Raw genomic sequence first — 112952 nt, 5'->3', positions numbered from 1 at the left:
AGCAGGTACTCGCCGACCGTGATGCCGAGCGCCCGCCGGAACAGCGTCATCGCATACTGCGGGTGCAGGTGCACGTGGCGGGCCACGTCGTCGACCCGGATGTCGTCGGCGGCACGCTCGGAGATGAAGGCCGCCATCGCGCCGGCGGCTCCCTTCACCCCCGGATGCCCCGGGGCGACCTCCGTGCGACGGGCGGCGATGCGACGCAGGAGCGCTTCGACTTCGAGCTCGGCCGGGCGTCGCTCGGGGTCGGCGGGATCACGCGCCAGCGCATCGGTCCACAGCTCCGCCCGTGGGGCGAGCGCGAGCCCCGCCTGCTCCGAGACGAGCACGAGGTCACCGGCCAAGAGCGATCCGATGAACCCGCCCGGCAACGACCAGCCGAGCGCCACCCCGAGCGGCACGGTGACCCAGCTCACCTCGTCGACGGCGGTGACCAGCCGGTGTGGCCGGGCCGCCCAGAACACCCCGAGGCTTCCCGCCGGGATCGTGGCCTGCCTCCCGTCGATGAGGTAGACCAGCGGCGAGGGCGAGGCGTTGACCTCGAGGTCGTCGTGCCGGTGCGCGGCGAACATCGCCGGCACCGCTCCTCGGAACGAGGCCAACCCGAACCACTCCGGCCGGTCGTCTGGCATGCTCATGATCCCGGAATTCTCCCATGCATCTCGGGAAGTCCTGCGGTGGACTCCTCCCGTAGCGTCCTTTGCATGACCGACACCACACTGACCGCCACCCCCGTCGCGCCGACGCGCGCGTGGCACCTCACCCCGGAAGAGATCGCCTTCTTCGACGCGAACGGGTACCTGATCCTTCGCGACCGGATCCCCACTCCGCTGCTGGAGCGTCTTCGCGCGGCATCCGATGCCTGGATGACCCAGGGCCGCGCTCTGGGTCCCGATCACCCCGACGCGGGGGACTACGCGTGGGCGAACCGGGGCGGGCAGAAGCGCATGTTCCGCGTGGACTACCTCCACAACAAGGCCCAGTCCGCGTCGCTGGAACTTCTCGGCAGCCCCGCCGTGCTCGGCATCGCCGAGAGCCTCGCGGGCGAGAACTTCGTGCCGACGTACGAGTCGCTGGTGTTCAAAGACGCCGGAGACGGCGCCGCCATCGACTGGCACCAGGATGCGGTGCACCCCCGCACCCACCGCATCTTCAACATCGACGTCTACCTCGACGCCTCGCGCGCCGGGGAGGGCGCCCTCCGGGTGGCTCCCGGCTCGCACCGCGCCCCCGTCGACGTCTGCCAGCTGCAGGAGGAGTACGGCTGGGATGCACCCGGCGTCATCCAGGTCGAGCTGAACCCCGGCGACGTGCTCGTGCACGACGTGATGATCGTCCACGGGTCGGAGGCCGTGACCGGGAATCGCCTGCGCCGGACGATCTACTACGAATTCCGCGCCGCAGAGCAGATCCTCAGCGAGGGGCCCTGGGATGCCGAGTGGGTCGACCGGCGCCTGCGCCTCGTGCCGCTGGGCCTGCGCGAACACGCCCGGCAGAATCCCGACACCGAGGCCTTCGACTGGCGGATCTCCCCCGAACTCGCCCCCGCGGTCGGCGAGGACGACGCCGCCGAGCTGCGCATCGCGCACGTGGTGCACTCGCCGGGGTCGTACTGCAGCGCCGGGAGCGTGCCTTTCACCGCGTGAGGCTCAGTCGGTGACGTCTGTCGATGCGGGCACGTCGAGGGTCGCGAACCGGTCGGTCGCTGCGCGCAGCGCAGCGGCGATCCCCGGCTCCGAGGCGGCGTGCCCGGCGTCGTCGACGATCACCAGATCGGCCTCCGGCCACGCCCGGTGCAGGTCCCACGCCGTCATCACCGGCGTGCAGACGTCGTACCGGCCTTGGACGATCACACCCGGGATGTCGCGGAGCGCCGTCGCGCCGCGGATCAGCTGCTCCTGGGTGAACCATCCGCCGTGCATGAAGAAGTGGTTCTCGATGCGGGCGAAGGCGGTCGCTGCGACCTCGTCCGTCATCGTGTCGACGAGGTCGGCGTCGGGTCTGAGGGTGAGGGTCGCCGCCTCCCAGCGGGTCCACGCCTTGGCCGCCGGCACGTGGACGGCCGGGTCGGGGTCGGAGAGCCGGCGGCAGTACGCCTCGATCATGCGGGAACGCTCGAGCACCGGGATCGGGGCGAGGTAGTCCTCCCAGAGGTCGGGGAAGATCGCCGCCGCCCCACCCTCGTAGAACCACTCCAGCTCGTGCGGGCGCAGGGTGAAGACACCGCGAAGCACCACCTCGGTGACCGCGTGGGGGTGGGTCTCGGCATACGCCAGGGCCAGCGCACTCCCCCATGATCCGCCGAAGACCTGCCACCGTGTGATCCCGAGGTTGCGGCGCAGCAGCTCGATGTCGGCGACGAGATGCCAGGTGGTGTTGAAGCGAAGGTCGGCATCGGGCGCCGACGCGTGCGGGGTGCTGCGGCCGCAGCCGCGCTGGTCGAAGAGCACGATGCGGTAGCGCTCGGGGTCGAAGAACCGGCGGTGCCACGGCGATGTCCCGGCGCCCGGGCCCCCGTGGAGGAACACCACGGGCTTGCCGTCGGGGTTGCCGCTCTCCTCCCAGTACACGCGGTTGCCGTCGCCGACGAGGAGCTCGCCCGTCGCGTACGGCTCGATCGCCGGATAGAGGATGCCGTCGAGGTGCGCGGGACCGCTGCTCACAGTTCGCTCCCCGAGACCGCGAAGGTGTCGCACGCACTGACCCCGCCCTGGTAACCGGCGGCGAACCACCGCTGCCGCTGCTCGCTCGACCCGTGCGTCCAGCTCTCGGGATTGACCGGCGCCCCGGCCTCCTGCTGGATGTGGTCGTCGCCGACCGTGGCCGCGGCGTTCAGGGCGTCGGTGACCTGGGTACCGGTCGGCTCGAGGAGGAACGGCACCCCGTTCTCGTCGACGTACTCGGTCATCGCCGCGACCCACGCCCCGGCGAAGCAGTCGGCCTGCAGCTCGATCCGCACGCCGTTGCTGTCGGGGCCGGTGCCGTTGTCGGGGTTCTGCTGCGTGATGCCGGTGATGTTCTGCACATGGTGGCCGTACTCATGCGCGAGCACGTAGAGCTGCGCGAGCTCGCCGGCGCTCGCGCCGAAGCGTTCCCGCAGCAGCCCGAAGAAGGTGGGGTCGATGTACACCGTCTCCTCGGGCGGGCAGTAGAACGGCCCCGTCGCGTTCGAAGCGGTGCCGCACGCCGACGATGTGGACTGGTCGACGATGATCAGCTGCGGCTGACGGTAGCCCTCGACCTGCTCGGCCCAGTACTGGTCGAGCACGAGCGATCCCGCCGCCAGGCGGCATGCGTCGTTGCGGTTGGCGTCGGCGCCGGTCTCGCACGATGCGATCTCACTGCCCTCGCCGCCGGAGACGCCGGGCACGCCGCCACCGCCCAGGAGGCCGGAGAAGTCTCCCCCCGTGAACAGGTTCAGCAGCAGGACGGCGATCGCACCGATGCCGGCCACACCGCCTCCGGCGAGAACGAGTCCGCCGCCGCGTCGTCGCGCCGTGTTCCCGCCGATCTGGGCGTTCTCATTGAACGTCATCTGCTCACGGTACCGCTCCGAACGCCTCCCTCACGGGACGACGCCGCCCGGCCCTATGCTCGGAGCCATGCGCGCGACGACGATCACCCTCACCGGCGCCGGAGGGCAGATCGGCTACGCCCTGCTCTTCCGCATCGCCGCCGGCGACATGCTCGGTCCCGATCGTCCCGTGCGACTCCGGCTGCTGGAGATCCCCGCCGGCCTCCGCGCCGCCGAGGGCGCAGCGCTGGAACTGCAGGACTGCGCCTTCCCCCTCCTGGCCGGAGTCGAGATCTCGGATGACCCGCGCACCGCCTTCGACGGCTGCGAGATCGCCCTGCTCGTCGGCGCCCGCCCCCGCGGGCCGGGCATGGAGCGCGCCGACCTGCTCGCTGCCAACGCGGGGATCTTCGGCCCGCAGGGCGCGGCCCTCAACGATGTCGCCGACGACGCCGTCCGCGTCGTGACGGTGGGGAACCCCGCCAACACCAATGCCCTCATCGCACAGTCGTCGGCCCCCGACATCCCTCCCGAGCGCTTCACCGCCCTCACCCGCCTCGATCACAACCGCGCCGTCGGCCAGCTCGCCGGCGCTCTCGAGGTCAACCCGCGCGACATCGACGGGGTCATCGTGTGGGGCAACCATTCGGCCACGCAGTATCCCGATGTCTCGCATGCCACGGTCGCCGGCCGTCCCGTCATCGACGCCCTCGCCGAGCACCGGGGCGGGGTGGACGCCGCGATCGCCTGGCTCGACGAGGAGTTCGTCCCCCGGGTGGCGCGCCGGGGCGCCGAGATCATCGAGGTGCGCGGCTCGTCGTCGATCGCCTCGGCCGCTCACGCCACGATCGAGCACGTGCGCAGCGATGTGCTCGGCGGTTTCCGCACATCGGCAGCCGTCGTCTCCCACGGCGAGTACGGCGTGCCCGAGGGGCTCATCTGCTCCTTCCCCGTCACCTCCGACGGTTCGGGCTATCGGGTCGTCGCCGATCTGGGCGTCGACGACCGGTCGCGCACGCTCATCGACGCCTCGGTCGACGAGCTCGTCGCCGAGCGCGACGCCGTGCGGAGCCTGGGCATCCTGCCGTGATCGAGGTCATCGTCATCGCCACGGTGACGGTGCTGGTCATCGCCGGCGCGACCGCGCTCGGTCCGCGCCTGCGGCTCGCCGGGCCTCTGCTGCTCGTGCTCCTCGGGCTCGGTGTCAGCCTGCTGCCGTTCGTGCCGGCGTTCGAACTCGACCCCGAGGTCATCCTCATCGGGGTGCTGCCTCCCCTGCTGTATTCGGCGGCGGTCTCGCTTCCGGCCATCGAATTCCGCCGCGACGTGCGGCCGATCTCGGGGCTCGCCGTGCTGCTCGTGGTCGTGAGCGCCGTCGCGCTCGGGTTCTTCTTCCACGCCGTCGTTCCGGGGCTCGATCTGTATCTGGCGATCGCGCTGGGGGCCATCCTCAGCCCCACCGACGCGGTGGCGACCTCCATCGCGAAGCGGCTCGGCATCTCCCGTCGCGTCACCACCTGGCTCGACGGCGAGAGCCTCCTCAACGACGCCACCTCGCTCGTGATCCTGCGCACCATGGTCGCCGCGGCGGTGACCGGCTCCATCCCCGAGGGCGGGATCGTCGGGGCGTTCCTGTGGGGCGTGGTCGTCGCGATCGTCGTCGGCTCGATCATCGGCTACGTCAACCTGCGGGTACGCGCGCTCGTGCGCAACCCCGCCGCGAACACCGCGATCGGGTTCGTGGTGCCGTTCGTGGCGTACCTTCCCACCGAGGCGCTCGGCGGCTCGGGCCTCGTCGCCGCCGTCGTCGCGGGCATCGTCACCGGGCAGGGCGCCGCCCGCCGGTTCACCCCCGAGCAGCGCCTGTCCGACGAGCTGAACTGGCGCACGGTCGAGCTCGTCCTCGAGGGTGCGGTGTTCCTGGTGATGGGGCTCGAACTGAAGGACCTGTGGGACTCGGTGGCCGGCGACGGTGCCGGTGGTCTCGAGCGGGCGGTCTTCCTCGCGGCGACGGCGCTGCTGATCATCCTCGCTGCGCGCGCGGTGTTCGTCTCCCTCCTCGTGTGGGGCGAGTCGCGCCGCGCGCGACGCGCGGCCCTCCACCTCCCGCGGGTGCGCACCTGGCCCGACAGGGTGCCCGAACGCGCCCGTCCACGGGTGCTCCGTTTCATCGAAGACCTCGAGTACCACCGCACCACCCCGCTCGGGTGGCGGCACGGCACCGTCATGGTGTGGGCCGGCATGCGCGGCGTCGTCACCCTCGCGGCGGCGCAGACCCTTCCGGCCGAGACGCCGTCGCGCGATCTGCTCGTCTTCGTCGCCTTCCTCGTCGCCGTCGGCAGCCTCCTGCTGCAGGGCTCGACGCTCCCGTGGGTCGTGCGCATCCTCGGCCTCGACGGCGAAGGCGACGAGACCGTCGGTCGCGAGGAGCGGCTGCGGCTGGATGAGGAGCTCCGGGAAGCCGCGGCCGCGGCCCTCGCCGATGAGAACCTCTCCCGACGAGACGGCGAGAGCTTCTCGCCGGAGCTCATCGCCCGCCTCGGCGACCGCTACACGAGACCGCCCGATGACGACACCACCGCGCTCGTGCGCGACTCGCTCGAGCTGCGCCTCGTGCTCACCCGCGCGATGCGGCGGCGGCTCACCGAGCTGTCGTCGGGCGGGGCGTACAGCACCGCGGTGCTCCGACACACGCTCGCCGAGCTCGACGCCGATGAGCTGAGCCTGGAACTCCGCCTCGACGGCGAGGACTGAGAGGGGTCGAAAGGTCGCGACACCCGTCATCCCGGGAGAGAATGGATGCCATGAGTGCGGGATTCGGCGAGGCGATGGAGACCAGCCCCGTCCCGGTGCCCCACGATGCAGCCGACTGCCCGAAGTGCTTCACCGAACTGCAGCGCGATCGCGATTGGTGGGCCGCCCGCCCGTCGGGTGCGCGGCTGGTCGGACTCGTCATCGCCCGCGACGACATGCCGTCGGTGGTCGAGCAGCGTGATCTGCTCACCCGCTTCGGGGTGCCCATCGAGGGATTCCGTCATCCCTCGCCGGAGACCCTCGAGAGCTGGGAGGAGCGGTTGGTGCGCCTGTTCGGCACGCTCCGCCACGGCGACGTGCTCGTCGTGGCGAACGTCCACGCGCTGGGACGCGACATCGAGGAGGAGACGCGCACCGTCGCCGCCCTCCGCCGCCGCGGCGTGGTCGTGAAGGTGCTCAGCCACGGCGCCCGGCACCTCTACGACGCCGGCCGGTGAGCCGTGGGGAATCGTTCGGGAGCCCGCGCGGTTTCCTCTGTCGTGGCCAGCTCTGAAACATCACGAAACGCGATGACGGCGAACGATCTGTCGCGGGCTAGCCTGCCGCCCATGACTCGTTCCGCCGCCGGCACCCACCCCGCGTCGTTCCCGACCGCCTCGCTCAGCGCTGAGGAGTTCAAGACCGTCTTCCGCGGACACCCCGGCGGCGTGGCCGTCATCACCGCCGACGCCGGCGACGGACCTGTCGCGCTGACCGCGACCTCGGTGTCGTCCGTGAGCGCGGAGCCGCCGCTGCTGATCTTCTCGCTCTCGGCCATCTCGTCGGCTGCCCCCACGATCGCCGCCGCCGACACGGTGGTCGTGCACTTTCTCGACGCGCACGACCTCGAGCTCGCCAAGCTCGCTGCCACCAGTGGCATCGACCGCTTCGCCGACACGTCGCTGTGGGCGCGGCTTCCCACGGGCGAGCCGGTCTTCCCCGGTGCGCGGGCGTGGCTGCGCTGCGCGATCATCAATCGGATGGATGCCGGTGCCTCGACCGTCATCGCCGCGCAGGCGCTGCAGCACCAGATCACCCGCGATGTCGAACCGGGCGAGCCCGCCGACGCGCTGGTCTACCACAACCGCAGCTGGCACCGCCTCGGCGAGCACTCGCAGCTCGGCTGAGACGCGGGCGGCGCGGCGCGGCGCCCCCGCGCGCAACCCGCACCCCACCCCGCACCCACCCCGACCCGTCAGAAAACGCTGCCGCGCCGCATCCCCAGCCGCACTTTCTGACGGATCGCGCGAGGCGCGTGAGAGCGGCGCCCGCCCGCGCAGCCCACACCCACCCCGACCCGTCAAAAAACGCTGCCACGCCGCATCCCCAGCCGCACTTTCTGACCGGTCGCGCGAGGCGCGTGAGCGCGGCGCCCCCGCGCGCAGCCCGCACCACCCCGCACCCACCCCGCCACCCCGACCCGTCAAAAACGCTGCCACGCCGCATCCCCAGCCGCACTTCCTGACCGGTCGCGCGAGGCGCGTGAGCGCGGCGCCCTCGCGCGATCCGCACCCCACGACGCACCCACCCCGACCCGTCAAAAAACGCTGCCACGCTGAATCCCCAGCCGCACTTTCTGACGGGTCGCGGGAGGCGCGTGAGAGCGGCGCCCGCCCGCGCAGCCCGCACCACCCCGCACCCACCCCGCCACCCCGACCCGCCAGAAAACGCTGCCACGCCGCATCCCCAGCCGCACTTTCTGACGGGTCGCGGGAGGCGCGTGAGCGCGGCGCCCCCGCGCGACCCGGCGGTCAGCCGCCGACGTAGGTGCGCAGATGCCGCGCGGTGAGCGTGTCGGCCGTCGCCACGAGGTCGGCCGGTGTGCCCTCGAAGACGATGCGCCCACCGTCGTGGCCGGCGCCGGGACCCAGGTCGATGATCCAGTCGGCGTGCGCCATCACGGCCTGGTGGTGCTCGATGACGATGACGCTGTTGCCGGCGTCGACGAGCCGGTCGAGCAGGCGCAGGAGGTTGTCGACGTCGGCGAGGTGAAGCCCCGTCGTGGGTTCGTCGAGCACGTAGATCGCGCCCTTCTTGGCCATCGAGATCGCCAGCTTCAAGCGCTGCCGCTCACCGCCCGACAGCGTGTTGAGCGCCTGCCCGAGGGTGATGTACCCGAGGCCGACGTCGATGAGCCGTGCGAGCGTGGTGTGCGCCGGGCCGGTCGGGAAGAACTCCGCCGCCTCGGCCGCCGACATCGCCAGCACCTCGGCGATGTTCTTGCCGTTCAGGAGGTACTCGCGCACCTCGGCGCTGAAGCCGGTTCCCTCGCACACCTCGCAGAGCGTCTCGACGCTCTGGGTGTAGCCGAGTGTGGTGATGATGACGCCGAGACCCTTGCAGACCGGGCATGCGCCCGCCGAGTTCGCGCTGAACAGCGACGCCTTGACGCCGTTGGCCTTCGCGAACGCGGTGCGGACGGTGTCGAGGATTCCGGTATAGGTCGCCGGGCTCGAACGGCGCGAACCCTTGATCGGCGACTGGTCGACGACGACCACGTCGTCGAAGGACGGCACGTTCCCGTGGATGAGCGAGGACTTCCCCGACCCCGCCACACCCGTGACGACGGTGAGGATGCCCAGCGGGATGTCGACGTCGACCCCGGTGAGGTTGTGCTGTGTCGCTCCGCGGATCTCGAGCGCTCCGCGCGCGCCGCGGGGCGCAGCCTTGAGCGACGCGCGATGGTCGAGATGCCGGCCGGTGAGGGTCTGCGAGGCGCGCAGCCCCGCCACATCCCCGGTGTACTGGATCTCGCCACCCGCGCGGCCCGCACCGGGTCCGAGGTCGACGATGTGGTCGGCGATCTGGATGACCTCGGGCTTGTGCTCGACGACCAGCACGGTGTTGCCCTTGTCTCGCAGACGCTGGAGCAGGTCGTTCATCCGCTGGATGTCGTGCGGGTGAAGACCCGCCGTCGGCTCGTCGAAGACGTAGGTGATGTCGGTGAGAGATGACCCGAGGTGACGCACCATCTTGGTGCGCTGCGCCTCACCCCCCGACAGCGTGCCCGACGATCGATCGAGCGAGAGGTAGCCGAGGCCCACCTCGACGAAGGTCGCGGTGAGGTGCTTCAACCCCGACATGAGCGGCCCGACCTCGCGGTCGTCGACGGTGTCGAGCCACGCGGCCAGGTCGGAGATCTGCATCGCCGCGACATCCGCGATCGAGATCCCGTCGATGAGGGATGCCCGCGCCGCCTCGTTCAGGCGCGACCCGCCGCACTCGGGGCACGCCGTGAACATCACGGCTCGGTCGACGAAGGCCCGGACGTGGGGCTGCAGCGCATCCCGGTCCTTCTGGAGGAACGACTTCGTGACCTTCGGGACGAGTCCCTCGTAGGTCATGTTGATGCCGGTGACCTTGATCTTCGTCGGCTCCTTGTACAGCAACGCGTGGAGCTCGTCGTCGGAGTAGTCGCGGATCTTCTTGCCGGGGTCGACGAAGCCCGACTCGGTGAAGATGCGCACCATCCACCCGTCGACGCTGTACCCCGGGATGGTCAGCGCGCCTTCGGCGAGCGACTTGTCGCGGTCGAAGAGCTGCTCGAGGTTGATGTCACTCACCTCGCCGAGTCCCTCGCAGCGCGGGCACCAGCCCTGCGGCAGGTTGAAGCTGTAGTGGAAGCTCGCGCCCGCGCTGGGCTGCCCGAGCCTGCTGAAGAGGATGCGCAGCATCGCCTGGGCGTCGGTGGCGGTGCCGACCGTCGATCGCGAGTTCGCGCCCATGCGCTCCTGATCGACGACGATCGAGGCGCTGACATTCTCGAGCGCGTCGACCTCGGGGCGGCTGAGCTGCTCCATGAACTGCTGCACGAAGGTCGGGTAGGTCTCGTTGATGAGGCGCTGCGACTCGTTCGCGATCGTGCCGAACACCAGCGACGACTTGCCCGATCCGCTGACGCCGGTGAAGACGGTGAGGCGCCGCTTGGGGATGTCGACGGTGACGTCCTTGAGGTTGTTCTCGCGGGCGCCGACGACACGGATGAGTCCGTGCGAATCGGCGATGTGAGCGGATGCAGCGGTCATGCGTTTCCCGTCTGTCGAGGCGCCTAGACGATACAGCGTGCCAAGGACTGCGGACAGGGGGTGTCCGCAGTGGGTGTCACACGGGCGGTGATTCCGCCGCGCGCCAGCATCCCTCGAGGTGATCGTCGACCATGCCCGACGACTGCATCAGCGCGTACATCGTCGTCGAGCCGACGAAGCGGAAGCCGCGCTTCTTGAGGTCGCGGCTGAGCGCATCCGACTCGCGGGTCGTCGCCGGCAGATCGGCGAACGACCGCGGGCGCGGCCGGCCCGCGGCATCCGGAGCGTACGCCCACATCAGGGCATCGAGCGCGCCGTCGGGCATCTCGGCGACGATCCGCGCGTTGCCGATCGTGGCGAGGATCTTCGCGCGATTGCGGATGATCCCCGCATCGCCCATCAGCCGCTCGACATCGTCGTCGCCGAACCCGGCGACGACGATGGGGTCGAATCCGTCGAAGGCGTCGCGGAATGCCGGGCGCTTGCGGAGGATCGTGATCCACGAGAGTCCGGCCTGAAAGCCCTCGAGGCTCATCTTCTCGAAGAGCGGCCGGTCGCCGTGCAGCGGTCGGCCCCATTCCTCGTCGTGGTAGCGCCGATACTCGGGGTCGTCGCCGACCCACCCGCAGCGATCGCGTCCGTCGGGCCCCGTGACCACACTCATGCGGTCAGTATGCCCCGCACCGGCGACACCGGCCGCGCGCTACTTCTTCTGCAGCGTCTTGCCCTTCTGCAGCGACTTCTCCGAGATCGGCTCGTTGCCGGCGGCGGCTCGGGCGCGGTAGTACTCCCGGGCCTCCTCCTGGCGCACGCGCTCCTCACCCGAGGCGATGGGGGCGCGCACATGCTCGGGCGCGAGCCCGTAGGCGTCGACGAGATCCTGGGCGTGGGGCCGCAGCCGCGCGCAGAGCCGGTCGATGTAGCGCGACACCGCGGCGGCGCGCTGGGTCGAGAGACGCCCGTTGATGAGGTACCACGCGAGGTTCTTCTCGATGAGGTGAAGACCGAACAGATCGCGCAGCCAGGTGAGCACCTGGCGGGTGCCGGGGTCGGTCACGGCCTTGACCCCGTCGGAGAAGGCCTCCCACTGCAGCAGCTCGCCGTGCGCGCGGGCCGCTTCGATGAGCTCGGCCTGGTGACGATTGAACAGCGCCGCCGCCTCGGCCTTGTCGAGCTTGGAGGCGGGGCGGAGCGCCGCGGCGAGATCGGCGACCATCTGCTCGACGCGTCCCGACAGGATCTCGTGCTGCTGCTCGGCGCGGAGTCCGAGTTCCACCGAGCGCGCGGTGGAGCCGAAGTCGGCGACGGCCTGCCCGAGCTGGCGGAGCCCCGCACCGTGGAACACCTTGCCCGCCGTCTGGGCTGCCGCGAACCGGGCGAGCGCCGCGGCATCCTTGCCCTTGAACTGCTTGGCGTAGTCCGAGAGCAGGCGCTTGCCGACCAGCTGGAGGAGCACGTTGTTGTCACCCTCGAAGGTGACGTACACGTCGAGGTCGTGGCGCAGCCCCGTCATCCGGTTCTCGGCCAGGAATCCCTGACCGCCGCACGCCTCGCGGCTCTCCTGGATCGTGTTCAGCGCGTTCCAGGTCGACAGCGGCTTCAGCGCCGCGGCGAGGGTCTCGAGGTCCTCGCGCTCCTCAGGGGTGTCGGCGCGGCCCGAGAAGACCCCGTCGAACTTGCGCAGCAGTTCGTCGTGGGCGAAGAACTGGGCGTAGTTCTGGGCGACGAGCGGCAGCAGCCGCCGCTGGTGCTTGCCGTAGTCGAGCAGCATGACCTCGTCGCTGCCGGCTCCCGAGTCGAACTGACGGCGCTGGTTGCCGTAGGTGACGGCGATGTAGAGAGCCAGAGCGGATGCCGTCGTGACGGCCCCGTCGAGAGAGACGCGTCCCTGCACGAGGGCGCCGAGCATCGTGAAGAAGCGACGCCCGGGGCTGTCGATGGGGCTCGAGTACGAGCCGTCGGGCGCGACGTCGCCGTAGCGGTTGAGAAGGTTCTCGCGCGGGACGCGCACCTGGTCGAAGTGCAGCCGGCCGTTGTCGATGCCGTTCAGGCCGCCCTTGGGGCCGTCGTCCTCGCCGCCGATGCCGGGGAGGAAGGCGCCCTCGTCATCGCGGATCGGCACGAAGAAGCAGTGCACGCCGTAGTTGACGCCGCCGGTGATCAGCTGCGCGAAGACCGTCGCGGCCTTGCCGTGCAGGGCCGCGTTGCCGAGGTAGTCCTTCCACGCCGCACGGAACGGCGTGTGGATGACGAACTCCTCGGTGTCGGGGTCGTAGGTCGCGGTGGTGCCGATGGCGGCGACGTCGGACCCGTGCCCGGTCTCGGTCATGGCGAACGCCCCGGGGAGCTCCATCGACATGACAGGACGGAGCCACCTGTCCCAGTGCTTCTTGGTGCCCAGCTGGTAGATCGCCGAGGCGAAGAGCCCCCACTGCACACCCGACTTGATCTGAAGGCTCGGGTCGGCGAGCACGAGCTCCTCGAAACCGGCGAGGTTGGCGCCGTTGTCGTCGCCGCCGCCGTACTCGGCGGGGAACGCGCGGCGCCCGCCGCCGTTGTCGGCGAGGAGGTGCAGCTGCGTGAGGGTGCGCTCACGGTGCTCGGCGACCGTCAGGTCGTTGACCTGCCAGAACGCGGAGTCCTTGATCAGCTCGCGCGCCTCGCGGCGGGTGTCGGCCCACGTGCCGAGCAGCAGGTTCGTGACGGCATCGATGTCGATGCGGGCCTCGGATGCCTCGGCCGCCGTGTGGGCGGCGGTCGGCGCTCCGCCGGCGGGCGTGCGGGAGTCGGATGCGGGGGTTTCAGGACGAACGGCGGCGTCGGCCATTTCTCACCTCTCCAGAAGGAGTCGAAGGAAGTCACCTAAACCGTAGGTGTCCCACAACGTGCTACCAAGTGCGTTGTGCTTTAGGCACAAGGGTGCCCGGCCACGTCGCCGGGGGCGGTTGTGCCCAAGCGACATCCGGCCCCGCAGGGGACCCCGGCGGGCGCCCCGCAGGGGATCCCGGGGGCGAGGTCAGAAGAGCCCGACGATCCGCCCGTCGTCGGTGACGTCGATGGTGTTCGCGGCGGGCACGGCGGGCAGGCCCGGCATCGTCATGATGTCGCCGCAGATCATCACGACGAAGCGGGCGCCGGCGGCCAGGCGCACCTCGCGGATGTCGACGACGTGACCGGTCGGCGCCCCGCGCAGGCGCGGGTCGGTCGAGAACGAGTACTGCGTCTTGGCCACACAGACGGGATACCCGCCGTACCCCTCCTCCTGGAGGCGACGGATCTGCGCGCGCACGGCGCTGGAGGCGGTGACATCGGATGCGCCGTAGATGCGCGTGGCGATGGCCCGCATCTTGTCCCACAGGGTCGCGTCATCGGGATAGGTGAGCGCCGGCTCCGACGGTTCTTCGCAAAGGCGCACGACCTCGCGGGCGAGCTCCTCTGCGCCTCGACCGCCCTCGGCGAAGTGCCGGGCGACGACGGCGGTGACCCCGGCGGCTGCCGCCTCCTCCTGGAGCGCGGCGACCTCGGCATCGGTGTCTTCGGCCCGGTGGTTGATCGCCACGACCACGGGAAGACCGAGCACACCGTGCACGATCTCGATGTGGCGCCGCAGGTTGACCGCGCCGCGGCGGAGCGCCGCGACATCTTCCGTGGCGAGGTCTGCGACCTCGACACCGCCGTGGTACTTCATCGCCCGCACCGTGGCGACGATGACGGCAGCCGAGGGACGCAGCCCCGTGGAGCGGCAGAGGATGTCGACGAACTTCTCGGCGCCGAGGTCGGATCCGAATCCCGCCTCGGTCACGACGTAGTCGGCCAGGTGCAGCGCCGTGTCGGTCGCGAGGTACGAGTTGCAGCCGTGCGCGATGTTCGCGAACGGACCACCGTGGACGAACGCCGGGGTGTGCTCGAGCGTCTGGACGAGGTTGGGCGCCAGCGCATCGCGCAGCAGCGCCGCCATGGCACCGTGCGCGTCGAGGTCACGGGCGCGCACCGGCTGCCGCTCGCGCGTGTGGCCGATCACGATCTCGCCCAGCCGCGCCTTCAGGTCGGCGAGGTCGGTGGCGAGGCAGAAAATAGCCATCACCTCGCTCGCCACGACGATGTCGAACCCGCTCTCACGCGGATAGCCGTTGCCCGGGCCGCCGAGGCCCGCGACCACGTCGCGCAGGGCGCGGTCGTTCACATCGAGCACCCGCCGCCACGTGACCCGGCGGACGTCGATGCCGAGGGCGTTGCCGTGATGGATGTGGTTGTCGATGAGGGCCGCGAGGAGGTTCGTCGCCACACCGATCGCGGCGAAGTCGCCGGTGAAGTGCAGGTTGATGTCTTCCATCGGCACCACCTGCGCGTACCCGCCCCCCGCCGCGCCGCCCTTCATCCCGAACACCGGACCGAGCGCCGGCTCGCGCAGGCAGATGGCAGCACGCGCCCCGACCCGGTTCAGCGCGTCGCCGAGGCCGACCGTCGTCGTGGTCTTCCCCTCGCCCGCCGGCGTCGGGGAGACCGCGGTCACCAGGACGAGGTGGCCGCGCGGGCGATCCCGGATGCTGCGGGCGAACTCCAGCGACACCTTGGCCTTGTGCCGCCCGTAGGGTTCGAGGGCCTCGGCGGGGATGCCGAGCCTGTCGGCGATCACCCCGATGGGTTCGAGCTGCGCCGCCTGGGCGATGTCGATGTTGCTCATTGCGGGGCCAGACCTCCCGGGCCTCATCGCCCGATGCCGTGAGGGGCCTCATCGCCCCTCACAGGAGCCTAGAGGACGCGGGTTCAGCCGGCCCGGACCACATCGAGGACGGCCTCGCCGTACGCCTCGCGTTTCTTCGCCCCGATTCCGGGGATGCCTTCGAGGTCGGCCGCGCTCTCGGGGCGGCGTTCGGCGAGCGCGCGCAGTGTCGCGTCGCCGAACACGATGTACGCGGGCACACCCTGCTCGCGTGCGACGCCCGCGCGCCAGGCGCGCAGCGCCTCGAACAGCGGCTTGTCGCCGTCATCCAGCGTCTCGCTCGCCGCGGCTTTGCGAACGCGACCACCGCCGCCCGACCGCCCGAGCACGTCACGGCGGAGCGGCACCGCGCTGTCGCCGCGCAGCACGTCGGGCGCCGCGTCGCCGAGAGCGAGAGTGCCGTACTCGCCGCGGGCGACGAGGATGCCGCGGGCGAGGAGCTGCCGGATGACGCTGCGCCAGTCCTGCTCGCTCAGGTCGTCGCCGATGCCGAAGGTGGCCAGCTGATCGTGCCGCTGCTGACGCACTCGCTCGGTGCTGTTGCCGCGGAGGATGTCGATGAGCTGTCCGGCGCCGAACGACTGGTTGCGCTCGCGCTGCAGCCGCACGATCGTGGACAGCAGCTTCTGCGCGGCGACGGTGCCCTCCCACGTCTCGGGAGGCTCGAGGCAGGTGTCGCAGTTGCCGCAGGGGTCGGAGGGCTGGCCGAAGTAGGCGAGGAGGTTCTGCCGGCGGCATCCGACCGTCTCGCACAGCGCCAGCATCGCGTCCAGGTGCTGACCCAGGCGGGTCTTGAACACGCGGTCACCTGGGGAGGCGTCGATCAGGCGACGCTGCTGGACCACGTCGCCCAGCCCGTAGGCCATCCACGCGATGCTCGGCTCGCCATCGCGCCCGGCGCGCCCGGTCTCCTGGTAGTAGCCCTCGACCGACTTGGGCAGGTCGATGTGCGCGACGAACCGCACGTCGGGCTTGTCGATCCCCATCCCGAACGCGATGGTGGCCACCATCACCACCCCGTCGTCGCGGAGGAACCGCGCCTGGTGAGCGGCGCGCATCTCGGCCGGGAGCCCGGCGTGGTACGGCAGCGCGTCGATGCGCTGCGCCCGGAGGTACTCGGCGGTCTGCTCGACGGTCTTGCGGCTGAGGGCGTAGACGATGCCCGCCGACCCCTCGGGCTGGGCGCGGATGAACGAGACCAGCTGCTTGCGCGGCTCGACCTTCGGCTCGATGCGGTACTGGATGTTGGGACGGTCGAAGCTCGCGACGAAGTGGCGGGCGTCGGGCAGGCGGAGCCGCTCGGTGAGCTCGCGATGGGTCTCGCGGGTGGCGGTGGCGGTCAGGGCCAGCCGTGGAACGCCGGGGAATCGCTCGGCGAGATCGCCGAGGGCGAGGTAATCGGGCCGGAAGTCGTGCCCCCACTGCGACACGCAGTGGGCCTCGTCGACGGCGATCACGCTCAGCCGGCCGCGCTGGAGGAGCGCGGTGGTCGCCGGGTGGGAGAGCCGCTCGGGCGCGACGTAGAGGAGGTCGATCTCGCCGGCGAGGTAGGCGCGCTCGGTGGCGGCGCGTTCGGGCTGGGACTGCGTGGAATTGAGGTAGGCCGCACGCACGCCGTTGGCGACGAGCGCATCGACCTGGTCGTGCATGAGGGCGATGAGGGGGGAGATCACCAGGCCGGTGCCCGGCCGCACGAGAGCGGGCACCTGATAGGTGACGCTCTTTCCGGCGCCGGTCGGCATGAGCACCACCGCGTCACCGCCGGCGATGACGTGCTCGACCACCGCGGCCTGGTCGCCGCGGAACGCGTCGTAGCCGTAGACCTCTTTCAGAACCGCCCGCGGGTCGCCGCCGGTGAAGTCGCGGCGCGCGACACTCGGCGCGGCGGCCGGGGCTGCCGGCGCGTCATCCGGGGGCTGCCAGACGTCTTCCGGCGGGTACCACTCGTCGTCGGGCGGCGGCAGGTCGGGTGAGACGAGATCGAAGGGGGGCGCCTCGTCGAGGGGGTATCGGTCCGCGTGCGCCACGGCGGCCATGCTACGCGGTGACGCCGACACCGGCTTCGGTCTGTCAACACCACCGCTCGGCGACGGCCGTGACGACGGTGTGCGTGCGGTTGGTCGCGATGCCCAGCAGCTTCGTCGCGGCGAGCGGATCGACCTCGCCGCTCTGGTAGCCGTCGCCGAGCAGGGCGTGGGCCGCGCGCCCGCGGACGACCATCCTGCCCACATCCCCGGAGGTCGCCTCGACGGCCGCCGCCTGCGCCGAGGACAGCTCGTCCTTCAGCAGGGAGACATAGTGGCGCGCGAGGCCCGGATGCGCGGCGGCGAGTTCTGCGACATCGGCCGCGATCGACCGGAACTCGGTCTGCGTGAAGACGATCGTCGGCACGTCGAATCCACGATCGGCGGCGAAGGCCGCCTCCAGCGTCGATTCGATGCGTGCGCGAGAGCGCATCGGCGTGGTGAAACGGACGTTGCCGGTGTTGATGTAGGTCGCGACGCCTTCGAACCCGAGGCTCTCCACGACCCGGCGGATGTCGTCTTTCGGGAAGACGCGCTTCGGGCCGAGATTGACGGCACGGAGGAAGGCGAGAAAGGTCGGCACGCTCCCGTTGTACCGGATCGAAGGTCGGAATCGTCGGGCTCGAGGTGACGCGTGTGAGCCCGAGGGGTCAGAGGCGCACGACCTCGGTCACGCGCACCACCGCGGTGCCTTCGGCGACGGATGCCTCGAGGTCGACCTCGGCACGGATGCGCCAGTCATGGTGACCGGCCGGATCATCGATCGTCTGCTCGACCGCCCAGCGCCCCTCGGCGGCGTCGGTCTCGTCGATCGTGACCAGCGCGGACGAACGGGCGGATCCGCCGGTGAGGATCTCGTCGTGCTCGTCGAAGTAGTCATCGAGAGAGGTGGGCCAGTCGACGTCGGGGTCGAGCGCGACGAGCTCGTCATCGCGCTGTAGCGCGGCCAGCTGAACGCGGCGGAACAGCTCGTTGCGCACCAGAACGACGAACGCGCGCCGATTGGTGAGGATCGACGGGGGCGCCGGCGGCACGACGGGCGCATCGGGGTCGGCGGCCGGGTTGATCAGCGCCTCCCACTCGTCGACGAGACTCGAGTCCACCTGACGCACGAGCTCCCCGAGCCAGGCGACGAGGTCGAGGAGGTCGGGCGTCTGGGCCTCGGCGGGAACCGTCTGACGGATCGCACGGTACGCGTCGCTGAGATAGCGGAGGACGAGTCCCTCGCTGCGCCCGAGCTGGTAGAAGGAGACGAACTCGGCGAAGGACAGGGCTCGCTCGAACATGTCGCGGACGACCGATTTTGGCGACAGGGCGAAGTCGCGGACCCACGGCTGGCTCGAAGCGAACACCTCGAAGGTCTGCTCCAGCAGCTCGGCGAGCGGCTTGGGGTACGTGATCTCCTCGAGCGCGGCCATCCGGTCGTCGTACTCGACGCCGTCCCGTTTCATCGCCGCGACCGCCTCGCCGCGCGCGCGGAACTCCTGCTGGGAGAGGATCGGCCGCGGATCGTCGAGGGTGGCTTCGATCACGCTCACGACATCGAGGGCGTAGTGGCCGGTTCCCGCGGTGCGGCCCGCGTCGTCGCCGTCGGCCCCCCGCTCGACAGACCTCCCCTGCTCGACACCGGGATCGAGCACCTCGATCGCGGCAAGCGCGAAGGGGGACAGCGGCTGATTGAGCGCGAAGTTCGGCTGCAGGTCGACCGTGAGACGAACGGCGCCGCCCGGGCGCTCCACCACGACGATGCCGGCGACGACGAGCGTGCGGAAGATCGCCAGCGCGCGGCGGGCCAGCGCGAGCTGACGGGGCCGCGGCTCGTGGTTGTCGAAGACGAGGCTGCGCACGTGCGCGAAGACGTCGCCGCCGCGGGCGATGACGTTGATGAGCATCGCCGCGGTGAGCTGCAGGTGCGGGACGAGCGGCTCGGGTTCGGCGGCGACGAGTCGCTCGAACGACGCCTCGCCCCAGTTGACGAACCCTTGCGGAGCCTTCTTGCGGACGACCTTCCGCTGCTTCTTGGGGTCGGATCCGGCCTTCGCGACGGCCGCGGCGTTCTCGATCTCGTGCTCGGGCGCCATCACGACCACGGTGCCGGCGGTGTCGAATCCGGCGCGACCTGCCCGCCCCGCGATCTGGTGGAATTCGCGGGCGGTGAGGTGACGCATCCGCTGGCCGTCGTACTTGGTCAGCGCCGTCAGCACCACCGTGCGGATCGGCACGTTGATGCCGACCCCGAGCGTGTCGGTGCCGCAGATGACCCGCAGCAGCCCGCGCTGGGCGAGGGTCTCGACCAGTCGTCGGTATCGCGGCAGCATCCCGGCGTGGTGCACGCCGATGCCCGCGCGGACGAGGCGGGAGAGGGTCTTGCCGAATCCGGTGGTGAATCGGAATCCCCCGATCGCCTCGGCGATCTCGTCGCGGCGTTCCCGCGAGACGATCCGCACGCTCGACAGTGCCTGCGCGCGTTCCATGGCCGCCGCCTGCGAGAAGTGCACGATGTAGATCGGCGCCTTCTGGTCGGAGAGCAGCTCCTCGACGATCTCGTGCGCCGCAGAGCGCGAGTAGGTGTAGTCGAGCGGCACCGGGCGGTCGACTCCGGTGATCTCGGCGACCTCGCGACCGGTGCGCCGGCGGAGGTCGGCGGAGATCTCGGAGGTGTCGCCGAGCGTGGCCGACATGAGGACGAACTGGGCGCGCGGCAGCAGCAGCAGGGGCACCTGCCACGCCCACCCCCGATCGGGATCGCCGTAGTAGTGGAACTCGTCCATGACGACCTGGTCCACCGTGGCGTCCGGTCCCTGCCGCAGGGCGAGGTTCGCCAGGATCTCGGCCGTGCAGCACACGATCGGAGCGTCGGGGTTCACCGAGGAGTCCCCGGTGACCATGCCGACCTTCTCGGCCCCGAAGATGTCCACCAGCGCGAAGAACTTCTCGCTCACGAGGGCCTTGATCGGCGCGGTGTAGTAGGTTCGGCCGCCGCGGGCGAGTGCGATCGCGTGCGCGGCGACGGCCACGAGCGACTTTCCCGTCCCCGTCGGCGTGGACAGGATGACATGGGCGCCCGATACCAGCTCGATCACCGCCTCGTCCTGGGCGGGGTACAGGCTCAGCCCGCGATCGGCCGCCCACGCGGCGAACCCCTCGTACGCCGCATCCGGATCTGCACCGGTCGGGACGGCGTCGAGCAGCGAGAGGGGCATCCAGCGAGTCTGCCCGATCCACGCGCCGGGTGGCGCCGGGTGGCGCGACGGCATCCTCGCGGAATGTCTTCGGGGCGGCTTAGGTTGGGATGCACAACGGAAGGACGCCCGTGAGCGACGAGACCGACACCATCACCGTCACCCGCAACGACGAGGCCGGCCGCTACGAGATCCACATCGGCGACGCGCTCGGCGGATTCTCGCAGTTCATCACCGACTCCCGAGGTCGCGAGCTGTTCATCCACACCGAGATCGACGAGGCCTTCGCCGGCCGCGGACTCGGCGGCACCCTGGTCGGCCAGGCGATGGCGGATGTCGCGGCGCGGGGGGCCACGATGGTTCCCCGCTGCCCGTTCATCGCGCGCTGGCTGGGGAAGCACGAGGTCGCCGGCCTGCAGGTCGACTGGCCGGAGCCCCGGCCATGACACGCCTCGACTCTCCGACGAAGGGCACGGCAGGCGGCCTGGACGCCTCCGCCGAGCTGTCGGCGGCGGTGGAGTGCGACGGCCCGCGGGCCCTGCTGCTCGAGGCGCGCGAGGTGCCGCTCGGCGGGGTGCGCGGGATGGAGGTCTACCGGGCGCTTCCCCAGCGCGACCTGCCGCTCGTCGGGGCATGGTGCTTCTTGGACCGGTTCGGTCCGCAGGAGACCACGATGCGGGTCGAACCCCATCCGCACATCGGACTGCAGACGGTGACGTGGCCTCTCGTCGGCGAGGTGCGCCACCGCGACTCGGTGGGCAGCGACGTCGTGGTGCGCCGCGGCGCGTTGAACCTCATGACGAGCGGCGCCGGCATCTCGCATTCGGAGTACTCCCTCGGCGACGGTCCGACCGCGCTCGACGCCCTTCAGCTGTGGGTGGCGCTCCCCGAGACACGCCGGCACGGTACCCCCGACTTCGAGCGGCACGAGGCGCTGCCCACACTGCGGCTGGATGCCACGACGGGCGCGGACGGTGAAGCGACCGTCGTGATGGGGAGCCTGGGAGAGGCGGCATCACCGGCGAGCGCCTTCACCCCCATCGTCGGTGCCGAGATCCGCATCCCCGCCGGATCGCGGGTCCGGGTGCCGCTGCGCCCGGAATGGGAGCACGCCGTCCTGGGCCTCACGGGCGAGGTCGACGTGTTCGACGTCGTCGACGAGTCCGACGGCCGCCTCGCGGCATCCGTCGACGACCGCCATCTGCTCTATCTCGGAACCCGCCGGAGCGGGGTGGAACTGTCCAGTTCGGATGACGCCACGGTCTTCCTCCTCGGAGGCGAGCCGTTCGAAGACGAGATCGTCATGTGGTGGAACTTCGTCGGCCGCTCGCACGAGGAGATCGTCGAAGCGCGCGAGGCCTGGCAGGCACGCGGCGACCGCTTCGGTCGGGTCGTCGATCACGGCGACGAGTGGATCCCCGCTCCGCCGCTTCCGGCCGTGCGCCTGACACGCCGGCGCCGTCGGGTCTAGCCTGCGCCCCCGACGCGCCCCGAAACGCCGGCGGCGCCCGAGCCGAAGCCCGGACGCCGCCGTCGTTCTCAGCGCGGTCGCACTCCGCGTCAGCGGAGCACGAGGAATCCGGAGAGTCCTGTCGAGGTCTCGACCGTGTCGCTGCCGCCGTACTGCGCGACCACGACGTGCACGCCGCGGTTCTGCTTGGGCAGCGGGAAGGCGACCTGACCGTTCACGAGGGTGCCGGTGTACTTCTTCGCATCCACGAAGAGGGTCACCTCACCCTCGGGCACGACGCCGTTCCGGGCCGAGACCGTCACGGTGGCGACGAACTCCTGCGAGCTCGATCCGACGTAGCGGTTGAGGCTCACCCGCGTGTCGGAGGCCACCTTGACGAACACCTCGGCGCTCGTCGCGGTGCCGGGGTTGATGTTCCCCTCGGCCGTGGCGGTGACGCGCACCGACAGGGCGGCGCCCTGGTCGTCGCGGGTCACGCGGTAGCGGTCGGAGGTCGCCCCCTCGATCGGCTCGCCGTTACGCAGCCACTGGTAGGCGACCGTCACCTCGGCCGGGTCCCACGTGCCGGGGTCGGCGGTGAGGGTGCGTCCGATCTTCGGGGTTCCGCTGATCGACGGAGCCTCGACCGCGACCGGAGCCGCGGCCCCGGCGTCGACCTCGACGACCGTCCGCACCGCCGAGTCGCCGTAGCCGACGACACCGAGGTAACGGGTCTCGGCCTCCAGGCCCGACCACGAGACGGTGTAGGTCGCGGGCACGCCCTGCTGCACGGGCAGCGGGTTCGGCGTCGCGGTGAACGAGCCCGCGCCACCCGGGGTGACGACCGCCGACGTGAGATCCCACGTCAGGGGCTGCGTGATCGAGTACATGTTCGCGATGACCAGGTACGTCCCCGCCTCGGGGTCGTCCAGGCTCACCTGCTCGTCGGCAGACGCCGTCGCCGAAGACCACGACTCGTAGTAGCGGAGGTCATCCGGAGCGACCACGCGGTACACGAACAGGTCGAGGTCGCTGCCCTCGTCATCCGACGAGTCCAGCTTCCACTGTGCGAGCGTCGCACCCTCGGCCACGTCGACGATCCACGCGACGTCACCGTTCTCGTCACCGGAGTTCTCGTTTCCGGTGTGGCCCTCGACGGGGTTCGCGGGGTCGGTGAGCAGGCTCACCGGCGCGAGGCCCGAGAGGTTCAGTGCGAGGTCGCCGGTCACGCCGGGCGTGATGGTCACGTCGGTGCTGCCGGTGATCCCCTCGCCCGAGGCCGTCGCCGGAGCATCCGCCGTCACGGGCTGCACCGCGAGCGGCGAGCGCGCGGTGGTGCCGTCACCGCCGGTCCAGGTGAGGAAGCCCGTGGCCCACTGCTCGACGGGAGCCGTGGCGTTCGAGATCGTCACCGAGAACGACTGGCTCTCGCCTGCCGCCCCGAAGGTGAGCGTCGACGGCTCGACCGAGACGTTGACGCCGGGGATCGACGCATCCACCGTGTACGTGCCGGGGCGCGTCGCGGTGAGGGTGCGGGTCACGGTCTGCTCGCTGGAGAGCGTGCCGATCGCGATCGAGGCGAGGTTCAGGTCGCTGCCGTCGATGGGCTCGATGCCGTCGAAGTCGAAGTTCCCCACGCCCTCGACGAACGCCGCCCAGTCGGCCGGGCCGTTGAGGTACAGCAGGCCCGGGTCGAGGAAGCGTCGCGCGTCGACCTGGCCGGCGCCCTGCGCGAACGGGTCGGTGTTCGCCGTCCCATCGGCGTTCACGGTGTCGTAGGCGGTGGTCATCATCGCCGACTTGACCTCGTCGGGCGTGGCCAGCGGGTTCTCGCCGAGGTACAGCGCGCCGAGCCCGGCGATGTGCGGCGCCGCCATCGAGGTGCCCGAGAGCACGCCGTACGCGGGGTTGCCGTCGGCATCGTTCTGCACCGCGGCGAGGATCGCCACACCGGGGGCGGCGATGTCGGGCTTGAGCACATCACTGCCGTCGGCGAGCATCGGGCCGCGGCTCGAGAAGCCCGCCACCTGCGGCACCGGCGTCTCGTTGCCGGTGATGTTTCCGCCGATGAGGGTTGCCGTGGGGTCGACGGTGTTCTGGACGTAGTCCAGCAGCGCGGGGCGCGCAGCGGCATCCAGGTGCACGGTCGGAACCGAGTGGAAGTCGTTGTCGAGCGACCCGGGGGTGACGTTCACGAGGATCATCCCGGTTCCGCCGGCGGCGGCGACCTCCTGCGACTTCTCCACGCGCGCGTTCACGCCGCGGTCGCAGACGACGATCTTGCCCGCGGCCTGCGCGGGGTCGACGGTGTCGAGGAAGCACAGCGCGGCATCGGCGGCGTTCGCGCCCGCGGCGGGGATGTCGCCGGCGTAGACGACCGGGCCGGTGACCTCCTCACCCTCCTGCACGGTGACCGACGCGCCGGCTTCGAGGAAGCCGTTCGGCAGCTGGACGCTGCCCTCCCAGGTGGGGATCGTCGACGCGGCGACGGTGGCGTACCACGGCGAGGCGTGGTCGGCGGTCGAGGCGTCGGGGCCGCTGTTGCCGGCGCTGACCGACACGAACACACCCGCGATGGCCGCGTTGAAGAACGAGATGTCGTCCGGCTGCCAGGTGGAGGATGCTGCGCCGCCACCGATCGAGTAGTTGATGACGTCGACGCCGTCGGCCACCGCGGTGTCGATCGCGTCGAGCAGGTCGCTCAGAGCGCAGATGTCGTCCTCGGTGACGAGCGGGTCGGGGCCTGCCCAGCAGGCCTTGTACGCCGAGACCTTCGCGGCCGGGGCGACACCCGAGATCGCGCCGAGGTCGATGCCCTCGATCGACGCGGCGACCTGGTCGTTGCCCGCGGCGGTGCCGGCGGTGTGCGAGCCGTGCCCGTCGTTGTCGCGGGGCGAGAGGTAATCGGCCTCGAAGGTGAAGCCGGCGGCGGCGGCGCCGTCGCCGAAGTAGCGCGCACCGATGAGCTTGGTGGAGTACGCCGACTCGTCCCACGCCTCGCCGGTCACGCGCTCCGCGCGGAACTGCGTGCCGTCGGCCTTGTCGAACACGACTTCGTTGCCCTCGAGGTAGGGCTCGCCCGTGCCCGGCGTCGTGCCCAGCGGGTCGCCGGCGAACGAGGGGTTCTCGGGTGCGATACCGGTGTCGATGACACCGACGACGACGCCCTCACCCGCGGCATCCACACCGCCGACCTGCTCCCACACGCCGCCGGCGCCCTCGAGGCCGAGGAACTCGGTGGAGGGGACCGCGTCGGGGTGACGGATCTCATCGGGGTACACGCCGATGACGCCGTCCGTCCCGGCGACCTTCGCGGCCTGCTCGGGCGACATCTTCGCGCTGAAGCCGTTGAGGGTCAGCTGGTAGGTGGCCGCAGGGTCGACGCCGGTCTCGGCCGCGACATCCTGCTGCCGTTCGGCGAGGAAAGTGGAGTACTCCTCGACGGCCTGCGACTGGGTGTCGAGCTTCTCGCCCTCATCGGGCTTGGTGGGCGCGAGCCCTGCCTCGCCGCCCTCGTACGTCGCGACGGGCTCTTCCTCGAGCAGCACGATGTACGAACCGGTGGGGGAATCGATGGGAGTGGGGGGTGTCACCTCCTCTACGGGTGTCGCGGCATAGGCGCCGGTTGCTGCGGACCCGGTGAACAGGGCGGCGAGTGTGACGACCGCGGCTGCTCTCACGGAGGATCGACCCATAGAAGGCTCCCAACGAGGATGGTGTAGAGCGAGGCGTGCGCGGCATCATCGGCGCGCACGTCGGGCTAACGTAACTCACAGGCGAAACTCAGAGAACGCATTCCAGATGAGAACTCGATGAGATCCGCCCTACGCTGGAGACGTGGCCCGAACCGCGCCCCTGACGACCCGCGTTCTCCTGACGTGCGCGGCCATCGGCGTGGCGACGGGCGTGCTGCAGGCAGGAGCGGGAGCCGTCAGCGGCGTGATCGTCGCGACCTGGCCGATCCTGTACGGCCTCGTCCTCGGCATCCATGTCCTTCCCGGAGTGATCGCGCAGGAGCTGCTGCGCCAGCCCTGGGTCGCGCTGCTGACGCATCTCATCGCGGCGCTCGTGGCGAGCGCGGTCGTGCCGGTGTGGATCGGTCGCTACATCGGGACGGCGATCCTCATCGGCCTGCTGCAGGAGGGGGTGGCCGCCCTCACCCGATACCGTCGGTGGGAACCGTGGCGGTTCTTCGTCTCGGCCGTCGTCGTGGGCGTGGTGATCGGCGCGGCGATCTGGTTCGCCGCCGATGTGGCGCAGTTCCGCGAGTGGCAGCAGGTCGTCTACGTCGCCCTCTTCGTCATCGGCCCGATCGCCTGGACCGCGGTCGGGCTCGGCATCGGTCGCGCACTCCGCCGGGCCGGCGTGCGTCCGCGGATTCCTCAGCCCCCGAGTTCGGCGGGGTGAGTCAACCGCCACCACTCGGTGGGCGGTTCGATCTGGCCCTCGACCACGACGTCGACGGTCGCCGTCCGCGGCCCGGCGGTCCAGGTGATCGTGCCGATCACCTCGCCGTCGGCGTACGTGTCCGGCGTGCGGATGTCGGAGGTCACCGTGATCGGGGTGTCCGACCAGGTGCGGATGTCTGCTGCCGATGCGGTCACCACGCGGGCCGCCCCACCCCACGGGGTCGTGACGTCTCCGAGTTCCTGGCCGGCGGCCACCAGGGGCACGTCGTGGAAGCCTTCCTGGATGCTGCCGAGGAGCCGCAGCACGTCTGCGTCGACCGCCGCGCGGGATTCGCCCCCGAGAACCACGCCGACCACCGCGAGGGGCGTGCCGACGCCGACGTCGAGCCGGGAGGTGTAGAGGAAGGCGAACGTCCCGGCGCCGAGGTTGCCGGTCTTCAGGCCGGTGATGCCGGCCGTGCCGAGCAGGCCGTTGGTGTTGTTGACGATGCCGGCGCTGCCGATCGTCGCCGACCGGGTGTCGACGATCGCCGCGATGTCGGGGTGCGCCGCGGCGATGCGTCCGAGCGCGATGAGGTCGGCGGGAGTGCTGGTGTTCCGGGGGCTGATGCCGGTCGGGTCGACCACGGTGGTCTGGGCGAGGCCGTGGGCGTCGAGCCAGGCGCGGGCCGCCGCGACGAAGCCGGACCGTGACCCGAAGGCCCATGTCGAGACCACGTCGGCGTAGTTGCTGGCCGACGGGATGAGCATCGTGGCGAGCGCGCCGCGGAGGGTCATCGAACTGCCTGCCGGCATCGGCGCGATGGTGACGTTCTGCACGTAGTAGGCGTCGTAGAGATCCTCGTCGGCGCCGTCGAACCACAGGGTCGGCCCCTGGTCCTCGGGGCTCGCGAGCGGGTGGGCGTCGAGCACGACGAGCGCGGTGATGAGCTTGGTGATGCTCGCCATCGCCGCCGGCTCCTGCGGACCGGAGGTCGCCCAGATGCCCGCCGCCTCCGCGCCGAGGTACTCGTCTCCGCCGGCGACGCTGATCGCCGACGACCCCTGGGCGGGGAGCGAGAGCGTCGCGGCGGCGGTGACCGGGACGGCCGGTTCGGTGTAGGTCGCCGAGGCGGCAGGGAGCGGCGCGGTCAGCGCCCAGGTCACGTACGCCGATGGGGCGCCGATCACCAGGGCCAGGATCACCAGGGCGACCGTCCAGCCGATCCACCGCCGTCGTCGGCGGCGACCGGGATCGATGTCGGCCAGTCCCTCGGGCGCTCGTGCGGCGTCGCGCATGAGGGCGTCGAAGTCGGCGAATTGGCCCCGCTCGTCCAGCTCCGTCGTCACTGCTCCCCCTCCAGCCCCTCATGCTTACCTCGTCGCGCGGGAAAGCGCGAGTCCCAGGTGAGAGTCGAGGGGTGCGGCGTCCCGAACTCCTGCAGATTCCACGCGCAGCGCTCCTATCCGGGGTCTCTGGCCGCGCGACGCGCGAAACTGCAGGAGTTCGGGACAGGGCGACGCGGAGCCGGCGCGCCGGGGGGTGGCCGCGGCGTCGAGACCACCCGACCGCGCGAGGTTAGGGCAGGCTAAGTTGGGGGTACTGAGCCATCGAGGACCCATGCCCGCCCATCCCCGCGACCACGCCGCCCCGCGCACGGCTCGAGATGACGCCCCGCGCCTCCTCCGCGCTCGGCATGTCGCGATCACGCACGAGGGGGCCCATGCCGCGACCCCCGCCGCCGCGACCCTCGACGTCGCGCCGGGTGAGGTGGTGCTGCTACTGGGACCCAGCGGGTCTGGCAAGTCGACGCTCACCCTGGCGCTGAACGGTCTCATCCCGCAGGCGATCCCCGCTGCGGTCGTCGGCGACCTCGAGGTCGCCGGCTTCGACGTGGGCGCCACCCCCGTGGCGACCCTGAGCACACGGGTGGGGATGGTCTTCCAGGACCCCGACGCCCAGCTCGTCACCGGCACGCTTCTCGACGAGGTCGCCTTCGGCCCTGAGAACCTGCGGCTCCCGGTCGACGAGGTGCTCGGACGCGCCGAGGCGGCGCTTCGCCGGGTCGGGCTGTGGGAACGTCGTCGCGAGAACCCCGACCGGCTCTCGGGTGGCGGCCGGCAGCGCCTGGCGATCGCCTGCGCCCTCGCGCTCGGGTCGCCGCTCCTCGTCCTCGACGAGCCGACCGCGAACCTCGACCCGCGCGGCATCGACGAGGTCTACGCCGCGCTCGCCGACATCGTCGCCGCGGGCGACCGCGCGATCCTTCTCGTGGAGCACGATCTCGACGCCGCCGTCGGCCTCGTCGACCGGGTGGTCGTCCTCGACGCCGACGGGCGGCTGTTTGCGGAGGGTTCGACCGACGACGTGCTGCGCACCCGCGCAGACGAGCTCCACGCGATGGGCGTGTGGCTCCCGGTGTCGACCCTCGCGGCGCTCCGGCTCCGCGCCGCGGGATACGCCCTCGACCCGCTCCCCCTGACCCCCGCCGAGCTGACCGCCGCGCTCGACGCCGCACCCTCCCCCGCCCCCGCATCCACGTCCTCGCCCGACCCCACCTCCTCCCCCTCCCCCGCATCCACGTCCTCGCCAGACCCCATCTCCTCCCCCTCCCCCACATCCACGTCCTCGCCAGACCCCATCTCCTCCCCCCTTCAGGCGCGGACGATCGGTCGAGACGCGGACGATTCGGGGCGAAACGTCCGCGTCTCGGCCGAATCTCCTCGCCCCGACCGCGAGCTCCGCACGCTCACCGCGCGCCGCGCGCGCCCCGCGACCGCACCCGCAGCCACCCCGGCCGTCGAGGTACGAAACCTCACCATCCGACGCGGCGGCACCGAGGTCCTCCACGGCATCGACCTCGACATCGCCGCGGGAGAATTCGTCGCCATCGTCGGCGCCAACGGCGCCGGCAAGACGACCCTGCTGCAGGCGATCGCGGGCGTCATCCGTCCCCCGAAGGGCAGCGTCACCGTGGGTAGGACGGATGTCGCCCGCGCCGACATCCGCACCCTCGCGCGCCGAGTGGGCTTCGTCTTCCAGAACCCCGAGCACCAGTTCATCACCCACACCGTGTTCGACGAGGTCGCGCACGGGCTGCGCCTGCAGCGGCTCCCCGACGACGAGATCCGCGCGCGGACGGCCGAGATCCTCGCGCGCTTCGGGCTGTCTGACAAAGCCGCCACCCACCCGTTCCTCCTCTCGGGCGGCCAGAAGCGTCGCCTGTCGGTCGGCACGGCGCTCGTGACGGGTGCGCCGGTGCTCGCCCTCGACGAGCCGACGTTCGGACAGGACCGCGCCCGGGCCGACGAGCTTCTGGCGCTCCTGGGCGACCTGAACACCTCGGGCACCACGGTCCTCGTCGTCTCGCACGACATGCAGCTCGTCGCCGAGCACGCCCACCGGGTCGTGGTGGTCGACGACGGACGCATCCGCGCCGCAGGCGCGCCCGCCGACATCCTCTCCGACCTCGACCTGCTCGAATCCACGGGCCTCACCGTGCCACCGCTCGCGCGCGCGATGACGGCGCTGCAGCGGCATCCGTCCCTCCGCCGGGTCACCCGCCTGGCCGACCTTCCCGGCGGTGCGCGGTGACGGTCACCGGGCCTGTCACCGCGGCGCAGGCGACCCGCGGCCGGTTCGACCCGTACGCCGATCGCGTCGAGGCGTCGCCGCTGCGGTTCCTGTACGGCATCAATCCGCTCGCTTCGCTCCTCGCGCCGGCGCCGGCGATGATCGGGCTGGTGTTCGTGAGGGATGCCGCGACCCCGGCCGCCTTCCTGGCGCTGGCGTACGCGGTGCTGCTCGTGGGGGTGCGCTTCACGCCGCGCCTCGTCGGATTCCTCGTCGCGATCCCGGCCTTCGCCGCGGTGCTGGCGCTCAGCTTCGCCCTCTGGACCGACCCCGAGCGCGTCGACCAGAGCGTCGCGGTCTGGCGGATCGGCGACTGGACCCTCTACGGCGGCGCCCTCGAGGTGGGGGCGGCCACCGGCATGCGGATCGCCGCGATCGTCTCGCTCGCCCTCATCGCCGGGCTGTCGGTCACCGGCCCCGACCTCGTGCGCGCGATGGTGCAGCAACTGCGGGTGCCGTACCGGATCGGATACACCGCGCTCGCGGCGTTCCGGTTCGTGCCGCGGTTCGGCTACGAACTCGAGGTGATCCGCCAGGCGCATCGCGTTCGCGGCGCGCACGGCGGGCGGGGGCCGTTCGCCGCGGCCCGCCGGTGGATCGGGTACGTCGTACCGCTCCTCGCCGGCGCGATCCGGCACGCCGAGCGGGTGGCGCTGGCGATGGACTCCCGCGCCTTCGGCGCCTACCCCGACCGCACCGAGCGGCACCTCGTGCCGTGGCGCGCGCGCGACACGGTCTTCACGCTGGCGTTCTGGGTCGCGAGCGCCGCACTCTTCACCCTGCTGCCCCGCTGACACCGAGGCCGTGCGACCGGTGACGAGTCTGCGCCGCCACCCCACCCCCACGTGCACCTCGCGCCCGCGCCGCAGCGAGTCCTCTCGACGTGCGTCGCAGAATCACGTGCAGGTCGCAGGTTTCCGGTTGAATTCTGCGACGTCGACGCGATTCTGCGAGGCGGCGCGGGCGACGCGCGGCGGAGGAGGGGGTGGCGAGGGAGGGATGCCGCGCCTCAGCGCTTGCCGGCGAGCTGACGCCCCACGATCTCGCGCATGATCTCATTCGTGCCGCCGTAGATGCGGTGCACGCGCGCGTCGAGGAACGCGCGGGCGATCGGGTACTCGGTGATGTAGCCGTACCCGCCGTGCAGCTGCACGCAGGCGTCGAGCACGTCCCACTCCCGCTCGGTCGCCCAGAACTTCACCTTCGCGGCCTCTTCCGCGCTGAGCTTGCCGTCGCGGTACGCCAGCAGGGCCCGGTCGATGTAGGCCCACAGGGCGTCGACGGTGGTGGCGACATCCGCCATCTGGAAGCGGGAGTTCTGGAAGTCGATGATCCGCTGCCCGAACGCCTCGCGGCTGCGGGTGTAGTCGAGGGTCCAGTCCAGCGCCGCCTGCGCGGCCGCCGCCCCCGCGACGGCGATCGACAGGCGCTCGAGCGGCAGGTTCATCATGAGCTGGATGAAGCCCTGCCCCTCCTTGCCGCTGATGAGGTTCTCTTCGGGCACGAACACGTCGGTGAACGACAGCTCGGCGGTGTCGTGGCCGTGGAAGCCCATCTTCTGCAGCTTCTTGCCGTGGTCGAAGCCCTCCGACGAGGTCTCGATCAGCAGCAGGCTGAACGCCTCGGGGCGGTTGCCCTCCCCCGTCTTGACGAAGGTGACCACGACGTCGGCGCTCGCGCCGCTGGAGATGAACGTCTTCGCCCCGTTGACGACGTACCCGCCGTCGACCTTCTTCGCGGTGGTGGAGATGCCGCGCAGGTCGCTGCCGGCGCCCGGCTCGCTCATCGCGAGGGCGCCGATGATCTCGCCCGTGGCCATGCCCGGCAGCCACTTCTGCTTCTGCGCATCGGTGCCCATGTGCACCAGGTACGGCACGGCGAGGTCGTCCTGGATGCCCAGTGCCCCCGCGAGCGACCCGGCACCCGCAGCGATGACCTCTTCGTTGACGATCGCGCGGAAACGGTAGTCCTGCAGCATCCCGGCGCCGCCGTACTCCTCGGGGACCGAGAGTCCCATCACGCCGGCGTCGCCCGCGGCGCGCAGCGTCTCGCGGTCGATCTGCCCGTCGGCATCCCACTTCTCCCGCTTGTCGTTCGTGACGTAGCGCTTGCAGAACTCCTTGACGACGTCGCGGAACGCCTCGTGGTCCTCGTCGTAGATGTCGCGCTCCATGAGCGGGCCTCCCTCTCTCGTCTTCGAGTGCGGGTCACGCCGACCCTCAGTGTCACGAGCAAGGGTACTCAGTTTCATGACAGAGCGGATGCCGCGGCCCGGCCGACAACGGACGAGTGCCCCGCGTCCAGGCCGCGGGGCACTCGGGCGGTGGATGTCAGCGGGTCAGAGCTTGCCACCCGGGCTGGCATCGACGACGTCGACGCTGCTCTTCTTCGCCGCACGGACGGCGACGAGACCGAACCCGACCTTGTTGAGCACATCGGCGATGACGTAGATCACCGCGGCGATGCTGATCGCGACGGCGGCGTCGCCTCCGCCGAGCTCGATGAACTCCTGGATGGCGGTGCCGAGCGGGTAGATCGACCATCCGATCACCACGAACAGCCGCATCACCTGCACGGCGCCGCGCACGTGGGCGGGAGCGCCCGCCGGCACCTTGACGGTGAAGATCAGGTACACGATGTACAGCCACGCCAGCACCGAGATGATGAAGAAGATCCAGTTCGGCGCCGATCCGGGAACGCCGATCTCACCGAGGTAGCCGAACACGATCATGATGATGTCGGCGACGATGAGCTGCGCCACGAAACCGCGACGCACCGCGCCGGCGATCGCGAGGATGAGGCCGAACTCCACCAGCAGCAGTGGCGTGGTGATGAGCCAGTCGATGTAGCGGAGCGGCAGGGTCGCATCGACCTCCGCCGCCGTGATGTCGCCGCCGGGGAACTGCACGACGTCCTTCATCACGTAGTAGAGGATCGCGGCGACGAGCGTGATGACCGCGGCGTAGCTCGCCACGGATCGGTATTCGGGTTTGAGGTCGTTCCGCTCCATGAAGAACCAGAACGTGCCGGCCGCCATGGCGACGAAACCGAGCATGAAGAACGATTGCACGATGGAGAAATCCATGACCACTCCTTGAGACAACGGCGGCGGGGAAGCCGAAGGGCTCAACGTCGGTGTCGGCCGGTGCTGAGAGGCGTCGGTGTGGCGCCTGTGATCAGGCTAGAACCACGATTTGACATCGGGGCCGAACCGTAGTAAAGGTCTCTCGATCGCGAGGGATCGTGTGCTAACCGTAGGTGGGAGCGGCCGGCAGGCCGAAGAACTCCTCTAAAGTGGTGAAGTTGCCTTCGTGCATCGCTCGCGCGATGTCGGTGCCGACATAGCGAAGGTGCCAGGGCTCGGGCGCGTAGCCCGTGACATCCGTCCGCCCCTCCTGGTACCGTACGATCCAGCCGAACTCCCACGCGTGCTCGGCGACCCAGGCCCCCTGCGGTGTGGCGGCGAGGTCGTCGAGGGTGCCGCAGGCCCCATTCGCGCACGGCACGACGTCGGCGGCGAGGCCCGACTGGTGCTCACTGTGACCGGGTCGCGCGCTGACGAGGTCGGCACCCTCCACACCGCGATCGGCGACCTGGACGCCGTACGAGGTCTGCTGAGTGGTGTGCGACCGGAAGGCGCTCTGCAGCCCGATCTCGCCCACGCCCGCGGCGGCCGCCGCGGACACCATCGCGGTGAGCGCCGCGGCCGCCTCGGGGGCCAGGGCTCCCTCGCCGAGGTTGCGGACGCCCTCGGGGAAGACGACCGAGCCGGGCGCCCAATCGATCGGGGCGAAGGGGCGGGTCTTGTTGACCACCACCCAGCTGAGGTTCGGGTCGTCGAGGCGCAGGCACGGCGCGGTGCCTGAGGCGACCGCTTCACGGAAAGGCCCGATGCCGCCGACCGCGGAGATCACCGCAGCCTCGTCCAGCGCGGCGAGCGCGGAGGTCACCGCGGGGTCGGCGCACACATCCTGTCCGGCAACCTGCTGCTGCTCGACGACAGGAAGGTCGGTGGCCGGCACGGGCGCCAGGGGTGGCGGGGTGGGTGCCGCCGTCGCCGGGGCGATGAACGCACTGAGCGGAGCGGGAGGTGCGGATGCCTCTGGTGCGGCGGCCGCGGGGGGCGGGGCGTCGGGGGTGAGGCCGGTGACCGCAGCGGTGACGCTGGCGCTCGAGCCGAACACGAACGCCGCCACGAGGGCGCCCGTCACGGGCACCGACGGCCAGCGACGGTGGCGCTTTCGCGCGTGGCGCGCCAGGGGGACACCCGGGCCGCCGAGCGAAGACCCCCGGCGCGCCGGCGCCGCCTCGACGCCCGGCGTGCGCACAGCATCGAGCGCCCGGGCGCGCTCTCTGGCTTCGCGACGGGTGAGGGGAGGAGTGTGAGGAGGGGGCGCCTGCACCCCCTCATTCTTCCCGCATGTGCGTCCTGTGGCCACCCCGGCCGGACCATCTTCGATCATCTTCCGCCATGACCTTGACAGAGTTTCGAAGACGTGTTCCCCTGGAATCATGCGATGGCAGGGGCAGCAGTTGGGCGTAGCGGATGCCGCGGCGCTGCCCGGTCTCGAATACCTCAACGGGCTGGTGCGGTCGGTGACGACGCCCGAATTCGCGGGGATCACCTTTCACGAGGTGATGGCGAAGTCGGCGCTGAACCGCGTTCCGGGGTCGTCGGCGATGCCCTTCGACTGGACGATCAATCCCTACCGCGGCTGTTCTCATGCGTGCTCCTACTGCTTCGCGCGGGGAACCCACGAGTACCTCGAGCTCGACGCGGGGAAGGATTTCGACTCGCAGATCGTCGTCAAGATCAACGCGGTGGAGGTGCTGCGACGGGAGCTGGCGAAGTCGACCTGGCTGCGCGACCCGGTGCAACTCGGCACGAACACCGACCCGTACCAGCGGGCCGAGGGCCGCTATCGACTGATGCCGGGCATCATCGACTCCCTCAGCGCGTCGGGGACGCCGTTCTCGATTCTGACCAAGGGCACGCTGCTCCGACGTGATCTGCCGTTGCTGGCCGATGCCGCGGCATCCGTCCCGGTCACCATCGCGATGTCGATCGCCGTCTTCGACGACGCCCTCCAGTCTGCTCTCGAGCCGGGGACGCCGAGCGCTGCGGCGCGGCTCGACACCGTACGGGCGGCGGTGGACGCCGGATTCGCGGTGACGGTGTTCCTCATGCCGATCCTGCCCCACCTGACCGACTCGGTGGCGGCGATCGACGACGCTCTCGGTCGGATCCGCGATGCCGGCGCATCGCGGGTCGTCTACGGTGCCCTGCACCTGCGCCCGGGGGCCAAGGAGTGGTTCCTGCAGTGGCTGGCGCGCGAGCGCCCCGAGCTGGTGTCGTCGTACCGGGGGCTGTACCCGGGGGTCTCGGCGACCGCCCCGAAGGCGTACCGCACGTGGCTCGCGCGCCGGGTGCGCCCGCTGTTGCGCGCGTACCGCCTCGAGGGCGGGGCGGAGGATGACGCGCACCCGCGCGCCACACGGTACGCGGGGCTGGCGGGCGGCCCCGGCGCGGGCGGCACGCCGCTCTCGCACGAGGCCGCCGACCGCGCGCGGCTGGCCGCCACGGTGATGACGACGTCGCGCGGCCGACGTGCCGCCTCTGCGCCGCCGCCCCTCTTCTGAACCTGCCCGCCCTCGCCTCGTCGGCCCCCTCGCTCTGCGCACCGGCCCGAACGCCGGAAGGTCGGGCGTCAGGAGGTGAGGTCGGCGACCGTCGGACGACCGGCGAGGGCCTCGACGACCTCGTCACCGGGACGGGCGTCTTCGAAGGGTGCCTCGATCTCGGCGCGGCTGAGCAGTTCCGACATGCGGCGACGACGCTGACGCGTGACCAGGGTCACGACGGTGCCGGCACGGCCCGCGCGACCCGTACGGCCCGAGCGGTGCAGGTAGGTCTTGTACTCATCGGGCGCGTCGGCCTGGACCACGAGATCGATGTCGTCGACGTGGATGCCGCGCGCGGCGACATCGGTGGCGACGAGCACCCGCACCCGGCCTGAGGTCAGGCGCTCGAGGTTGCGCGTGCGCTTGCCCTGGTTCAGGTCGCCGTGCAGCGCCAGTGCCGGAATCCCCGCGTCGTCGAGTTGCTCGGCGAGCATCTCGGCGTAGGCGCGGGTGCGGGCGAAGACGAGGGTCTTCCCGTCGCGGTCGGCGAGGGCGGTGACGATCTCGGCCTTGTCGCGGTGATCGATCACGAGCACGCGGTGCTCGATGGTGCTGGAGTCCTGGTCTTCGCCGGCGACCTCGTAGACGGCCGGTTCGACGAGGAACTCCTCGACGAGAGCGGCGACCTCACGGTCGAGGGTGGCGGAGAAGAGGAGCTTCTGCGATCCCTCGGCGGTCAGGCGGAGGATCCGCTGCACCGGCTCGAGGAAGCCCAGCTCGCACATGTGGTCGGCCTCGTCGAGGACGGCGATCTTCACCTGCGAGAGGTCGAGCTTGCCCTGCTCCACAAGGTCTTCGATACGTCCGGGGGTGCCGACGATGATGTCGACCCCCTTGCGGAGGGCGCCCACCTGGCGTGCCTGGGGCACGCCGCCGTAGATCTGGGTGGTGAAGAGACCGACGCTGCGCGCCAGCGCCTGCACCGTGCGGTCGATCTGGAGGGCGAGCTCGCGGGTCGGCGCGAGGATCAGCGCCTGGGGGGCGCGGCCCTGCTGGCGACGCTGTCCGGCCTGCGCGCGCAGGATCGCCTCGACCAGGGGGGCGCCGAAGGCGATGGTCTTGCCCGAACCGGTGCGACCGCGCGCGAGCACGTCGCGGCCCTCGATGATCGAGGGGATGGTCGCCGCCTGGATCGGGAACGGCGTCGAGGCGCCGAGCTCCGTCAGGCGGTTGACGATGTTCTCGCCGAGACCGAGGTCGCCGAAGCCGACGTTCTCGACCTCGTGAGCCTCGACGGCTTCGGCCTGCAGGCGCTCGTGGACGACATCGAGCTCCGCCTCGGCGTGCGCCGAGCGCACGGGGCGGTCATCGGTGCGACGCGCGGGGCGGTCCTCGTCGGAGCGGCGCTGGGGGCGGTCCTCGAAGCGGCGAGCGGGACGGTCCTCGAAGCGGCGAGCGGGACGGTCCTCGTCGTAGCGGCGCTGGGGGCGGTCGTCGGTGCGGCGCTGGGGGCGGTCGTCATACCGACGCGCCGGACGGTCGTCGCCGGAGCGCGCAGGACGGTCGTCGAAGCGACGCTGCGGACGGTCGTCGATCCGACGGGAGGGACGGTCGTCATCTCGGCGGGGCGCCCGATCCTCGAAGCGACGCTGCGGGCGGCCATCCTCGAAGCGACGCTGCGGACGGTCGCCACCCTCGAAGCGACGGGCCGGACGGTCGCCACCCTCGAAGCGACGGGCCGGACGGTCGTCCTCGAAGCGACGGGCCGGACGGTCGTCGGTGCGACGCGCCGGACGGTCGTCGGTGCGACGCGCGGGACGATCCTCGAAGCGACGTGCGGGACGATCCTCGAAGCGGCGTTGCGGACGGTCGTCCTCGAAGCGGCGGGCCGGACGGTCGCCACCGTCGTAGCGGCGGGCGGGACGGTCGTCACCCTGGCGGGCGTATGAGGAGCCGCGGTCGCCGCGTGCCTGCGAACGGATCGCGCGGGCCTCGTCGCGGCCGGCCTTCTCCTGCGCGCTCCAGCGGCGCTTCGGCTCGCTCGCTTCGCGGGCCACCCACTCGCGTGAGGCGCCCGGGCGGCTGTCGGTCGCACCGTCGTTCGCGCGGTAGCCGCGGTGTCCGGGGCTGCGGCTTCCGGCCTTCGCGCTGGAGCCGCCGGAGCCTGCGCCGTCGGCGGGGCGTCGCTTGCGGTCCTGGTAGCTCGAGCCCGCGGCGTAGCGCGGGTCGTAGTTGCGTGCCGGACGTCCGCCGGCAGGCTTCTTGTTCTTGGGGCTCATGATGAGGTCCTTCGTGTTCGCACGAGAACAGCGCTCGAGAACACGCTCGAGCAACCCGGGCAATCGCCGGCCGGGGGCCATTCCTGTGGTGTGAAGCGCCGGCTCGCGATGGCAGAGGGCGCGGGAATCGGCCGTGAGAACTCACAGAAGCCGTCACAACTTGGCGGTGTCCTCAGCCCGACGTGCCCCAGCCTACCGTCCCAGCCTGTGAGAGCCCCGACTGACGGCGTGTCCGCTTGTCATGTGCACGCGCTACCATTCACACCAACGGGCTGGAACCGCTTGGCCCGGGGGATCCTCCTTTCCTTACCCGCGTCGACCTCCCGGAGGAGCGGTTGGGCACAACCGGCCATCGGTACGCCGTCGTCGCCCGACCGATCGTGAGCAGCATGACCACCGCGACCCTTCCGGCCACGGCTCCCTTCCCCCCTGCGCTCGCGGCCACGCTCCCGGCATCCCCCGTCGCCCTGCCGCGCGTCCACCGCCTCGGCACCATCGCGATCTCGTCCCTGCCGGTCGGCGTGCTCCTGGCGATCCTCACGACCACCGACCCCGACTGGTGGCACCTTCACTTCTCGCAGCTCGGCACGTTCAGCACGGTCTCGAGCAAGCTGTTCAACTCCACGGTGCTCTTCTCGGGGTTCTTCCTCGCCGCGTACGGCGTGCTCCTGGCCGTCGCCCTCCCGCAGGGGGTGGGTCGCCGCACCCGTCGGATCTTCCGCGGATCCGTCGTGTCGGCGGGGCTGCACCTCACCGTCGTCGGGATGATCCCGATCCCCGTCAGCGTCGTCCTCCACGACCTCGCCGCGTCAGGCCTCGGGCTGTCGTTCCTCACGATGGTCGCGTCGAGCCTCGGCATCCGCGGACGCCACCACGCCTTCCGCCGGTTCACGCTGTTCTGCGTCGCGACCCTCGCGATCGGCATGGTGATCCTCACCGCCGGCTTCATCACGCTCGCGCTGTTCGAGATCGTGGCGTTCTCGCTGATGCTCGTGTGGCTCGGCGTGCTTCCGCGGGCGCTCGCCTATCGCGCGCCCGTCAGCGCGCACGGCGCCGTCACGACGAAGATCAGCCCGACGACGGATGCCGCGGCCACACCCCGCCGCGAGATCACCCCGTTCGGTGCGACCGCTGTCCCGACGCAGGCCGCGGCCCGCCGTCTCGGCGGACCGGCGCCGGTCACCGCGCGTCGCGCCCCTCGTCGCCGGATTCCTCGTCGCGCGACACACCGTCGGGCGATGCACCTTCCGGCGATGCACCTTCTGACGTCGACTCCGCCTCGTCGGCCTCAGCAGCCGGCTCGCCGTGGTCCGGTTCCGGTCCGTCAGCACCTGAATCGCCGTCGGCCGACCCACCCATAGGCGTCGACTCCTCGAGCGACTCCTCCGGGGGCATCGGCGTCTCGATGTCGGGGTCCTGCTCGATCATCGGCAGATCGTCGGGCACCGTGGTCTCTTCCAGGACGACGTCGCCCTCGGCGGCATCCTCATCGTCCGCCGCCGGCGTCTCGACATCCGGAGCCTCCTCGATCAGGGGCACGGCCACGGCGATCGCGCCGGTCGCGACGCCCGCCTGCTGACGCAGCTGGCGGCGGGTGAGACCCGCCGAACCGACGCCGAGTGCACTCTCGGCCGGAGCGAGTGCACCCTCGGCGGGGGCGAGTGCACCCTCGCCGTCGCGGAGTCGGCGGCGGGCCTCGCGTCGTTCCTTCGCTCCCTCGATGAGGTTGTAGAGCGTCGGAAGGACGAGGAGCGTCAGCACCGTCGACGAGATCAGCCCGCCGATCACCACCACCGCGAGGGGCTGCGAGATGAACCCGCCGCTGCCGGTGATGCCGAGAGCCATCGGGGTGAGGGCGAAGATGGTCGCGAGCGCGGTCATGAGGATCGGCCGGAGCCTGCGCGACCCGCCCGCGATCGTGGCGTCGTGCGACGACAGCCCCTTCTCGCGGTACTGGTTCACCAGGTCGATGAGCACGATGGCGTTGGTCACCACGATGCCGATGAGCATCAGCACGCCGATGAGTGACGGCACGCCCAGCGGGATGCCGGTGACGACGAGCAGCAGGATGGCACCGGTCGCGGCGAACGGCACCGAGATCAGCAGTTCCAGCGGCTGCCGCAGCGACTTGAAGGTCGCGACCATGACGATGTACACGATGAGGATCGCGGCGAGGAGCGCCAGGCCCAGCTGGGTGAAGGCGTCCTGCTGCTCGGAGACGACGCCGCCGAGTTCGGCGTCGGCGCCGGTGGGCAGATCGACGTCGGCGAGCGCCTCGGTGACCGTCGCCGAGGCGACGTTGAGGTCGTCGGTCGAGGGGGTCACGGTCACCGTCGCGGTGCGCTGTCCCCCCTCGGTCGTGATCGACGCGGGGCCCGCCGACTCCTCGACGGTGGCGATCTGCTCGAGCGGGATCGGCCCGGTGGCGGTGGGCACCTGCAGCTGCCGGAGCTCGTCGATGGTCAGCGGGGTGTCGGCGGCGGTCAGGTAGACCGTGAGCGACGTCCCGTCGATCTCGACCGTGCCCACAGACTGCGGCTGCATGGCGGCCGACACGATGCCCCCGACCGCGACCTCCGAGAGGCCGAGCCCCGCAGCGGCGTCGCGGTCGACCGTGACGGCGATGAACGGCAGTGACGAGGAGAGGTTGTTCGAGACCTGACCGATCCCCTCCCGGCCGTCGAGCCCCGCGACCACGGCGTCGGTCGCCTCCTGCAGGGTCGGCGAATCGGGTGCGGTGACGTCGATCTCGATGTCGGTCGAGCCGAAGCCGCCCTGCGCGGCCGAGACGGTGATCTCGCCGGCATCGTCCAGCTCGGACACGCGCTCCTGCACCTCTTCGCGCAGGGCGACCTGGTCGACGTCGTCAGCGGTGGTGATGGAGTAGGTGATGCCGGTGCCGCCGCCGGCGAAGGCGTCTTGCAGGGGTGATCCGCTCGAGCCGATCGAGACCTGCACGGTCTGGATGCCCTCGATGTCGGTGAGGATCGCCTCGACCTCCTCGGCCGCGGCGCTCTCGGCCTCGAGGCTCGGGGCGGGCCCGATGCTCTGGGTCATCGTGAAGGTGTTCTGCCCCGAATCGCCGAGGAAGTTCGTCTTCATGAACGGGATCGCCGCGACGGTGCCGCCGAGCACCAGCACGGCGACGAGAAGGGTCGCCCACGAGTGGCGGAGCGTCCAGCGCAGGATCGGCAGGTACGCCTTCTGCAGCCGGCTCGGGGGTGCCGCCGGGTCTTCGGGGTCGATGGCGCGGCCGTTGTCGTCGAGGATCGGCTTGCCCGGCCGGAGGAACCAGTACGCCAGCACCGGCACGATGGTGAGGGCCACGAACAGCGACGCCAGCAGCGCGATGGTGGTCGTCAGGGCGAACGGGCGGAAGAGTTCGCCGGTGACATCGCCGACGAAGGCAATGGGGAGGAACACCGCCACGGTCGTGATCGTCGACGCCGTGATCGCTGTCGAGACCTCGCGGACACCGAGGAGGATCGCGGTCTTCTTGTCGGCATCACCGACGTAGTGCCGCTTGATGTTCTCGATGACGACGATCGAGTCGTCGACGACACGACCGATCGCGATCGTGAGCGCGCCGAGGGTCAAGATGTTCAGCGAGTAGCCGAACCCCTGCAGACCGATGAAGGTGAGCAGGACGCTCGTGGGGATCGAGATCGCCGTGACGAGCGTCGCGCGGACCGACAACAGGAAGACCAGGATGACGAGGACGGCGAAGACGAGGCCGAGGGTGCCCTCCACGGCGAGGGTCTCGATCGATTTCTGGATATAGGGCGCCTGATCGAAGACGACGGTGAACTCCGCGCCGCCGATGGCGTCTTCGAGTCCGGGGAGGGCGGCGAGCACACCCTGCGACACCTCGACCGTGTTGGCTGCGGGGAGCTTCGTGACCGCGATCGTCAGCGCCGGCTCACCGTCCACCCGAGAGATGCTCGTCACCGGGTCCTCGGCCTGCTCCACCGTCGCGACGTCGCCGATCGTGACCGTCTCCGCACCGAACTGCGCGGCGTCGGTCGGCACGAGCGGGAGCGCGGCGATGTCGTCGACCGAGCCGAGCTTCACACCGGTCTGCACCGTGAGGGTCTCGTCGTTCTCGGTGATCTCACCGCCCGGGAAGAGCACGCCGTTCTGGTCGAGCGCGTCGCGGATCGCCTGCTGGCTGAACCCCGCCGCGGCGAGCGCGGCCTGGTCGGGCGTGATCGTGATGCGCTGCCCGGTGCCGCCCACGATCTGGGCGGTGTTGACGCCCTCGACGTCTTCGAGGTCGGGAACCACACTCGCCTCGAGCTGCGACTGGATGGTCTCCTCGTCGTCGTACCCGGTGACCGCGAGCTGGATGACGGGGAAGTCGTCGATGCTGGCACTGAGCACATTCGGGTCGAGGCCGTCGGGGAGCTGGCTCTCGATGCGGTTGATCGCCTGGTTGATCTTCTGTTCGGCGGTGGCGAGGTCGGTGCCGTAGGTGAAGGACGCCTGCACCACCGAGGCGTTGGTGGTGCTCGTCGCGGTGGTGGACTCCAAGCCCGGTACCGCCTGGATCGCCGTCTCGATCGGGGTCGACACATCGGTGTTGACCACCTCCGGCGATGCGCCGGGATACGTCGAGACGATGATCAGCGTCGGGAACTCGATCGAGGGGATGAGCTCCTGCTTGAGGCTGTTCAACGCGATGCCGCCGAACAGCGCCGCCACGATCGTGATGAGGGCGATGAGCGCGCGGTTCTTCAGGCTCAGGACGGCGAGGTTCGACATGAGCTGCTTTCTGCAGGGACACCGGATGCCGCGACCCGGCGCTCCATGCTGTGCTGCTGCTGTGGCGGAGCCGCCGGCGCGTCGATACGGGAGTGTATCGGCCGCCTCAGTATCTCATCCGCGTGAGGACGTCAGGCTGTGAGAACCGTGCCGAGGAGAAGGCCCAGACCCGCCGCGGCGACACCGGCGAGCAGTGTGCCGACCACGTTGCCGAGGGCGAGGCGCCATCGGCCCCGCTCCGCGAAGAGCACCGTCTCGACAGACACGGTGCTGAAGGTCGTGTACGCCCCGAGGAAGCCGACCCCGATCACCGTGACGAGGGTGTCGCCGAGCGCCAGCGCGGATCCGGTGAGGAGGCCGAGGAGGAATGACCCGGTCAGGTTGACCAGGAGGATGCCGAGCGGGAACGCCCGCATCCATGCGCGCTGCACGAGGGTGTCGATGACGTAGCGGGCGCCCGCGCCGAGGGCACCGGCGACGAGGAGCAGCAGGAAGGCGAGCGGATCGACGGCGTTCACGGCGTGCCCCGGGACTCGTTCACTCGGCCTCCCGCGGGGCATCGGAGCCCGGCCGCGCGCCGGTGATCCGACGGCCGATGGCGAGACCGCCGAGCGCGGCGAGGAGGCCGAGCAGCAGCGAGGCCACCGCGAGAAGGACCGCGGTCGCCGCAGCATCCACTGCCGGAGGCACGGTCAGCTGCGCCGTCTGGACGGCGAACGTGCTGTACGTCGTGAATCCACCCAGCACGCCGGTGCCGGCGAAGGCCCGCAGCCGCGGCCGGCGATCGCCGAGGATCGCGACGACGATGCCGAGCATCAACGATCCGACGACGTTCTCGATGAGGGTGACGGCGACGACCTCGGTGCGACCTCCGCCGGCGACAGGCAGGAGGAGCAGCGCCCGCAGACCCGCACCGATCGCCCCGCCGGCCATGACGGCGAGGAGCACATCGGGGCGGATGCGCGGTCGGACGGACACCCGGCCACAGTACTCGCCGCCCACCGGTGCCGCGGGGGCGGCCGGGTCAGCGGCCGGTGAGCAGCTGACGGATCGCCGACTCGGGCGAAATGGTCAGGTCGAGCAGTCGCCCGCGGTCATAGCGGGCGAACACCTTCGGGTCGATGTAGCTGCTGCGCGCGACCGCGGGGGTGTTGCCGAGGGCCTCGGCGGTGGCGCGCACAGCGAGCTTCTCGGCGCGCTTGCGGTCGCGCGCCGTGTCGACGGTGCCGATGCGGGCGAGCGCCTCGGCCGCCATGATCGTGCCGCGCAGGGTGCGGAAGTCTTTGGCAGTGAAGCGGCCCCCCGTCAGAGCGCGGACGTGGTTGTTCACATCGGCGGGGGTCAACGGCACGCGCCGCCGGCCACGCTGATACGACAGCAGCGCAGATCGCGGGCGGCCGGCGCTGAGCTCTTCGATGACCGCGGCGAGCTCGTCGTCCTCGATGCGGATGAGTGCGCGCTGCCCGCTCTTGGCGGGAAACGACAGGGTGATGACGGAGTCCTCCACCGACGCGTCGCGGCGCTGGAGCGTCGTGAGGCCCCGACTGCCGTGACGCTCGAGATAGCGGGCCGAGCCGATCCGCGGCGCGCCCTCGTCGAGCAGCCGGAATGACACCGCCAGCACCTTCTCGCGGCTGAGATCGTCGCGCCGCAGGGCCGTGGTCGCCTTCGCCCTCGCGCGAGGGAGTGCCTCGGCGAGGGTGAGGGCGCGTGCGAACTTGCCCCGGTCGCGGCGCTCCCGCCACTTCGGGTGGTAGAGGTACTGGCGCCTCCCGGCCTCGTCGACCCCGACCGCCTGGATGTGGCCCATCGGCTCGCTGGAGATCCAGACATCCTGCCAGGCGGGCGGGATCACCAGCTGATGGATGCGCTCGCGATCCTCTTCCGGAGCGGATGACCCGTGGACGTCGACATAGCGGAAGCTCGATCCCGAGCGCACCCGGCGATAGCCGGGATCGTCACCGGGACGCACCCGCACCAGTCGCGCCATGCGTCGCCCCTCCGCGGTCGTGCTCAATGATCGCGGAGCATCGAGATGAGCTCCGCCTTCCTCTTGTTCGAGTATCCCGACAGCCCGAGCTCCTTCGCACGATCGCGGAGCTCGGCGACCGTCCAGTCTTCGTAGTTGCCGGACTCACCGCCGCGGCGGCCGACGGTCTTGCGGCCGTCGCGGGCGGCGGCGTTGGAGATGCGTGCAGCCTTCTCCTTCGACGCTCCGTCCTTGCGGAGCTCTTCGTAGAGCTCGGGGTCCTTCAGGCTCGACGAGCCTCGTCCCTGGGGCATGATGCCTCCTTCCGCGCGGTCGGCACAGCGACCACACCGCCGACGTTAGGGCGATGGCTGCACCTGCACAGCGGCTTGACAACCTCCCACCCCGAGGAATAGCGGCACCCTGCAGCTACACCGCACGAGGGGCGACGTCAACCCCCTGCTGACGGAGGCCGGGGGATGCGAACCTGTGAAAGTGCCGAGTGGCACGCGGCGCACCCGACATTGGTCGCCGAATACGGACAAGGAGAGCCCCATGAACCTCGCCCTGATCATCATCATCGTGGTTGCGATCGTGCTTGCCATTGTCGGCGGCCTGAACTCCGCCCTGCAGTGGCTGCTGTGGGTGGCGCTCATCGTCGGCGTCATCGCCCTGATCGCCTTCCTGTTCCGCGTCATCACCGGCAGCCGCCGGACCTGACGTCCCGCACCCGCGCGCGACGGACAGAGCGCGGGAACGACGAAAGGATGCCGCAGGCCTCGAGCCTGCGGCATCCTTCTCTTTTCCGTTCGGGTGCACTCATCGCGGGGCGTCCACGTGGTGCAGCAGCGCAGTGCGCACGAATTGCGCGCCTGCCGTCCCGCCGTAGTTCGCCGCGAAGCGCGGGTCGTCGACGTACATGTCGGCCAGGCCCCGCACGTACTGCGCGAGCTCGCTGGCGGACCCTTGGCCGGGGGTCCCCGGCACGCTGCGCAACCACGCGACGTGGCGGGCGGCGAGCGCCTGCGCCTCGTCGCCCTCCGGGTCGATGCCGCCCTCGGCGGCGGCGATCCAGTCGCGGCCGAGGTCGGCGGCAAGGGTCTTCCAATCGGCGCGCTCCGCGTCGCTCATCCCACGCCACCAGCGGTCGCTCTGCGCGTAGGCGTCGGCGCCCCAGCGCTGTTCGACCTCCTCCCGGTACCGGGTGTGGTCGAACCCGTCGAACATGTTCTCTGCCATCAGTTCTTCACCTCCTCTCAATGCGTGGATGGTCGCCTTCACCGACGCGATCTGACGCGCCAGACGGCTCTGCTCATCGCGGAGCCAGGCCAGATGCTTCTCGAGGGCGTCCACCTCGGTCGTGTCTCGATCGAGCAGATCGCGGATCTGCTCGAGCCCGAGCCCGAGTTCTCGGAGCAGAAGGATCCGCTGGAGACGAACCAGCGCCGAGCTGTCGTAGTACCGATAGCCGTTGCTCCCGATACGCGTCGGGGCGAGCAATTCGATGTCGTCGTAGTGCCGCAGCGTTCGGCTCGTCGTCCCCGCGGCTCGCGAGATCTGCTGAATCGACCACTCCATGGCTCGTGCCTCCCTTCGAAAACGACCGTAGAGGTTGACGTTGCGTCAAGGTCAAGCCGGGATATCTCCCATCGGGCACATTGGTCCTGGCCGGACGCGATATATCGTGTTACCGTCGTCGTCAACGAGATATATCGCGTCTCGCAGTTTGGAGGAGTCATGAGTCTGGAGAAGTGGATCATCCACCCGGGCGAAACCCGCGTCATCGACCTCGAGCACGTCGCCGCGCTCAAAGTCGGGCTCGTCGGCGGCCAGATCGACGTCGTCGCCCACGACGAGCCCGGCGCCCGCATCGAGGTGCACTCGGTCACGGTCAAAGACCTCCGCATCGAGGTCACCGGCGACGGCGCGGAGGGAAGCACCGTCGAGATCGACCACCCGCAGCTGCGGTGGGACAACTTCCTCGAGGTGTTCCGCAACTTCGGGGCCGGCGGTCCGCGCGCTGAGATCAGCGTCGCCGTCCCGCGCTCGGTCGCGCTCAACCTCGGCGTCGTCAGCGCGAGCGCACTGGTCACAGGCCTTCGCACCGATGCTCGGCTGAACACCGTGTCCGGCGACATCATCGTCGACGGCCACGCCGGAGACCTCACCGCGAACGCTGTTTCGGGCGACGTGCAGGTACGCGAACTCGTCGGCGGCCTCACAGCCAACAGCGTCTCGGGCGATGTCACCGCGACCGGAGAGCTGCGCAAGGCCACGATCGACACCGTGTCGGGAGCGATGCTGGTCGACTCGTCGGGCGACATCCAGAGCGTCAATCTGAACACGGTCAGCGGCGACGCCACGATCCGGATCGACGACACGCTTCCCGCCAACTACGTCGTGCGCAGCGTCAGCGGTCGCATCCAGATCGACGGCGTGGTCCGCTCCGGTCGCGGGCCCACCAACTACAGCGGATCTTCCGGGGAGCTCAGCGGACGATTCGTCGATGTCCGCGCCAACTCCGTCTCCGGCGACCTGACGGTGCTGCGCCGCGCACCGCGCGTCACCCCCGCCGAGGCTCCCACCGCTCAGGTGGAGAGCGCCGACGATCACCGCACGGAGGACTGGTCATGACGCCGGTGTTCTCGCACGGCGACCTGCGCCTGTACCTGCTGAACCTTCTCGACGAAGGGCCCCGCCACGGCTACGACGTGATGCAGGCCCTTGCCGATCGCACGGGCGGCACCTATACGCCGAGTGCGGGGACCATCTATCCGCGATTGGCCAAGCTCGAGGAGGAGGGGCTGGTGACCAAGACCGTCGACGGCCGCAAGACCGTGTACGAGATCACCGAGGCCGGACGCGCCGAAGTGCGCGCCCGGGCGAGCGACCTCGAGGGGATCGAGGCGGGCCTCAGCGACTCGGTCCGCCTGATCGCCGAGGGTGTGCGCGGGAGCGTCCGCGAGGCGATGAAGAGCCTCCGGGCCGATCTCGCCGCCGCCCGCGTCGACGAACGCTCCGGCAGCGAGCAGGCACGGACGATGGCGGATGACGCGCGCGGGCGCAATCGCGAACAGCTTCACCGCGCCGATGCGGCGCTCACCGAGTTCCGCGCGCGTGTTCGGGGTGACCTGAGGACGCACGTCGCCCGGGGCGGCGAACTCCCGACATCCGTCGTCGATCAGCTCAGCGACGACCTCGATCGCATCTCCCGCGAGGTCACCCGCGCCCTGCGCGGCTGACCCGCCCGGCCGTCACGCCGGCCAGATCTCCTCGTCCTCGGGCACCGGCTCACCCAGAGGCACGACGAGGATCGGCCGGCGCTGACGGTGGGCCAGGCGCGCGGCGACGGATCCCGTGAAGAACTCGCGGATCGACTCGCCGATCCCGCGCTTGCGGGTGCCGACGACGAGGAGCTTGGCGTCGACCTTGTCGGCGAAGTGCTTCATCGCCAGCGCCGGATCGCCGACCAGCTGGTGCACGCGCCAGTCGACACCGTGCCCGTCGAGGGCCGCCGCGGCCGCCTGCTCGATGAGCTTCATGTCTGCCTCGCCGGAGGCGATGTTGATGTCGATCGGCGCCGAGTGGACGTAGCCGTCGGGATCTTCATAGGTGACGAAGCGGGTGACGTCGACGTGGACCACGACGAGAGGCACGCGGAGGAGCTGCGCGTAACGGCCGGCCTCGTTGAGCACGCGGGGCGACTGGCCCGGGATGACCCCGGCGATGACCGCACCACGCAGGGCCTCGATATCGATTCCCGCGGTCTGAGATTCCGCCTCGCTCATATATCCTCGTTTCACCAGTCGTGGGGCCGCCGGTCGGGCGGGGCGCCGTGATATTCTGAATGCTACTCTTGCCGGTTCGTTGCCGGATTCGTGATTGCCCGGGTAACCGTCGCGGACAGCCCGCGCACAACAGCCCGCGGCTCAGACATGAGGGGGTCTCGCATGGGGCGTGGCCGACAGAAGGCGAAGAACACCAAGATCGCCCGTGAGCTCAAGTACGACATGCAGAGCATCAACTACTCTGCACTCGAACGTGAGCTCGGCTCCCCGACTCGTGAAGACGAGTACGTCGACAAGTGGGCAGGCGAGTACGAGGACGAGAAGGCCTGACAGCCTCATCGCACTCTGATCGCTGCGTCTTGCCGCGCCCGGTGGGCGGGGCGGATCGCTATGCCCGCCGGGCGGCTCGCTGTGCGCGATACTGACGCCACCAGGCCCAGAAGCGGTCGAGCTGGCGCTTGAGCCACGCGGCGATGCGTCGCGCCCAGTGGAACTCGGTGCCGAGCACGGCGAGTCCGAGGAACACGACCAGCCAGCCGGGCCCGGGGAGCGGGACGAGGATCAGTCCCCCCAGCGCCAGGACTCCCCCGAAGATCGCCACCCCGACACGGTAGAACCGTTCGAGAAGCGGATGACCCGCCACCCACGCCCGCGTGCGCCGGAGCGCCTCGCGGATCGGGCGATCCGGCCGTTCGGCCTCGGCGATCTCGCTGCGGATCTCGCGTTCGAGCCCCTCGGGCTCATCCGGGTGCGGGTCTGGGTTCGCGGGTGCGGACACCCTTCGACGGTAGCAACGCCGCTCGCGAAAGGGCTGGGAGGCGGGTGGGCAGATGCCCCACGCGGCGGGCGGCGCCCGTTCAGCTCTCCTGCGAGCCCTCGACCCAGGCGAGGTACTCCTCGGTCACCGTTCCGGTGACGTACCGACCGTCGAAGCAGCTCATGTCGAGGTCGTCGACGTCCGAGCCCTCGAGGATCGCCGCCTTCAGGTCGTCGACCTCCTGGTAGACCATGTAGTCGGCGCCGAGTTCGGCGGCGATCTCGGGAATCGTCCGCCCGTGGGCCACAAGCTCGAGACGCGAGGGCATGTTGATGCCGTAGACGTGGGGGTACCGCACCGGCGGCGCGGCCGAGGCGAAGGTGACACTCTTCGCCCCGGCGTCGCGGGCCATCTGGATGATCTCCTTCGACGTCGTCCCCCGCACGATCGAATCGTCGATGAGGAGGACGTTCTTGCCCTTGAACTCGCTCGACATCGCGTTGAGCTTCTGCCGCACGCTCTTCCTGCGCACCGCCTGCCCGGGCATGATGAACGTCCGGCCGATGTAGCGGTTCTTGTAGAAGCCCTCGCGGTACTCGATGCCGAGCTTGCGGGCGACCTGCATCGCCGCCGGTCGCGATGAGTCGGGGATCGGCATGACCACGTCGATCGCGCCGGGAGGGGTGTACTTCGCGATCGTGTCGGCCAGGCGCTCGCCCATGCGCAGCCGCGCCTCGTACACCGAGATGCCGTTCATGATCGAGTCGGGGCGGGCGAGGTAGACGTACTCGAACGAGCACGGCACGAGCTTCGGATCCGCCGCGCACTGGCGGGTGTGCAGCTGCCCCTCGAGGTCGATGAACACCGCCTCGCCGGGATCGACGTCGCGCACCACTTCGAACTCGCCGTTCTCGAGCACGAGGCTCTCGCTGGTGACGACCCACTCGTAGTGGCCGTCGTCGTGGCGGCGGGTGCCGAGGATGAGCGGCCGGATGCCGAACGGGTCGCGGAACGCGAGCAGACCGTGCCCGGCGATGAGGGCGATCGCCGCGTACGAGCCCTCCACGCGCTCGTGCACGCGGGTGACCGCGTCGAAGACCTGGTCGGGGTCGAGTTCGGGGCCCGAGATCGTGGACTGCAGCTCGCCCCCGAGCACGTTCACCAGAAGCTCGGTGTCGCTGGAGGTGTTCAGGTGCCGACGGTCTTTGTGGAAGAGCTCGTCGGTCAGCTCGCGGGTGTTGGTGAGGTTGCCGTTGTGGATCAGCACGATGCCGTAGGGGGCGTTGACGTAGAACGGCTGCGCCTCCTCCTCGCTCGAGGCCGTGCCCTTGGTGGCGTAGCGGACGTGACCGAGACCGATCGTGCCGAGCAGCGCCCGCATGTCGCGGGTGCGGAAGGCCTCCCGCACCATCCCGCGCGCCTTGTGCATGTGCACCGCGCCACTCGGCTCCGCCGTGGCGATGCCCGTGGAGTCCTGCCCCCGATGCTGGAGGAGAAGGAGCGAGTCGTAGATCTCCTGGTTGACGCTCCCGCGCCCGACCATCCCGACGATTCCGCACATGTGGTGTTACTTCGCTCCGATCCGGGGGATGCCGCCGTAGGCGCCGACCAGACGCACCGCGCCCCCGTCGACCCCCTTCGCGCCCTGTTCGAACTCGCCGTCCGGCAGGGGGCCGTCGCCGATGACGCCGACCTGCCATGTGGCGATGCCCGTGCGCTCGAGCGCCGCCGTCGCGGCATGCGCTGTCTCGGGGGCGATGACGGCGAAGAATCCGATGCCGAGGTTCCACGTGCCCTCGGTCGCGGTGAGCGAGAGGTCGCCGAGGTCGGCGAGCACCTGGAACACCGCGGGAGGCTCCCACGTCGAGCGGTCGACCTCGACCCAGCTGCCGCGGGGCAGCACGCGCGCGAGGTTGGCGGCGATGCCGCCGCCGGTGACGTGGCTGAGCGCGTGCACCCCGTCGCCGACCTCGTCGATGAGGTCGAGCAGCGGACGGGTGTAGAGGCGGGTCGGTTCGAGCAGGGCCTCACCCCAGGTCATCCCGAAATCGGCGGCCCGGTCGCCGTAGCCGATGCCGGCACCGGCGACGATGTGGCGGATGAGGGAGTACCCGTTCGAATGCGGGCCACTGGAGGCGAGGGCGAGGACGACATCGCCCGGGCGCACGCGCTCGGGCCCGAGAACAGCGGATGCCTCGACGACACCGGTCGCGGCACCGGCGACGTCGTAGTCGTTGGGCCCGAGGAGCCCCGGGTGCTCGGCGGTCTCGCCGCCCACGAGCGCCGCACCCGTCTCGCTGCACCCGCGGGCGATGCCCGCGACGATGTCGGCGATGCGGGCCGGGACGACCTTGCCGCAGGCGATGTAGTCGGTCATGAACAGCGGTCGGGCGCCGACCACGGCGATGTCGTCGATGACCATGCCCACGAGGTCGAGACCGATGGTGTCGTGCTTGTCGATCGCCTGCGCGATCGCGACCTTCGTCCCCACGCCGTCGGTGCTCGTCGCGAGGAGCGGCCGCTCGTATCCGCGCAGCGCCGAAGCGTCGAAGAGACCGGCGAAGCCGCCGACCCCGCCCAGCACCTCGGGACCGTGGGTGCGCGCGACGGCACCCTTCATCAGCTCCACGGCCAGGTCGCCCGCCGCGGTGTCGACGCCCGCAGCCGCGTAGGGATTCTCGGGAGAGGAGGGGGAAGTGTCGCCAGAGATGCGGTCCACCCGCTCAGCCTACCCGCGCCCAAACAGCGGCCTTTACACTGGCGGCATGGGCGGTGCCGGCGGTCCGGAGTGGCTGATCCGCGAGGACGCGGGTCGGCCGGTGCTGATCGCCCTCTACCTTCGACAGGCCCTCGGGATCCGGTCGCCCGACGAGCTGCCGCCGCTTCGTGGCATCCCTCCCCGCGTCAATGATCGGAACGAGAAGGCGCAGGCGCTTCTGGAGCGGCAGTGGCGGGAGTTCTGGGCGCTGACCGTCGAGCCGCAGGCGCACCCGTCGCCCGTGCCGCTCGACCTCGTCGACGGGTTCGGCGTCTACGTCGCCCTGCCCACCGAGGGGATGGACGAGCTGCGCGACGCGATCCTGCCGCACGCGGCGGAGGCCGTCGCCTTCGCTGAGGACGTGCACGCGCGATACAGCCGCGAGGCCGGGTCGCACAGCGCGTATCGCGCGTACGCCAGCGCGATCGCCGAGCACGAGCGGCAGGTGGGTCGACGCGCGCACTCGTTCGAACTGAACGTGCAGGTGCTTCCGCTCGCCCAGCGGGGGGTGTGGTGGATCGGTTCGCTGACGATCGCCGTCACCGACGGGCTGCGCGGTGACATCGCGGCGTTCGACACCGCGATCCACCCGATCATCGCCGAGCTGGCGTGAGGCTCAGTCCTCGCGGGTGAGGGTGTGGTCCACGCGCACCTGACGCGTGCGGCGCGCCGAGGTGCGGTCGAGGATGAGCGCGACGGCGCCCATCACCGCCAGCCCGACGGGGATGAAGATGAGCAGCAGGAACCCGAACACCTGGCCGCTGGAGTACTCCAGCCCGGTGTTGTCGCTCACCTGGGCGGAGCCGTTGAATCCGAAGGTGAGGATGAGGGCGGTGAGGATGCCGAGTGCGGCGCCGACCAGCAGGAAGGCGGAGTACTTCGGCGATCGGCGCACCGACACGGTCTCGACCTCATCCCGGGCGGGGGGACGGAGGTCGGGACGACGCGGCTGATCTGCCATGTCCCCATTCTCCCACCCCGAGGTTCGGGCGGCGTCGCGTCGTGCGGGCGCCGTCGGCGTGGGCGGCGCGTCGTCAGCGGGGTCGCTTCTTCGGGTCGGGATCGGCAGGCCGCCACGGGGGCGGATCGTCGGAGACCGGGCGGCGGAGGTCGTCGACGAGTGTCGTGTCGCGCTGCGCCTGCAGCATCCGTCTCCGCCTGCTGATGACGGCGTCGACGACGAGCACCACGAGTGCGGAGACGAGCAGGCCGAGCCCGGCGAAGACGACGCTCAGCACCCCGGCGACGCGGAATGCGCCCCCGAGGCTGTCGGAGGCGGGGCCGCCGGGGTTGCCGACGAAGACGTAGAGGAGGGCCAGCGCGACGCCCGACAGCACGCCGATGACGAGGAATCGGCCGTAGCGCGGGGAGCGATGGACGACGGCGGGGATGCGCTCCTCATCGACGACGTGTTCGTCGTCGGGGTTTCCCTGCCAGCCGTCGCGGCCGGCGCGGCCGCGCGCCATGCCCTCATTGTGGCACCGGCACGGGGGTGGCGGGGCCGCCGGTGCGAGGGCCGGGGTCAGGGCCGCAGCGGCAGGAGCGCGCTGATGTCGGCGCGGACCCCGGATGCCTGGATGCGGCCGGCGGCGGCGGCATCGGCCCAATGCTCGGCGCCGGTGGCGAGGGCGAGCCAGGTCGCGGCATCCATCTCCACCACGTTGGGCGGGGTTCCGCGGGTGTGCCGCGGGCCCTCGATGACCTGCACCGCCCCGAAGGGCGGCACCCGCACCTCGACCGAATGGCCTGGCGCCTTCTCGGCGAGCAGCTGCAGGAGGTAGCGCACCGCCGTGGCCTGGGCAGGGCGCGGCGCCTCCGGCCGCCGTGCGGCATCGAGCGCGGCGCGCCCCTCGTCGGTGGTGATCTTCCGCGGCATCCTCTCACCGTACGCCGGGCGCCCGTGTTCGAGCGCCCGTGGCGTCTCGGCACGCATCGATAGGCTGGCCGGGTGAGAATCCTGGTCCTCGGCGCGGGAGCCCGCGAGCACGCCATCGTCCTTGCCCTCCGCAGCGAGGAGGCGCAGCACGAGATCTTCGCCGCCCCGGGCAACGCCGGCATCGCCCGCGATGCGACGATCGTCGACCTCGACCCCGACAGCCCCACGGCCGTGACGTCGTTCGCGCTGGCGGAGGACATCGATCTCGTCGTGATCGGCCCCGAAGCACCCCTGGTCGCGGGTGTGGCCGACGCGGTGCGCGAGCGGGGGATCCCCGCCTTCGGTCCGAGTCGCGCCGCCGCGCGGCTCGAGGGGTCGAAGGCGTTCGCGAAGCGCATCATGGAGGCCGCCGGCGTGCCGACCGGACGCGCCCTGCGGGCCCGCACCCTCGACGAGGTGGCCGCCGCGCTCGACGACATCGGCGCACCGCACGTGGTCAAAGCCGACGGCCTCGCCGCCGGGAAGGGCGTCATCGTCACCGACGACCGCGCCGCCGCCCTCGCCCATGCCGAGACGTATCTGCCGACCGGTCCGGTGCTGATCGAGGAGTTCCTCGCCGGCCCCGAGGTGTCGCTGTTCTTCCTCAGCGACGGCGACCGGGTGCTGCCCCTCAGCCCCGCCCAGGACTTCAAGCGCCTCGCCGACGGCGACGCCGGCCCCAACACCGGCGGCATGGGAGCGTATTCGCCCCTGCCGTGGCTGGCCGAGCGTTTCGGCAGCGAGGAGGCCTTCGTCGACCTCGTCACGGCGGAGGTCGCCGCACCCGTCATCGGTCAGCTGGACGCCGAGGGAACCCCGTTCATCGGACTGCTCTACGCCGGCCTCATCGTCACCGACGACGGCGTGAAGGTCATCGAGTTCAACGCGCGCTTCGGCGACCCCGAGACGCAGGTCGTGCTCCCCCGCCTCGCCGAGCCGCTGTCGGAACTGCTGCTGGCCGCCGCGTCGGGCCGGCTCGAAGGCCTCGCGCGCCCACGATTCCGCGATGCCAAGGCCGTGACCGTGGTGCTCGCGAGCGAGGGATATCCCGCGAGTCCGGTCACCGGCCGGGTCATCGAGGGGACGGATGCCGCGGCGAGCGTCGCGGGGGTGCACCTCGCCCACGCCGCGACCCGGATCGAGGGTGACGGCCTCGTCGCCACGGGCGGCCGGGTGCTGAATGTGGTCGCCGTCGCACCGACCTTCGCCGAGGCGCGCGACCGCGCCTACGACGCGATGGGCCGCATCACCCTCGAGGGCGGGCAGTTCCGCACCGACATCGCCGCACAGGCCTGACCCGCGGCGGTCGTCGAGCGAGCGTCACCCCGGTCGCCGGGGGCGCCGCAACGGCCGTGGAGCACGCGAAGCGAGTCGAAACGCTCCTCGCTCAACGACCAGGACAGGCGCCTGAGGCGAACGTCGCGATAATGGGCGGGTGACCCTCCCCTCTGCGCTTCCCGGCTGGCGGCACGTCTACTCGGGTAAGGTGCGTGACCTGTACCTCCCGACCGACGGACCGGACGACCGGATGCTGGTGGTCGCAAGCGACCGGGTGAGTGCGTTCGACCACGTGCTCTCCCCCGGCATCCCCGGCAAGGGCGAGCTGCTCACGCGGCTGAGCCTGTGGTGGTTCGAGCGCCTCGGGGTACCGAACCACCTCCTCGAGGGAGAGATCCCCGCGGATGTGCGCGGGCGGACCATGCTCACCCGGCGCCTGGAGATGCTGCCGGTGGAGTGCGTCGTCCGCGGCTACCTCACGGGGTCGGGCTGGGCCGAGTATCAGCAGCACGGCACGGTCTGCGACATCCCTCTTCCCCCGGGCCTCGGAAACGGCGACCGCCTGCCCGAGCCCCTCTTCACCCCCGCGTACAAGGCGCCGCTCGGCGAGCACGACGAGAACATCTCGTTCGACCGCACCGTCGACCTCGTCGGCCGTGACCGCGCCGAACAGCTGCGCGACGCCTCGCTCGACATCTACCGCCGCGCTGCGGGTATCGCCGAAGAGCGGGGCCTCATCCTCGCCGACACCAAGTTCGAGTTCGGCGTCGACGACGACGGCGTGCTGCGTCTGGCCGACGAGGTGCTGACCAGCGACTCGTCTCGGTACTGGGACGGCGGCGCCTGGGCGAGCGGCACCACGCCCGAGGAGCGGATGGCGAGCTTCGACAAGCAGATCGTGCGCGACTGGCTCGCTGCGAACTGGGACCGCACCGGTGCCCCGCCCGAGCTCCCCACCGAGATCGTCGAACGCACTGCCGCGCGCTACCGCGAGCTGATCGACCGCCTCACCGCCTGAGCCCGCCGCGGCTCGAACGCATCACGCGTTGCGCATCGCCTTCAGCCGCGACAGCAGCGCCGGGCCGGTGCGGTCGAGGGTCCGGCCGCCGACGACCATCCCCACCGCGAAGACGACGGCGCCCATCACGAGCCCGACGAGCCCCGCGATGAGGCCCAGCACCGTGTTACCCGTGAAGAAGGCGATGAGCGCCATCACCACCGACGGCGCCGACAGCACGATCGCGATCAGCCAGATGCCCAGGAAGATGAGTCCCTGCACGAAGGTCACCCCCGGTACCCGTTTGAACGGGTTGTCTCCGGGTGCGGCGACGGGCACCACGAACTGCGCCGAGGTCACCGCGCACACACCGTAGGAGATGCCGAGGACCCCGAGGCTCGCGCCCAGCACGGCGGGCGCCTGCGACCAGTCGCCCGAGACGGCGAAGGGCAGCACGGCCCCTGCCACCGTGAGCGGCAGCGCCAGCGTCGCCGCGGCGAGGGTGCGGCCGAACCGATCGGCGCGCCCCGAGACGCCGGTCGCCAGCTGGGTGCCGAAGGCGGTGCCGTCGTAGGAGATGTCGGCGTAGATGACGATGCCGATCACCAGTGCGATGAGGAGTCCGCTCCAGCTCACGGCGCCCAGCGCATCGCCACCGCGGGCGTAGAACCACAGGATGATCGGCACGAGCGGCACGACGATGAGCTGACGCAGGTATCGGGGGTCGCGCAGCCAGTAGGTGAGCGACCGTGCGTAGATCGCGCCGAAGCCCCCCGTCGGCACACGCCCGAACCACCCGAGCGCGCCGGGCTTCGCGGCCGCGCCGCCCGCGTTCCGCGGCCGCACCAGGGCGTCGCCGAGCGCCCGGCGCCACAGCACCCACAGGATCACCAGGGTGCCCGTCGCGATGAGGAACTTCACGAAGGCCGGCAGATACTCCCCGGCTGCAGCCGCGGCCGGAATCGCCCACGCGGCGCCGAGCGGGGTCCACGCGACGACCTCGACCGCGATCGCCACCGTGTCGATGTTGAGGGCGAACCCGGTGGTGACCGCGATGATGATCGGGCCCGCGAGCACGAGGGGAATGAAGATCAGCACTCCCGCGATCTCACGGAAGCGGCGGCCTCCGCTCAGCCCGACGGCGAGCGACGCCATGGTGCGCGACGCGATGACCGCGGTGAGGATCGCCAGCGGAGTGGCGACGACCCAGGCGACCAGCGAGGCCGGGGTCCGCACCCAGGTGGCGACGGTGGCGAGGGCAGCCACGGAGGTGACGATGCCCGGGATGCCGCAGACCCCCGCGAGGGTCAGCGCGACCATCATCCGGTCCACCGTCATGGGGAAGGTGACCAGCCGGTCGGGCTCGAGGGTCGTATCGACCCCGGCGACGAGGAGGGGGCCGAGCACCCACCCGAGGGTGACAAGGGAGCCCACCCCGACGACGATCGCCGATGCCAGATCCAGCGGTGCCGAGCCGAGCAGCACCAGGCCGATGACGACACCCCCCAGCATCCCCAGCCCGTAGACGCAGCCGAAGAGGAAGCCGACGAGCTGCCAGGGGCTCCGCGCCAGCTGGTTGCCCAGCACGCGGAACCGCAGCCTCAGGAGTGTCGCAACCATTCCGGCCCCTCCCCGTGGCGGCGACCGCCGACCAGCTCGACGAAGCGGTCCTGCAGCGACTGGCCTGCGCGCACATCGTCGACCGTCCCCGCGACGAGCAGGCGGCCGCCCGCGACGACGGCGACGTGATCGCACATGCGCTGGACGAGGTCCATCGAGTGGCTCGAGACGATGACGGTGCCGCCGGTGGCGACATAGCCGATGAGGATGTCCTGGATGTTCGCCGCCGACACCGGGTCGACCGACTCGAAGGGCTCGTCGAGGACGAGGACGCGCGGGGCGTGCACGAGCGCACAGGCCAGCGCGATCTTCTTCGTCATGCCCGCGGAGTAGTCCACGACGAGCACGCCGCCGGCCTCGGTCATGTCCAGGAGCGACAGCAGGTCAGCCGTGCGACGCGCGATCTCGTCGTGCGGCAGACCGAAGAGCATGCCGGTGTAGGTCACCAGCTGCTCTCCGGTGAGGCGGTCGAAGAGCTTGACCCCGTCTGCGAGATTTCCGAGCATGCGCTTGGCCTCGACCGGACTCCGCCACACGTCGACCCCGTGGATGAAGGCCTGTCCCGCGTCGGGCTGCAGGAGCCCGGTCGCCATCGAGAGCGTGGTCGTCTTGCCGGCACCGTTGGGTCCGACCAAGCCGTAGAATGACCCGGTCGGAACGGTGAGGGTGAGTGCCTCGACGGCGACCTTCTCGCCGAAACGCTTGTGCAGACCAGTGAGTTGCATCGCCGCCGAGGGCGGTGCGGTGGTGCGGGAATCGTTCACATCGCTCCGTCCGTCAACGCGCCGGTATATCAGCGCCCGTACAGCATTCCGGAAACCGCTCGCCGCGGCAACTCGAGAGAGGCGCCCCGGCCCCCGATAGGGTGAGTCCCGCCATCCGCGGAAGGAAGACCCACCCATGCCCCTCTGGAAGCTGCACGGAGACGGCCGCACCGTCGCGCCCGGAAGCGTCGTCGGCCCGCAGGAACGCCTCAACTGGGGAGCGACGGTCGCCCTCGGCATCCAGCACGTCATCGCGATGTTCGGTGCGACGTTCCTCGTGCCGGTGCTCACCGGCTTCCCGGTCTCGACCACGCTGCTCTTCTCCGGCGTCGGCACCCTGCTCTTCCTCCTCATCACGCGCAACCGTCTGCCCAGCTACCTGGGATCGTCGTTCGCCTTCATCGCCCCCGTCACCGCCGCCACCGCCTCGCAGGGCATGGGCTCGGCGCTGGCCGGCATCGTGGCCGTCGGAGTGCTGCTCGCCGCGGTCGGCGTCGTGGTGCAGCTCGCCGGTCTCGGATGGATCGAGAAGCTGATGCCGCCGGTCGTGGCCGGAGCCATCGTCGCCCTCATCGGCTTCAACCTCGCCCCGGTGGCGTGGGACAGCTACCAGCAGCAGCCGGTGATCGCGACGGTGACCCTGACCGCCGTCATCCTCTTCAGTGTGCTGTTCCGCGGCTTCCTCGGGCGCATCTCGATCTTCCTCGGCGTCGTCGTGGGGTACGTCGTCGCCCTCCTCGTGGGCGCCGTCGACTTCACCGCCGTCGGTGAGGCCGCATGGGTGGGCCTCCCCGAGTTCCAGATCGCCGACTTCGGCTCCCCCGGCACCTGGAGCGTCATCGCGATGTTCCTGCCCGTCGTGCTGGTGCTCATCGCCGAGAACGTCGGGCACGTCCGCGGCGTGGCGACGATGACGGATGCCTCGGTGAACCGCTCGACCGGGCGCGCCCTCATCGCCGATGGCGCCGCCACCACGCTCGCGGGGTTCTTCGGCGGTTCGGGCACGACGACCTACGGCGAGAACATCGGCGTGATGGCGGCGACGCGGGTGTACTCCACCGCCGCGTACTGGGTGGCCGGAGCCACCGCCATCCTGCTCAGCCTGTCGCCCAAGGTCGGGGCGCTGTTCAACTCGATCCCCGCGGGGGTGCTCGGTGGCGTCACCACCGCCCTGTACGGGCTGATCGGCATCATCGGCATCAAGATCTGGGTCGACAACCGCGTGGACTTCTCCCGGCCCGTCAATCAGTACACCGCGGCCGTCGCCCTGGTCGTCGCCATCGCCGGGTTCACCCTCGAGTGGGGCGATTTCCAGCTCGGGGCGATCGTGCTGGGCACGGCCGCAGCGCTCGTGATCTATCACCTCGGCAACGCCGTCGCCCGGTGGCGGCGGACGGGCGCCGACGACGGCGGCCCGCTTCCGGCGGTGGGACAGCTCGGCGGCGACCCCGTCGAACGCTGAGCCGGGGGGCGCTCAGCTGCGGAGTGGGTCCGCACGGAAGTCAGGTCGAGTCGCGCACCACGAGTTCGGTGCCGAGGATGGTCGCGTGCGGCGGTTGCCGACCGGCCAGAAGGTCGAGGAGCACACCCGCCATCTGCTCGCCCTGCTGCAGCGAGGGCTGACGCATCGTCGTCAGCGCCGGCTGCACCGCCACGGCGATGGGCGAGTCGTCGAAGCCGACGACGGCGACGTCGTCGGGAACGCTGCGCCCGGTGCGGCGCAGCACCTCCACGGCGCCCTGCGCCATGAGGTCACTCGCGACGAACAGCCCGTCGAACTCCACGCCGCTGTAGACGATGCGCTCCATCGCGCGCATTCCGCCGTCGGTCGTGAAGTCGCCGTCCTCGACGGCCACCTCCGTGAGCCCCTCGGCCGCCAGTGCCTCGCGGAATCCTGCCAGTCGGTCGATGCCTGCCGCCATCGTCAGCGACCCCGTGATCGTCGCGATGCGACGCCTCCCCTTCGCGATCAGGTGTGCCGCAGCATCCTTCCCGCCCTGCAGGTTGTCGACGTCGACGTAGTAGTCCAGGGGTCCGAGCCGGGGCGGCCGGCCGCCGTACACGACCGGGAGAGCGCTGGCGATCCGGTCGAGGAACGTGTCGCTCGTGTGGTGCGAGACCACGACCGCCCCGTCGACCGAGCCGCTGCGCAGGTAGCTCGTCGTCTTGTCCCCGGGGTCGTCGCTGGCGATGAAGAGGTTCAAGACGTAGTCGGAGCGGCTGAGACGACGGTTGATGCCCGACACGATCGCCGCGAAGAACGGGTCGCCGAAGAAGCGGGTGGTGTCCTCGGGCACGATGAGCGCCACCGCGTGGGTCTGACGGCTGGCGAGTGAGCGGGCCGCACGATTGGGCACGTAGTTCAGCTGGGCGATGGCGCGGCGCACCGACTCCAGTGCGGACGGGCTCACGGCCGTCGACCCGTTGACCACGCGCGACACCGTGGAGCGGGAGACACCGGCGGCCGCGGCCACCTCTTCGATGGTCGCGGCAGCCCGCGTGGCGTCAGTACTCATCGCCGGTGTCACTGCTCATGGGATGCCTCCTCGCCCGCGGGGCACCCGCCTCGCGGTCGATGCTACGACGCGACCTCCGGGTGGACGTCGTCGAGCTCTCGTGCTGCGATGATACGGCGGTACTCCCGGCCGGAGTCCTTCACCGTGCGCACCTGGGTGTCGTAGTCGACCCGGACGATGCCGAACCGCTTCTCATATCCCCACGCCCACTCGTAGTTGTCCAGCAGCGACCAGTAGAAGTAGCCGCGCACATCGACACCTGCCTCGGCGGCGTCCAGCACCGCACCCAGGTGCGCCCGGAGGAACGCCGTCCGCTCGGCGTCGGGGACCCGCGTCTCGCCGTCGGCGATGATCACCTCGTCGTCGTAGGCCGCGCCGTTCTCGGTGACGTAGAGTGCGACGCCCGCCGGCTCGGCGTACTCGTCCCACGTGCGCTTCAGCAGACGTGTCAGCCCCTCGGGCTGCACCTCCCAGTTCATCGCGGTGCGGGCGAGCTCCCGGTCATGCCAGAAGATCCCGTCGGATGCCGGGAACGGCGACGTCGTCACGCGATCGGTCGGAGCGTCGCCGCGCGGCGGCGCGACGACCGGGGGCGTCCCGCCCACGAGTTCACCGTGGTAGTAGTTCACCCCGAGGGTGTCGAACGGCGTGCCGATCGCGGCGAGGTCTCCGGGCTGCACAGCCTCGGTGAAGACGGCGACGGCCGCGGCATCCTTCTTCTGGAAATCCGCGAGGATGTCGGCCGGATACGCCCCCCGGAAGAGGGGGTCGAGGAACCAGCGGTTGAACTGTCCGTCGATGCGACGTGCCGCGTCGACATCGGCCGGGGCGGTCGGATCAGCGGGATCGGCCACCGTGAGGTTCAGCGTGATGCCGAGGGTCAGCGACGCATCACGCGCGCGGAGCTCGCGCACGGTCTGACCGTGGCCGAGGAGCAGGTGGTGGGAGGCGAGCATGCCCTCGGTCATGCTGAAGTGCCCCGGGGCGTGGATCCCCGCCGTATAGCTGAGGAACGACGCGCACCACGGCTCGTTGAGCGTGGTCCAGACGTTGACCCGGTCGCCGAGTGCGTCGTGCATGTCGAGCGCGTACTCGGTGAAGCGGTCGGCGGTGTCGCGGTTCGCCCAGCCACCCCGTTCCTGCAGCGCCTGCGGAAGGTCCCAGTGGTAAAGCGTCAGCCAGGGGAGGATGCCGGCGTCGAGGAGCTCGTCGACGAGGCGGCGGTAGAAGTCGACGCCGGCGGGGTTCACCGCCCCGCCATCCGGTCGCACGCGCGACCAGGAGGTGGAGAAGCGATAGGTCTGGAGGCCCATCTCCTTCATCAGCGCGACGTCGTCGCGATAGCGGTGGTAGTGGTCGCACGCCACGTCGCCGTTGTCGCCGTTGATGACGGCGCCGGAAACACGGCTGAACGCGTCCCAGATGGAGTCGCGTCGTCCGTCTTCGTGCGCGGCGCCCTCGATCTGATACGCCGCGGTGGCGGCGCCGAAGAGGAAACCGGGCGGGAAGGCGCGGGCGCCGGTGACGTCGAGGCGAGGGTCCTCGGTGAGGTCGATGGTCATGTCAGCCTTTCACTGCTCCTGCCATGATCCCGCTGATGAGCTGCTTGCCCGCGATCACGAAGAGGATCAACAGCGGAATCGTCGCCATCACGGCGCCTGCGAGCACGATCGAGTAGTCGATGTAGTAGCCCGACTGTAGCTGGCTGAGGGCCGTCTGGAGGGTCGGGTTGGATGGGCTCAGCACGATGAGAGGCCACAGGTAGTCGGTCCAGGCCGTCATGAAGGTGAACAGCCCGAGGATCGCCATGGCCGGGCGCGCGGCGGGCACCCCGACGGTGAGGAAGGTGCGGAACTGCCCGGCCCCGTCCACCCGGGCGGCCTCGATCAGCTCGTCGGGGATGACATCGACGAGGTACTGGCGCATGAAGAACACCCCGAACGCGGTGACGAGGGTGGGCACGATGACTGCGCCGATCGTGCCGGTCCAGCCGAGTTCGCGCATGACCATGAACAGCGGGATGATGCCGAGCTGTGTGGGGATCGCCATGGTGGCGATGACGAAGAGCATGAGCCCGTTACGGCCGCGGAACTTCAGCTTGGCGAAGGCGTAGCCGGCGATCGTGGAGAACGTCACGACCGAGACGGTGATGACACCCGAGATGACGATCGAGTTGCCGAGCGCCAGCCAGAACGGGATGGCGTCGAGCACACGGGCGGCGTTGGCGAGGAAGTTGCCACCGGGAATGAGCGGAAGCGTCTCGCCCCGGGTGGCGTTCGTGCCGCTGGCGACGACGAACGACCACCAGAGCGGATAGACGCTGCCGAGGATGAAGGCGGCGAGCAGGCCGTAGGTGAGGAAGCCCGGACGGCTGCCGATGCCGGCGTTGCCGGTCTCGCGACCGCGTCGGCGTCTGCCGGGTCGCTCCGGCGGATCGTTGTCGAGAGTCTCGACCTGCACCGCGGGAAGGGGCTCGGGGATGGTGACACTCATGCGACGCCTCCGTGGGTGCGGGCCTGACGCCGTGCGATGCGGCGTGCTCTGCGGTCGGATCGGGAGTCGGATGTCGCGATGCGACGGGCGATCAGGAAGTTGAGGACGCCGAACAGCACGATCAGAAGGAACAGCAGCCACGCGACGGCGGACGCCTCACCGAGGTTCGTGCGGAAGAAGGCGAGATCCCAGAGGAAGAGGACCATGGTCTGGAACTGGCGGTCGCTCCCGCCGATCCCGCCGGCGGCCGAGACGTCGAACAGGCGCGGTTCGGCGAAGATCTGCAGCCCGCCGATGGTGGCCGTGATGATGACGAAGATCAACGTCGGGCGGATCGTCGGGATGGTGATCGAGAAGAAGCGTCGTACCGGACCCGCGCCGTCGATGGCGGCGGATTCGTACAGGTCGCGCGGAACCGCCTGCATGGCGGCGAGCAGGATGAGGGCGTTGTAACCGGTCCACCGGAAGTTGACCATGATCGCGATCGCGAGATGGCTGAGGAACCGGTCCTGCTTCCACTGCTGGTCGGGGATGCCGAAGATGTTGAGGAGGTTGTTCGCCAGCCCATCGACGTCGCTGAAGATGCTCGAGAAGATGAGCGCGACCGCGACCGGGGTGACCACGAACGGGAGGAGAACGCTCATCCGCCAGAAGGTCGGGGCGCGCAGGCCCCGGTCGAGGAGGTACGCGACGATGAGGGCGATCGTGAGCTGCGGGATGGCCGAGAGCAGGAAGATGCTGATGGTGTTGAACACCGCGTTCCAGAACATCCGGTCGTTCAGGATCTCGACGAAGTTGCCGAGCCCCACGAAGTCGCCCTGTCCCTGCAGCAGGTCCCAGTCGTACAGCGAGACGTTGAGCGTGTAGAGCAGCGGAAAGAGGCCGACGACGCCGAACAGCAGGAAGAACGGGGCGACGTAGAGGTAGGGCGAGGCCTTCTGGTCGGCCTTCGACAGACGCTGGCGGAAGGGGGAGCGGACGGATCGGCGCATCCGATCCTTCGGCTCATCTCGACCGGAATCGGCGGGTGCCGACGCCGGCGACGGCAGAGTCGCGGTCATGTGCAGTTCCTCTCGCGGAGAGATGGTCGGGGCCCCCGGGCTGTCCGCCCGGAGGCCCCGTGTCATCCGATCGGCCTCAGCCGACCAGTTCGTTCAGCAGCTGGAGCGCCCGCTGCCAGGCACCCTGCGTGTCGGTCTCGCCCAGGTCGAGCGCCTTCAGCGCGGGACCGAAGACGTTCTCCTGGATGACGGAGTCCTCCGGGCCCTTGTACTGCGCTTCGACGCCGACGGCGCGCTCGGCGAGGATCGCGCCGGTGGGTGCGTCGTTGAAGAACGGGTTGGGAGTCGCCTCCGCCGCCAGGGTCTCCTGCGCTTCGACGGTGCTAGGGAAGTTGCCCGCTGCGGCGGACTGCTTCACCTGCTGCGCGGGCTGGGTGAGCCAGTCCGCGAGCTTGGCCGCCTCTTCCTTGTGCTCCGACGTCTCGGGAACGGTCAGGAAGGCGCCACCCCAGTTCGCCGGGCCACCGGGGAAGACGTTGGCGAAGTCCCATCCGTTGTCCTCATCGCCACCGGCCCCCTCGATCGAGCCCTTCATGACGCCCAGCATCCACCCGGGGCAGATGAACGTCGCGAATGTCCCGTCGAGGAACGATTCGCCGCTGTTCCAGTCCCATGCCGCCTGTGCCGCCGAAAGCCCGTCCTCGGTCGCCGCGCCCAGAAGCTCGAACCGCTCCTCGAGCTCGGTGTTGCCCTCGACGTTCAGCTCGCCGTCGGTGGTGTAGTAGCCCTCGGGGAGCTGGTTGACCATGGCGTTCCAGACGAAGCCGGAGTGGTCGTACCAGGCGTTCCCGGTGGCCTCGCTGTACTGACGGCCGACGTCGAAGTAGTTCTCCCAGTCGCCCTCGAGAAGAGTCGCGACCTCTTCACGGTCGGTGGGCAGACCCGCCGCCTCGAAGGCGGGTGCGTTGTAGCAGATGCCCTGCGGGCCGATGTCGGTGCCGTAACCGATGACGCGGCCCTCGGGATCGGTCGCCTGGTCGTACTTCCACTCGAGCCAGTCGCTCTTGCGGTCTTCGATGCCGTAGTCGCGCAGGTCGACGAACTGGTCGGAGACGCCCATGATCTGACCGAGCCAGCCCTCTTCGACCGCGACGACGTCGGAGAGTCCTGATCCCGCCCCGATCTTGGTGAAGGCGTCGGTGCGGGCGTTGCCGCCCGTGTCGATGTTGGTGGCCTCGATGGTGATGCCGGGGTTGGCCTCTTCGTACTCGGTGTACAGGTCGTCGTAGCCGAACGTGCCGAAGGTGGTGACCGTGAGGGTGATGTCCTCGCCGGCCTCGCCGCCTGCGGCGTCGCCGCCGGAGGAGCTGCAGCCCGCGAGAACGAGGGCGGTGGATGATGCGATCGCAGCCGCGACGGCCGCTTTGCGCATGGTGGATGACGTCACGATCACTCCTTTGTGGGTGGGTAAGCACGATGCTGTGTCGGCGACACGGTGCAGGTTGACGTTCCCGTGGAACCGCTCCCACGGATTGCGGATGACGCTATGGGATCGCTCTCAGGGCTGTCAAGGGAGCGCTCCCAAGAAGATGGGTAACGATCAGATCACGACGGCGAGCGGGGGGTCGAGCCGTAAGATGTCGGTGTGCCCACCATCGTCGTCGACGTCATGCCCAAGGCCGAGCTGCTCGACCCGCAGGGGAAGGCCGTCGCCGGAGCCCTCACGCGGCTCGGCGTCGACCGCTTCTCGGGTGTCCGGATCGGCAAGCGTTTCGAATTGACCGTCGACGGGGAGGTCGATGACGAGACCCTCGCCACGGCCCGCCGCATCGCCGCCGAGGTGCTCTCCAACGACGTGATCGAAGACGTCGTCGGCGTGGAGGTCGTGGAGTGACCGCCCGCATCGGCGTCATCACCTTCCCCGGGAGTCTCGACGACGTCGACGCCCGCCGCGCTGTGCGTCTGGCCGGCGGTGAGCCGGTCGCCCTCTGGCACGGCTCGCACGACCTCGAAGGCGTGGACGCCCTCATCCTCCCCGGTGGCTTCAGCTACGGCGATTACCTGCGTGCCGGGGCGATCGCCGCCCTCGCGCCCATCATGTCGGAGGTCACCGACGCCGCGCGGGGCGGGATGCCCGTGCTGGGCATCTGCAACGGCTTCCAGATGCTCGTCGAGGCGCACCTCCTCCCCGGCGGTCTCATCCGCAACGCCCACCAGCAGTTCATCCGCCGCGACCAGCGTCTTCGCGTCGAGAGCGCGTCGACGGCGTGGACATCCGACTTCGCCGACGGCGAAGAGATCGTCATCCCGCTGAAGAACGCCGACGGCGGCTACATCGCCGACGCCGACACCCTCGCGCGCATCGAGGGCGAGGGCCTCGTCGCCTTCCGCTACCTGGGCGTGAACCCCAACGGGTCGCTCAACGACATCGCGGGTCTGCGCAACGAGCGCGGCAACGTCGTGGGGCTCATGCCGCACCCCGAGCACGCCGTCGAGGAGGGCTTCGGCCCCGACACCCGCGTCGCGATGCGTTCGGGTGTCGATGGCCGCCGGTTCTTCACCTCGGCGATCGCGTCGCTCGTCGCCGCGGCCTGAGCCGCGCCGAGCGCGTCAGACGGTGCCGGCGGGCGGCCAGACCCCGATGATCAGCGCCATCACGACGAAGGTCGCCAGCTCGTGGCCGATCGTCAGCACGGTCAGCGATGACGGTCGCCCCTCGAAGGCGTCGTGCGTGATGATCCGGGCGGCCGTGAACCCCGCCCACAGGATGATCGCTGTGCCGAGCGCCGCGAGGAGATAGCCGCCCCCGTAGAAGTGCCACGCGATCGCGGTCGCCCCGGCGAGCACCCACGCGCTGATGAAGCTCACGAGGATCGTGACGAGGATCGGGATGACGGCAGTGGCACCGGATCGGTTCATGTCGACGTCGGCAAGTCGGGCCCACCTCGTGCCGAACACCTTCGGCGCATAGAACACCGATCCGACGATGAGCGTCGAGGCCGTGGCGATGAGGACCGCCCAGTAGTTGATCTCGGGAACCATCCGTCATCGGCAGGTGCTGCCGCCTCCTGCGCCAGACCATACTCCGGCCGGCGGTAGCGTGGGAGTGGTGAGTGCGAATCTCGTCGTGTCCGTTCCGACCGCCCAGCTCGCCGATGACCTCCAGCCGGCACCCGACGGCGCGGAGGTGGTCGTGTGGCCGATGGATGGCCCGCCGCCCCGATCCCGGATCGACATCGTCGTTCTGCCCTACATGTCGCTGACCGATGCGGTGCCGCTCCTCGACCAGGTCGAGACCCGCCTCGTGCAGAGCCAGTCGATCGGGTACGACGGCATCAAGGATATTCTCCCGCCGACATATACCTTCGCCAACGCCTCCAGCGTGCACGAAACCTCGACCGCAGAGCTTGCGGTGACCCTGGCGCTGGCCGCGCAGCGACGCGTGCCGGCGTTCGTCCGCGCGCAGGTCGAGGGCCGGTGGGCGCCCGAAGTCGCGGAGAGTCTCGCCGATCGGCGGGTCCTGCTCCTCGGATACGGCGGCATCGGCAATGCGATCGAGGCCCGGCTCGCGGGCTTCGAGGTCGAGCTCGTCCGGGTGGCGTCGCGCCGCCGCGAAGAAGACGGTGTCACGATCCACGGGGTCGACGAACTGCCCGAGCTGCTGCCGCATGCCGAGATCGTGATGGCGTCCCTGCCGGGCGGCGACGCGACCCGCCACCTCGTCGACGACGGGTTCCTCCGCGCTCTTCCCGACGGCGCCCTCATCGTCAACGTCGGTCGCGGGCCGCTCATCGACACCGATGCGCTCGTCGATCACGCGGGCCGTGGCCGCATCCGCGCGGCGCTCGACGTCACCGATCCCGAGCCGCTGCCCGCGGGTCATCCGCTCTGGTCGACCGACGGCGTGCTCATCGTCCCGCACGTCGGCGGCGCGTCGAGCGCGATGCGCCCGCGGATCGCGCGACTCGTCCGCCGTCAGATGGAGCGGATGTCGCGGGGCGAGGCCCCGCTGAACGTCGTCCTCGGCGGCTGACGCCGCCTCCGCCTCACCCGCGCGGCGCGCGCGCTGCCTCCTCGATCAGCTGCAGCAGCCGCGCTGCGACGCTCACCGCGATGACGGCCGGCGCCTTGCCCGACACCTCGGGCACGCCGATGGGCGTGGTCACACGCGCGAGATCGCCGTCGGTGTGCCCCAGCTCGCGGAGCTTCGCCGCGAACCGCCCCCACTTCGAGCGCGAGCCGATCAGCCCGATCGACGCGAGGTCATCGCGTCGGAGCGCCTGGTCGGTGAGGGCCAGATCCTCGACGTGATCATGGGTCATGATGAGCACGTGCGTGCCGGCCGGCAGGTCGGCGATCGCCGCCTCGGGCACCGGGGTGTGACGCACGTGGACGGTCGCGACCGCGTCGGCGAAGATCCCCGAGCGTCCGGGTACCCCGAGCCGCTCCTCGGCCACCATGTCGGCGCGCCCGTCGATGAGCCACAGCTCGATCTCGTGTCGCGCGAGCACCCGGGCGAGCTCCAGTCCGACGTGACCGACTCCGAAGACCGCCACCGTCGGCACCACGCGCACCGGTTCGAGCAGCATCGTCACCTCTCCCCCACAGCACTGCACGCCGTACTCGGTCGCGGCCTTGTCGCTGAGGGTGAGGGTCAGCAGCCGCGGCTCGCTCTCGCCCGCCTCGATCATCTCGCGCGCCGTCGCGATCGCGGTCTCCTCGAGATTGCCGCCGCCGACGGTGCCGAAGAGCCGATCGGGTGAGAAGACCAGCTTCGCCCCGCCATTGCGCGGCGCGTGACCCCGCACCGTGGCGAGGGTGACGAGCACCGCCGGCAGGCGTGCATCGCGCAGCCGGCGCAGTTCGTCGACCCAGTCCATCGGCGTCGCTCTCCGCTAGGGCGCGACAGGGAGCGCGGAGCGCGCCGCCTCGATCGCCCAGAAGACCGCCTCGGGGGTGGCGGGCGAGGCGAGCTCGACGCTGTGCCCCGGCTCGCCGAAGGCGGCGACCGCTTCGCGCAGCGCCTCGCGCGCCGCGAACGCGAGCATGAGCGGCGGCTCGCCCACGGCCTTCGATCCGTACACCGCGCCGTCCTCCCGCGCGTCGACGAAGAGGTGAACGCGGAAATCCTCGGGCATCTCCGAGAAGCTCGGCAGCTTGTACGTGCTCGCCGAGGTCGTCAGCAGCCGCCCGCGGCCGGGACCGTCGGAGGTGTCCCACCGCAGATCCTCGAGGGTGAGCCATCCGGCGCCCTGCACGAACCCGCCTTCGATCTGCCCGCGGTCGATCTGCGGCGAAAGCGAGTCGCCCACGTCGTGGACGATGTCGACCCGTCGCAGCCGGTAGGCGCCGGTGTACCCGTCGACCTCGACCTCGGCCGCCGCAGCACCGTAGGCGAAGTACTTGAAGGGCGAACCCGTCATGCGTTCGATGTCCCACGACAGGCCCTCGGTGCGGTAGTACCCGGCGGCGAAGAGCGGCACCCGCGAGAAGTACGCGGCCAGGGCCACCTCGGCGAACGGCACCGAGCGCTGCAGATGCGGAGCGGTGACCTGCCCGCCGGCGAAGACGAGGTCATCCGGATCGGTGCCCAAGAGCCCGGCGGCGACCGCCGTCATCCGCTCTTTGATCTGCTCGCAGGCGTTCTTCACGGCCGCGCCGTTGAGGTCGGCACCCGACGACGCCGCTGTGGCGGAGGTGTTGGGCACCTTGTCGGTGCGCGTCGGGGCGAGCCGCACCTGGGTGAGGGGCACCCCGAGGGCGGTCGCGGCGACCTGCAGCATCTTGGTGTGAAGGCCCTGCCCCATCTCGGTGCCGCCGTGATTGATGAGCACCGAGCCGTCTTTGTACACGTGCACGAGGGCGCCGGCCTGGTTGTAGGCGGTGAAGTTGAACGAGATGCCGAACTTCACCGGGGTCATCGCGATCGCGCGCTTGACGTCGTCGTGCTCGGCGTTGAACGCCGCGATCGCCGCGCGTCGATCGTCGACCGCCGCTTCGGTGCGGAGGGTCTGCCAGATCGCCGGCATCCGCTCGGCGTCTTTCACCACCTGCCCGTAGGGCGTGTCCTGGCCGGGGGCGTAGAAGTTCCGGCTGCGGAGCTCGTCGGGCTCGATGCCGAGCGCGGGAGCGGTGCGCCCCAGGATGTCTTCGATGAGGAACACCCCCTGCGGACCACCGAACCCCCGGAATGCCGTCTGCGAGGTCTTGTGCGTCTGGGCGACGCGGCCGACGACGTGGACGTTCGGAATCCAGTAGGCGTTGTCGACGTGGCAGAGCGCGCGGCTCATCACCGGCTCCGACAGGTCGAGCGCCCACCCGCCGTCGGAGGTGAGCGTGGCCTCCAACGCCTGCAGGAGGCCGTCGTCGTCGAATCCGACCCGCCAGGAGATGTGGAACGGATGCCGCTTGCCGGTCATCGTCAGATCCTGCGTGCGGTTCAGACGCAGCCGCACCGGGCGCCGGGTGAGGCTCGCCCCGAGTGCGGCGATGGCCGCCAGGCCGTGGGGCTGCATCTCCTTGCCGCCGAACGCGCCACCCATCCGCAGCGACTGCACGGTCACCTGATGCGACGGCAGGTCGAGCACGTGCGCGACGATCTCCTGCGTCTCGCTCGGGTGCTGCGTCGACGACTCGACGAAGACCTGACCCTCGGAATCGATCCGCGCGAGGGACGCGTGGGTCTCGAGGTAGAAATGCTCCTGGCCCGAGAACGCGGTGACGCCCTCGAACACGTGGGGGGCGTCGGCGAGGGCCGCGCCGGCGTCGCCGCGGATGATCGCGCGCTCGGCGCCCTGGAACGAGCCGGCCGCGATGGCCTCCTCGAGGGTGACGATGCTCGGGAGCGGTGTGTAGGTCACCTCGACGGCGGCGGCGCCGAGCCGCGCCGCCTCAGGCGTCTCACCGAGCACCCAGGCGAGGGTGTGCCCGTGGTACATCGCCTCGACGGGGAAGAGCGGCTCGTCGTGCTTGACCCCGGCGTCGTTGACGCCCGGCACATCCTCGGCGGTGAGCACCCGGACGACCCCGGGCACGCCGTAGGCGGGCAGGACGTCGAGGGTCACGCGCGCATGCGTCTGGGTGGACTGCACCGGCCACGCGGTGAGCACCCCCATCGTCTCCACGGCCAGGTCGTCGGTGTACATCGCCCGGCCGGTGACGTGGAGGGCTGCGCTCTCGTGCGCGACCGAGCGGCCGACGACCGGGTCGGCGGGGCGACGGGCGAGATCGCTCATCGGACCACCGCCTCGGCCGTGGGCCTGGGATGCCGAGCGAAGAGCTTGCGCAGAGCGTTCTCGAGCATCGCGGCGCGGTACGCCGCGCTCGCGCGGTGGTCGGACAACGGGGTTCCCTCGGCGCCCAGCACCGGGGCGACCTCGCGCACGGTGGCGAGGCTCCAGTCGCGGCCGATGAGCGCCTGCTCGGTGGCGCGGGCGCGCACCGGCGTGGCGGCGACGCCGCCGAGCCCGATGCGCGCGTCGGCGACGACGCCGCCTCGCAGGTCGAGCACGAACGCGACGGCGACGCTGGAGATGTCGTCGAACCGGCGCTTGGCGATCTTGTGGAACGCGGCGAGCTCGCCGCGGGGTGCGGGGAAGCGCAGGGCGCGGATGATCTCGTCGTCGCGCCGCACCGTCTGCCGGTAGCCGGTGAAGTATTCCTCGAGCGGTACGTCTCGCTCCCCGCCGCGCGAGGCGAGGGCGACGCTCGCGCCGAGCGCGAGGAGCGCGGGCAGCGCGTCGCCGATCGGCGACCCGGTGCCGAGGTTGCCGCCGAGGGTCGCCCGGTTGCGGATGAGCGGTGAGGCGAACTGCGGCAGCAGCTCGGAGAGGAGCGGCACGCGATCGCCGAGAGCGGCGGCGATCTCGGTGAGGGTGAGCGCCGCGCCGATCTCGATCTCGTCGTCGTCGATACGGAAGGCGCGCAGCTCGGAGAGCCGGTCGATCGCGACGACGAGCGGGCCGCGCAGCCCGCGAAGGTTGACGTCGACGCCCCAGTCGGTCGCGCCCGCGACCAGGCGCGCCTCGGGTTCGCTCGCGAGGAGGGCGACCGCCTCGTCGAGGGTCGCCGGGCGGACGAACCGGGCGCCGTCGACGGTGACGTCAGTGGGGACGGGGTCCGGGGCCGGATGCCGCAGACGCGCCGCCAGCGGATCGTCGCCCTCCGGCATCCCGAGCTCGTATGCCGCATCGCGAATGGGCCGGTAGCCGGTGCAGCGGCAGAGGTTGCCGCTCAGCGCGTGCAGGTCGAATCCGTTCCCCCCCACCCCCGCGAGGGTGCGCTCCCCACCCGCGAGGGTGCGCTCGTCGCCCGCGAGGGTGCCCTCGTCGCCCTTCGGCGCGCGATCGCGCCGGTAGTACTCCCCGGCCATGCTGCAGACGAAGCCGGGTGTGCAGTAGCCGCACTGCGACCCGCCGCCGGCCGCCATCGCCTCCTGCACCGGGTGCAGCTCCTCCGGAGTGCCGAGGCCCTCGGCGGTCACGATCTCCTGACCGCGGAGCGCCTGGGCGGGCACGAGGCACGAGTTCACCGCGGTCCACGCCGCGCCAGCGGAATCCGCAGCCGGCGTCACGATGAGCATCGCGCACGCGCCGCACTCGCCCTCGGCGCACCCCTCTTTGCTGCCCGTCAGTCCGCACGAGCGAAGCCAGTCGAGGGCGTTGGTGTGCACCGGCACGCCGTCGAGCGAGCGGAGCGCACCGTTGACGGTGACCTCGTTGTCAGTGACCGCAGCCACCGGTCCTGCATCCACACGGTCTTCAGCCACGAGCGCGCTCCATCTTCGCGATTGTACGGGCCGCACGAGCCGAGCGGACTCCTCGCTCCGCGCCCACCCGCCGCATCCGTCACACGTCCGAAACACCCCGCGGACTCGGGCGAAATGTCGGCGCCTTACCGTCGCCTGATCACATCCCTGAGCTCCACCTGCACAAGAAAGAGCCAACACCCGATGGCAACACACAGCACCCTGGGCCGCCGCGGCCGTATCGCCGCCGGCGCCGCCGCGTTCCTCGCCTCCGCCCTCGTCCTCACCGGATGCGCCTCCGCCGCCACCACCACCGCGGCCGCCGGCGGCGAGCCCGGAGAAGAGGCCTCGTTCGGCGAGATCAGCGTCCAGTACTCGTGGATCAAGAACGAGGAGTTCGCCGGCGAGTTCTACGCCTACGAGAACGGCTACTACGACGAGGCGGGCTTCGACGAGGTGATCGGCATCTCAGGCCCCGACACCGGTGTCGCCAAGCTCCTCTCCGGCACCGTACAGGTCGCCCTCAGCGACGCCGCGTCGGTGGGCGCCGCGATCGCCGAGGAGGAGGCTCCGCTGAAGATCATCGGCGCGACCTTCCAGAAGAACCCGTTCACGATCCTCTCCCTCGCCGACGGCGGCAACATCACCACCCCCGAAGACCTCGTCGGCAAGACGATCGGCGTGCAGGACTCCAACGCGTCGGTGTTCGCCGCCCTCCTCAACGCCAACGACATCGACCCCGCCGACGTCAACGTCGTCCCGGTCGACTTCGACCCGACCCCGCTGATGAACGGCGACGTCGACGGCTTCATGGCCTACCTCACCAACGAGGCCCTGACCGTCGAGCTCGCCGGCTACGAGGTCACCAACCTCGCCTACGCCGAGAACGGCGTGCCCTACGTCGCCGAGACCTTCACCGTCACCGACCAGTACCTCGCCGAGAACGCCGACCTGCTGAAGGCGTTCCTCACCGCCGAGATCAAGGGCTGGACCGAGGTCTTCCAGCAGCCGGTCGATGACACGGTCACCCTCGTCGAGAAGTACTACAACGCGGCTGCCGCGGAGTCGTCGGAGGGGCTCGAGGCCGTCTTCGGGGCGCTCGACCCTGAGAAGACCGCGCTCGGCATCGAGGCGCAGAACCTCCTCATCTCCACCGAGGAGACCGAGGCGAACGGCCTGTTCACCATCTCCGACGCCCTCAAGGAGCAGACCGTGGCCTCGCTCGCCGCGGCCGGCTGGGAGGTGTCGGTCGACGACCTGTTCGACACCACGATCATCGACGAGATCTACGAGGAGAACCCCGAGCTCATCGACTACCTCCCGTAGCCCGAGCGACGCACCATCATGACCGATACAACAACATCGGATGCCGCGGCGGCGCCGTCGGCGGGGGTCACCCCGTCGGCGGCGCCGGCCGGGGGTACCGGCATCAGCATCGACGGTCTGACCAAGACCTTCAACACCGGTCGCGGCCGCACCGTGACCGCCCTGCAGGACACGCACCTGCACACCGAGAAGGGCTCGTTCCTGGCGCTTCTCGGCCCCTCCGGATGCGGCAAGTCGACGATCCTGCGCATCCTCGCCGACCTCGAGACGCCGACGACCGGCGACGTCCGCGTCGACGGCAAGACCCCCGCGCAGCTGCGCCGCGACAGCGAGCTGGGGATCGCCTTCCAGGACCACGCGCTTCTCCCCTGGCGGAGCGTCTACGCCAACATCCGACTCGTCTTCGAAGTGGCCGGCCGCCGCGCCGACAGGGCCTACATCGACGAGCTCATCAACCTCGTCGGCCTCACCGGGTTCGAGAAGGCCAAACCCGCCCAGCTCTCCGGCGGCATGCGCCAACGCGTGTCGATCGCCCGCGCCCTCGCGCTCAAACCCTCGGTGCTGCTCCTCGACGAGCCCTTCGGCGCGCTCGACGACATGACCCGCCAGAACCTCAACCTCGAGCTGCTGCGCATCTGGACCGAGAAGCCCGCGACGACCCTCCTCGTCACCCACGGAATCTCCGAGGCGATCTTCCTCTCCGACCGCGTCGCGGTGATGTCGCCGCGTCCCGGGCGGATCAAGGAGATCATCGACGTCGACCTGCCGCATCCGCGCACGCCTGATCTGCAGCGCACGCCCGAGTTCCACGCCCTCGTCGACCGCGCGTCGGAATTGCTGTTCGGGGCCGACGGGCGCGCCGCGGCGGAAGCCTGATGCGCGTCCGCCGCATCCCCGGCTGGCTCGCCGGGCTGATCGGTGCCGCCGGGCTCCTCGCCGCGTGGTGGCTGTTCTCGGCGACCGTCTTCCAGCCGCCGCCTGGCACGACCTTCACCCCCGTGCCCTCGCCGTTCGTCGTGTTCCAGACCATCTGGACCGACGGCCTCGCCCCCTACATCGGCGTCTTCGAGGTGACGATCACCGAGGCGCTCATCGGATACGCCTGGGGCAACGGGCTGGCGCTCCTCGTCGCCTCGACCGTGCTGCTCCTCCCCCAGATCGAGACCGTCGTGGTGCAGATCGCGGTCGTGAGCTACTGCCTGCCGGTGGTCGCCGTCGGCGGCATCGCGATCGTCGTGCTCGGCGGCGCGCGGCGCGCGGGCGACCCGAGCGCGACGGCGATCTTCCTCGCCGCCCTCGCGGTGTTCTTCACCACCGTCGTCGGCGCGCTCCTCGGGTTCCGCTCGTCCGACCGCTCGAGCCTCGACGTCGTACGCGTCTACGGCGGATCGCGCTGGATGCAGCTGCGCAAGGTCCGGCTGATCGCCGCCCTTCCCGCCATCCTGAACGCCCTGCAGATCGCGGTGCCCTCCGCCTTCCTCGGCGCGATCCTCGGCGAGTACATGGGCGCCACCGACCGAGGCGTCGGCATCACCCTCATCCGTCTGCAGGGCGACCTCGACTCCGCGCGCGTGTGGGCGGTGTTCCTGCTGTCGGCGATCGTCGCGCTCGTCGGCTACGCCGTCGTCGGACTGCTCGCCCGCGCGGTCACGCCGTGGGTCTCGGGCAAGGCGGTGGCGGCATGACCGGCGCCGCGCGGGCCGTCGGCCGGTCGCTTCTCAACGCCCTCCTCACCCTCGTCATCGTCGTCGCGCTGTGGTGGGCGGTGGTGAATCTCACGGGGATCTCGCCGTACGTCGCCAAGGGTCCGGTGGATGTGTGGCAGTTCCTGTTCACGGATGAGGATGCTGCGCTGCACCGTGCCGAGATGGCCCCGCTCCTCGCGCAGACCCTCTCCGACGCCGCACTGGGCTTCGTCGTCGGCATGCTCGTCGCCGTCGTCCTCGCCATCGCGTTCTCGCTGTCGCGCTCGGTCGAGATGGGGGTCATGCCCCTCGCGCTGCTGCTGCGGAGCGTGCCGCTCGTGGCGATCGCGCCCGTGATCATCCTCATCACTGGGCGCGGCACCCCTGCCTCGGTGGCGGTCATCGGCTCGATCGTGGTGCTCTTCCCCGCGCTCGCGTCGGTGCTGTTCGGGCTGAGCCGCGCGTCGAAGGAGAGCCTCGACCTCGTCCACGTCTACGGCGGCGGGCGGGCGACACAGCTGCGGAAGGTCAATGTGCCGGGAGCCCTCCCGTCGCTGTTCGCGGCGGCGCGGGTGTCGGTGCCGGGCGCGGTGACCGGAGCGCTGCTGGCCGAATGGCTCTCGACGGGTCAGGGCATCGGCGGGATGATCCAGAAGTTCAGCGCCTCGGCGCGCTTCGACGAGCTGTGGGCCTCGGTCGCGCTCATCACCGTCATCACGCTCGTGCTCTACAACGTGGTGCAGGTGATCGAGAACGTCGTGCTCGCGCGGATGGGCATGCCGACCGGGTCGCGCTGACGCGCGGGGCGCGCAGAGTCGCCGCCTCGCGAGACCGACCTCCGCTGCCGAAACCCACCGCGCCGCGGTCGGTTTCGACGGCGCGGGTGGGTTTCGGCGCGCGGAGGGCGCGCCGCTGGATCAGAGCTGGAACTCGGGCCGCACTTCGGCGTCGCCGTCGGTCGGCATCGGAGGGTCCGCTCTGCTCGACGCATGGGAGCCTGGCGATACGGCGCAGTCATAAGGGTCGCTCGCGACCCGGTCTCGGTAGGCCTCATCGAGGCGAGGGCGGCACCGCCCGTGCTTCGGCGGCGGCGAGGGCCGCGCGTGCCCCTTCGGTGGGGGCGATGGCGACGAGTCCGCGGTAGAGCCGCACGAGGGTATCGACCTCGAGTTCTCCGGTGCGGGCTCGGTTGCAGTGCACCGCCTGGATGGCCGCTTCGAGCTGGAAGCGCCCCAGCGGGCGGCCGAGGTCGGACGCCCGCTGCAGGAGCGCGTCGCCCTCGGCGATCAGTGCGCGATCCCACAGCGCGGTGTCCTGCTCGTCGAGCGGCGGCCAGGGATCGCCGATGCGGGCCGCCGCGCGAGACTGGGCGAACGTCAGCAGCGCGGCGAGACCCCACGCCTCAGGTTCGTCGCCCAGCAGCGCGGCGGTGAGCACCGCGAGCCACCGTGCCTCGTCGGCGAGCGATTCGCGCGGCTCGTCGCCCTGATTCAGCCAGTCGATCGCATATGCGCCGTAGATCGCTTCGAGCACTGCGGGCAGACGCGCGGGCATGTCGTCGCGGCGCGGGATGCGGAACGGAATGCCGGCACCGCGGATGCGACGCTTCGCCCGCACGAGTCGCTGGGCCATCGTCGCGCTCGGAACCGCGAAGGCGGCGGCGATCTGCGACGCCTCGAACCCCAGCACCGTCTGCAGCATGAGGGGCGTGCGTGCGGCGGGATCGATCGCCGGATGCGCACACGCGAAGAGCAGTTCCAGTCGGCGGTCGGGGATGCCCTCGAGCCGCTCCAGCTCGTCGAGGGCATCGGCAGACGCCGGGTTGGCGAGGGCCGCCAGGCCGTCGTCGAGATCAGCAGAGGTTCGCCGAGCCGCAGAGCCGAGCGCGTCGCGCAGTCGGTTTCGCGCCACGGTGATCACCCACCCTTCCGGATTCGCAGGGACGCCGTCGCGGGGCCAGAGCCGCAAGGCTCGCTCGAAAGCATCGCCCAGGGCGTCCTCGGCGAGCGCGACGTCGCGTGTGTTCGACGCCACCACCGCCAGGACGCGTCCGTATGACACCCGCGCCGTGCGCTCGGCGACGGCCCTGGCGTCACTCTCCGCGGTCATCGGTAGTCGAACGCCTGCCACGCACCGTCGGCGAAATAGGTGCCCGACGGGCGCACCTCGACAGAGCCGTACTGCGCGGACGGCGCGCGACCCGCCCAGGCGATGGCGTCGTCGAGGTTGTCGACCTGGATGACGAACGTGCCTCCCAACTGTTCCTTCGTGTCGGCGAAGGGGCCGTCCTGCACCTGGAGTGCACCGTTCGCCGCCGTGACTGTTGTGGTGAGGCTGGACGGCTGCAGCACCTCGGCACTGATGAGAACACCCGCCGCATCGAGAGCCTTCGCGTAGTCGTCGAAGGCTCGCATCCCTTCGGCCAGCGCCTCGGCGCCGAGCTCGTCCGCGGTCATCTCGGGGTAGTGCAAGAGCAGTGCGTATCGCATGATGTCATCCTTTCGTGCGCCGGAGTCGGCGTCACTGGGGTGACGATCGAACGCGTCGCCGATCGACACTCCTCCGTGCGGAATCACCTACCCGTCGGCCTCCACCCCCGAGACCGACCTGCACTGTCGAAACCCGCTGCGCCGCGGTCGGTTTCGACAGCGGGGGTCGGTGTGGATGTGGGGAGCCTGTCGCTTCCGTCAGGTGACCGCGCGCGCGACCTCCGAACCCGTCTCCTCCGCGCTTCCGGTCATCCCGGCGGCCGGCGCAGGCGCGGCATCCTCCTCTGTTGATGCCGGAACCAGGATGCGGCGGGGATGCGCCGCCGAGCCTGAGACGACGTACTTCCGTCCGCGCCCGGTCGCGCTCGGGAGGGCCAGCCGCGGCGCGGCAGGCGACGCGGCGTCGACATCCGGGCTGGCGTCCGGCTCGTGGTCGACGCTGGGGAAGACGGGGTCGACGGCCGTCTGCGCCGAAAGCTCCGCGCCGGTCCTGCGCGGCGGGGCACCCTCGAGAGCTTCGCGCAGGATCCGCCGGGGGTCGTATTGGCGAAGATCCATGGTCTCCCAGCGAGCACGGTCGAGGGGAACCCCCAGGTCGCTCTCCGCCTGGGTGCGCGTGCTCTCGACGAAGGCGCGCAGTCCTCTCACTATCTCTCCCGCCCGGCGGGCGAGGTGCGGCAAGCGGTGCGGTCCGATAATCAGCGCGGCGAGGACGGCGACGACGAAGAGCTTCTCGAAGGTCAGGCCGAACACGGGGTCTCCTTGGGTCGGGCGCCTCAGACACCCGCGGGCGTGGCGACGGGGTCGGGAAGGCGGGCGGCGCTCGCGCGGCGGGTGGCGCGGCGGTCGTGAAGATGAGTGACGAGGAGCGCGCCGGCGAAGAGCGCCGCCATCGGCACGGCGATGAGGAACATCGACAGCACATCGGCCGAGGGGGTGACCAGGGCGCTGAAGACGACGATCGCGACCACGATGAGCCGCCAGCTGCGCAGGAGCGTGCGGGCTGACACCAGTCCGAGCGCGTTGAGCAGCACCATGAACACCGGCAGGGTGAAGGCGATGCTGGTGGCCACCACGATCTTCATCACGAAGTCGACGTAGTACGCGGCACTGAGGATCGTGCTGTCTTCGGCCGACGCGAAGCTCGCCAGCAGCTCCACCATGTGCGGGAACAGGATGAACCCCGTCACGCTTCCGGTGGCGAACAGCGCGAGCGCGGCGAAGGAGAACCCGACCGTGAGCCGACGTTCACGGCGTGTGAGGCCGGGCGAGACGAATCCGAACAGCTCGAAGATCCAGACCGGGCTCGACAGCACGACTCCTGCGAACAGGGCGATCTTCAGCTTGAGCTCGAACGCTCCGGTCACAGAGTCGTAGTTGAGGCTCGCGTCGCGCGACTCGGCGAGGACCTCGATCGGGGCGCGGAGCACCTCGATGACCTGGTCCGAGAAGATGAATCCGGCGATCACGCCGATCGTGAGCGCCACCGCCGCCCGGACGGCACGCCGACGGGCTTCGCGCACATGCGATCCGAGGGGCATGTCGCCTCGGGCGACGGTCGCGGCGGTCATGACGGGCGCACTCCTCCGGCGCCTGCCGTCGTCGGTACGGCGGGAGCGGGAGCGCGCGCCGGGTCGATCGGAACCGATGCCGCAACCGACGCGACGCCCGGCTGGGCGGGGGTATCGTCGGCGTTTTCGCGGACTTCGTCTTTCAGGATCCGCATCGACTGACCGACGCTCCGCGCGAGCGCCGGGAGTTTCGCGGCTCCGAAGATCAGCACGATGACGGCGAGGATGACGAGGGCGTGCCAGCCCGTGAGGTTCTGCAGCATGGGAGTTCCTTTCTCATGTGTCCAGTGGTCAGTTGCCAGGTAGTCAATTGCCAGGGGGTCAGTTGCCAGGGCCCCCGCCGGACGGCGGCTGACCGCCACCGGCCCCGCCGGCGCCGGCGCTGACGCCGGGGGCGGTGTCGGTGTCCACTCCGACGGCGAGGGTGCCGACATAGCCGGACGAGGTGTCGCCGCTGAACGTCCCCATCTGCAGCTCGGTGCCGTCGCTGAAGACGTTGTCGTTCGCAAGGCCTCCGATCTGCGCCAGGTTTTGGGCCGAGCCGGAGTAGGCGTCGAGTTGGTAGACGGCGTTGAGCATCTCCTCGGGGAACGCCACCTGGGATGTGGCGATGACGTTCGCGACATCGGTCGCTGATGCGATGTCGGGGTACACCTCGAAGTGGATGTGCGTCCAGCGGCCGGCGTAGCAGCCCGGCACGATCGTCTGGAACGTGGCCTCGCCGCGGGCGTCGACGACCTGGATGCCGCGGAGGAACGTCTCGTCCTCGACCCCCTCGGAGTACATCGAGTACAGCCCCTGCGCGTCGCAGTGCCACACGTAGACCGCGGCACCCTCGAACGGCACGTCGCCGCCGGCGATGTCGGTCACCGAGAACGTGAAGGTCAGGGGCACGCCTTCGGCGGTCGTACCGCCGTCGAGACTGGACCGGATGTCGCTGCGGACGATGCCCGACTCCTCGAGCACGTTCACGCCGTTCGAGCCGTCCGCCGGATAGGGGCCGTTGGTCTCCTCGGGGATCTCGCCTGCCGCCGTCGTCGTGGTCGTCGAGTTAGTCGCCTCGGTCGCCGTGGAGTCTGTCGTGGCGGTCGACGTCGCGCTGGTGGGTGAATCGGTGGTCGCCGCGCATGCGGCAAGCGTGGCCGCGCCGACGCCGAGTCCGACCAGGGTCAACACCCGTCGACGGCTGACCATGGTCGCAACATCGAATCCGGCGCCTTGGTCGACGACCTCGTCCTCCGGACGCGGCAGAACACGCCCCTCGTAGGTCGGGCCCTGCGGGGTGTCGTCAGGTTCGGGGGTATTGCTCACGGCGTCCTCCTCTGTCGTTGTGTTGCAGCAACACTGGAGGGCCCGAATTAGCGCGACGTTGGACGTACCTTTGCTCTTCCTATGTGGCCAGGCGATCGTCTGCGTGCGCAACGAAGAAGGGGATGACGGTCGGGCAACCTTGCTGCCAACCCTCGCGGCGATCGACCCGACGGCGAGCGACGCTGTCAGCGGTCTGGGAAATCGCCTTCGTAGTCCTGCCACATGCCGGCCAGATGCTGCATCGCCCACAACTGCTGGCTCTTGGTCACGCTTGTCTTGCCGGTGAAGTCCATGACGATGTAGTTCGACCGGAACCCGTCAGAAACTGTGCTCTCGTGCTCCTCGGCTGCCGCTCGGGATTCGAACCGGACGTAGAGCGCCTCGGCCGTGTCCCAGGCCTCAACGCACGGGATTGGTCCCCCGCAGACCGAGGAGGTGACGTTCTGAGGGTCAGTGGTCGGATCGGCAGCGTCAGGCTCGCTCTCCATCAAGTAGTCGAGGGTGAGCGTCCGCTGCGAATCGAATAGGGTTCGGCCAAGCCACCAGCCGCCGACGAGGACAAGTCCGGCAGCGATCACGGCCGCTGCGATCGCCGCAAGCTTCCACGCCTTCAGGGCTCTTGGTGTTGCGGACATGGTCGCGATCATCGCACGCGTCTGCTGTGTGAAGTACTCCTCGACCTCTGGCCCGGAGCCAAACCTCGATCGCGCACCGTATGGAAGCCAAGCCCGTGACTGCGCCAGCCGCAGGGACTTGCTGCGCTCCTGTCGAGCGGTTGGTTACCGAGCGGCGTACTCGCTGTCGGTGACGTGATCACCCCAGATCGCGCTGGGTTGTCCGGGCAGGGTGTCCCAGACGGCGAGGTGGCTCATGAAGCTGTGGGGTGCGGCTCCGTGCCAGTGCTCCTCGCCGGGAGGGCATAGGACGGTGTTTCCTGCGGACACCTCGCTGACGGCGCCGCCCCGCGACTGCACCAGGGCGACTCCTTCGAGGATGTGAAGCGTCTGGCCTCCCGGATGCGAGTGCCACGCGGTGCGGGCGCTGGGCGCGAATCGGACGATGGCGGCGTTCGCCTGTTGTCCCGGAGCCGATGGCGCGGCGACAGGGTCGAGCCAGACCTCTCCGGTGAACCACTCGGGCGGGTTGTTGGCGGTCGCGTGGCGGGTCATGCGCATGATGGCTCCTTCCGTCGGTCGTGGTCGTGCAGTCAGAGGGTGAGCAGCACCTTGGTGGCGCGGCGTTCGTCCATCGCTGCGTACCCGTCCGCGGCCTGCTCGATCGGCAGCGTCAGGTCGAAGACATCGCCGGGGGTGATCTGCCCATCCCAGATCAGCTGGATGAGCTCCGGCAAGAAGCGCCGTACGGGGGCGGGGCCTCCGTGGAGGTTCACGCTGGAGAAGAACAGCTCGAGCCCGTCGAGCGACACGTCGTGCGAGACGCCGACGAAGCCGACATGTCCGCCGGGACGGGTGGCGCGGATCGCCTGTTCCATCGCCTCCTGGGTGCCGACCGCCTCGATGACGCCGTGCGCGCCGAGACCGTTCGTAAGTTCCCTGATCTTCGCGACGCCTTCGTCGCCTCGTTCCTCGACGATGTCGGTCGCGCCGAACAGGCGCGCCAGCGCCTGCCGGTCGGTGTGCCGTGACATCGCGATGACCCGCTCCGCTCCCAGCTGCCTCGCGGCCAGGACGCCGAGGAGGCCGACCGCGCCGTCGCCGACGACGGCGATCGTTTTGCCTGGGCCCGCTTGAGCGGCGACGGCGGCGAACCATCCTGTGCCGAGCACATCGGATGCCGCCAGCAGGGACGGCACCAGCTCGGCGCTCGGCTCGCCCGGCGTGGGTACGAGGGTGCCGTCGGCGAGTGGGATGAGCGCGTAATCGGCCTGCGTGCCGATCGCCCCCATCATCACTTGGTGCACGCAGCGCGACTGATAGCCGGCGCGGCAGATCTCGCACGTGTTGTCTGAGGCGACGAAGGAACCGACGACGTAATCACCGGGCTTGACGTTCTTCACCTCGTGGCCGATCTTTTCGACGATCCCGATGTATTCGTGCCCCATGGGCTGCGGGGTCTGGTGCAGCGGCTCGAGTCCCCGATACGGCCATAGGTCGGAGCCGCAGATGCAGGTCGCCGTGACGCGGATGACGGCATCCGTCGCCCGCTCGATCTCCGGCATCTCGCGCTCTTCGACCCGCACATCCTTCGGGCCGTACAAATCACTCCACGCATCGCGTTCTCCTGACTGAGGAATCTTGGCGTGCCGGCAGGTCCCGCCGCCAGGCACCATCTCAGGGAACGCGATGTCGGCCGCGACGGGGAGTGCCTGGTGAAAGGTGTACGGACAGTGCACCCCACACCTCGCGCCGGGCGACTTACGCTCGACGACATGGACAACAGGGCCGAGGTGCGGGAGTTCCTCACCACCCGCCGTGCGCGCGTCACCCCCGAAGCGGCCGGCCTGCCAGCGGGCGTCGGCATTCGGAAGGTGCCGGGACTGCGCCGCACCGAGGTGGCGATGATCGCCGGAGTGAGCGTGGAGTACTACGCGAAGCTGGAACGCGGCGACATAGCCGGTGCTTCGGCGTCCGTCCTCGATGCGATCAGCCGGGCGCTGCAGCTAGACGACACCGAGCGTGCACACCTCGTCGACCTCGCGAGGGCGGCGGACGGCATCCCGCTCTCCGGCCGTCACCGGCGCAAGGCACCGAAGCAGTCCGCGTCTCGACCGAGCCTGCGATGGGCGCTCGAGGCCATCACCGATGGCATCGCGTTCGTCCGCGACTCGCGCCAGGATCTCCTGGCCACCAACAGTCTCGGCCGCGCGTTCTACTCACCCGTCATCGGCGATGGCGGCAGGACACCGAACCTCGCCAGGTTCCAGTTCCTCGACCCGGCATCCCGCACGTTCTACCCCGATTGGGACCTCTTCGCCCAGATGTGCGTCGCCATCATGCGCGCCGAGGCCGGACGCGACCCCCACGACCGCGGGCTGCAAGACCTCGTCGGCGAGCTGTGCACCCGGAGCGACACGTTCCGCACCCTGTGGGGCGCACACGACGTACGCACCCACGGCACCGGCACCAAGCGCTTCCATCACCCCGTCGTCGGCGAACTCGTCCTGTCCTACGAAGAACTCGCCATCACCGCCGAACCGGGACTCATCCTCATGGTCTATACCGCCGAGCCCGGATCACCCTCAGCGGAACGGCTCCGACTGCTCGCGTCATGGGCTGCCCAGCACCCCGCCGACAACACAGCCACGCCCGCCTAGCGCGTACCGCGTTCCACCGCATCCTCCCGGAGCAACACATGACACTCACCGAACTGCTCGACGCGCTCAACGCCGGACACACGATCACCGGGAACTCGCCCTTGCACCACGTCATGCACGAGACCAGCCAGGACGCGCTCCGGGTCACGGGCGAGCTCAACGGCGGGTACCACCCGCCCGCACGGGTTCGAGAATTGATCGCCGAGCTGGTCGGCGGGGCTGTCGACGAGTCCGTCACCGTCTTCCCGCCGTTCCACGCCGACTTCGGCAAGAACATCACCATCGGCAAGCGGGTCTTCATCAACTCCGGGTGCAAGTTCCAGGATCAGGGCGGCATCACGATCGGCGACGACTGCCTCATCGGCCACAACACCGTCCTCGCCACCCTCAACCATGACCTGGAACCATCCCGTCGCGCAGACCTCCACCCCGCACCGATCCGCATCGGACGCAACGTCTGGATTGGCGCCAACGCGACCATCCTGCCCGGCGTCACGATCGGCGACAACGCCGTGGTCGCCGCCGCAGCCGTCGTCACCAAAGACGTCCCCGCCGACACCGTCGTCGTCGGCTCCCCCGCACGAGCCGTTCGCGCCGTCACAGGCTGAACGCCCGCGCCACAGTGCACGCGTCAACGAGCTGATGGCTGTGTCAGGGTTGTGGATATGGACACGCGCGCAGGCATGTGGGGGTCACACCTCCTCGCGACGGTTCGCGACACGGAGTTCGCGGTGTCACTCCGCTCACGCCTGATGTGGGATCGCGAACCCGTCCTTCTTCTCCCGAGCGCCGAGCACATCGCCGACCTGCCCTGGGTTGCCGAGCTCGTCGACGAGAACCGCCGCATCACTGTCGAGCATGCGTCGATGACCCGCCTTCGGCGGGTGGACGCGTACTGCTGGTACGCGGGTGAGGGGCCGTTCAGCGTCGAGTTCTTCGGCCCGGATCGAGACCGGATCCGCGAACCTCGAGCCTTCGACTCGGGCGAGGCTGATCTCGCCTACGGCGGCCCGCCGGAGTCGGACGCACGGGTCGCCGCGCTACCCGGTCTCACGAACAACCCCTGGCTTGGCCGTGTCGTGGGGCGCGTGCCTACGGCCGAGATCACCGACTACCAGCAGGCGTTCGTTGAACTGGATGTCACGCAGTGGCCGATCCCGATCGTGAAGGCGAAGGTGCCCGGGCGCGGGTAGCCTCGGCGCGCAACTCTCGAGGCAGGCCGATCGCTTCCAATCGACGCACGCGTGCGAAGGGGCTTCCAGGACAGCGCGATATCTGCTCGCCTCAGACGCGATTGCCGGACAGAGGTGAGCCCAGTGCAGCCCGACTCGATGCGGAGGTAGCGAGCAGGTCGAAAGGCTTGTGCCCGAGCTGACTTCACTCGCTCGGTGGCTGCGCTGAAAGGATCTGCTAGCGGCCGGTCGGGTGTCGTCGGCCCAAGATGAATCCCGCGATGACGCCGAACCCGATGAGACCCGCGATCGCGATCGCGGCTCCGGTCGCGGTGAGCGGCGTCAACACCACGAGCGAACTGGGGAAGAAGGCCGCGCCGGAAATCGGCTGGTAGGCGAACCACCCGAATGACGCTGTGCCAGCAGAGCTCCCCGTGATGTACAAGATGACGCCACCGAGCACGAGCACTCCTGCGATGATTGCGGCGATCACGAGGCCGACCGGCATTCGACGCATGCCGCCCACGATACAGACGGTCGCGGTTCGGGCTTCGATGCAGAACGAAGGCTCGAGAGCGGATTCGCGTCCGTGCGCTCAATGCGTGAGGCTCGGGTACCTCGCGCGGCTGGCAGCCTCAACGGCGCTGATTCATCTCAATGGCGGAGCGGATGCGTGCCCGGGACGACACCCTCAAGCCTGCAACACCCGAAGCGATTCCAACAAGCCCACCGAGCACCGCAATAGTCGGCCACAGCCGAACGATAGAGAGCGGCGTTTCGCCGGTGGAGGTCGCGACGTAGGAGCACTGTGCGCCGAAAGGCAGCACGGAGACTGTCTCGCCCGTCGCGGTGATGCCCTCTTGATACTTCGCCACGAATTCAGCTGGCGGCGTGATGTTGTGCACGCATGCTGAAGCGTCTCTGCTCGCCAACGGCATGAGCGCTCCGGCGATACCGACAACGATGAGCACACTACCAAGCAGCAGGGCATAGACCGAAACGTTGGTACGCCACGCCTGGGTGCGCTGCCCGGAGCGACCATGCATCACATCAGTATCGCGCCAGCCCCGATCGCGTCATCTATTGGCGAGGAGTGCGCGGAAGGACTGCGGTGCGCGCCTTCCTTGCAGGTGGGATGGGACGGAATCCATACTCAGCGGGTGAGCGATAAGGGAGATGTGTACGACGGGGCCCGTCGACGAGTAGCCCTTGACGCTGAAGTCAAGAGACGTGAGCGAGACGGTTGGGAGGTCTTGGACAGGTCACGCTTCGAGGTCACGATGATTCACGATGTTCGGCCACCGTGGTGGCAGATGCTCCTGACGCTGGTGCTGGGTGTGTTCGGCGCAGTGGCTGTTGTGTCCGCGGAGCGCTACCTGCGCATCGAGTCGCGGAGCGGCGGCCTACTGCATCGCCATACGACCGGTGAAGTCCCTCGCGGGTGGCCTCGCAGACGGCCATGGGAAGTCCCTGACGGAACAGTTGTCGAACCGCCGGGTCAATATCGTTGGGCCCATTCGGCCGACCCGACCCAATCCTGACCGCGACATGACGTGTATCCCGTGGGCTGGTCCCTACTGCAGATCGCCCTGAACATCCGCGGGAACTCTCGGCCCCTTTGCGCCGAGGATCGCGTCAAGCGGCCTGGAGCTCCGTCAGGCGGGGGGCGAAGGAGCGACAGTCAGCACGATGAGCGGGCTGTGCGCGATCATTTCCTCGACATCGTCTCTGCGCCAGCGTCGTGCGGCGGCCTCGATGAGCGGCCGTGCTTCGTGTGGATCGGTGATCACGCGTGCCCTGGCAGGAATGTCGACCTCGATTCCCTGCTTCAGATGCACGATGACATCGGGGTCTGCGGTGATATTGCGTATCCAGTCCCTGGTGCGGTCTCGACGGGGCATCCCGGTGATGAACAGCACGCCGTCCTCGTCGTGGAGGAAGATCTCGATGCGGCGCGGCAGACCGCTACGGCGACCGGTCGTCGTCAGGTCGATGATCTGACTTCGGTGCAGGGCCTCGATGACGTCGTTGTTCACACCTGTTGAAGCAATCTCGCTGCTGCAGACATTCCAAGCGATCGGTGAAACTCTCCGCGCGCGGAGCTTGGTGCCGCGAATCTTTGGCTAGGCCGACCCGGCCGCCGCATTCACCTCCGGCGCCGACCTCCGCGTCACCGGGGGCAGGTGAGCCCGCAGGGCTGTTCACCGGCCTTCACATCGCCCGGCCGAGATCGCTCAGCCACCTGGTCGGGATTGCACATCCGCGCGGGCGACGTCCGCGACCTCTTCCTCAGGTCGCGGCGCGACGTTCTCGTCGACCTCGATCTCCGGAACGCCCGCTTCCCCGGCGAAAGGTATGTGTGGCTCAGCGTCGTTGCGCTCGGACTGCATCGGCACGATCAACCGATCGATGAGTTCGAAGGTGTCGTAGGGCTGGTTGAAGTCGCCGAAGTGGCCTTCGTCGCGCACGATCTGGGTGCCGCCGAGGTTGTCGAACATCAGCCGGCCTTGCGTGGCATCGCACCCGTACGGGTCGGTGATCGAGTTGATGAAGTACATCTCTCCGCCGTTTGCGCGGATCCGGTCCCAGTCGTAGACATCCTGCAGCACCGGCTCGTCGGAGTTGTTGGGTCTGGTCGCGTAGCCCGCGACCAGGATCGTTTGAGCCACCGGAGCCTGCAGGTGCTCCAGCACTGCGAGTAGAAGTGCGGCGCCGCCGGAGTGGCCCACCAGCACGGTGTCCGCGTCGAACAGACGACCGTCGAGCACCTTCGGCAGGAACGTGGAGATCGGCTCGACGTTCAGACTCGGGTAGTACGGGCGTTCCACCTGATAGCCGCGCGCGGTCAGCTGCCGATCCAGCCACGGGTACCAGAGCACGTCCGGATTGCCGCCCGTGCCATGCATGATGACCGCATTCTTGCTCATCGATCGATGCTAGTGGCCGACGATCCTCCCGCTGCAGAGCTGGCCGACTCCGGATCGGTCCCTGCCCAGACCGCTGCGCGGGCATCGCCTGCGTGAGATCGATAGAGGATGCGTATGCCCTCGGTGCCCTTTTGGCAACGGCCCCGGCGGGCGCTCCCCGCCACCTTACGTTGGACCCATGCTGCACTCGACCCGGCAAGGCTCCGGCAAACCACTGCTCCTGGTTCATGGGCTCGGTTCCAGTAGCGGCAACTGGGCCCCGATCATGCCGGCACTGGCAGCAGAACGCGAGGTGATCGCCGTCGACCTCCCTGGGTGCGGAAAGTCCGCGCCGCTGAGCGGGGAAACCACGATCGCCACGCTGACCGATGCTGTCGAAGCCTTCGTCCGCGACGCGGAGTTGGGTGATATCGATGTGGTCGGCAGCTCCATGGGCGCACGAATGGCGATGGAGATGGCGCGTCGCGGGCATGCGGGCACGACCGTCGCACTGGCGCCTGGTGGGTTCTGGAACGACCGCCAGGCTGCGATCTTCGGGGCGAGTATCAAGGCCTCTGTCGCTCTGGTGCGCCGGATACAACCGGCGCTTCCCTTCCTCACGGGCAACCGCGTGGGCCGTACAGCCCTGCTGTTGCAGTTCTCCGCTCATCCCTGGAAGCTGCCGCAGGATCTGGTGCTGCACGAGCTCCGGGGATTCAAGACATCACGCAGCCTCGATCCCGCTCTCGACGCCCTCATTCACGGGCCTCGCCAGGCAGGCGCGCCGGCCGGTTCGCTCGAGGGCAGGATGATCATCGGATGGGGGCGGAAGGACAGAGTCACCGTTCCGAGCGAGGCAGCGCGCGCGACGGAGTTGTTCCCGGATGCCACGCTGCACTGGTTCGAGAACTGCGGTCACTTCCCACACTGGGACCAGCCAGCGGAAACGACCCGCCTGGTGCTCGACAGCACCGTCTGAGCTGCGGCTGAGCGACGACGCGAAGCCGGTTCGGCGTGGGCTCAGCGATCGACGTGTGCTTCGGCTACGCGGATGCGGCCGGGCGAGGATCGTCCTCCTCGCGCAGCCGCGGCTCGACGCGCAGAGCCGGACGCATACCCGACTTGTCCGCGTAGAACGCGCGGATGGCGTCCATGTCCGCGCCGACGTCACCGGTGAGTGAGAGTGTCGGCCCGAGCCCAGTGGTCATGGTGGTGCGGTCGACGTAGCCGAGCGTGACCGGAAGGCCCGCCTCGCGGGCGATTCGGTAGAAGCCCGATTTCCAGTGGGCGACGCCACCCCGGGTTCCTTCCGGCGTGACCACGAGGCCGAACACATCGCCGTTCCGAATGCGGCTGACGAGCGCGTCGACCACACCGGCGGGGTTCGACCGGTCGACCGGGATGCCGCCGATCGCACGCATGATCGGGCCCCGCCAGCCACGGAAGAGGCTCTCTTTCCCCAACCAGCGGAAGCGCATCTTCAGGCGCCATGCGATCCCCAGCATGAGCACGAAGTCCCAGTTGGAGGTATGCGGTGCCCCCAGGACCACGGTGGGCCGGGCGGGTGCCGGCTCGGTGACGAGAGTCCATCTGCTGAACGCCCAATAGATGCGGGCGATGAGACGGAGCATCCGGCAACCCTAACGCCCCGACGGTCACCTCGGCGCGTCGGGTGGCAGGTCTCCGCGAGTGATGACGTCAGCGCCGGGCTCACCCGTCAGTCGCCACCAGCTCGGTCCGGACTTGTAGGCGTCATACGGCACCCACTGATCGCCCTGGAGGATGAAGTCACGACCGTTCGTCAGCCGGAAGTAGTGATCTGTGGATGCGACGGAGTGCCGCCAATACTGAACTCCGTCGTCGCTCGCTGGCGCATCGGGTCGAGACGAGTCTGCAGCCGACGCGGCCGCACGCGCTGGGTCGGGTTCGGCACCGCCACTCGCCGGGTGCCCTCCGGCTGACTCGAAGACCCCGGGGTAGGTGGATCGGATGGCCTCGGGCGGCACGACGACGGCCGCGCGTTCCGTCATCAACCACAGGGCCCCGCATACCGCGCAGCGGTACAGCTCGCTACGATCCCCGACGTTCTCCGCGAGAAAGCGCGGCCGCTCGGCAGTCTCCCACTGCCGACGACAGACCGCGCACCCCTGCGAATCCCAGGGGGATGCTGCGTTCGACGCCTCGCTCACTCAGGGTTCCCCTCTTCGTCGACGCGACTCTACCGAGGTCGGGACGGCCGGTGCCTCCGGCAGACGCGAGGTGATGATCGCGGATGCCGCACGCCGGGCTCACACCTGACGGGCCGGGATCTGACCGCGACGCCGTGATGGAATGAAGCCGTGGAGATCGCTTCCTACGATGACAGGGCTGCAATCGCTCGTGCCGTCGCGCTCATCCAGTCGGGTGAGGTCGTCGGCGCTCACTTCGGCACGGTGTTCGGGCTCCTCGTCGATGGAGCTCACGACGGTGTCGCCGAGCGGATCATGGCGATCAAGGGCGCGGCTCGGGGATTCAAGCCGCTCGGGATCTGCGTCGGCGCTCGAGAATTCGTCGACCTCATCGACGCGACATCCCTGTCTCCCGACGTGCGGGGGCTCCTCGAGAGCCCATGGTTCGCCGCCGAGCTCGCTTGCATAATCGCCGTTCGGGCACCGGCTCACCCCGCGAACGAGATTCCCGCCCACCTCGTTTCCGACCGGGATGGCCGGCCGTGGGTGCAGGTGTTCGATCCGCGGAGGATGCCGGGAACCTTCGTTTTCATCGAGGCACTGTGGCAAGCCGGGGTCCACTGGGTCGCTGCGACATCCATGAACGAGGCAGGCGCGACGGAGATCGTCGACATCGAGGATGCCGCTGACTTCGCCCGCCGGCGCGGACTGCCGCTGCTGTTCGAATCGCCCGCTCGGCACGCCGCTTCGGGATCCCTCCCGATCCTCGAGCTCAATGCGAAAGGACTCACGCTCGACCGCGAGGGCATCATCGCGGCGGCGGATCTGCAGCAGGCCGCCGGGCTGCCCATCGACGCGAGCGCACCGACACCCCCGCATTTCCCGCCCCTGCCGGTGCCACCCGGAAAGCTCGACGGCCTCGCGCCCGCCGCGGCGACGCGCATTCTTCTGGATCTGCTCTATCCCGACGCGGCATAGCGCTCCACGCGGACCGGAGGATGAGGTCGGACGGATCGAATGCTTCGAGGGTCCGCACCGGTGATTGACGGTGACCGGCTCGCGGTCGTTCGGCGACGCGTCAAAGGGGAAGGGAACCAGCGCGGATGTCGAGAACGCGGCCTCCGTTCCGTCTCACTCATGAAGCGGCCAGAATGGGCCGCACGGACGGGAGGCTGACATGCCGAAGTACCTGATGCTCGAGCACTACCGCGGTGGTCGCCCTGCGGTGAACCAGGTTCCGATGGACCAGCTCACGCCGGACGAGTGGAACGCGCACGTCCAGTACATGAAGGACATGGAGCAGCGACTCCTCGCGTCGGGCGAACTCGTCTCCTCGGAGGCACTGTCGATGGACGGCTCGTGGGTGCGCTTCGACGGCGAGGGACGCCCGCCGGTCGTCGACGGCCCCTTCGCCGAGACGAAGGATCTCATCGCGGGCTGGATGCTGATCGAAGTGGACTCTTACGATGGCGCGCTCGAGCTCGCCTCGGAGCTGTCCGCGGCCCCGTGGGCGGGCGGCACGCCGCTTGGTGAGTGGCTCGAGCTCCGCGAGGTGATGGGCGCGCCCCCGGCAGACGCCGGATGATGATCACGGATACCACCTCTCTGCGTCGAGCGATCCCCGAGGTCACCGGCATCCTCGTCCGGCGCGGCGCTGATTTCGCATCGGCCGAGGATGCCGTCCAGAAGGCCCTGCTGCGAGCGCTCGAGCGTCCCGACCTCGACGAGGTTCGAGACATCCGGGCCTGGCTGGTCGCTGTTGCGTGGCGGGCGTTCCTCGACCAGGTGCGCAGCGATACGGCCCGCGCCGCGCGTGAGCAGCGCCACGCCGACGAGCCGGAGGCGGGGCCGGTTCCACAGCGCGAAGACACGCTCGCGATGTACTTCCTCTGCGCGCATCCGATACTGACCGCGACATCCTCGATCGCCCTCACGCTGCGCGCGGTCGCGGGGCTGACGACCCGCCAGATCGCCGACGCCTTTCTCGTCCCAGAGGCGACGATGGCGCAGCGGATCAGTCGCGCGAAACAGCGACTCGGTGGCATCCCGCTGGACCAACCCGGTGACCTCTCGCGAGTGCTGCGCGTTCTCTACCTGCTGTTCAACGAGGGCTACTCGGGCGAGAGAGATCTCTCTATCGAAGCGATCCGCCTGACGCGTCAGCTCGCCGTGCTCACCGACCACCCCGAGGTCGGCGGCCTGCTCGCACTCATGCTTCTCCACCATGCGCGGCGGCCCGCACGAGTGGTCGGCGGCCGGCTCATTCCGCTCGCGGAGCAGAACCGCGCCCTGTGGGACACTAAGTCGATCACCGAGGGCGTCGACATTCTGCAGCGGGCGCTGGCGCGAGACCTCCTGGGCCAGTACCAGGCGCAGGCTGCGATCGCCGCGCTCCACGCGGATGCGTTGAGCGCGTCGCAGACCGACTGGGTGCAGATCGTCGAGTGGTACGACGATCTCGTCCGTCTCGGTGACTCGCCGGTCATCCGGCTTGGTCGCGCGGTCGCCATCGGTGAGGCGGATGGTCCGCAGGCAGGCCTCAAGGCGCTCGCCACGGTGGATGCCCAGGTGCCGAGGTTCCACGCGGCGCTCGCCTACATGCACGAACGGGCCGGAGAGGCGGATGTCGCGGCATCCGAGTATGCAGAGGCGGCGCGCCGTGCGACCAGCGTCCTCGAGCAGCAGTATCTGCTGCGCCAGGCCGATCGGCTCCGTCTCGGAGTGGTGGGCAGACCGTCCAGACGATGAGGTTGACCGACGCCTGAGCGGCTCGCTTTGGATCAGTCGTCTGCTCGCCGAGAGGGGGCGTGGATGTCGCGGGGGCGGCGTAAGCTCCCGCCGTGGCCACCCTCGACGACGTGCGGAGGATCGCCGACAGCCTGCCCGGCAGCGAGGAGTGCACGACGAGGGGTGGCATCGCCTGGTTCGTCCGGAGGAAGCCGTACGCGTGGGAGTGCCACCCGTGGCCCAGCATCCCCGACGACATTCGAGCGATTCTCGCAACCGAGCTCGTCGTCGCCGTCAAGGTCGCCGACCGGATGGACGGATTCGCGCTGGTCCAGATGGAGCCCGACGTGTTCCTGCGGACGACCACACCCTGGAGCGAGCCGAAAGTGGCTTTCCGGCTGGCCGCGATCACGGCGGACCATCTCGCCGAGCTCGTGACCGACGCCTGGCGCGTGCAGGCTCCGAAGTATCTTCGCGACGAGTTCGATGCCGTCGGGAGCGGCGCAGGGGCGACCGAGCCCGAGGTCTGATGAGCGAGCCGCAGGCTTAGGCCCCGTGGCGCAAGGCGCAGGCTCAGAACGCAGGTTGAGCGAACTGCAGGAGGAGCAGCTGCATGCGGCCGGAGACCGCGCGCGTCGCCGCGGGCACGATCTAGGTTTGTGCCGGTGAGCCAGTGATCAACGTAGATGTTCGCGTCGAGGACCCCGAGACGCAATAGTGCGTCGCGTTGCGAGGTGAGGTCCTGGTCGGCGGTGGAGACCCTGGCATAGCCAATCTGAATTTCACTGATGCCGCCGAGGGTGTCACTTGGTCTGGCGATGCGCGCTCGGGATCGCTACCTACTTAGCGTTCGTCCGGCGGGGCCGGAGTATGGGCCTTCACGGACGATATGGCCAGAGTGCTCGACCAGCCGCGCGACGATCTCTGCACGACGCCCGATCATCCAGTCGGCGGTGACGGAGTCCCACTCTTCTTCCGACGGTACGTAGAGCACGAGAGGACTAGCTCCCCATCCGGCGTCGAAAAGGTAGCCGCGGGAACCCTCCCAGTACACGACCTCTTCCTTCCAACGTCCTTGGACCTCAAAGGTTTTGTCGTCGCCGTCTTTCACAGCGGAAGGCTACCTCGGGGGATCGGTCGCTAGTCTTCCTGACCGAGCTACCCGCAGCACGGATCTTCCCGCTCGCGGTCCCGTTATGAGCACTGCACCATAGGGATCGCTTACGAGTGCGCCGTGTGACCTGAGGTCTGCGAGCGCTACCGGGCAGCCCCGTATGCGCGCGTGATCCAGCCCCTTACCTCGTCATCGATCTCATCGACGGCACGCAACTCGAGATGGTGCATGAACACACCTTCCCGCGGTTCGACCACCTCCTTCCACCTCGGGTTCTCGTCGCGCTCGGGCAGCGCCAGCGAGAGCACCAGCGGCGCGCCGCGTTCTCCCAGGTATTGACCGGGTGCCCACGCGATCGCGAACGTTCGTCCGGCACGGAATGCCAGCCGGCTCTTGGACAACTCCTCCGTCACCGTTCCCACCCCGAGGATCACAGCCCGCAGCGCGTTGAGGAGTCCGCGAGAGTCGGCGTGGTCAACGAGGTACTCCTCCAGATTCATGGACACATGGTGTCGGGGACCTCGGAGCGCGAGCAAGGTCACGCCCCGATCCTCGGCGACCGCGGTCGGCACACCGGCTCCGCTATACCGTCGAGGGCGGGCACCGGGGACACCTCTCCACGCGCCGCATGGCTCGTCCGCGACGTGGCCCTCCCGTGCAGTGCCCGTGTGGGGATCCTTGTTCGGGCATCGCGCGGTCGAGGAGTGTGGCGCACGCCGTCGCCGCGTGCGTTTGCCATCCGCACACGGGCAGTGCGCGCTCAGCGGACCACAGCGTGCGATCTACCATCCGGAACCGCGCAGCGAACGAAAATGAGAGATTGACCCGGAGTACCGCAGGCCGGCCCGTCGGCCAGGCGGTGTCTCCGCCAAGCGCCACACTGGGCGCATGACAGAGAAATCCTGGCGCGGAAGCTGGTGGCTGCCCTCCGCTGCTGATGACCGGGTTCCTGGTCAACTGGTCGTCGCAGAAGACGGCAGATGCGAGCTGCAACTCATTGGCGGCCTTGACTTGGGGGATTCGGCCACGAACCGATTGAGCGATCGTGTTCCGGTCATTTGGGGCGAGGCGGGAAATCAGCCGATCACGCTGACCAACTGCTTCACGTCGCGGCGTGACGGATTCAGCCGCCGCGACAGCACCTACCAGGACGTCCACGTCCACGAGGCACTCGTCGGCGCGCATGTGTCAGAGCATCAAGAGGCGTTCAAGTACGCCATTGTGACACTTGAGCACCTAGCCAGCTGGCTGACGCTGCACACCTCAGTGGAGCGCGGAAGTGGCGAGCAGGGCGAGTCGGCACTGAACCGCCCGTCGCCGGACGTCAGCTGTTCGGTCGATGGTTGGACCTTCACGGCGCGCTCCCAAGTTCAACCGTTTCGACTGTCAGCGGAGCGGTCCCGCCTGGCTGTAGAAGGCGAGGTATCCGGTTACATCGTGATCCGCCCGCCAGCTCCGGTCGCCGCTGACGCTTTCCATGGCCCGGTGCTTGAGCTCATGGACCTGCTCACGCTGGCGTCCGGTGAGGCCAGCGGTCGAATCGAGCTAACACTCGTACACGAAGAACCGATCTCACACCCCGACAGTGACGGGACGATATTTGAGGTTGAACGCCGTGTGGATTCATACGGAGCGCGCATTCACACTGCGCGACCTAAAGACCATGCTGTCGACGACTGGAACTTTCTTTTCACCTGCACCGATAAATCCTTTGACAAGGTGGTGCCAGACTGGCTCGCCCTGCGGCGTCGAGCCGCCTCGGCATGCAACGTGTTCTTCGGGATGCGGTATGCCCGACCAATTTTCACTGAGGTAAGGCTGCTCATGATGGCGATCGCGGCCGAAGCGCTCCACCAATCCATTCGCGGAGACGAAACAGAACTTCCCGCGGCCGCCTTTGCAGAGCTTCGGGAACAGGTCTTGAACGCGATACCTGACGCAAGCAAGCGCGAGTGGGTTAAGGCTCGACTACGCAACGTGCCGAGTTTCCGCGAACGCATGATCTCCCTCGCGTCTATTCCCGCCCCGGGGGCCGTAGCGGAGTTGGTTCCCGACGTTCAGCGGTGGGCGCGGATCCTCCGAATTGCGCGCGACAACCTTGCGCATACTGGCAACGAGCAGACCCAGGAGAACATCTTCCACCTTGAGCGCGCGACTAGTTCACTGCTGTCGCTGGTGCTGATGGCTGAGCTCGGTCTGCCAGCAGAAGCACAAGAACGCGCGGTGAAACGAGCATTGCGCCCGTTTGGTGGCGCTCGGCAAGGCTGAAGGCTCGGCGCTCGAGTCGTCGTACCAAATCCGGAAGCTCTGCTGTCCGAGGTCAGGCGAAGGGCCCCGCGTTGATCACAGATGGTGCAAGACCACGACGGCTCGCTCGCGTTCCTGGTCGACCACACCTAGGCGGACATCCCCGGGGAGAAACGTAACGCGCGGTGCCGCTTCATTGAAGGGTCGAGTCGGTGTCGTACGACACTCGCGTCGCGATCGTGGTCGCGGCCGGTGCGGGTTGGGGGTGAACGGCAGTGAGCAGCCGCGGATATAGTGCCTCGCATGATCACAGCGACCGGCGCCGGCGTAGTGGCGACCATTATCCCGATCGGTTTGGCGATCATCGGTTTCGAGATACGCAACGTGCCAAAGCCGTACGCCACCCACTGGATGGGCGCGGCAACGATCTGGGTTACCGGAGTGATCCTGTTCGCAGCGCTCCTTGTCGGGTTCTTCGCCGAATGGCTCCTCATACTGTCCGCCACATCGGGAGAAGATCTCGGGGGGTTTTCCGCAGTGGTCGTGTGGATCGCCCTGTGGCTGATTGGCTGGGGCTCGTTCCTGTTGCTGCTCGGATCGCTGATGGACCACGCTGGATTGCTCGAGCGGATTGGCAGAGGCGCGCGAGAGAGGACGGATCGGAGCCCAAGGCGTGCTGCGCGCCGTGACGCCTATCTCCAGACGCACTACCCGGAGGACGGTCGGTAGCCACTCCGACTCTATGGGGGAGTGTCTCGCTGAGGTGTCGTCGATCCCCATGCGAGCAGCAACACGGGGTGGCCGGCCAGGCGGCGCAGGGCCTGTACCCGCGCGACGCAGACGGCCCGGGTTGTCCCCAAAGGCTCCGTCCTAGCTGAGCGATACGCTCGGCCGCATGGGGTTCCTAGAAGGGCACGGGAAAGTCTTCCCGCAAAAGAACGTGACGATCATCCACAACGAGGGTGAGGCGAACGAGCAACGCACCGAGTCGCGCGCGATCGTGCAGTCGAAGTCGGCGCAGTTCAACGTCGATACGCCGATGTATGAGGGCGACTTAGTGGAGATCCCGGACCCGCGAGGCGGCGTCCAGCGGCTCTATGCCGCCGAGGTCCGCGTCAATGACGTGGACGGCTCGGCGACCTTCCGGGGGATGGGGCACATTGATGTGAAGTGGGGGGAGGCACCGGCTCCGCGGCAGGTTTCGCCGGTCTTCAACATCAGCGGCGGCACGAACCAAATCGCTTGGGACAACCGAGACGTTTCCCAGTTGCAGACCGTAGCCGCGACAGATCTGGGCGCGGTTCTCGGCCGGGTGTTGGCGGAGGCCGAAGCGAATCTAGCCGGCGAGGACCGCGACCTTGCAGTTGAGTGCGCGCGGGAAGCCCTCAGCGCAGTGGAGGCGGGCGAGCCAGCGCCACGGCGGACCCTGGCGACGCTCAAGGGCGTGCTTAGCGACGTTGCGACGGGTGCCGCGCGTGGGCTCGGGCAATCCGCGTCCGGTCGGGCACAGGGCGTGCTAAGCGCGTTGGGGCAGGCCTAGCCACTTGACGGAAGCTCCACCGCCTCCGCAGACGCCCGGCACGCCCTCGCCGCGGCTTCTCGCCTTAACGGATGAGCCGTTTGGTTCTGCCTCGAGGGAGTCGTCACGACAAAGACGATCTACTCCCCGCCCGTCCCCGACGGACCCCGCCCAACACACCGCGCGGTTCAAGCGCTTGCATTCAAGGCTTAGGAGGCCGCCTTGTTCAGAAGCTTGAATAGAGCGGCGAAGTTGTCGATCGATTCCTTCTCGAGATCGGCGAAGAACACTGTTTGGTGTTCCGTGAGAGCGTGAGCTGGCAGGGCGTGGTCGAAGTCCGACCCGATGTGGTCCTGAAGTTTCTTTATTATCGGGACGGGCGTGTTCGGAAGATCCTCGGGCTGGATTGAGGACCGAAACGCCCAGTTATACAGCTTGAGGTAGTCAGCGCTCGAGAAAAGATCCTCGATGTCACAGGTGGCGGGGAGCGCATCAGCCACTTCTGACACGGCAACGATACGTCGATCCGGGATGCCGTTATCAGACGCAGCCTTGCGGATGCGATCAAGAATCGACGAGGCCTTGGGGCCATCGACCAACGCCGACACCTGCAGACGTCTCCCCATCAGAGCGACAAAGGCAGGCATGTTGGTGACTCCGCCGACCGGGATCAGAGCGATGTTGGGATCGAGCGGCGTCTTCCTCTTCCTCTCCATGTATGCGCTCATGCGCATGAGGTAGACGAAGTCGCTGCTGCCCTCTACTAGCAGGTGTTTGCCTGAGCCCAGGAACAGGTGCTGGCTGATGGAGTACCCGAGCGCGGACTCGACCGGGAGGATCGTGTCGCGGTCGGCCGAGAGATTCACCTGAGTCACCGCGACGCCAGCTTCTTGATCTTGCCGCGTCGCCTTGTCGTGCACAGCACGCAGCTTCTCGTAAGTGCTGGGGTCGATCATGAATTGGGAGTGCGTGGTGTAGAGCGTCTGCTTAGATGCGCCGAGCTCATTGAAGATGTAGCTGACGAAGTCCTTCTGAGCTTCACCGTGCAAGCTGGTGCCGGGCTCGTCCAGGAGCACTACCACGGGACGTGTGCGGTGCAGGTACTCACTAAATGCTGCAAAGAATGAGAAGAACCACTGGAACCCAGTTGAGCGCGTGGAGAAGTTGGTTTCCACGTTGCCGTGGCGTGCATCACGGAGCTCGATCTTCAGAATTCGGTGCTGTGACTCGGTCCCGTTTGGATTGGTGACTGTGACGTTGTCGTCATCGAATACGACATCAAGATCAGTGTTGGCCTTCCAATATTGGAACACCTCTCTACTGAGGTCCGTACTCGCGGCCTGAAGCTCGGCCTTCCGACTGTCGTAGTTCTCGTCGAGAAAGTCTGCCGGGCGCACGCCCGCATGCGCGAGCAATGACACAACGGTCTGCTCGTCTTCGCCCAGCGATTCCCCAGCGGCTACTCGCTCGGCGAGCAAAGTGAGATCTGCTTCGCCCGGCAGGACGCTGTAGTTCGAGAAGTAGAAGAAGCTAGGGATGCGCGCCGCAAGGGCTGCACGGGGCTCGTCGTCGAGCGGGCCGGAAATCAGGAATCGATGCTGCTCTGCCGCCTTCGGGAACGCCAGCAGAGCCTTCGATCGTGGAGGAGCTGACTCTTTGAGCTCCTTTCCGCGTTCCTTGGCCAAGTTGATCGCGCCGTCGAGGCTACCCGTTGCGACAAGATCCTTCGTGTCGGAACCATCGACGCTCGCATTTGCTGCTGCCGCCGCGATCACCTCCGCAGGCGGAGTCGAGAGCCAGACGTAATAGGAGTTTCCGTAATCGCGCGCCGCGCACACAGTGGTCGAAGGCAGAAGGGCGGCGGGTAGCTTGTCCCCGAGGGCGTCGGCGTCCGCGGGATCGGCCGTGAACTCAGCCGTGATAGGGCGGACCTTTTCGAGGTCACCCTCGCGACGATCACGAGAGAGTCTCCAGCGCGGGTACTCGGTGACGAGATCGAACTTCTTCTGGTCGCCGTTGGCAGGTTTAAGTCGATGCAAAGCACGCAGGACTGTGGTCTTGCCTGACTCATTCTTGCCAACTAGGACTGTGACGTCGTCTTCGATCTCGATACGTTGTGGTTCCACAAAGTTGCGGAACTTCTGGATCGTCACAGCTCTTAGCTTCATCGCTTCTCCTTGGCCGGCATCACCCACAGGTTAGTGGCGCTCACCGACATCCCCCCGGAACGACAGGAGATCCCGCGGACAGGTTCCCGGCGGGATTCGCTTGCCCTCTACGGCGAGCCCTGCGATCCAAGTGCCCGAGTGGTGCGCGCCGAGCGGCTCGAACACCCGCAGTTCCTTGGTCCGCGCATGCTCGAGACATGAAGGCGGTCTTGGCCCAAGTGGTGTGGCGCGTCTGCGCTACGGGATTGCGCCCGCAAGCCGGTCCCTTAGCGTGCTGGCGTGCGTGCGACTCCGGCGGCTGCGAGCAGTCCTGCCGACAGGAATGTCGCGATGCCGACTCCCAACTGAAGGGCCGTCCCTGCGATCATCAGGCCGATGCCGCACCACAGCGCGACGCGTGACCAGCTACGGCGCGTGAATGCGCCGACGGCTCCGACCAGGAGGCCGACCGTGGACAGAAGGATCGCGGGCAATACGGTGACAGCCCAGAGGGCCCATCCGGTCTCGCCGGCAGGCCGTGGTCCGGAGTAGGAAGTGGCGGCGTAGAAGGTCCACCATAAGATCCATCCGAGCGAGATCGCGGCCAGTGTCAGGAGCACGATCGAGCGACCGCGGGACGGCCTCGATATCGCCGCGACGAGCCCCACGATGACCAACAGGGCCGACATGCCACCGAGAACCACCGCGACCCCGGCGTAGCCGATGCCGTCGGCGCACACCCATGTGCCGTCCGGGCCCCACTCGCCGCCAATGCCCCACGAACAGTTGAAATGGAGCGTCTCACGGACCAGGCCGAGCACCGCCGCCCCGGAGGACAAGGAGAGGACGCCACCCAACAAGACGGCTACAGCAGCTTCCGGGCCGCGCTCACCTCTCACCGCCGCATTGGTGGTGCCCGTCTCGTCCCTACTGTGGACAGTCACGCTCCCGACGCTATCGTCCGGCCGCGTCGTGTGTCGCTTAGCTCGCTGTGCGACAGCCGGTCCCTGAACGGCGCATGGCGCACAGATCGCTCGCACAGCGCCTTCGAGAGGATGAACTTTGAATGAACACCGCCGCGCCGCGTAGTCCGGAGTTCTACCGTGTGGTCATGGCAGAACTGGTCGCCATCATCCTGATTGCCGCGTTCCTCCTGGTTGCCATCGGATGGCGGCTTCGAGACGGCGCGCGTTCTCGTCATGGAGCGCGAGACGACACTCAACGCGCTGGCGCGACGATCAGTCTCACGCCCGACGCTGCGGCGCGACACGCAGAAGGCACCACGGCTTGGACCCGTATCTCGGGACCGTAGCCCGAACTCCTGAGCTCGATCGAGACGAAGTGCCGCGGTTCAAAGGCGCGCGGGTGAAGTCGCCGGGTGAGGCGACTTCAAGTCCAGGGCATTGGCGTACCGGGTGAGTCACCGATTCGCGTATGACCCGCCCGCAGAGTTGCTCGGCGATGGTGCCCCATCCGCACCAGCTCATGGCGGCCGCCATGAGCCGCTGACCCTGACCGGTCAGGCGGTGGCGCGGGCGCGTACCGCGGCCCCCAGCGCACGGATGCCGAGGTCGACGTCAGCGGCCGACACAGCCTCGTCGGGGTGGTGGCTGATGCCGTCGGGGTTGCGGAGGAAGAGCATGCCGACCCCCGTCACGGTAGCGAAGGCCATCCCGTCGTGGCCCGCGCGACTGAAGAGCGTCGGTGCCTCCCCCGAGCGGAAAGGCGACACCGACCGGATCCCCTCGCCGACAACGCCCTGCAGCAGCGGGTCGCAGAACATCGCCGACGCCTCGTGCACCTCTCGCGACGACCACGTCAGGCCTCGGCGCGCCGTGACCTGCGCGACCTCGTCTTGGATGACCCGCCACACCCGGTCGCGGTCGCCGTCGAATTCGCCGCGAAGGTCCAGCGACAGGTACGCGTCGCCGGGAACCACATTGATCGCGCCCGGGTGGATCTGCAGCTCCCCGACCGTGCCGACGATGTGATGCTCGGCGCGGCACACCCGCTCGACGGCGAGCGCGATCTCGGCCGCACCCAGCAGCGCGTCGCGCCGACGGTCGTAGGGAGTGCCGCCGGCATGCCGAGCCTCGCCGGCGATGTCGAGCCGGAACCGCCGCGCCGACGCGATCGACGACACCACCGCGAGCGGCTCGTCACCCTCGTCGAGCTCGGGGCCCTGCTCGATGTGCGCCTCGAGATACCCGACGAGGTCGCCCGGAGCACGCGCGGCGTCGCCGATGCGCCCGGGGTCGAGACCGAATTCGAGGAACGCCTCGCGCAAGGTGGTGCCCGCGGCATCCCGAAGCTCCCACCAGGCGGAATCCCACACGCCCGCAGCCGCCGACGACCCGAGCAGCGCGCGGCCGAAGCGCGTGCCCTCCTCATCCCAGAAGGCGACGACCTCGAGCGCGAACGGCAGTGCCTCCGCGCGCAGCGCGCGCACCACCTCGATCGCCATGAGCACGCCGGCGATCCCGTCGTATCGGCCCGCGTCGGGCACGGTGTCGAGATGCGAGCCGAGCACGAGCGCCGGCGCCTCACCCGCCGCCGGTCCCGCGCGCCCGATGAGGTTGCCCGCGGCATCCTGCCTCGTGGTCATGCCGGCTTCGCGCATCCACTCCGCCACCAGCCGGTTCACGCGCGCGTGCTCGGGCGAGAGGTACACCCGCTCGATGCCGCCCTCGGCGCTGCTGATGCGCGCGAGCTCGTCACAGCGCGCCATCACCCGAGCGGCCGGCGCCAACGCCACGCCCGCACGGGTCACGCGTGCGCGGTCCACACCGCATCCCCCGCGCCCCGGAACACGTCGGTCGCCGCCTCGACCCCGCCCCCGGCGGGCACGGCGACCCCGTGGCGTCGCAGCACCGCCTCGAGCGCGGCGAGCGTGGTGAGCACCGCGTCCTCGCGGGCGTTGTACCCCATCGTGCCGATCCGCCAGACCCGGCCGTGGAGCGGGCCGAACGACGTGCCGATCTCGATGCCGAAGTCCTCGAGCAGGTCGCTGCGCACCGCGTCGCCGACCACCCCGTCGGGGATCTCCACGGCGACCACGTTCGTCATCTTGTGCGCGACGTCTCCGAACACGACGAGCCCGAGTCCCTGCACGCCGGCGAGCATCGCCGCCCCCGCGCGCTCGTGCCGCGCGAGCACGTTGTCGGCGCCCTCTTCGAGCAGCAGCCGCGCGCACTCGCGCGCGCCGTAGAGCATCGAAGTCGCCTCGGTGTGGTGGTTGAGGCGCCGCGGCCCCCAGTAGTCGAGGATCATCCCGAGATCGAAGTAGTTCGAGCGGATGAAGTCGGATGCCGCCTCGTCGCCCTCTTCGCGGATACCCGCCTCAATGCGCTTCCGCGACCGGATGATCTCCACCGCCCTGTCGGACAGCGTCACCGGCGCCGACCCCGAGGGCCCGCCGAGACACTTCTGCAGGCCCGCGGTCGCGGCATCCAGCCCCCACCCGTCGGCCTCGAACGGGTTGCCGCCGAGCGAGGCGGTCGCGTCGGTGTAGAACAGCACGCCATGCCGGGCGCAGATCTCGCCGACGCCGGCGAGCGGCTGGTTCATCGTCGTCGAGGTGTCGCCCTGCACCAGGGCGAGAAGGGTCGGGCGCACCCGCACGACGGCCTCTTCGATCACGGCGTCGGGGAACACCTGCCCCCACTCGGTCTCGATCGTGTGCACCTCGGCGAGCGCGCGCTCAGCGATCTCGGCAAGCAGGTGCCCGAACCGGCCGAAGATCGGCACGAGCACGCGGTCACCGGGGCGGATGAGCGAGACGAGCACCGCTTCGATCCCGGCCCGCGACGTGCCGTCGACGAGCACCGTCGCGTCGTTGCGCGTGCGCCACACCTGCCGGTACAGCTCTTGCGTCTCGGACATCGTCGCCGTCATGAAGGGGTCGTACTGTCCGACGAGCGGCGCCGACATCGCCGTCAGCACGCTCGGGTACGCCGAGATCGGGCCGGGGCCCATGAGCAGGCGCGGGGGCGGGGCGATGGGTCCGGGGAGGTGGGTCATGGTGCGTCCTGAGTCAGTGGGCCGGGGGTTGGTCATTCCTGAACCGCCTCAGCGAGGCGGCGGGCGAGACGGACGAGGGCGACGTCGGTGCCGGTGCGAGAGGTGACGCACACGCCGACGGGCGCCGGCGCTCCTCCCACGGCGGCCACCCGGAGAAGCGGCGCCGACAGCGACGGCAGGCCCGCCACAGCGGCGGGCGCCGTCATGCGCAGGGTCGCGGTGCGCGCCGCGTCGATGTCGACCCCGGCAGCGGTGCGCCGCGGCGCGGGCCCGGGCACCGTCGGCATGAGCAGCACCGCCTCAGCGGCGAGCGCCTGCAGGCGCGCGGCGAGGGGGGCGAGGGCGCGGCGGGCGTCATCCTCCTCGGCGGGGGCGATTCCGGATGCTACGCGGAAGCGCTCCGCGACAGCCGGCCCGAGCGCGCCCGGATGCCTCTCGACCCACTCGCCGTGATTGCGCCACGCCTCGGCGCCCTGCACGGTGCGGAAGGGGACGAGGTAGTCGTCGAGGTCGCCGATCGAGACGGTCTCGACGTCCGCGGCATCCGTTCGCGCGAGCCGCGCGAGCAGCTCCTCGAAGGCCGCACGGGTCTCGGGATCGGCGGCCGCGAGCACCTCGGACGGCACGACGAAGCGCCACGGCAGGTCGTCGTCGGAGGCGCCGAAGACGTTCTCGGTCGACTCCGACGAGTCGTAGCTCAGGCACCAGTCGGCCACCCGCTGCAGGGTGTCTCCGTCGCGCGCGAGCCACCCGACCGTGTCGAACGACTGCGCGAGGGGCAGGAGACCCTGCCGCGGGACGAAGCCGTGCGTGGTGCGGAGGCCCCACAGGCCCTGATACGACGCGGGTACCCGGATCGACCCGGCGGTGTCGGTGGCGAGGCCCACGTCGGCGTGGCCGAGGGCGACGGCGGCGGCGGGTCCGCTCGATGAGCCGCCGGGCAGTCCACCGGGAGCGGCGGGGTTCGGCGGGGTGCCGTAGTGGGCGTTGTCGCCGGCGATGCTGTAGGCGAACTCGTCGGTGCGCGCGATGCCGCGGAGCGACGCTCCGCCGCGGAGGAGGTCAGCGACCGCGGGCGCGGTGGTCTTCTCGGGCCGGGCCTCGTCGAGGAAGGCGGGGTTGCCCGCACCGATCCGGTACCCCGCGATGGCGAAGAGGTCTTTCACCGCGACGGTGAGCCCCACGAGCGGTCCCTCCCACGCGCCCTGCCACAGCGGATCGCCGACGGTGCGCCACACGGTGCGGTCGAAGGGGGCGGTATGGGATCCGGGGCCGTCCCCGGCCGCGGGGGCGGTATCCGATCCGGGGTCGTCCCCGGCCGCGGGGGCGGTACCCGTCTCGTGCATCGCCGGGCCGGCGGCATCCATCCGTCCCTCGAAATCCGACACCCGGATGCGAGCGTGCACGCCGCAGACGATGTCGACCACCTGCGAGATGTCGAAGTCGGTCGCAGCGCTGAGGTACGCGTAGGCGAGGTGCTCGGTCATGCCGTACCGCGCCTCGATGAGGGTCAGCGCCGCGCGCACGCAGCGACGCATCGCCTCGTTCAGGTCGGGGTCGAGCCCCGTCGGCACAAGGTAGTCGGGCGTGCGCACGAGAGGGCCGCCCAGCTCACCGAACTCGACCAGCGCCTGCGCGCGCGGGATCACGTCGAAGCGGAGCGTCGCGCGCAGCGACGCCTCGAGCGCCGTCAGCGCGACCTCGCCATCGCCCTGCGCGAAGTGCGGATCGCCGACGTAGGCGAGCGCGCCCTCGACCTGGACGGGGAGGTACAGCGCCGTCCCCTCGACGAGGAGGTTGATGTCGATGTTGCCGCCGTGCGATCCGGGCGGCACCGAGTGGGGGCGCTCGGGTCCGGTGACGGCGACCCCCATCGTGCCGAGGAACGGCGCGAGGGGGAACGACACCACCCGGTCGCCGCCGTCGACGATCGGCAGCAGACCCACCAGCCGGCCCGCGCGCTTCTCGACAGGCGTGAACACGCTGACGTGCCCGTCCCCGCGGGGGAGCTCGCCGATGAGCGCTCCCTTGCCGTGGCGGTTGGAGATCACGCCATACGGCACGCGCGGCGCGAGCTTCTCCACGGTGATGCGCAGCACGTCACCGGGGCTCGCGCCCTCGACGAAGACCGGTCCGGTCACCACGTGAGGACCGTCGGTCGCGGGGTCGCGTGAGAGCTGCGCGGCGATCGCGATCGCGTCGTCGAGCACGGCCTCGGGCGCGACGCCCTGGTCGGTGAAGTACCCCAGCGGGTCCTTGCCGTGATCTTCGAGGATGCCCTCGTGACTGACGGTGTCGATCGTCACCGACTCCCCCGAGCGGATGCGCAGCACCGGGGCATCCGTTTCGCACGGGAGGCGCCCCCACAGCACCGTCTCGGGCGTCGCGCGCAGGTAGTGGTCACCGGGGATCGCGCCGACGCCCGGCTGCAGGATCTCGGTCACCGCGAGCATGTCTTCATCCCACCGCACGCGCTCATCCCACACCATCAGGCGACCTCCCGCGACAGGAGGCGACCGCCGGGCGCCCCACGGAACTGCGGCGCCTCGCCCGGCCCTCCCTCGGTGACGTCGAACACCGACCGGCCGTGCAGCCATGTCCGTCGGATGCGGCCGCGCAGCACACGGTTCTCGTACGCCGTGATGGGGTTCTTGTGCAGCAGCTCTGCGGCTCTGATCGGATACGGGTCGTCGGCGCCGAAGACGGTCAGGTGCGCCGGGGCGCCCGGCTCGATGACCCCGGCCGAGAGGCCGGCGACGCGCGCGGGCCCCGTCGTGAAGAGCGGCAGGAGGGTCTCCAACGGGATGCCGCGCCGGCGCGCCTCTGTCCACACCGCCGAGAGCCCGACCTGCAGACCCGAGATCCCGCCCCACGCGAGGCCGAAGTCGCCGCCACCGGTGCGCTTGAGGTCGAGCGTGGAGGGCGAGTGGTCGCTGACGATGGCGTCGACCGTGCCGTCGACGATCCCCTCCCACAGCCGGTCGCGATTCGCGGCATCCCGGATCGGCGGACAGCACTTGAACTCGGGAGACCCGGGCGGGATCTCCTCCGCCGCGATCGTGAGGTAGTGCGGGCAGGTCTCGACCGTGAGGGCGACGCCCTCGGCCTTGGCTCGCCCGATCGCCGAGAGCGAGCCGGCGTCGCTCAGGTGCAAGATGTGGGCGCGCGCTCCCGAGCGCCGGGCCTCGGCGATGACGGCGTCGATCGCCGACGCCTCGCTCGCGGCGGGCCGCGAGGCGAGGAACGCGGCGTAGTCGCGGCCGAGCGCGCCGTCGGCGTGAAGATGGGCCGGGTCTTCGGCGTGGACGATGAGCCGCGAGCCGAGTGCGGCGATCTCGTCCATCGCCGCCGCGAGCTGGGCACGGTCGAGGTGACCGAACTCGGGGACGCCCGAGGGAGAGAGGAAGCACTTGAACCCGTACACGCCCTCGTCGTGCAGCGGCTCGAGGGCACCGAGGTTCTCGGGCACCGCGCCACCCCAGAACCCGACGTCGATGTAGGCCGACGGGGCGGCTGCGGCCCGCTTCACGGCGAGCGCGGCCGCCGTGGTCGTGGGCGGGAGCGAGTTCAGGGGCATGTCGACGATCGACGTCACCCCGCCGGCCGCGGCGGCGAGGGTCGCCGAGCGGAATCCCTCCCACTCGGTGCGACCGGGTTCGTTCACATGCACATGGGAATCGACGAGGCCCGGCAGCAGCACCGCGTCATCCGGGACGATCTGCGCCCCGCGGGCGCTACCCGATGGCTCCGCGACACGGGTGATGACGCCGTCGACGTACTCGACGTCGGCGGGGCGGAAGCGGCCATCCACCCACGCGCGCGCGGCGCGGATGACACCGCTGCCGGGGCTTCGGGGGTCGGCCATCGGCGCTCCTTCGTCGGGTCCGCCGCGCGGCGGATGCCTCATCCTCCCCCCGTCGCGTTTCGTCGGTGTGAACGGCGGCGCGGCAACGCGATGTTTACACGAGGGAAACCGAAACGTGTCGGCGCGCTTCGTAGCGTGAGCCTCCAGCAGCACCCCCGCGGGAGGACCGTCATGCGCATCGGCGACTTCAACGCCCTCGACGAGGGCGAAGCGCGCGATCTGGTGAGCCTGTGGGCGGCGATCCCGCGGTGGGTGACTGCGGTGCTCGCGGGGCGCCCATACCCCACGCGCGAGGCGTTGGAAGAGACGGCAGCGGCCGAGGCCGCGACCTGGGACGCCGCCGATCTCGACCAGGCGCTGGCGCAGCATCCCCGGATCGGCGAGCGCCGCGAGGGCGACGACCCTTCCGCGACCGCGTCGCGTCGGGAGCAGGCCGCGATGACGGATGCCGCCTTCGACGTCGCCCAGCGGATCGCGGCCGGCAACACCCGGTACGAGGCCCGGTTCGGGCGCGTGTTCCTCATCCGGGCCCGCGGGCGCTCGGCCGAGGAGATGCTCGCCGAGCTCGAGCGGCGTCTGGCGAACACCCCCGAGTCGGAGGTCGCCGAGGCGGCGGGCCAGCTGGCCGAGATCGCTCTGCTGCGGCTGCGCGAGACCGTGTCGGCCGAGCGGGTGGCGTCAGGATGATGCCATGACCAGCCAGCTCACCACCCACGTCCTCGATGCCTCCACCGGGCTCCCCGCGAGCGGGGTCGCCGTCGTCCTGTCGAAGATGGGCGACGAGCCGCGCATCGTGCAGATCGCGTCGGGCGAGACCGACCTCGACGGGCGCCTCAGCCTCGGGCCCGAGTTCCTCGACCACGGCACGCACGTGCTGAGCTTCGCCACCGGGGCGTACTACGCCGGTCTCGGCGTCGACACCTTCTACCCGTCGGTGACGGTCACCTTCCGCGTCACCGACGACACGCACCTGCACGTGCCGCTGCTGCTGAGCCCCTTCTCCTATTCCACCTACCGCGGGAGCTGAAACGTGAAGGTCGTGATCATCGGAGCCGGTATCGGAGGCACGAGCGCGGGGATCGCGCTCGCCCGGCACGGGCACGACGTGGTGATCTACGACCGGATGCGACAGAACCGACCGGTCGGCGCCGCCCTCTCGCTGTGGTCGAACGGCGTGAAGGTGCTCAACTGGCTGGGCCTCGGCGAGGAGGTCGCGCGCCTCGGCGGCCGGATGGATCACATGGCCTACCACGACGGCCACACCGGCGATCAGCTGTGCCGCTTCAGCCTCGCACCGGTGACCGCGCACACCGGACAGCGGCCCTACCCGGTCTCACGCGCCGAGCTGCAGGCGCTGCTCATGGACACCTTCGGGCTCGACCGGATCCACCTCGGACACGAGCTCGTCGGGATCCGTGAGGAGGGCGAGAAGGTGATCGCCGTCTTCGCCGACGGTTCCACCGACACCGCCGACCTGCTCATCGGCGCCGACGGGGCGCGCTCGCTCACCCGCGACTGGATCACCCGGGCCGATGAGGGCGGCTTCCGCGTCGAGCGGCAGTACTCCGGCTACACGAACTTCAACGGGCTGGTGGCGGCTTCTCCCGCGATCGCGCCGCTCGATCAGTGGACGACCTGGGTCGCCGAGGGCAAGCGCGCCGCGGTGATGCCCGTCGCCGACGACCGGTTCTACTTCTGGTTCGACATCCCGCAGCCGGCGGGGCTCCCGTACGAGCGGGAGGATGGCGTCGCGCCTCTCGAGGCCGCCTTCGGGCACTGGTCGCCCGAGGTGCGGCGGCTGATCAGCGGCATCCGTCCTGCGGAGTCTTTGAACCGGGTGGAGATCTGGGACATCGACCCGCTGCACACGTGGACGCGCGGGCGCGTGGCGATCCTCGGCGACGCCGCCCACAACACCGCGCCCGACATCGGGCAGGGCGCGTGCTCGGCGCTCGAAGACAGCTTCGCGCTGGCGATCAGCCTCACCACGCACACCGTGGGGGTCGAGGACTCGCTCCGCCGCTACGAGAAGATGCGCACCGAGCGTGCGGGAGAGCTCGTGCTGCGGGCGCGCAAGCGCGGGGAAGAGACCCACGGCTACGACCCGTCGATCACCGCCGCCTGGTACGAGAGCCTGCGCGGCACCGACGGCACCGCGATCATCCGGGGGATCATCGGAAACATCGAGGGAAGCCCCATCAACCTCGGGGTGGGGCTGCTGTAGCTGCTCGGGTCGGACCTGCTGGTCAGGCGGTGACGAGCAGGGCGATGCCCGTCGCGACACTCACGGCCGCCAGCACCAGGGCGAGCGTGATCAGCACGACGTGCACGCGGTAGAACGCCGTGCGGCGCCCGTCGGTGCCGCGGGCGCGGGGGTCGTTCGCGATGCGCGGGTAGAACCTCGGCCACACGACGGCGTTGAAGAGCGCGTTGACGAAGAGGGCGATCGCAGCAAGCACCAGCACCGCTCGATCGTACGACCCCGAAGCGCCGAGCAGATCCGCCGGGTCCGTCTCCGCGCCGACCCTGTCGCCGAGACCCACCTCCGCCGCCGAGACCCGCCGTGGCGCGGTGGGTCTCGGCGGGGATGGTGGGTCTCGGCGGGGATGGTGGGGCTCGGCGTTGCGGGTGCGGCGCGCCCAGGGTCAGGCGACCGGCTGCTGCAGGTCGACGACCCAGCGGGTGCCGCCCGGATCCATCGGCGTTTCGAGGTACACCTCGCGGGCCGGTCCCGCGACCGACAGCCCCCGGCGCTCGCCCTCGGCGACGAGGTCCTGCCACGCGCGCTGGATCCCCAACAGGTCGTCGGCCTCGTACCGCCCGGTAAGGGCGCGGGATGCCGCGGGCACGGTCGCCCGCTCGAGCCCCGGCGGGGTCGCGGCATCGCCGATCTGCTCCGCCGCAGCGGCGATCATGCCGTCGCCGTCGGTCGTGTAGATCGCCACCCCGGGTCCGGTGTGCGCCGCGCCCGCCGCAGCGATGGCCTCGTTCACGCGCGTGAACATGTAGCCGATCTCGGCCTCGATCTGCGACATCTCCTCGATGCGCGCGGTCTGCTGCACCACGTGCAGTTCGGGCAGGGCGGTTTCGATGTATTCCGTCATGGGAATCTCCTTCTGGATGACGCGGAGACGCGCCTCGACCGCCGCGAGCCGATGCCGGTCTGCGGCGATCTGCGACCGCAGCTCCTTGCGCCGCTCGCTGAGGAGGAGCGCGATGTCCTCCTGCGATAGGCCGCCGTCCAGCATCCGTCCGACCTGATCCAGGGTGAACCCCAGGTCCTTCAGGGCGACGATGCGGTTGGCGCGCTCGAGCTGTGCGGCCCCGTACGAGCGGTAGCCGCTCCAGGGGTCGACGCGCTCGGGGACGAGCAGACCGAGGTGGTCGTAGTGACGCAGCATCCGGACCGACACTCCGGCCAGCCGGGCGAATTCTCCGATACTCAACATGGTGATTCCACGACAGAGCCTGACACCGTGTCAGGGTCAAGCGCCAGGGTCAGGATTCGTGCCGTCAGGCGCGGAAGACGGTGTGGATGTCGGGTTCGACACGGCTGAGCACCGCGCGGCCGCCCAGCGCCTCGAGCTCGAGCAGCACCGCGGTGCCGGTGACCTCGGCCCCGACCGCGGCGAACAGCTCGTGCGCCGCGGCGAGGGTGCCGCCGGTGGCCAGCACGTCGTCGACGAGCAGAACGCGCGCGCCGCGAGGCAGGTCGTCGTGCACCTCGATCGTGGCCTGGCCGTATTCGAGCGCGTAGTCGACCGCCGCCGCCGGCCGCGGGAGCTTTCCGGCCTTGCGCACCGGGACGACGCCGGTGTCAGCGGCGATCGCCGCGGCGGCGGCGAGGAGGAACCCGCGCGCCTCGACGCCGGCGACCACGTCGAAGCTGCCCGCGAAGGGGGCGATGAGCGCCTCGGTCACCGCGCGGAGCGCGGCGGCGTCTGCGAGGAGCGGGGTGATGTCGCGGAACTGGATGCCCGGCGACGGGTAGTCGGGGATGACGGTGATCAACGATTCGGCGCGGGCGAGGGGGCCGGAGGCGGTCACCCCGCCACCTTAGTCTCGCGCGAAACACAGTCGCGCGCGCAACATACTCAGGAAAATGTAAGCGCTTGCAGTATTGTGAGCGCATGACTTCGCCCGAAACGGTCACATCCCCCGCAGACCGCTCCTCCACCCCCGGTTCCGAGTGGTGGCGCACCGCCGTCATCTACCAGATCTACCCGCGTTCGTTCGCCGACACCTCCGGTGACGGCATCGGCGACCTTCCCGGCGTCACCGCCCACCTCGACGATCTCGCCGAGCTCGGCGTCGACGCGATCTGGCTGTCGCCCTTCATGCGCAGCCCCCAGAAGGACGCCGGGTACGACGTCGCCGACTACTGCGACGTCGACCCGCTCTTCGGCACGCT

The 112952-nt window shown here is 69.8% G+C and carries 107 protein-coding genes and 3 pseudogenes (2 of these 110 only partly in view); 43 read left to right on the top strand and 67 right to left on the bottom strand.

Translation table 11 applies throughout. The features are described from left to right. Positions 1-641, bottom strand: partial view of a helix-turn-helix domain-containing protein gene (locus V6S02_RS12420; RefSeq protein ID WP_336401102.1) — the 5' portion only. It extends 169 nt beyond the left edge of the window; the window shows 641 of its 810 coding nt (coding positions 1-641); it begins with the start codon at positions 639-641; the stop codon falls past the left edge of the window. Between the two features lie 66 nt (positions 642-707). Here V6S02_RS12420 and V6S02_RS12415 point away from each other — a divergent pair, with 66 nt between their 5' ends. Next, the gene (locus V6S02_RS12415; protein ID WP_336401101.1) at positions 708-1649 is read left to right on the top strand and encodes a phytanoyl-CoA dioxygenase family protein; all 942 of its coding nucleotides are present in this window, start codon (positions 708-710) and stop codon (positions 1647-1649) included. A 3-nt stretch (positions 1650-1652) separates the two neighbouring features. Here the strand turns inward: V6S02_RS12415 and pip are convergent, their stop codons facing one another. Both pip and ypfJ read right to left on the bottom strand, forming a co-directional pair. Further along, positions 1653-2666, bottom strand: a complete 1014-nt coding sequence (gene pip / locus V6S02_RS12410; protein ID WP_336401100.1) for a prolyl aminopeptidase — start codon at positions 2664-2666, stop codon at positions 1653-1655. Beyond that, positions 2663-3538, bottom strand: coding sequence for a KPN_02809 family neutral zinc metallopeptidase (gene ypfJ / locus V6S02_RS12405; protein ID WP_124292169.1), 876 nt, complete (start codon positions 3536-3538; stop codon positions 2663-2665). The genes pip and ypfJ overlap by 4 nt, the downstream gene beginning before the upstream one ends. Positions 3539-3605: 67 nt before the next feature. Between ypfJ and V6S02_RS12400 the strand changes: the two genes are divergently transcribed. From V6S02_RS12400 to V6S02_RS12385, 4 genes are all read left to right on the top strand, one after another. Continuing rightward, the gene (locus V6S02_RS12400) at positions 3606-4607 is read left to right on the top strand and encodes a malate dehydrogenase (protein ID WP_124292168.1); all 1002 of its coding nucleotides are present in this window, start codon (positions 3606-3608) and stop codon (positions 4605-4607) included. Further along, on the top strand, positions 4604-6271 hold the full coding sequence (locus tag V6S02_RS12395) for a cation:proton antiporter (RefSeq protein ID WP_336401099.1): 1668 nt from the start codon (positions 4604-4606) through the stop codon (positions 6269-6271). The genes V6S02_RS12400 and V6S02_RS12395 overlap by 4 nt, the downstream gene beginning before the upstream one ends. 50 nt (positions 6272-6321) lie before the next feature. Beyond that, positions 6322-6768: a recombinase family protein gene (locus V6S02_RS12390; protein ID WP_240638745.1), complete on the top strand. Its 447-nt coding sequence runs from the start codon at positions 6322-6324 to the stop codon at positions 6766-6768. A gap of 111 nt (positions 6769-6879) precedes the next feature. Then, positions 6880-7437, top strand: a complete 558-nt coding sequence (locus V6S02_RS12385) for a flavin reductase family protein (protein ID WP_336401098.1) — start codon at positions 6880-6882, stop codon at positions 7435-7437. Between the two features lie 624 nt (positions 7438-8061). Here the strand turns inward: V6S02_RS12385 and V6S02_RS12380 are convergent. The 7 genes from V6S02_RS12380 to V6S02_RS12350 all read right to left on the bottom strand — a co-directional run bounded on the left by V6S02_RS12380 (position 8062) and on the right by V6S02_RS12350 (position 20285). Continuing rightward, positions 8062-10335, bottom strand: coding sequence for an excinuclease ABC subunit UvrA (locus V6S02_RS12380; RefSeq protein ID WP_336401097.1), 2274 nt, complete (start codon positions 10333-10335; stop codon positions 8062-8064). Between the two features lie 76 nt (positions 10336-10411). Next, positions 10412-10999, bottom strand: coding sequence for a DNA-3-methyladenine glycosylase I (locus V6S02_RS12375; protein ID WP_124292164.1), 588 nt, complete (start codon positions 10997-10999; stop codon positions 10412-10414). Positions 11000-11038: 39 nt separating this feature from the next. Continuing rightward, positions 11039-13162: an acyl-CoA dehydrogenase family protein gene (locus V6S02_RS12370; protein WP_336401096.1), complete on the bottom strand. Its 2124-nt coding sequence runs from the start codon at positions 13160-13162 to the stop codon at positions 11039-11041. A gap of 189 nt (positions 13163-13351) precedes the next feature. Further along, the gene (locus V6S02_RS12365) at positions 13352-15019 is read right to left on the bottom strand and encodes a formate--tetrahydrofolate ligase (RefSeq protein WP_336401095.1); all 1668 of its coding nucleotides are present in this window, start codon (positions 15017-15019) and stop codon (positions 13352-13354) included. 83 nt (positions 15020-15102) lie between these two features. After that, positions 15103-17094 (bottom strand): DNA helicase RecQ, encoded by a 1992-nt coding sequence (gene recQ / locus V6S02_RS12360; protein ID WP_442927929.1) that lies wholly within the window; start codon positions 17092-17094, stop codon positions 15103-15105. A 34-nt stretch (positions 17095-17128) separates the two neighbouring features. Next, the gene (locus V6S02_RS12355; RefSeq protein ID WP_336401093.1) at positions 17129-17665 is read right to left on the bottom strand and encodes a DUF1697 domain-containing protein; all 537 of its coding nucleotides are present in this window, start codon (positions 17663-17665) and stop codon (positions 17129-17131) included. A gap of 67 nt (positions 17666-17732) precedes the next feature. Further along, entirely contained in the window at positions 17733-20285 is a 2553-nt protein-coding gene (locus tag V6S02_RS12350) for a DEAD/DEAH box helicase (protein ID WP_336401092.1), read from the bottom strand. A gap of 110 nt (positions 20286-20395) precedes the next feature. Here V6S02_RS12350 and V6S02_RS12345 point away from each other — a divergent pair, with 110 nt between their 5' ends. Together V6S02_RS12345 and V6S02_RS12340 are read left to right on the top strand one after the other, a co-directional pair. After that, positions 20396-20710, top strand: coding sequence for a GNAT family N-acetyltransferase (locus tag V6S02_RS12345; RefSeq protein ID WP_336401091.1), 315 nt, complete (start codon positions 20396-20398; stop codon positions 20708-20710). Then, a complete protein-coding gene (locus V6S02_RS12340) occupies positions 20707-21735 on the top strand; it encodes a pirin family protein (protein ID WP_336401090.1) in 1029 nt (342 codons plus the stop codon). Before V6S02_RS12345 ends, V6S02_RS12340 begins: the two co-directional genes overlap by 4 nt. A gap of 89 nt (positions 21736-21824) precedes the next feature. Here V6S02_RS12340 and V6S02_RS12335 read toward each other — a convergent pair whose 3' ends face one another. After that, positions 21825-25409, bottom strand: coding sequence for a S8 family serine peptidase (locus V6S02_RS12335; RefSeq protein ID WP_336401089.1), 3585 nt, complete (start codon positions 25407-25409; stop codon positions 21825-21827). Between the two features lie 142 nt (positions 25410-25551). Here V6S02_RS12335 and V6S02_RS12330 point away from each other — a divergent pair, with 142 nt between their 5' ends. After that, complete coding sequence (locus V6S02_RS12330) at positions 25552-26121, top strand: ECF transporter S component (RefSeq protein ID WP_124292155.1); 570 nt, start codon at positions 25552-25554, stop codon at positions 26119-26121. Here the strand turns inward: V6S02_RS12330 and V6S02_RS12325 are convergent. After that, positions 26097-27452 carry a D-alanyl-D-alanine carboxypeptidase family protein gene (locus V6S02_RS12325; RefSeq protein WP_336401088.1) on the bottom strand — a complete coding sequence of 452 codons (1356 nt, stop codon included), beginning with the start codon at positions 27450-27452 and terminating at the stop codon, positions 26097-26099. The two genes, V6S02_RS12330 and V6S02_RS12325, sit on opposite strands and share 25 nt — an antisense overlap. A gap of 271 nt (positions 27453-27723) precedes the next feature. Between V6S02_RS12325 and V6S02_RS12320 the strand changes: the two genes are divergently transcribed. Both V6S02_RS12320 and V6S02_RS12315 read left to right on the top strand, forming a co-directional pair. After that, entirely contained in the window at positions 27724-29697 is a 1974-nt protein-coding gene (locus V6S02_RS12320; protein WP_336401087.1) for an ABC transporter ATP-binding protein, read from the top strand. After that, complete coding sequence (locus V6S02_RS12315) at positions 29694-30530, top strand: energy-coupling factor transporter transmembrane component T (RefSeq protein WP_336401086.1); 837 nt, start codon at positions 29694-29696, stop codon at positions 30528-30530. Before V6S02_RS12320 ends, V6S02_RS12315 begins: the two co-directional genes overlap by 4 nt. A gap of 215 nt (positions 30531-30745) precedes the next feature. Here V6S02_RS12315 and V6S02_RS12310 read toward each other — a convergent pair whose 3' ends face one another. From V6S02_RS12310 to V6S02_RS12300, 3 genes are all read right to left on the bottom strand, one after another. Then, complete coding sequence (locus V6S02_RS12310; RefSeq protein WP_336401085.1) at positions 30746-31909, bottom strand: acyl-CoA dehydrogenase family protein; 1164 nt, start codon at positions 31907-31909, stop codon at positions 30746-30748. Positions 31910-32074: 165 nt separating this feature from the next. Next, positions 32075-32821, bottom strand: a complete 747-nt coding sequence (locus tag V6S02_RS12305; protein WP_336401084.1) for a bacteriorhodopsin — start codon at positions 32819-32821, stop codon at positions 32075-32077. A gap of 163 nt (positions 32822-32984) precedes the next feature. Next, a complete protein-coding gene (locus V6S02_RS12300) occupies positions 32985-34139 on the bottom strand; it encodes a M15 family metallopeptidase (protein ID WP_336401083.1) in 1155 nt (384 codons plus the stop codon). Positions 34140-34248: 109 nt separating this feature from the next. Here V6S02_RS12300 and V6S02_RS12295 point away from each other — a divergent pair, with 109 nt between their 5' ends. Next, positions 34249-35376 carry an Rv2578c family radical SAM protein gene (locus V6S02_RS12295; RefSeq protein ID WP_336401082.1) on the top strand — a complete coding sequence of 376 codons (1128 nt, stop codon included), beginning with the start codon at positions 34249-34251 and terminating at the stop codon, positions 35374-35376. A 68-nt stretch (positions 35377-35444) separates the two neighbouring features. Here V6S02_RS12295 and V6S02_RS12290 read toward each other — a convergent pair whose 3' ends face one another. Further along, positions 35445-37637 carry a DEAD/DEAH box helicase gene (locus tag V6S02_RS12290; RefSeq protein WP_336401081.1) on the bottom strand — a complete coding sequence of 731 codons (2193 nt, stop codon included), beginning with the start codon at positions 37635-37637 and terminating at the stop codon, positions 35445-35447. Positions 37638-38026: 389 nt separating this feature from the next. On the opposite strand from V6S02_RS12290, the pseudogene V6S02_RS12285 reads away from it, so the two are divergent. After that, a pseudogene (locus tag V6S02_RS12285) lies at positions 38027-38587 on the top strand (hypothetical protein); the annotation flags it as partial. 229 nt (positions 38588-38816) lie between these two features. Here the strand turns inward: V6S02_RS12285 and V6S02_RS12280 are convergent. The 5 genes from V6S02_RS12280 to V6S02_RS12260 all read right to left on the bottom strand — a co-directional run bounded on the left by V6S02_RS12280 (position 38817) and on the right by V6S02_RS12260 (position 44681). Continuing rightward, positions 38817-42398 (bottom strand): efflux RND transporter permease subunit, encoded by a 3582-nt coding sequence (locus tag V6S02_RS12280; protein ID WP_336401080.1) that lies wholly within the window; start codon positions 42396-42398, stop codon positions 38817-38819. A 131-nt stretch (positions 42399-42529) separates the two neighbouring features. After that, positions 42530-42916 (bottom strand): fluoride efflux transporter FluC, encoded by a 387-nt coding sequence (locus V6S02_RS12275; RefSeq protein WP_124292147.1) that lies wholly within the window; start codon positions 42914-42916, stop codon positions 42530-42532. A 19-nt stretch (positions 42917-42935) separates the two neighbouring features. Further along, complete coding sequence (locus V6S02_RS12270) at positions 42936-43376, bottom strand: fluoride efflux transporter FluC (RefSeq protein ID WP_336401079.1); 441 nt, start codon at positions 43374-43376, stop codon at positions 42936-42938. 46 nt (positions 43377-43422) lie between these two features. Then, positions 43423-44388 (bottom strand): DNA topoisomerase IB, encoded by a 966-nt coding sequence (locus V6S02_RS12265; RefSeq protein WP_124292146.1) that lies wholly within the window; start codon positions 44386-44388, stop codon positions 43423-43425. A 23-nt stretch (positions 44389-44411) separates the two neighbouring features. Continuing rightward, positions 44412-44681, bottom strand: a complete 270-nt coding sequence (locus tag V6S02_RS12260; RefSeq protein ID WP_336401078.1) for a DUF7218 family protein — start codon at positions 44679-44681, stop codon at positions 44412-44414. 241 nt (positions 44682-44922) lie between these two features. On the opposite strand from V6S02_RS12260, the gene V6S02_RS12255 reads away from it, so the two are divergent. Then, complete coding sequence (locus V6S02_RS12255) at positions 44923-45087, top strand: hypothetical protein (protein ID WP_164478137.1); 165 nt, start codon at positions 44923-44925, stop codon at positions 45085-45087. Between the two features lie 99 nt (positions 45088-45186). Here the strand turns inward: V6S02_RS12255 and V6S02_RS12250 are convergent, their stop codons facing one another. Beyond that, positions 45187-45945 carry a MerR family transcriptional regulator gene (locus tag V6S02_RS12250; RefSeq protein WP_336401077.1) on the bottom strand — a complete coding sequence of 253 codons (759 nt, stop codon included), beginning with the start codon at positions 45943-45945 and terminating at the stop codon, positions 45187-45189. Between the two features lie 159 nt (positions 45946-46104). Between V6S02_RS12250 and V6S02_RS12245 the strand changes: the two genes are divergently transcribed. Continuing rightward, positions 46105-47001 carry a DUF4097 family beta strand repeat-containing protein gene (locus V6S02_RS12245; RefSeq protein WP_124292143.1) on the top strand — a complete coding sequence of 299 codons (897 nt, stop codon included), beginning with the start codon at positions 46105-46107 and terminating at the stop codon, positions 46999-47001. Then, positions 46998-47609 (top strand): PadR family transcriptional regulator, encoded by a 612-nt coding sequence (locus tag V6S02_RS12240; RefSeq protein ID WP_336401076.1) that lies wholly within the window; start codon positions 46998-47000, stop codon positions 47607-47609. The genes V6S02_RS12245 and V6S02_RS12240 overlap by 4 nt, the downstream gene beginning before the upstream one ends. Positions 47610-47621: 12 nt before the next feature. On the opposite strand, the gene V6S02_RS12235 is transcribed toward V6S02_RS12240, so the two are convergent. After that, entirely contained in the window at positions 47622-48155 is a 534-nt protein-coding gene (locus V6S02_RS12235; RefSeq protein ID WP_336401075.1) for a universal stress protein, read from the bottom strand. A gap of 162 nt (positions 48156-48317) precedes the next feature. On the opposite strand from V6S02_RS12235, the gene V6S02_RS12230 reads away from it, so the two are divergent. After that, on the top strand, positions 48318-48485 hold the full coding sequence (locus V6S02_RS12230; protein ID WP_124292140.1) for a DUF3073 family protein: 168 nt from the start codon (positions 48318-48320) through the stop codon (positions 48483-48485). A 58-nt stretch (positions 48486-48543) separates the two neighbouring features. Here V6S02_RS12230 and V6S02_RS12225 read toward each other — a convergent pair whose 3' ends face one another. The 3 genes from V6S02_RS12225 to purM all read right to left on the bottom strand — a co-directional run bounded on the left by V6S02_RS12225 (position 48544) and on the right by purM (position 51631). Beyond that, complete coding sequence (locus V6S02_RS12225) at positions 48544-48933, bottom strand: TIGR02611 family protein (RefSeq protein WP_240638717.1); 390 nt, start codon at positions 48931-48933, stop codon at positions 48544-48546. Positions 48934-49012: 79 nt separating this feature from the next. After that, positions 49013-50473, bottom strand: a complete 1461-nt coding sequence (gene purF, locus V6S02_RS12220) for an amidophosphoribosyltransferase (protein ID WP_124292139.1) — start codon at positions 50471-50473, stop codon at positions 49013-49015. Between the two features lie 6 nt (positions 50474-50479). Beyond that, on the bottom strand, positions 50480-51631 hold the full coding sequence (gene purM / locus V6S02_RS12215; RefSeq protein WP_240638716.1) for a phosphoribosylformylglycinamidine cyclo-ligase: 1152 nt from the start codon (positions 51629-51631) through the stop codon (positions 50480-50482). Between the two features lie 46 nt (positions 51632-51677). On the opposite strand from purM, the gene V6S02_RS12210 reads away from it, so the two are divergent. Then, positions 51678-52283, top strand: coding sequence for a zinc-binding alcohol dehydrogenase (locus V6S02_RS12210; RefSeq protein WP_336401074.1), 606 nt, complete (start codon positions 51678-51680; stop codon positions 52281-52283). 3 nt (positions 52284-52286) lie between these two features. On the opposite strand, the gene V6S02_RS12205 is transcribed toward V6S02_RS12210, so the two are convergent. From V6S02_RS12205 to V6S02_RS12195, 3 genes are all read right to left on the bottom strand, one after another. Further along, a complete protein-coding gene (locus tag V6S02_RS12205; protein ID WP_124292137.1) occupies positions 52287-52631 on the bottom strand; it encodes a potassium transporter Trk in 345 nt (114 codons plus the stop codon). A 73-nt stretch (positions 52632-52704) separates the two neighbouring features. Further along, on the bottom strand, positions 52705-53136 hold the full coding sequence (locus tag V6S02_RS12200) for a hypothetical protein (protein ID WP_124292136.1): 432 nt from the start codon (positions 53134-53136) through the stop codon (positions 52705-52707). A 56-nt stretch (positions 53137-53192) separates the two neighbouring features. After that, positions 53193-53546: a sterol carrier family protein gene (locus V6S02_RS12195; RefSeq protein WP_336401073.1), complete on the bottom strand. Its 354-nt coding sequence runs from the start codon at positions 53544-53546 to the stop codon at positions 53193-53195. A gap of 72 nt (positions 53547-53618) precedes the next feature. Here V6S02_RS12195 and purD point away from each other — a divergent pair, with 72 nt between their 5' ends. Together purD and V6S02_RS12185 are read left to right on the top strand one after the other, a co-directional pair. Next, positions 53619-54881: a phosphoribosylamine--glycine ligase gene (purD, locus tag V6S02_RS12190; RefSeq protein ID WP_336401072.1), complete on the top strand. Its 1263-nt coding sequence runs from the start codon at positions 53619-53621 to the stop codon at positions 54879-54881. A 139-nt stretch (positions 54882-55020) separates the two neighbouring features. Further along, positions 55021-55881: a phosphoribosylaminoimidazolesuccinocarboxamide synthase gene (locus V6S02_RS12185; RefSeq protein WP_336401071.1), complete on the top strand. Its 861-nt coding sequence runs from the start codon at positions 55021-55023 to the stop codon at positions 55879-55881. A gap of 21 nt (positions 55882-55902) precedes the next feature. Here V6S02_RS12185 and V6S02_RS12180 read toward each other — a convergent pair whose 3' ends face one another. After that, complete coding sequence (locus V6S02_RS12180; RefSeq protein ID WP_336401070.1) at positions 55903-57480, bottom strand: hypothetical protein; 1578 nt, start codon at positions 57478-57480, stop codon at positions 55903-55905. Next, positions 57462-58205, bottom strand: coding sequence for an ABC transporter ATP-binding protein (locus tag V6S02_RS12175; protein WP_336401659.1), 744 nt, complete (start codon positions 58203-58205; stop codon positions 57462-57464). Before V6S02_RS12175 ends, V6S02_RS12180 begins: the two co-directional genes overlap by 19 nt. A gap of 175 nt (positions 58206-58380) precedes the next feature. Here V6S02_RS12175 and V6S02_RS12170 point away from each other — a divergent pair, with 175 nt between their 5' ends. Further along, positions 58381-59706 carry a uracil-xanthine permease family protein gene (locus V6S02_RS12170; protein WP_124292131.1) on the top strand — a complete coding sequence of 442 codons (1326 nt, stop codon included), beginning with the start codon at positions 58381-58383 and terminating at the stop codon, positions 59704-59706. A gap of 40 nt (positions 59707-59746) precedes the next feature. Here the strand turns inward: V6S02_RS12170 and V6S02_RS12165 are convergent, their stop codons facing one another. The 5 genes from V6S02_RS12165 to V6S02_RS12145 all read right to left on the bottom strand — a co-directional run bounded on the left by V6S02_RS12165 (position 59747) and on the right by V6S02_RS12145 (position 65686). After that, positions 59747-60760 (bottom strand): LacI family DNA-binding transcriptional regulator, encoded by a 1014-nt coding sequence (locus V6S02_RS12165; RefSeq protein ID WP_124292130.1) that lies wholly within the window; start codon positions 60758-60760, stop codon positions 59747-59749. A 62-nt stretch (positions 60761-60822) separates the two neighbouring features. Beyond that, positions 60823-62322, bottom strand: a complete 1500-nt coding sequence (locus V6S02_RS12160) for a GH1 family beta-glucosidase (RefSeq protein WP_336401069.1) — start codon at positions 62320-62322, stop codon at positions 60823-60825. 1 nt (position 62323) lies between these two features. Next, positions 62324-63253, bottom strand: coding sequence for a carbohydrate ABC transporter permease (locus tag V6S02_RS12155; RefSeq protein WP_141935964.1), 930 nt, complete (start codon positions 63251-63253; stop codon positions 62324-62326). Next, positions 63250-64314: a carbohydrate ABC transporter permease gene (locus V6S02_RS12150; protein ID WP_124292127.1), complete on the bottom strand. Its 1065-nt coding sequence runs from the start codon at positions 64312-64314 to the stop codon at positions 63250-63252. The genes V6S02_RS12155 and V6S02_RS12150 overlap by 4 nt, the downstream gene beginning before the upstream one ends. A 76-nt stretch (positions 64315-64390) precedes the next feature. After that, a complete protein-coding gene (locus V6S02_RS12145; RefSeq protein WP_141939962.1) occupies positions 64391-65686 on the bottom strand; it encodes an ABC transporter substrate-binding protein in 1296 nt (431 codons plus the stop codon). 213 nt (positions 65687-65899) lie between these two features. On the opposite strand from V6S02_RS12145, the gene purS reads away from it, so the two are divergent. Together purS and purQ are read left to right on the top strand one after the other, a co-directional pair. Next, complete coding sequence (gene purS / locus V6S02_RS12140) at positions 65900-66148, top strand: phosphoribosylformylglycinamidine synthase subunit PurS (RefSeq protein WP_124292126.1); 249 nt, start codon at positions 65900-65902, stop codon at positions 66146-66148. Then, on the top strand, positions 66145-66849 hold the full coding sequence (purQ, locus tag V6S02_RS12135) for a phosphoribosylformylglycinamidine synthase subunit PurQ (RefSeq protein WP_336401068.1): 705 nt from the start codon (positions 66145-66147) through the stop codon (positions 66847-66849). The genes purS and purQ overlap by 4 nt, the downstream gene beginning before the upstream one ends. A gap of 15 nt (positions 66850-66864) precedes the next feature. Here the strand turns inward: purQ and V6S02_RS12130 are convergent, their stop codons facing one another. Further along, entirely contained in the window at positions 66865-67296 is a 432-nt protein-coding gene (locus V6S02_RS12130; RefSeq protein WP_124292124.1) for a DUF1761 domain-containing protein, read from the bottom strand. A gap of 67 nt (positions 67297-67363) precedes the next feature. Between V6S02_RS12130 and V6S02_RS12125 the strand changes: the two genes are divergently transcribed. Beyond that, positions 67364-68287, top strand: a complete 924-nt coding sequence (locus V6S02_RS12125; RefSeq protein ID WP_336401067.1) for a 2-hydroxyacid dehydrogenase — start codon at positions 67364-67366, stop codon at positions 68285-68287. A gap of 13 nt (positions 68288-68300) precedes the next feature. Here the strand turns inward: V6S02_RS12125 and xdhC are convergent, their stop codons facing one another. The 3 genes from xdhC to V6S02_RS12110 are packed head-to-tail and all read right to left on the bottom strand — an operon-like array spanning position 68301 to position 72991. Continuing rightward, on the bottom strand, positions 68301-69134 hold the full coding sequence (xdhC, locus tag V6S02_RS12120; protein ID WP_336401066.1) for a xanthine dehydrogenase accessory protein XdhC: 834 nt from the start codon (positions 69132-69134) through the stop codon (positions 68301-68303). Between the two features lie 15 nt (positions 69135-69149). Beyond that, complete coding sequence (xdhB, locus tag V6S02_RS12115; RefSeq protein WP_336401065.1) at positions 69150-71489, bottom strand: xanthine dehydrogenase molybdopterin binding subunit; 2340 nt, start codon at positions 71487-71489, stop codon at positions 69150-69152. Further along, entirely contained in the window at positions 71486-72991 is a 1506-nt protein-coding gene (locus V6S02_RS12110) for a xanthine dehydrogenase small subunit (RefSeq protein WP_336401064.1), read from the bottom strand. The genes xdhB and V6S02_RS12110 overlap by 4 nt, the downstream gene beginning before the upstream one ends. Before the next feature lie 213 nt (positions 72992-73204). Between V6S02_RS12110 and V6S02_RS12105 the strand changes: the two genes are divergently transcribed. The 4 genes from V6S02_RS12105 to V6S02_RS12090 are packed head-to-tail and all read left to right on the top strand — an operon-like array spanning position 73205 to position 76808. Next, positions 73205-74326 carry an ABC transporter substrate-binding protein gene (locus V6S02_RS12105; RefSeq protein ID WP_336401063.1) on the top strand — a complete coding sequence of 374 codons (1122 nt, stop codon included), beginning with the start codon at positions 73205-73207 and terminating at the stop codon, positions 74324-74326. 18 nt (positions 74327-74344) lie between these two features. Further along, entirely contained in the window at positions 74345-75202 is an 858-nt protein-coding gene (locus V6S02_RS12100) for an ABC transporter ATP-binding protein (RefSeq protein ID WP_336401062.1), read from the top strand. Further along, a complete protein-coding gene (locus tag V6S02_RS12095) occupies positions 75202-76011 on the top strand; it encodes an ABC transporter permease (RefSeq protein ID WP_336401061.1) in 810 nt (269 codons plus the stop codon). Before V6S02_RS12100 ends, V6S02_RS12095 begins: the two co-directional genes overlap by 1 nt. Continuing rightward, entirely contained in the window at positions 76008-76808 is an 801-nt protein-coding gene (locus V6S02_RS12090) for an ABC transporter permease (RefSeq protein ID WP_141935976.1), read from the top strand. Before V6S02_RS12095 ends, V6S02_RS12090 begins: the two co-directional genes overlap by 4 nt. 253 nt (positions 76809-77061) lie before the next feature. On the opposite strand, the gene V6S02_RS12085 is transcribed toward V6S02_RS12090, so the two are convergent. From V6S02_RS12085 to V6S02_RS12045, 9 genes and pseudogenes are all read right to left on the bottom strand, one after another. Further along, entirely contained in the window at positions 77062-78120 is a 1059-nt protein-coding gene (locus tag V6S02_RS12085; protein ID WP_336401060.1) for an RNA polymerase sigma factor, read from the bottom strand. Then, positions 78117-78500: a YciI family protein gene (locus tag V6S02_RS12080; RefSeq protein ID WP_124292116.1), complete on the bottom strand. Its 384-nt coding sequence runs from the start codon at positions 78498-78500 to the stop codon at positions 78117-78119. Before V6S02_RS12080 ends, V6S02_RS12085 begins: the two co-directional genes overlap by 4 nt. Positions 78501-78698: 198 nt before the next feature. Beyond that, complete coding sequence (locus tag V6S02_RS12075) at positions 78699-79253, bottom strand: twin-arginine translocase TatA/TatE family subunit (RefSeq protein ID WP_336401059.1); 555 nt, start codon at positions 79251-79253, stop codon at positions 78699-78701. A 23-nt stretch (positions 79254-79276) separates the two neighbouring features. After that, positions 79277-80071, bottom strand: coding sequence for a twin-arginine translocase subunit TatC (gene tatC, locus V6S02_RS12070; RefSeq protein ID WP_336401058.1), 795 nt, complete (start codon positions 80069-80071; stop codon positions 79277-79279). Further along, positions 80068-80334: a twin-arginine translocase TatA/TatE family subunit gene (gene tatA / locus V6S02_RS12065; RefSeq protein WP_336401057.1), complete on the bottom strand. Its 267-nt coding sequence runs from the start codon at positions 80332-80334 to the stop codon at positions 80068-80070. Before tatA ends, tatC begins: the two co-directional genes overlap by 4 nt. Before the next feature lie 58 nt (positions 80335-80392). After that, positions 80393-81382 (bottom strand): intradiol ring-cleavage dioxygenase, encoded by a 990-nt coding sequence (locus V6S02_RS12060; RefSeq protein WP_336401056.1) that lies wholly within the window; start codon positions 81380-81382, stop codon positions 80393-80395. Positions 81383-81567: 185 nt separating this feature from the next. Further along, a complete protein-coding gene (locus V6S02_RS12055) occupies positions 81568-82029 on the bottom strand; it encodes a hypothetical protein (protein WP_336401055.1) in 462 nt (153 codons plus the stop codon). A gap of 132 nt (positions 82030-82161) precedes the next feature. After that, positions 82162-82557 carry a (R)-mandelonitrile lyase gene (locus V6S02_RS12050; protein WP_336401054.1) on the bottom strand — a complete coding sequence of 132 codons (396 nt, stop codon included), beginning with the start codon at positions 82555-82557 and terminating at the stop codon, positions 82162-82164. 32 nt (positions 82558-82589) lie between these two features. Next, a pseudogene (locus tag V6S02_RS12045) lies at positions 82590-83614 on the bottom strand (zinc-dependent alcohol dehydrogenase family protein). A gap of 157 nt (positions 83615-83771) precedes the next feature. On the opposite strand from V6S02_RS12045, the gene V6S02_RS12040 reads away from it, so the two are divergent. Genes V6S02_RS12040 through V6S02_RS12030 form a run of 3 tightly spaced genes read left to right on the top strand, consistent with a single transcriptional unit; the run spans position 83772 to position 85849 of the window. After that, positions 83772-84656 (top strand): helix-turn-helix domain-containing protein, encoded by an 885-nt coding sequence (locus V6S02_RS12040; RefSeq protein WP_336401052.1) that lies wholly within the window; start codon positions 83772-83774, stop codon positions 84654-84656. A 38-nt stretch (positions 84657-84694) separates the two neighbouring features. Next, a complete protein-coding gene (locus V6S02_RS12035) occupies positions 84695-85264 on the top strand; it encodes a DapH/DapD/GlmU-related protein (protein ID WP_336401051.1) in 570 nt (189 codons plus the stop codon). A gap of 57 nt (positions 85265-85321) precedes the next feature. Next, the gene (locus tag V6S02_RS12030) at positions 85322-85849 is read left to right on the top strand and encodes a hypothetical protein (RefSeq protein WP_336401050.1); all 528 of its coding nucleotides are present in this window, start codon (positions 85322-85324) and stop codon (positions 85847-85849) included. Positions 85850-86066: 217 nt separating this feature from the next. On the opposite strand, the gene V6S02_RS12025 is transcribed toward V6S02_RS12030, so the two are convergent. From V6S02_RS12025 to V6S02_RS12010, 4 genes are all read right to left on the bottom strand, one after another. After that, positions 86067-86345 (bottom strand): hypothetical protein, encoded by a 279-nt coding sequence (locus V6S02_RS12025; RefSeq protein WP_336401049.1) that lies wholly within the window; start codon positions 86343-86345, stop codon positions 86067-86069. 118 nt (positions 86346-86463) lie between these two features. After that, complete coding sequence (locus V6S02_RS12020; protein ID WP_336401048.1) at positions 86464-86874, bottom strand: hypothetical protein; 411 nt, start codon at positions 86872-86874, stop codon at positions 86464-86466. Between the two features lie 609 nt (positions 86875-87483). Beyond that, positions 87484-87864 (bottom strand): nitroreductase family deazaflavin-dependent oxidoreductase, encoded by a 381-nt coding sequence (locus V6S02_RS12015; protein WP_336401047.1) that lies wholly within the window; start codon positions 87862-87864, stop codon positions 87484-87486. Between the two features lie 198 nt (positions 87865-88062). Continuing rightward, positions 88063-88755, bottom strand: a complete 693-nt coding sequence (locus tag V6S02_RS12010) for an alpha/beta hydrolase (protein WP_336401046.1) — start codon at positions 88753-88755, stop codon at positions 88063-88065. A gap of 178 nt (positions 88756-88933) precedes the next feature. On the opposite strand from V6S02_RS12010, the gene V6S02_RS12005 reads away from it, so the two are divergent. Next, a complete protein-coding gene (locus tag V6S02_RS12005; RefSeq protein WP_336401045.1) occupies positions 88934-89713 on the top strand; it encodes an alpha/beta fold hydrolase in 780 nt (259 codons plus the stop codon). Between the two features lie 64 nt (positions 89714-89777). Here the strand turns inward: V6S02_RS12005 and V6S02_RS12000 are convergent, their stop codons facing one another. Beyond that, the gene (locus V6S02_RS12000; protein ID WP_336401044.1) at positions 89778-90365 is read right to left on the bottom strand and encodes a 1-acyl-sn-glycerol-3-phosphate acyltransferase; all 588 of its coding nucleotides are present in this window, start codon (positions 90363-90365) and stop codon (positions 89778-89780) included. Between the two features lie 24 nt (positions 90366-90389). Then, positions 90390-90764 (bottom strand): hypothetical protein, encoded by a 375-nt coding sequence (locus V6S02_RS11995; RefSeq protein WP_336401043.1) that lies wholly within the window; start codon positions 90762-90764, stop codon positions 90390-90392. A 309-nt stretch (positions 90765-91073) separates the two neighbouring features. On the opposite strand from V6S02_RS11995, the gene V6S02_RS11990 reads away from it, so the two are divergent. The 4 genes from V6S02_RS11990 to V6S02_RS11975 all read left to right on the top strand — a co-directional run bounded on the left by V6S02_RS11990 (position 91074) and on the right by V6S02_RS11975 (position 94159). Then, the gene (locus V6S02_RS11990) at positions 91074-91880 is read left to right on the top strand and encodes a hypothetical protein (protein WP_336401042.1); all 807 of its coding nucleotides are present in this window, start codon (positions 91074-91076) and stop codon (positions 91878-91880) included. 199 nt (positions 91881-92079) lie between these two features. After that, on the top strand, positions 92080-92487 hold the full coding sequence (locus tag V6S02_RS11985) for a YciI family protein (protein ID WP_336401041.1): 408 nt from the start codon (positions 92080-92082) through the stop codon (positions 92485-92487). Continuing rightward, positions 92484-93650, top strand: a complete 1167-nt coding sequence (locus tag V6S02_RS11980) for an RNA polymerase sigma factor (protein WP_442927928.1) — start codon at positions 92484-92486, stop codon at positions 93648-93650. Before V6S02_RS11985 ends, V6S02_RS11980 begins: the two co-directional genes overlap by 4 nt. Positions 93651-93742: 92 nt before the next feature. Beyond that, the gene (locus V6S02_RS11975; protein ID WP_336401039.1) at positions 93743-94159 is read left to right on the top strand and encodes an MmcQ/YjbR family DNA-binding protein; all 417 of its coding nucleotides are present in this window, start codon (positions 93743-93745) and stop codon (positions 94157-94159) included. 125 nt (positions 94160-94284) lie between these two features. On the opposite strand, the pseudogene V6S02_RS11970 reads toward V6S02_RS11975, so the two are convergent. The 3 genes and pseudogenes from V6S02_RS11970 to V6S02_RS11960 all read right to left on the bottom strand — a co-directional run. Next, a pseudogene (locus tag V6S02_RS11970) lies at positions 94285-94404 on the bottom strand (recombinase family protein); the annotation flags it as partial. Between the two features lie 60 nt (positions 94405-94464). Next, the gene (locus V6S02_RS11965) at positions 94465-94740 is read right to left on the bottom strand and encodes a hypothetical protein (protein ID WP_336401038.1); all 276 of its coding nucleotides are present in this window, start codon (positions 94738-94740) and stop codon (positions 94465-94467) included. A 146-nt stretch (positions 94741-94886) separates the two neighbouring features. Beyond that, the gene (locus tag V6S02_RS11960; RefSeq protein ID WP_336401037.1) at positions 94887-95243 is read right to left on the bottom strand and encodes a DUF5655 domain-containing protein; all 357 of its coding nucleotides are present in this window, start codon (positions 95241-95243) and stop codon (positions 94887-94889) included. A gap of 388 nt (positions 95244-95631) precedes the next feature. Here V6S02_RS11960 and V6S02_RS11955 point away from each other — a divergent pair, with 388 nt between their 5' ends. The 3 genes from V6S02_RS11955 (at position 95632) to V6S02_RS11945 (ending at position 98530) form a co-directional block, all read left to right on the top strand. Then, positions 95632-97011 (top strand): HEPN domain-containing protein, encoded by a 1380-nt coding sequence (locus V6S02_RS11955; protein ID WP_336401036.1) that lies wholly within the window; start codon positions 95632-95634, stop codon positions 97009-97011. 282 nt (positions 97012-97293) lie between these two features. Then, positions 97294-97719: a hypothetical protein gene (locus V6S02_RS11950; protein WP_336401035.1), complete on the top strand. Its 426-nt coding sequence runs from the start codon at positions 97294-97296 to the stop codon at positions 97717-97719. Positions 97720-97885: 166 nt separating this feature from the next. Then, the gene (locus V6S02_RS11945) at positions 97886-98530 is read left to right on the top strand and encodes a hypothetical protein (protein WP_336401034.1); all 645 of its coding nucleotides are present in this window, start codon (positions 97886-97888) and stop codon (positions 98528-98530) included. A 188-nt stretch (positions 98531-98718) separates the two neighbouring features. On the opposite strand, the gene V6S02_RS11940 is transcribed toward V6S02_RS11945, so the two are convergent. Next, positions 98719-100677 carry an AAA family ATPase gene (locus tag V6S02_RS11940; RefSeq protein WP_336401033.1) on the bottom strand — a complete coding sequence of 653 codons (1959 nt, stop codon included), beginning with the start codon at positions 100675-100677 and terminating at the stop codon, positions 98719-98721. 266 nt (positions 100678-100943) lie between these two features. Next, complete coding sequence (locus V6S02_RS11935) at positions 100944-101600, bottom strand: hypothetical protein (RefSeq protein WP_336401032.1); 657 nt, start codon at positions 101598-101600, stop codon at positions 100944-100946. A 122-nt stretch (positions 101601-101722) separates the two neighbouring features. On the opposite strand from V6S02_RS11935, the gene V6S02_RS11930 reads away from it, so the two are divergent. Then, on the top strand, positions 101723-101968 hold the full coding sequence (locus V6S02_RS11930) for a hypothetical protein (protein WP_336401031.1): 246 nt from the start codon (positions 101723-101725) through the stop codon (positions 101966-101968). Between the two features lie 207 nt (positions 101969-102175). Here the strand turns inward: V6S02_RS11930 and V6S02_RS11925 are convergent, their stop codons facing one another. Genes V6S02_RS11925 through allB form a run of 4 tightly spaced genes read right to left on the bottom strand, consistent with a single transcriptional unit; the run spans position 102176 to position 108541 of the window. Further along, a complete protein-coding gene (locus tag V6S02_RS11925) occupies positions 102176-103441 on the bottom strand; it encodes an allantoate amidohydrolase (protein WP_336401030.1) in 1266 nt (421 codons plus the stop codon). Further along, on the bottom strand, positions 103423-104676 hold the full coding sequence (locus V6S02_RS11920; protein ID WP_336401029.1) for a pyridoxal-phosphate-dependent aminotransferase family protein: 1254 nt from the start codon (positions 104674-104676) through the stop codon (positions 103423-103425). Before V6S02_RS11920 ends, V6S02_RS11925 begins: the two co-directional genes overlap by 19 nt. Positions 104677-104708: 32 nt before the next feature. Further along, entirely contained in the window at positions 104709-107165 is a 2457-nt protein-coding gene (locus V6S02_RS16970; protein WP_442927927.1) for an amidase family protein, read from the bottom strand. After that, positions 107165-108541 (bottom strand): allantoinase AllB, encoded by a 1377-nt coding sequence (gene allB / locus V6S02_RS11905; protein WP_336401028.1) that lies wholly within the window; start codon positions 108539-108541, stop codon positions 107165-107167. Before allB ends, V6S02_RS16970 begins: the two co-directional genes overlap by 1 nt. A 171-nt stretch (positions 108542-108712) precedes the next feature. On the opposite strand from allB, the gene uraD reads away from it, so the two are divergent. Genes uraD through hpxO form a run of 3 tightly spaced genes read left to right on the top strand, consistent with a single transcriptional unit; the run spans position 108713 to position 110765 of the window. Next, positions 108713-109228 (top strand): 2-oxo-4-hydroxy-4-carboxy-5-ureidoimidazoline decarboxylase, encoded by a 516-nt coding sequence (gene uraD / locus V6S02_RS11900; RefSeq protein WP_336401027.1) that lies wholly within the window; start codon positions 108713-108715, stop codon positions 109226-109228. 4 nt (positions 109229-109232) lie between these two features. Beyond that, a complete protein-coding gene (gene uraH / locus V6S02_RS11895) occupies positions 109233-109568 on the top strand; it encodes a hydroxyisourate hydrolase (RefSeq protein ID WP_336401026.1) in 336 nt (111 codons plus the stop codon). 12 nt (positions 109569-109580) lie between these two features. Next, complete coding sequence (gene hpxO, locus V6S02_RS11890; protein WP_336401025.1) at positions 109581-110765, top strand: FAD-dependent urate hydroxylase HpxO; 1185 nt, start codon at positions 109581-109583, stop codon at positions 110763-110765. Positions 110766-110787: 22 nt separating this feature from the next. Here the strand turns inward: hpxO and V6S02_RS11885 are convergent, their stop codons facing one another. The 3 genes from V6S02_RS11885 to V6S02_RS11875 form a co-directional block, all read right to left on the bottom strand. Further along, positions 110788-111006, bottom strand: a complete 219-nt coding sequence (locus tag V6S02_RS11885) for an SCO4848 family membrane protein (protein ID WP_336401024.1) — start codon at positions 111004-111006, stop codon at positions 110788-110790. A 180-nt stretch (positions 111007-111186) separates the two neighbouring features. Beyond that, positions 111187-111987, bottom strand: coding sequence for a MerR family transcriptional regulator (locus V6S02_RS11880; RefSeq protein WP_336401023.1), 801 nt, complete (start codon positions 111985-111987; stop codon positions 111187-111189). Positions 111988-112054: 67 nt separating this feature from the next. Continuing rightward, positions 112055-112588 (bottom strand): adenine phosphoribosyltransferase, encoded by a 534-nt coding sequence (locus V6S02_RS11875; protein ID WP_336401022.1) that lies wholly within the window; start codon positions 112586-112588, stop codon positions 112055-112057. 83 nt (positions 112589-112671) lie between these two features. Here V6S02_RS11875 and V6S02_RS11870 point away from each other — a divergent pair, with 83 nt between their 5' ends. After that, a protein-coding gene (locus tag V6S02_RS11870; RefSeq protein WP_336401021.1) for a glycoside hydrolase family 13 protein crosses the window boundary here: on the top strand, positions 112672-112952 show its start. The gene runs 1402 nt beyond the window's last position; the window shows 281 of its 1683 coding nt (coding positions 1-281); the start codon lies at positions 112672-112674; the stop codon falls past the right edge of the window.

Source organism: Microbacterium sp. CCNWLW134 (genome assembly GCF_037083565.1).
In the GTDB taxonomy this organism is placed as follows: domain Bacteria; phylum Actinomycetota; class Actinomycetes; order Actinomycetales; family Microbacteriaceae; genus Microbacterium.
Note: the sequence above shows the minus strand (reverse complement) of the source record. Positions and strands in the feature narration are given on the sequence as shown.

Bases quoted from the DNA above. Each gene is read 5' to 3' on its own strand.
- V6S02_RS12000 (WP_336401044.1), bottom strand. From the start codon at position 90,365: ATGCTCCGTCTCATCGCCCGCATCTATTGGGCGTTCAGCAGATGGACT.
- V6S02_RS12245 (WP_124292143.1), top strand. From the start codon at position 46,105: ATGAGTCTGGAGAAGTGGATCATCCACCCGGGCGAAACCCGCGTCATC.
- V6S02_RS11955 (WP_336401036.1), top strand. From the start codon at position 95,632: ATGACAGAGAAATCCTGGCGCGGAAGCTGGTGGCTGCCCTCCGCTGCT.
- V6S02_RS12290 (WP_336401081.1), bottom strand. From the start codon at position 37,637: ATGAGCCCCAAGAACAAGAAGCCTGCCGGCGGACGTCCGGCACGCAAC.
- V6S02_RS11950 (WP_336401035.1), top strand. From the start codon at position 97,294: ATGATCACAGCGACCGGCGCCGGCGTAGTGGCGACCATTATCCCGATC.
- V6S02_RS11940 (WP_336401033.1), bottom strand. From the start codon at position 100,677: ATGAAGCTAAGAGCTGTGACGATCCAGAAGTTCCGCAACTTTGTGGAA.
- V6S02_RS12375 (WP_124292164.1), bottom strand. From the start codon at position 10,999: ATGAGTGTGGTCACGGGGCCCGACGGACGCGATCGCTGCGGGTGGGTC.
- V6S02_RS12180 (WP_336401070.1), bottom strand. From the start codon at position 57,480: ATGGTTGCGACACTCCTGAGGCTGCGGTTCCGCGTGCTGGGCAACCAG.
- V6S02_RS12265 (WP_124292146.1), bottom strand. From the start codon at position 44,388: ATGGCGCGACTGGTGCGGGTGCGTCCCGGTGACGATCCCGGCTATCGC.
- V6S02_RS12090 (WP_141935976.1), top strand. From the start codon at position 76,008: ATGACCGGCGCCGCGCGGGCCGTCGGCCGGTCGCTTCTCAACGCCCTC.
- V6S02_RS12340 (WP_336401090.1), top strand. From the start codon at position 20,707: ATGACACGCCTCGACTCTCCGACGAAGGGCACGGCAGGCGGCCTGGAC.
- V6S02_RS11985 (WP_336401041.1), top strand. From the start codon at position 92,080: ATGCCGAAGTACCTGATGCTCGAGCACTACCGCGGTGGTCGCCCTGCG.
- V6S02_RS12160 (WP_336401069.1), bottom strand. From the start codon at position 62,322: ATGACCATCGACCTCACCGAGGACCCTCGCCTCGACGTCACCGGCGCC.
- V6S02_RS12040 (WP_336401052.1), top strand. From the start codon at position 83,772: ATGGACAACAGGGCCGAGGTGCGGGAGTTCCTCACCACCCGCCGTGCG.
- V6S02_RS12165 (WP_124292130.1), bottom strand. From the start codon at position 60,760: ATGAGTACTGACGCCACGCGGGCTGCCGCGACCATCGAAGAGGTGGCC.
- V6S02_RS12145 (WP_141939962.1), bottom strand. From the start codon at position 65,686: ATGCGCAAAGCGGCCGTCGCGGCTGCGATCGCATCATCCACCGCCCTC.
- V6S02_RS12130 (WP_124292124.1), bottom strand. From the start codon at position 67,296: ATGGTTCCCGAGATCAACTACTGGGCGGTCCTCATCGCCACGGCCTCG.
- uraD (WP_336401027.1), top strand. From the start codon at position 108,713: ATGCGCATCGGCGACTTCAACGCCCTCGACGAGGGCGAAGCGCGCGAT.
- V6S02_RS12195 (WP_336401073.1), bottom strand. From the start codon at position 53,546: ATGCCGCGGAAGATCACCACCGACGAGGGGCGCGCCGCGCTCGATGCC.
- purF (WP_124292139.1), bottom strand. From the start codon at position 50,473: ATGTGCGGAATCGTCGGGATGGTCGGGCGCGGGAGCGTCAACCAGGAG.
- tatC (WP_336401058.1), bottom strand. From the start codon at position 80,071: ATGACCGCCGCGACCGTCGCCCGAGGCGACATGCCCCTCGGATCGCAT.
- V6S02_RS12365 (WP_336401095.1), bottom strand. From the start codon at position 15,019: ATGAGCAACATCGACATCGCCCAGGCGGCGCAGCTCGAACCCATCGGG.
- ypfJ (WP_124292169.1), bottom strand. From the start codon at position 3,538: ATGACGTTCAATGAGAACGCCCAGATCGGCGGGAACACGGCGCGACGA.
- V6S02_RS12235 (WP_336401075.1), bottom strand. From the start codon at position 48,155: ATGAGCGAGGCGGAATCTCAGACCGCGGGAATCGATATCGAGGCCCTG.
- V6S02_RS12005 (WP_336401045.1), top strand. From the start codon at position 88,934: ATGCTGCACTCGACCCGGCAAGGCTCCGGCAAACCACTGCTCCTGGTT.
- V6S02_RS16970 (WP_442927927.1), bottom strand. From the start codon at position 107,165: ATGGTGTGGGATGAGCGCGTGCGGTGGGATGAAGACATGCTCGCGGTG.
- V6S02_RS12230 (WP_124292140.1), top strand. From the start codon at position 48,318: ATGGGGCGTGGCCGACAGAAGGCGAAGAACACCAAGATCGCCCGTGAG.
- V6S02_RS12415 (WP_336401101.1), top strand. From the start codon at position 708: ATGACCGACACCACACTGACCGCCACCCCCGTCGCGCCGACGCGCGCG.
- V6S02_RS12170 (WP_124292131.1), top strand. From the start codon at position 58,381: ATGCCCCTCTGGAAGCTGCACGGAGACGGCCGCACCGTCGCGCCCGGA.
- V6S02_RS11995 (WP_336401043.1), bottom strand. From the start codon at position 90,764: ATGACGGAACGCGCGGCCGTCGTCGTGCCGCCCGAGGCCATCCGATCC.
- V6S02_RS12030 (WP_336401050.1), top strand. From the start codon at position 85,322: ATGGACACGCGCGCAGGCATGTGGGGGTCACACCTCCTCGCGACGGTT.
- V6S02_RS12155 (WP_141935964.1), bottom strand. From the start codon at position 63,253: ATGAGTGTCACCATCCCCGAGCCCCTTCCCGCGGTGCAGGTCGAGACT.
- V6S02_RS12085 (WP_336401060.1), bottom strand. From the start codon at position 78,120: ATGACCGCGGAGAGTGACGCCAGGGCCGTCGCCGAGCGCACGGCGCGG.
- V6S02_RS12025 (WP_336401049.1), bottom strand. From the start codon at position 86,345: ATGCGTCGAATGCCGGTCGGCCTCGTGATCGCCGCAATCATCGCAGGA.
- V6S02_RS12100 (WP_336401062.1), top strand. From the start codon at position 74,345: ATGACCGATACAACAACATCGGATGCCGCGGCGGCGCCGTCGGCGGGG.
- V6S02_RS11920 (WP_336401029.1), bottom strand. From the start codon at position 104,676: ATGACCCACCTCCCCGGACCCATCGCCCCGCCCCCGCGCCTGCTCATG.
- V6S02_RS12370 (WP_336401096.1), bottom strand. From the start codon at position 13,162: ATGGCCGACGCCGCCGTTCGTCCTGAAACCCCCGCATCCGACTCCCGC.
- V6S02_RS12150 (WP_124292127.1), bottom strand. From the start codon at position 64,314: ATGACCGCGACTCTGCCGTCGCCGGCGTCGGCACCCGCCGATTCCGGT.
- V6S02_RS12205 (WP_124292137.1), bottom strand. From the start codon at position 52,631: ATGGCAGATCAGCCGCGTCGTCCCGACCTCCGTCCCCCCGCCCGGGAT.
- V6S02_RS12305 (WP_336401084.1), bottom strand. From the start codon at position 32,821: ATGGATTTCTCCATCGTGCAATCGTTCTTCATGCTCGGTTTCGTCGCC.
- V6S02_RS12260 (WP_336401078.1), bottom strand. From the start codon at position 44,681: ATGCCCCAGGGACGAGGCTCGTCGAGCCTGAAGGACCCCGAGCTCTAC.
- V6S02_RS12350 (WP_336401092.1), bottom strand. From the start codon at position 20,285: ATGCCCCTCTCGCTGCTCGACGCCGTCCCGACCGGTGCAGATCCGGAT.
- V6S02_RS11960 (WP_336401037.1), bottom strand. From the start codon at position 95,243: ATGAATCTGGAGGAGTACCTCGTTGACCACGCCGACTCTCGCGGACTC.
- V6S02_RS12240 (WP_336401076.1), top strand. From the start codon at position 46,998: ATGACGCCGGTGTTCTCGCACGGCGACCTGCGCCTGTACCTGCTGAAC.
- V6S02_RS12295 (WP_336401082.1), top strand. From the start codon at position 34,249: ATGCGATGGCAGGGGCAGCAGTTGGGCGTAGCGGATGCCGCGGCGCTG.
- V6S02_RS12050 (WP_336401054.1), bottom strand. From the start codon at position 82,557: ATGCGCATGACCCGCCACGCGACCGCCAACAACCCGCCCGAGTGGTTC.
- V6S02_RS12280 (WP_336401080.1), bottom strand. From the start codon at position 42,398: ATGTCGAACCTCGCCGTCCTGAGCCTGAAGAACCGCGCGCTCATCGCC.
- tatA (WP_336401057.1), bottom strand. From the start codon at position 80,334: ATGCTGCAGAACCTCACGGGCTGGCACGCCCTCGTCATCCTCGCCGTC.
- V6S02_RS12010 (WP_336401046.1), bottom strand. From the start codon at position 88,755: ATGAGCAAGAATGCGGTCATCATGCATGGCACGGGCGGCAATCCGGAC.
- xdhB (WP_336401065.1), bottom strand. From the start codon at position 71,489: ATGAGCGATCTCGCCCGTCGCCCCGCCGACCCGGTCGTCGGCCGCTCG.
- V6S02_RS12385 (WP_336401098.1), top strand. From the start codon at position 6,880: ATGACTCGTTCCGCCGCCGGCACCCACCCCGCGTCGTTCCCGACCGCC.
- V6S02_RS12255 (WP_164478137.1), top strand. From the start codon at position 44,923: ATGAACCTCGCCCTGATCATCATCATCGTGGTTGCGATCGTGCTTGCC.
- V6S02_RS11930 (WP_336401031.1), top strand. From the start codon at position 101,723: ATGAACACCGCCGCGCCGCGTAGTCCGGAGTTCTACCGTGTGGTCATG.
- V6S02_RS11980 (WP_442927928.1), top strand. From the start codon at position 92,484: ATGATGATCACGGATACCACCTCTCTGCGTCGAGCGATCCCCGAGGTC.
- V6S02_RS11945 (WP_336401034.1), top strand. From the start codon at position 97,886: ATGGGGTTCCTAGAAGGGCACGGGAAAGTCTTCCCGCAAAAGAACGTG.
- V6S02_RS12175 (WP_336401659.1), bottom strand. From the start codon at position 58,205: ATGCAACTCACTGGTCTGCACAAGCGTTTCGGCGAGAAGGTCGCCGTC.
- V6S02_RS12335 (WP_336401089.1), bottom strand. From the start codon at position 25,409: ATGGGTCGATCCTCCGTGAGAGCAGCCGCGGTCGTCACACTCGCCGCC.
- V6S02_RS12310 (WP_336401085.1), bottom strand. From the start codon at position 31,909: ATGGAGCGCGACATCTACGACGAGGACCACGAGGCGTTCCGCGACGTC.
- V6S02_RS12035 (WP_336401051.1), top strand. From the start codon at position 84,695: ATGACACTCACCGAACTGCTCGACGCGCTCAACGCCGGACACACGATC.
- V6S02_RS12200 (WP_124292136.1), bottom strand. From the start codon at position 53,136: ATGGCGCGCGGCCGCGCCGGCCGCGACGGCTGGCAGGGAAACCCCGAC.
- V6S02_RS12105 (WP_336401063.1), top strand. From the start codon at position 73,205: ATGGCAACACACAGCACCCTGGGCCGCCGCGGCCGTATCGCCGCCGGC.
- recQ (WP_442927929.1), bottom strand. From the start codon at position 17,094: ATGGCCGCCGTGGCGCACGCGGACCGATACCCCCTCGACGAGGCGCCC.
- V6S02_RS12095 (WP_336401061.1), top strand. From the start codon at position 75,202: ATGCGCGTCCGCCGCATCCCCGGCTGGCTCGCCGGGCTGATCGGTGCC.
- V6S02_RS12320 (WP_336401087.1), top strand. From the start codon at position 27,724: ATGCCCGCCCATCCCCGCGACCACGCCGCCCCGCGCACGGCTCGAGAT.
- V6S02_RS12390 (WP_240638745.1), top strand. From the start codon at position 6,322: ATGAGTGCGGGATTCGGCGAGGCGATGGAGACCAGCCCCGTCCCGGTG.
- xdhC (WP_336401066.1), bottom strand. From the start codon at position 69,134: ATGGACTGGGTCGACGAACTGCGCCGGCTGCGCGATGCACGCCTGCCG.
- uraH (WP_336401026.1), top strand. From the start codon at position 109,233: ATGACCAGCCAGCTCACCACCCACGTCCTCGATGCCTCCACCGGGCTC.
- allB (WP_336401028.1), bottom strand. From the start codon at position 108,541: ATGGCCGACCCCCGAAGCCCCGGCAGCGGTGTCATCCGCGCCGCGCGC.
- V6S02_RS12020 (WP_336401048.1), bottom strand. From the start codon at position 86,874: ATGCATGGTCGCTCCGGGCAGCGCACCCAGGCGTGGCGTACCAACGTT.
- V6S02_RS12250 (WP_336401077.1), bottom strand. From the start codon at position 45,945: ATGGAGTGGTCGATTCAGCAGATCTCGCGAGCCGCGGGGACGACGAGC.
- V6S02_RS12080 (WP_124292116.1), bottom strand. From the start codon at position 78,500: ATGCGATACGCACTGCTCTTGCACTACCCCGAGATGACCGCGGACGAG.
- V6S02_RS12210 (WP_336401074.1), top strand. From the start codon at position 51,678: ATGGGCGGTGCCGGCGGTCCGGAGTGGCTGATCCGCGAGGACGCGGGT.
- V6S02_RS12380 (WP_336401097.1), bottom strand. From the start codon at position 10,335: ATGACCGCTGCATCCGCTCACATCGCCGATTCGCACGGACTCATCCGT.
- V6S02_RS12055 (WP_336401055.1), bottom strand. From the start codon at position 82,029: ATGATCGCGACCATGTCCGCAACACCAAGAGCCCTGAAGGCGTGGAAG.
- V6S02_RS12400 (WP_124292168.1), top strand. From the start codon at position 3,606: ATGCGCGCGACGACGATCACCCTCACCGGCGCCGGAGGGCAGATCGGC.